This is a genomic window from Mesorhizobium sp. KACC 23794 (assembly GCF_052180275.1).
Taxonomy (GTDB): Bacteria; Pseudomonadota; Alphaproteobacteria; order Rhizobiales; family Rhizobiaceae; genus Kumtagia.
Genome location: NZ_CP197465.1, coordinates 4,746,356 through 4,859,201, shown reverse-complemented (window position 1 = coordinate 4,859,201; position 112,846 = coordinate 4,746,356). Strand labels below are relative to the sequence as shown.

Annotated in this window: 107 protein-coding genes (2 of these 107 cut by a window edge); 69 read left to right on the top strand and 38 right to left on the bottom strand. The window is 64.7% G+C overall.

The genetic code is table 11. The features are described from left to right. Positions 1 to 792 carry the 3' portion of a DUF6456 domain-containing protein gene (locus tag ACSBOB_RS23850; protein WP_442578544.1) on the top strand. The gene continues 39 nt to the left of window position 1, outside the view, so 792 of the gene's 831 nt are visible here — the last part of the coding sequence; its start codon lies off the left edge, out of view; the stop codon is at positions 790 to 792. Between the two features lie 31 nt (positions 793 to 823). Here the strand turns inward: ACSBOB_RS23850 and ACSBOB_RS23845 are convergent, their stop codons facing one another. After that, positions 824 to 1,243: a SufE family protein gene (locus ACSBOB_RS23845; RefSeq protein WP_442583811.1), complete on the bottom strand. Its 420-nt coding sequence runs from the start codon at positions 1,241 to 1,243 to the stop codon at positions 824 to 826. A gap of 142 nt (positions 1,244 to 1,385) precedes the next feature. Beyond that, positions 1,386 to 1,769, bottom strand: coding sequence for a DUF5330 domain-containing protein (locus ACSBOB_RS23840; protein ID WP_442578543.1), 384 nt, complete (start codon positions 1,767 to 1,769; stop codon positions 1,386 to 1,388). A gap of 486 nt (positions 1,770 to 2,255) precedes the next feature. On the opposite strand from ACSBOB_RS23840, the gene ACSBOB_RS23835 reads away from it, so the two are divergent. The 3 genes from ACSBOB_RS23835 to ACSBOB_RS23825 are packed head-to-tail and all read left to right on the top strand — an operon-like array spanning position 2,256 to position 5,292. Further along, the gene (locus ACSBOB_RS23835) at positions 2,256 to 3,998 is read left to right on the top strand and encodes a sensor histidine kinase (RefSeq protein WP_442578542.1); all 1,743 of its coding nucleotides are present in this window, start codon (positions 2,256 to 2,258) and stop codon (positions 3,996 to 3,998) included. After that, positions 3,973 to 4,893 carry a peptidoglycan-binding domain-containing protein gene (locus tag ACSBOB_RS23830; protein ID WP_442578541.1) on the top strand — a complete coding sequence of 307 codons (921 nt, stop codon included), beginning with the start codon at positions 3,973 to 3,975 and terminating at the stop codon, positions 4,891 to 4,893. The genes ACSBOB_RS23835 and ACSBOB_RS23830 overlap by 26 nt, the downstream gene beginning before the upstream one ends. Positions 4,894 to 4,947: 54 nt before the next feature. Next, positions 4,948 to 5,292 carry a DUF1491 family protein gene (locus ACSBOB_RS23825; protein WP_442578540.1) on the top strand — a complete coding sequence of 115 codons (345 nt, stop codon included), beginning with the start codon at positions 4,948 to 4,950 and terminating at the stop codon, positions 5,290 to 5,292. Here ACSBOB_RS23825 and ACSBOB_RS23820 read toward each other — a convergent pair. Further along, the gene (locus ACSBOB_RS23820; protein WP_442578539.1) at positions 5,279 to 6,298 is read right to left on the bottom strand and encodes a hypothetical protein; all 1,020 of its coding nucleotides are present in this window, start codon (positions 6,296 to 6,298) and stop codon (positions 5,279 to 5,281) included. The two genes, ACSBOB_RS23825 and ACSBOB_RS23820, sit on opposite strands and share 14 nt — an antisense overlap. Before the next feature lie 162 nt (positions 6,299 to 6,460). Here ACSBOB_RS23820 and ACSBOB_RS23815 point away from each other — a divergent pair, with 162 nt between their 5' ends. Beyond that, positions 6,461 to 6,655 (top strand): hypothetical protein, encoded by a 195-nt coding sequence (locus ACSBOB_RS23815; RefSeq protein ID WP_442578538.1) that lies wholly within the window; start codon positions 6,461 to 6,463, stop codon positions 6,653 to 6,655. 28 nt (positions 6,656 to 6,683) lie between these two features. On the opposite strand, the gene ACSBOB_RS23810 is transcribed toward ACSBOB_RS23815, so the two are convergent. The 4 genes from ACSBOB_RS23810 to ACSBOB_RS23795 form a co-directional block, all read right to left on the bottom strand. Beyond that, positions 6,684 to 7,286 carry a DUF1254 domain-containing protein gene (locus tag ACSBOB_RS23810; RefSeq protein ID WP_442578537.1) on the bottom strand — a complete coding sequence of 201 codons (603 nt, stop codon included), beginning with the start codon at positions 7,284 to 7,286 and terminating at the stop codon, positions 6,684 to 6,686. Continuing rightward, positions 7,279 to 7,863 (bottom strand): DUF1214 domain-containing protein, encoded by a 585-nt coding sequence (locus ACSBOB_RS23805; protein WP_442578536.1) that lies wholly within the window; start codon positions 7,861 to 7,863, stop codon positions 7,279 to 7,281. The genes ACSBOB_RS23810 and ACSBOB_RS23805 overlap by 8 nt, the downstream gene beginning before the upstream one ends. A 67-nt stretch (positions 7,864 to 7,930) precedes the next feature. Further along, complete coding sequence (locus tag ACSBOB_RS23800; protein ID WP_442578535.1) at positions 7,931 to 10,099, bottom strand: transglycosylase domain-containing protein; 2,169 nt, start codon at positions 10,097 to 10,099, stop codon at positions 7,931 to 7,933. Between the two features lie 199 nt (positions 10,100 to 10,298). Continuing rightward, entirely contained in the window at positions 10,299 to 12,836 is a 2,538-nt protein-coding gene (locus ACSBOB_RS23795; protein ID WP_442578534.1) for a calcium-binding protein, read from the bottom strand. A gap of 410 nt (positions 12,837 to 13,246) precedes the next feature. Here ACSBOB_RS23795 and ACSBOB_RS23790 point away from each other — a divergent pair, with 410 nt between their 5' ends. The 7 genes from ACSBOB_RS23790 (at position 13,247) to ACSBOB_RS23760 (ending at position 22,543) form a co-directional block, all read left to right on the top strand. Beyond that, complete coding sequence (locus ACSBOB_RS23790; protein WP_442578533.1) at positions 13,247 to 14,287, top strand: sugar ABC transporter substrate-binding protein; 1,041 nt, start codon at positions 13,247 to 13,249, stop codon at positions 14,285 to 14,287. 233 nt (positions 14,288 to 14,520) lie between these two features. Then, entirely contained in the window at positions 14,521 to 16,038 is a 1,518-nt protein-coding gene (locus ACSBOB_RS23785; RefSeq protein ID WP_442578532.1) for a sugar ABC transporter ATP-binding protein, read from the top strand. Between the two features lie 326 nt (positions 16,039 to 16,364). Further along, positions 16,365 to 17,384 (top strand): ABC transporter permease, encoded by a 1,020-nt coding sequence (locus tag ACSBOB_RS23780; protein ID WP_442578531.1) that lies wholly within the window; start codon positions 16,365 to 16,367, stop codon positions 17,382 to 17,384. 111 nt (positions 17,385 to 17,495) lie between these two features. Continuing rightward, entirely contained in the window at positions 17,496 to 18,494 is a 999-nt protein-coding gene (locus ACSBOB_RS23775; protein WP_442578530.1) for a dihydroxyacetone kinase subunit DhaK, read from the top strand. Between the two features lie 2 nt (positions 18,495 to 18,496). Next, on the top strand, positions 18,497 to 19,096 hold the full coding sequence (locus ACSBOB_RS23770; RefSeq protein WP_442578529.1) for a dihydroxyacetone kinase subunit L: 600 nt from the start codon (positions 18,497 to 18,499) through the stop codon (positions 19,094 to 19,096). Between the two features lie 880 nt (positions 19,097 to 19,976). Then, positions 19,977 to 20,234, top strand: coding sequence for a DUF1127 domain-containing protein (locus tag ACSBOB_RS23765; protein WP_442578528.1), 258 nt, complete (start codon positions 19,977 to 19,979; stop codon positions 20,232 to 20,234). 167 nt (positions 20,235 to 20,401) lie between these two features. Beyond that, positions 20,402 to 22,543, top strand: coding sequence for a calcium-binding protein (locus ACSBOB_RS23760; protein ID WP_442578527.1), 2,142 nt, complete (start codon positions 20,402 to 20,404; stop codon positions 22,541 to 22,543). 46 nt (positions 22,544 to 22,589) lie between these two features. On the opposite strand, the gene blaOXA is transcribed toward ACSBOB_RS23760, so the two are convergent. Further along, a complete protein-coding gene (gene blaOXA, locus ACSBOB_RS23755) occupies positions 22,590 to 23,384 on the bottom strand; it encodes a class D beta-lactamase (RefSeq protein WP_442578526.1) in 795 nt (264 codons plus the stop codon). A 206-nt stretch (positions 23,385 to 23,590) separates the two neighbouring features. Further along, entirely contained in the window at positions 23,591 to 25,213 is a 1,623-nt protein-coding gene (locus tag ACSBOB_RS23750; protein WP_442578525.1) for an ABC-F family ATP-binding cassette domain-containing protein, read from the bottom strand. A 400-nt stretch (positions 25,214 to 25,613) separates the two neighbouring features. Between ACSBOB_RS23750 and ACSBOB_RS23745 the strand changes: the two genes are divergently transcribed. From ACSBOB_RS23745 to ACSBOB_RS23605, 29 genes are all read left to right on the top strand, one after another. Beyond that, on the top strand, positions 25,614 to 26,111 hold the full coding sequence (locus ACSBOB_RS23745) for a hypothetical protein (RefSeq protein ID WP_442578524.1): 498 nt from the start codon (positions 25,614 to 25,616) through the stop codon (positions 26,109 to 26,111). Then, positions 26,080 to 27,348 (top strand): DNA-packaging protein, encoded by a 1,269-nt coding sequence (locus ACSBOB_RS23740; RefSeq protein WP_442578523.1) that lies wholly within the window; start codon positions 26,080 to 26,082, stop codon positions 27,346 to 27,348. The genes ACSBOB_RS23745 and ACSBOB_RS23740 overlap by 32 nt, the downstream gene beginning before the upstream one ends. A 154-nt stretch (positions 27,349 to 27,502) precedes the next feature. Further along, positions 27,503 to 28,681, top strand: coding sequence for a phage portal protein (locus ACSBOB_RS23735; protein ID WP_442578522.1), 1,179 nt, complete (start codon positions 27,503 to 27,505; stop codon positions 28,679 to 28,681). A gap of 208 nt (positions 28,682 to 28,889) precedes the next feature. Then, positions 28,890 to 29,180: a type II toxin-antitoxin system TacA family antitoxin gene (locus ACSBOB_RS23730; protein WP_442578521.1), complete on the top strand. Its 291-nt coding sequence runs from the start codon at positions 28,890 to 28,892 to the stop codon at positions 29,178 to 29,180. Further along, positions 29,159 to 29,698, top strand: coding sequence for a GNAT family N-acetyltransferase (locus ACSBOB_RS23725; protein ID WP_442578520.1), 540 nt, complete (start codon positions 29,159 to 29,161; stop codon positions 29,696 to 29,698). Before ACSBOB_RS23730 ends, ACSBOB_RS23725 begins: the two co-directional genes overlap by 22 nt. 139 nt (positions 29,699 to 29,837) lie before the next feature. Continuing rightward, on the top strand, positions 29,838 to 30,170 hold the full coding sequence (locus ACSBOB_RS23720) for a DUF6107 family protein (protein ID WP_442578519.1): 333 nt from the start codon (positions 29,838 to 29,840) through the stop codon (positions 30,168 to 30,170). Beyond that, complete coding sequence (locus tag ACSBOB_RS23715; RefSeq protein WP_442578518.1) at positions 30,167 to 30,859, top strand: HK97 family phage prohead protease; 693 nt, start codon at positions 30,167 to 30,169, stop codon at positions 30,857 to 30,859. Before ACSBOB_RS23720 ends, ACSBOB_RS23715 begins: the two co-directional genes overlap by 4 nt. Then, the gene (locus ACSBOB_RS23710; protein ID WP_442578517.1) at positions 30,856 to 32,109 is read left to right on the top strand and encodes a phage major capsid protein; all 1,254 of its coding nucleotides are present in this window, start codon (positions 30,856 to 30,858) and stop codon (positions 32,107 to 32,109) included. The genes ACSBOB_RS23715 and ACSBOB_RS23710 overlap by 4 nt, the downstream gene beginning before the upstream one ends. Before the next feature lie 262 nt (positions 32,110 to 32,371). Next, positions 32,372 to 32,941 (top strand): head-tail connector protein, encoded by a 570-nt coding sequence (locus tag ACSBOB_RS23705; RefSeq protein ID WP_442578516.1) that lies wholly within the window; start codon positions 32,372 to 32,374, stop codon positions 32,939 to 32,941. Further along, on the top strand, positions 32,941 to 33,276 hold the full coding sequence (locus ACSBOB_RS23700; RefSeq protein ID WP_442578515.1) for a phage head closure protein: 336 nt from the start codon (positions 32,941 to 32,943) through the stop codon (positions 33,274 to 33,276). The genes ACSBOB_RS23705 and ACSBOB_RS23700 overlap by 1 nt, the downstream gene beginning before the upstream one ends. A gap of 8 nt (positions 33,277 to 33,284) precedes the next feature. Then, positions 33,285 to 33,461, top strand: coding sequence for a hypothetical protein (locus ACSBOB_RS23695; protein WP_442578514.1), 177 nt, complete (start codon positions 33,285 to 33,287; stop codon positions 33,459 to 33,461). Continuing rightward, positions 33,442 to 33,849 carry a DUF3168 domain-containing protein gene (locus ACSBOB_RS23690; protein WP_442578513.1) on the top strand — a complete coding sequence of 136 codons (408 nt, stop codon included), beginning with the start codon at positions 33,442 to 33,444 and terminating at the stop codon, positions 33,847 to 33,849. Before ACSBOB_RS23695 ends, ACSBOB_RS23690 begins: the two co-directional genes overlap by 20 nt. Before the next feature lie 80 nt (positions 33,850 to 33,929). After that, positions 33,930 to 34,343: a phage major tail protein, TP901-1 family gene (locus tag ACSBOB_RS23685; protein WP_442578512.1), complete on the top strand. Its 414-nt coding sequence runs from the start codon at positions 33,930 to 33,932 to the stop codon at positions 34,341 to 34,343. Beyond that, positions 34,340 to 34,681 (top strand): gene transfer agent family protein, encoded by a 342-nt coding sequence (locus ACSBOB_RS23680; protein WP_442578511.1) that lies wholly within the window; start codon positions 34,340 to 34,342, stop codon positions 34,679 to 34,681. Before ACSBOB_RS23685 ends, ACSBOB_RS23680 begins: the two co-directional genes overlap by 4 nt. Beyond that, positions 34,678 to 34,911, top strand: a complete 234-nt coding sequence (locus ACSBOB_RS23675; protein WP_442578510.1) for a rcc01693 family protein — start codon at positions 34,678 to 34,680, stop codon at positions 34,909 to 34,911. Before ACSBOB_RS23680 ends, ACSBOB_RS23675 begins: the two co-directional genes overlap by 4 nt. A 3-nt stretch (positions 34,912 to 34,914) precedes the next feature. Further along, the gene (locus ACSBOB_RS23670) at positions 34,915 to 35,478 is read left to right on the top strand and encodes a phage tail tape measure protein (RefSeq protein WP_442578509.1); all 564 of its coding nucleotides are present in this window, start codon (positions 34,915 to 34,917) and stop codon (positions 35,476 to 35,478) included. Positions 35,479 to 35,665: 187 nt separating this feature from the next. Next, entirely contained in the window at positions 35,666 to 36,313 is a 648-nt protein-coding gene (locus tag ACSBOB_RS23665) for a phage distal tail protein, Rcc01695 family (protein ID WP_442578508.1), read from the top strand. Continuing rightward, positions 36,310 to 37,200, top strand: coding sequence for a DUF2163 domain-containing protein (locus tag ACSBOB_RS23660; protein ID WP_442578507.1), 891 nt, complete (start codon positions 36,310 to 36,312; stop codon positions 37,198 to 37,200). The genes ACSBOB_RS23665 and ACSBOB_RS23660 overlap by 4 nt, the downstream gene beginning before the upstream one ends. After that, positions 37,197 to 37,661, top strand: a complete 465-nt coding sequence (locus ACSBOB_RS23655; RefSeq protein WP_442578506.1) for an NlpC/P60 family protein — start codon at positions 37,197 to 37,199, stop codon at positions 37,659 to 37,661. Before ACSBOB_RS23660 ends, ACSBOB_RS23655 begins: the two co-directional genes overlap by 4 nt. Positions 37,662 to 37,982: 321 nt before the next feature. After that, entirely contained in the window at positions 37,983 to 41,882 is a 3,900-nt protein-coding gene (locus ACSBOB_RS23650) for a baseplate multidomain protein megatron (RefSeq protein ID WP_442578505.1), read from the top strand. Positions 41,883 to 41,916: 34 nt separating this feature from the next. After that, on the top strand, positions 41,917 to 42,123 hold the full coding sequence (locus ACSBOB_RS23645; RefSeq protein ID WP_442578504.1) for a hypothetical protein: 207 nt from the start codon (positions 41,917 to 41,919) through the stop codon (positions 42,121 to 42,123). Positions 42,124 to 42,214: 91 nt separating this feature from the next. Next, a complete protein-coding gene (locus ACSBOB_RS23640) occupies positions 42,215 to 42,520 on the top strand; it encodes a hypothetical protein (protein WP_442578503.1) in 306 nt (101 codons plus the stop codon). A gap of 69 nt (positions 42,521 to 42,589) precedes the next feature. Then, complete coding sequence (locus tag ACSBOB_RS23635; protein ID WP_442578502.1) at positions 42,590 to 43,255, top strand: response regulator transcription factor; 666 nt, start codon at positions 42,590 to 42,592, stop codon at positions 43,253 to 43,255. Further along, positions 43,252 to 44,673: an ATP-binding protein gene (locus tag ACSBOB_RS23630; RefSeq protein WP_442578501.1), complete on the top strand. Its 1,422-nt coding sequence runs from the start codon at positions 43,252 to 43,254 to the stop codon at positions 44,671 to 44,673. The genes ACSBOB_RS23635 and ACSBOB_RS23630 overlap by 4 nt, the downstream gene beginning before the upstream one ends. Before the next feature lie 108 nt (positions 44,674 to 44,781). Further along, on the top strand, positions 44,782 to 45,204 hold the full coding sequence (locus tag ACSBOB_RS23625) for an RT0821/Lpp0805 family surface protein (protein WP_442578500.1): 423 nt from the start codon (positions 44,782 to 44,784) through the stop codon (positions 45,202 to 45,204). Between the two features lie 213 nt (positions 45,205 to 45,417). Next, positions 45,418 to 46,554: a c-type cytochrome biogenesis protein CcmI gene (gene ccmI / locus ACSBOB_RS23620; RefSeq protein ID WP_442578499.1), complete on the top strand. Its 1,137-nt coding sequence runs from the start codon at positions 45,418 to 45,420 to the stop codon at positions 46,552 to 46,554. Between the two features lie 7 nt (positions 46,555 to 46,561). Continuing rightward, positions 46,562 to 47,014 (top strand): cytochrome c maturation protein CcmE, encoded by a 453-nt coding sequence (gene ccmE / locus ACSBOB_RS23615; RefSeq protein WP_442578498.1) that lies wholly within the window; start codon positions 46,562 to 46,564, stop codon positions 47,012 to 47,014. Continuing rightward, positions 47,014 to 48,999: a heme lyase CcmF/NrfE family subunit gene (locus ACSBOB_RS23610; protein ID WP_442583810.1), complete on the top strand. Its 1,986-nt coding sequence runs from the start codon at positions 47,014 to 47,016 to the stop codon at positions 48,997 to 48,999. The genes ccmE and ACSBOB_RS23610 overlap by 1 nt, the downstream gene beginning before the upstream one ends. Next, on the top strand, positions 48,999 to 49,466 hold the full coding sequence (locus tag ACSBOB_RS23605) for a cytochrome c-type biogenesis protein (RefSeq protein WP_442583809.1): 468 nt from the start codon (positions 48,999 to 49,001) through the stop codon (positions 49,464 to 49,466). The genes ACSBOB_RS23610 and ACSBOB_RS23605 overlap by 1 nt, the downstream gene beginning before the upstream one ends. Positions 49,467 to 49,503: 37 nt before the next feature. Here ACSBOB_RS23605 and ACSBOB_RS23600 read toward each other — a convergent pair whose 3' ends face one another. Then, complete coding sequence (locus tag ACSBOB_RS23600; RefSeq protein WP_442578497.1) at positions 49,504 to 50,679, bottom strand: adenylate/guanylate cyclase domain-containing protein; 1,176 nt, start codon at positions 50,677 to 50,679, stop codon at positions 49,504 to 49,506. Positions 50,680 to 50,871: 192 nt separating this feature from the next. Here ACSBOB_RS23600 and ACSBOB_RS23595 point away from each other — a divergent pair, with 192 nt between their 5' ends. The 5 genes from ACSBOB_RS23595 (at position 50,872) to ACSBOB_RS23575 (ending at position 58,207) form a co-directional block, all read left to right on the top strand. Beyond that, positions 50,872 to 52,407: a Do family serine endopeptidase gene (locus ACSBOB_RS23595; RefSeq protein ID WP_442578496.1), complete on the top strand. Its 1,536-nt coding sequence runs from the start codon at positions 50,872 to 50,874 to the stop codon at positions 52,405 to 52,407. Positions 52,408 to 52,607: 200 nt separating this feature from the next. Next, positions 52,608 to 53,282 carry a response regulator transcription factor gene (locus ACSBOB_RS23590; RefSeq protein WP_442583808.1) on the top strand — a complete coding sequence of 225 codons (675 nt, stop codon included), beginning with the start codon at positions 52,608 to 52,610 and terminating at the stop codon, positions 53,280 to 53,282. 8 nt (positions 53,283 to 53,290) lie between these two features. Then, complete coding sequence (locus ACSBOB_RS23585) at positions 53,291 to 54,736, top strand: sensor histidine kinase (RefSeq protein ID WP_442578495.1); 1,446 nt, start codon at positions 53,291 to 53,293, stop codon at positions 54,734 to 54,736. Then, positions 54,737 to 57,706, top strand: coding sequence for a bifunctional [glutamine synthetase] adenylyltransferase/[glutamine synthetase]-adenylyl-L-tyrosine phosphorylase (locus ACSBOB_RS23580; RefSeq protein WP_442578494.1), 2,970 nt, complete (start codon positions 54,737 to 54,739; stop codon positions 57,704 to 57,706). A 66-nt stretch (positions 57,707 to 57,772) separates the two neighbouring features. Then, positions 57,773 to 58,207, top strand: coding sequence for an EF-hand domain-containing protein (locus tag ACSBOB_RS23575; RefSeq protein ID WP_442578493.1), 435 nt, complete (start codon positions 57,773 to 57,775; stop codon positions 58,205 to 58,207). Between the two features lie 200 nt (positions 58,208 to 58,407). Here the strand turns inward: ACSBOB_RS23575 and ACSBOB_RS23570 are convergent, their stop codons facing one another. Then, on the bottom strand, positions 58,408 to 60,735 hold the full coding sequence (locus ACSBOB_RS23570; RefSeq protein ID WP_442578492.1) for a PAS domain-containing sensor histidine kinase: 2,328 nt from the start codon (positions 60,733 to 60,735) through the stop codon (positions 58,408 to 58,410). Positions 60,736 to 60,991: 256 nt separating this feature from the next. On the opposite strand from ACSBOB_RS23570, the gene ACSBOB_RS23565 reads away from it, so the two are divergent. Beyond that, positions 60,992 to 61,456, top strand: coding sequence for a hypothetical protein (locus ACSBOB_RS23565; protein ID WP_442578491.1), 465 nt, complete (start codon positions 60,992 to 60,994; stop codon positions 61,454 to 61,456). Then, entirely contained in the window at positions 61,453 to 62,358 is a 906-nt protein-coding gene (locus ACSBOB_RS23560) for a DMT family transporter (RefSeq protein WP_442578490.1), read from the top strand. The genes ACSBOB_RS23565 and ACSBOB_RS23560 overlap by 4 nt, the downstream gene beginning before the upstream one ends. Before the next feature lie 11 nt (positions 62,359 to 62,369). Here ACSBOB_RS23560 and pepN read toward each other — a convergent pair whose 3' ends face one another. Continuing rightward, a complete protein-coding gene (gene pepN / locus ACSBOB_RS23555) occupies positions 62,370 to 65,009 on the bottom strand; it encodes an aminopeptidase N (RefSeq protein WP_442578489.1) in 2,640 nt (879 codons plus the stop codon). Positions 65,010 to 65,160: 151 nt separating this feature from the next. Here pepN and ACSBOB_RS23550 point away from each other — a divergent pair, with 151 nt between their 5' ends. Then, positions 65,161 to 67,467 carry a xanthine dehydrogenase family protein molybdopterin-binding subunit gene (locus ACSBOB_RS23550; RefSeq protein WP_442578488.1) on the top strand — a complete coding sequence of 769 codons (2,307 nt, stop codon included), beginning with the start codon at positions 65,161 to 65,163 and terminating at the stop codon, positions 67,465 to 67,467. Then, positions 67,380 to 68,411, top strand: coding sequence for a DMT family transporter (locus ACSBOB_RS23545; RefSeq protein ID WP_442578487.1), 1,032 nt, complete (start codon positions 67,380 to 67,382; stop codon positions 68,409 to 68,411). The genes ACSBOB_RS23550 and ACSBOB_RS23545 overlap by 88 nt, the downstream gene beginning before the upstream one ends. 2 nt (positions 68,412 to 68,413) lie before the next feature. Here the strand turns inward: ACSBOB_RS23545 and ACSBOB_RS23540 are convergent, their stop codons facing one another. Continuing rightward, entirely contained in the window at positions 68,414 to 69,232 is an 819-nt protein-coding gene (locus ACSBOB_RS23540; protein WP_442578486.1) for a helix-turn-helix domain-containing protein, read from the bottom strand. Between the two features lie 127 nt (positions 69,233 to 69,359). Between ACSBOB_RS23540 and ACSBOB_RS23535 the strand changes: the two genes are divergently transcribed. Beyond that, entirely contained in the window at positions 69,360 to 69,761 is a 402-nt protein-coding gene (locus tag ACSBOB_RS23535) for a hypothetical protein (RefSeq protein ID WP_442578485.1), read from the top strand. 117 nt (positions 69,762 to 69,878) lie between these two features. Here the strand turns inward: ACSBOB_RS23535 and ACSBOB_RS23530 are convergent, their stop codons facing one another. After that, positions 69,879 to 70,772, bottom strand: a complete 894-nt coding sequence (locus tag ACSBOB_RS23530) for a uracil-DNA glycosylase family protein (RefSeq protein ID WP_442578484.1) — start codon at positions 70,770 to 70,772, stop codon at positions 69,879 to 69,881. Between the two features lie 35 nt (positions 70,773 to 70,807). Beyond that, the gene (locus tag ACSBOB_RS23525) at positions 70,808 to 71,374 is read right to left on the bottom strand and encodes a hypothetical protein (RefSeq protein ID WP_442583807.1); all 567 of its coding nucleotides are present in this window, start codon (positions 71,372 to 71,374) and stop codon (positions 70,808 to 70,810) included. Positions 71,375 to 71,665: 291 nt separating this feature from the next. Here ACSBOB_RS23525 and ACSBOB_RS23520 point away from each other — a divergent pair, with 291 nt between their 5' ends. Both ACSBOB_RS23520 and ACSBOB_RS23515 read left to right on the top strand, forming a co-directional pair. Then, the gene (locus ACSBOB_RS23520; RefSeq protein ID WP_442578483.1) at positions 71,666 to 73,345 is read left to right on the top strand and encodes an electron transfer flavoprotein-ubiquinone oxidoreductase; all 1,680 of its coding nucleotides are present in this window, start codon (positions 71,666 to 71,668) and stop codon (positions 73,343 to 73,345) included. Further along, the gene (locus tag ACSBOB_RS23515; protein WP_442578482.1) at positions 73,342 to 74,031 is read left to right on the top strand and encodes a DUF922 domain-containing protein; all 690 of its coding nucleotides are present in this window, start codon (positions 73,342 to 73,344) and stop codon (positions 74,029 to 74,031) included. The genes ACSBOB_RS23520 and ACSBOB_RS23515 overlap by 4 nt, the downstream gene beginning before the upstream one ends. A 6-nt stretch (positions 74,032 to 74,037) precedes the next feature. On the opposite strand, the gene ACSBOB_RS23510 is transcribed toward ACSBOB_RS23515, so the two are convergent. The 4 genes from ACSBOB_RS23510 to ACSBOB_RS23495 all read right to left on the bottom strand — a co-directional run bounded on the left by ACSBOB_RS23510 (position 74,038) and on the right by ACSBOB_RS23495 (position 77,532). After that, positions 74,038 to 75,018: an endonuclease/exonuclease/phosphatase family protein gene (locus ACSBOB_RS23510; protein ID WP_442578481.1), complete on the bottom strand. Its 981-nt coding sequence runs from the start codon at positions 75,016 to 75,018 to the stop codon at positions 74,038 to 74,040. A 99-nt stretch (positions 75,019 to 75,117) separates the two neighbouring features. Then, the gene (locus ACSBOB_RS23505; RefSeq protein ID WP_442578480.1) at positions 75,118 to 76,620 is read right to left on the bottom strand and encodes an AMP nucleosidase; all 1,503 of its coding nucleotides are present in this window, start codon (positions 76,618 to 76,620) and stop codon (positions 75,118 to 75,120) included. Positions 76,621 to 76,716: 96 nt separating this feature from the next. Continuing rightward, complete coding sequence (locus tag ACSBOB_RS23500) at positions 76,717 to 76,911, bottom strand: hypothetical protein (protein WP_442578479.1); 195 nt, start codon at positions 76,909 to 76,911, stop codon at positions 76,717 to 76,719. 276 nt (positions 76,912 to 77,187) lie between these two features. Beyond that, positions 77,188 to 77,532 carry a DUF2147 domain-containing protein gene (locus ACSBOB_RS23495; protein ID WP_442578478.1) on the bottom strand — a complete coding sequence of 115 codons (345 nt, stop codon included), beginning with the start codon at positions 77,530 to 77,532 and terminating at the stop codon, positions 77,188 to 77,190. Positions 77,533 to 77,978: 446 nt separating this feature from the next. Here ACSBOB_RS23495 and ACSBOB_RS23490 point away from each other — a divergent pair, with 446 nt between their 5' ends. The 3 genes from ACSBOB_RS23490 (at position 77,979) to tnpA (ending at position 80,333) form a co-directional block, all read left to right on the top strand. Further along, positions 77,979 to 78,245: a sel1 repeat family protein gene (locus ACSBOB_RS23490; RefSeq protein WP_442578477.1), complete on the top strand. Its 267-nt coding sequence runs from the start codon at positions 77,979 to 77,981 to the stop codon at positions 78,243 to 78,245. Positions 78,246 to 78,521: 276 nt separating this feature from the next. Then, complete coding sequence (locus ACSBOB_RS23485; RefSeq protein ID WP_442578476.1) at positions 78,522 to 79,640, top strand: ABC transporter substrate-binding protein; 1,119 nt, start codon at positions 78,522 to 78,524, stop codon at positions 79,638 to 79,640. A 264-nt stretch (positions 79,641 to 79,904) separates the two neighbouring features. Then, the gene (gene tnpA / locus ACSBOB_RS23480; protein WP_442578475.1) at positions 79,905 to 80,333 is read left to right on the top strand and encodes an IS200/IS605 family transposase; all 429 of its coding nucleotides are present in this window, start codon (positions 79,905 to 79,907) and stop codon (positions 80,331 to 80,333) included. A 135-nt stretch (positions 80,334 to 80,468) separates the two neighbouring features. Here tnpA and ACSBOB_RS23475 read toward each other — a convergent pair whose 3' ends face one another. Continuing rightward, a complete protein-coding gene (locus ACSBOB_RS23475; RefSeq protein ID WP_442578474.1) occupies positions 80,469 to 82,550 on the bottom strand; it encodes an acetyl/propionyl/methylcrotonyl-CoA carboxylase subunit alpha in 2,082 nt (693 codons plus the stop codon). Positions 82,551 to 82,802: 252 nt separating this feature from the next. Here ACSBOB_RS23475 and ACSBOB_RS23470 point away from each other — a divergent pair, with 252 nt between their 5' ends. The 4 genes from ACSBOB_RS23470 (at position 82,803) to arsC (ending at position 84,885) form a co-directional block, all read left to right on the top strand. Further along, complete coding sequence (locus ACSBOB_RS23470; RefSeq protein WP_442578473.1) at positions 82,803 to 83,156, top strand: ArsR/SmtB family transcription factor; 354 nt, start codon at positions 82,803 to 82,805, stop codon at positions 83,154 to 83,156. Between the two features lie 111 nt (positions 83,157 to 83,267). Beyond that, on the top strand, positions 83,268 to 83,795 hold the full coding sequence (locus tag ACSBOB_RS23465; RefSeq protein ID WP_442578472.1) for an arsenate reductase ArsC: 528 nt from the start codon (positions 83,268 to 83,270) through the stop codon (positions 83,793 to 83,795). Then, positions 83,795 to 84,475 (top strand): MIP/aquaporin family protein, encoded by a 681-nt coding sequence (locus ACSBOB_RS23460; protein ID WP_442578471.1) that lies wholly within the window; start codon positions 83,795 to 83,797, stop codon positions 84,473 to 84,475. The genes ACSBOB_RS23465 and ACSBOB_RS23460 overlap by 1 nt, the downstream gene beginning before the upstream one ends. Continuing rightward, the gene (gene arsC / locus ACSBOB_RS23455; protein ID WP_442578470.1) at positions 84,472 to 84,885 is read left to right on the top strand and encodes an arsenate reductase (glutaredoxin); all 414 of its coding nucleotides are present in this window, start codon (positions 84,472 to 84,474) and stop codon (positions 84,883 to 84,885) included. The genes ACSBOB_RS23460 and arsC overlap by 4 nt, the downstream gene beginning before the upstream one ends. Positions 84,886 to 84,992: 107 nt before the next feature. Here arsC and ACSBOB_RS23450 read toward each other — a convergent pair whose 3' ends face one another. From ACSBOB_RS23450 to ACSBOB_RS23435, 4 genes are all read right to left on the bottom strand, one after another. Further along, positions 84,993 to 85,757 (bottom strand): VOC family protein, encoded by a 765-nt coding sequence (locus ACSBOB_RS23450; protein ID WP_442578469.1) that lies wholly within the window; start codon positions 85,755 to 85,757, stop codon positions 84,993 to 84,995. 415 nt (positions 85,758 to 86,172) lie between these two features. Next, complete coding sequence (locus tag ACSBOB_RS23445; RefSeq protein ID WP_442578468.1) at positions 86,173 to 87,858, bottom strand: flotillin domain-containing protein; 1,686 nt, start codon at positions 87,856 to 87,858, stop codon at positions 86,173 to 86,175. 100 nt (positions 87,859 to 87,958) lie between these two features. Next, positions 87,959 to 88,564 carry an OB-fold-containig protein gene (locus ACSBOB_RS23440; RefSeq protein WP_442578467.1) on the bottom strand — a complete coding sequence of 202 codons (606 nt, stop codon included), beginning with the start codon at positions 88,562 to 88,564 and terminating at the stop codon, positions 87,959 to 87,961. Positions 88,565 to 88,567: 3 nt separating this feature from the next. Further along, complete coding sequence (locus tag ACSBOB_RS23435) at positions 88,568 to 89,677, bottom strand: PspA/IM30 family protein (protein WP_442578466.1); 1,110 nt, start codon at positions 89,675 to 89,677, stop codon at positions 88,568 to 88,570. 322 nt (positions 89,678 to 89,999) lie between these two features. Here ACSBOB_RS23435 and ACSBOB_RS23430 point away from each other — a divergent pair, with 322 nt between their 5' ends. Next, entirely contained in the window at positions 90,000 to 90,908 is a 909-nt protein-coding gene (locus tag ACSBOB_RS23430) for a S1C family serine protease (RefSeq protein ID WP_442578465.1), read from the top strand. Positions 90,909 to 90,936: 28 nt separating this feature from the next. On the opposite strand, the gene ACSBOB_RS23425 is transcribed toward ACSBOB_RS23430, so the two are convergent. Further along, positions 90,937 to 91,269 carry a hypothetical protein gene (locus tag ACSBOB_RS23425; RefSeq protein ID WP_442583806.1) on the bottom strand — a complete coding sequence of 111 codons (333 nt, stop codon included), beginning with the start codon at positions 91,267 to 91,269 and terminating at the stop codon, positions 90,937 to 90,939. A 147-nt stretch (positions 91,270 to 91,416) separates the two neighbouring features. Then, positions 91,417 to 91,647: a hypothetical protein gene (locus tag ACSBOB_RS23420; protein ID WP_442578464.1), complete on the bottom strand. Its 231-nt coding sequence runs from the start codon at positions 91,645 to 91,647 to the stop codon at positions 91,417 to 91,419. 649 nt (positions 91,648 to 92,296) lie between these two features. Here ACSBOB_RS23420 and ACSBOB_RS23415 point away from each other — a divergent pair. Then, positions 92,297 to 93,298: a calcium-binding protein gene (locus ACSBOB_RS23415; protein ID WP_442578463.1), complete on the top strand. Its 1,002-nt coding sequence runs from the start codon at positions 92,297 to 92,299 to the stop codon at positions 93,296 to 93,298. 315 nt (positions 93,299 to 93,613) lie between these two features. Here ACSBOB_RS23415 and ACSBOB_RS23410 read toward each other — a convergent pair whose 3' ends face one another. From ACSBOB_RS23410 to ACSBOB_RS23390, 5 genes are all read right to left on the bottom strand, one after another. Beyond that, a complete protein-coding gene (locus tag ACSBOB_RS23410; RefSeq protein WP_442578462.1) occupies positions 93,614 to 94,339 on the bottom strand; it encodes a hypothetical protein in 726 nt (241 codons plus the stop codon). Positions 94,340 to 94,535: 196 nt separating this feature from the next. Next, positions 94,536 to 96,143, bottom strand: a complete 1,608-nt coding sequence (locus tag ACSBOB_RS23405) for a carboxyl transferase domain-containing protein (protein ID WP_442578461.1) — start codon at positions 96,141 to 96,143, stop codon at positions 94,536 to 94,538. 113 nt (positions 96,144 to 96,256) lie between these two features. Further along, the gene (locus tag ACSBOB_RS23400; RefSeq protein ID WP_442578460.1) at positions 96,257 to 97,081 is read right to left on the bottom strand and encodes a DUF2971 domain-containing protein; all 825 of its coding nucleotides are present in this window, start codon (positions 97,079 to 97,081) and stop codon (positions 96,257 to 96,259) included. Between the two features lie 70 nt (positions 97,082 to 97,151). After that, complete coding sequence (locus ACSBOB_RS23395; RefSeq protein ID WP_442578459.1) at positions 97,152 to 98,309, bottom strand: isovaleryl-CoA dehydrogenase; 1,158 nt, start codon at positions 98,307 to 98,309, stop codon at positions 97,152 to 97,154. Next, positions 98,275 to 98,919 (bottom strand): TetR/AcrR family transcriptional regulator, encoded by a 645-nt coding sequence (locus tag ACSBOB_RS23390; RefSeq protein WP_442578458.1) that lies wholly within the window; start codon positions 98,917 to 98,919, stop codon positions 98,275 to 98,277. Before ACSBOB_RS23390 ends, ACSBOB_RS23395 begins: the two co-directional genes overlap by 35 nt. Before the next feature lie 154 nt (positions 98,920 to 99,073). On the opposite strand from ACSBOB_RS23390, the gene ACSBOB_RS23385 reads away from it, so the two are divergent. Next, positions 99,074 to 100,003 carry a class I SAM-dependent methyltransferase gene (locus ACSBOB_RS23385; protein ID WP_442578457.1) on the top strand — a complete coding sequence of 310 codons (930 nt, stop codon included), beginning with the start codon at positions 99,074 to 99,076 and terminating at the stop codon, positions 100,001 to 100,003. 31 nt (positions 100,004 to 100,034) lie between these two features. Here ACSBOB_RS23385 and ACSBOB_RS23380 read toward each other — a convergent pair whose 3' ends face one another. Beyond that, the gene (locus ACSBOB_RS23380; RefSeq protein WP_442578456.1) at positions 100,035 to 101,063 is read right to left on the bottom strand and encodes a polysaccharide deacetylase family protein; all 1,029 of its coding nucleotides are present in this window, start codon (positions 101,061 to 101,063) and stop codon (positions 100,035 to 100,037) included. A gap of 10 nt (positions 101,064 to 101,073) precedes the next feature. Continuing rightward, on the bottom strand, positions 101,074 to 102,333 hold the full coding sequence (locus ACSBOB_RS23375; RefSeq protein ID WP_442578455.1) for a carboxylate--amine ligase: 1,260 nt from the start codon (positions 102,331 to 102,333) through the stop codon (positions 101,074 to 101,076). A gap of 235 nt (positions 102,334 to 102,568) precedes the next feature. On the opposite strand from ACSBOB_RS23375, the gene ACSBOB_RS23370 reads away from it, so the two are divergent. The 4 genes from ACSBOB_RS23370 to ACSBOB_RS23355 all read left to right on the top strand — a co-directional run bounded on the left by ACSBOB_RS23370 (position 102,569) and on the right by ACSBOB_RS23355 (position 105,293). Then, complete coding sequence (locus tag ACSBOB_RS23370; RefSeq protein WP_442578454.1) at positions 102,569 to 102,943, top strand: YciI family protein; 375 nt, start codon at positions 102,569 to 102,571, stop codon at positions 102,941 to 102,943. After that, positions 102,940 to 104,217: an RNA polymerase sigma factor gene (locus tag ACSBOB_RS23365; protein WP_442578453.1), complete on the top strand. Its 1,278-nt coding sequence runs from the start codon at positions 102,940 to 102,942 to the stop codon at positions 104,215 to 104,217. The genes ACSBOB_RS23370 and ACSBOB_RS23365 overlap by 4 nt, the downstream gene beginning before the upstream one ends. A gap of 111 nt (positions 104,218 to 104,328) precedes the next feature. Then, positions 104,329 to 104,727 carry a VOC family protein gene (locus tag ACSBOB_RS23360; protein WP_442578452.1) on the top strand — a complete coding sequence of 133 codons (399 nt, stop codon included), beginning with the start codon at positions 104,329 to 104,331 and terminating at the stop codon, positions 104,725 to 104,727. Positions 104,728 to 104,924: 197 nt separating this feature from the next. Next, positions 104,925 to 105,293: a DUF1801 domain-containing protein gene (locus tag ACSBOB_RS23355; protein ID WP_442578451.1), complete on the top strand. Its 369-nt coding sequence runs from the start codon at positions 104,925 to 104,927 to the stop codon at positions 105,291 to 105,293. A 53-nt stretch (positions 105,294 to 105,346) separates the two neighbouring features. Here the strand turns inward: ACSBOB_RS23355 and ACSBOB_RS23350 are convergent, their stop codons facing one another. After that, positions 105,347 to 106,456, bottom strand: coding sequence for a pyridoxal phosphate-dependent aminotransferase (locus tag ACSBOB_RS23350; protein WP_442578450.1), 1,110 nt, complete (start codon positions 106,454 to 106,456; stop codon positions 105,347 to 105,349). 178 nt (positions 106,457 to 106,634) lie between these two features. Between ACSBOB_RS23350 and ACSBOB_RS23345 the strand changes: the two genes are divergently transcribed. Then, positions 106,635 to 106,940: a HigA family addiction module antitoxin gene (locus tag ACSBOB_RS23345; RefSeq protein WP_442578449.1), complete on the top strand. Its 306-nt coding sequence runs from the start codon at positions 106,635 to 106,637 to the stop codon at positions 106,938 to 106,940. A 37-nt stretch (positions 106,941 to 106,977) separates the two neighbouring features. Here the strand turns inward: ACSBOB_RS23345 and ACSBOB_RS23340 are convergent, their stop codons facing one another. Both ACSBOB_RS23340 and ACSBOB_RS23335 read right to left on the bottom strand, forming a co-directional pair. Beyond that, positions 106,978 to 110,070: an efflux RND transporter permease subunit gene (locus ACSBOB_RS23340; RefSeq protein ID WP_442578448.1), complete on the bottom strand. Its 3,093-nt coding sequence runs from the start codon at positions 110,068 to 110,070 to the stop codon at positions 106,978 to 106,980. Further along, positions 110,067 to 111,281: an efflux RND transporter periplasmic adaptor subunit gene (locus tag ACSBOB_RS23335; protein WP_442578447.1), complete on the bottom strand. Its 1,215-nt coding sequence runs from the start codon at positions 111,279 to 111,281 to the stop codon at positions 110,067 to 110,069. The genes ACSBOB_RS23340 and ACSBOB_RS23335 overlap by 4 nt, the downstream gene beginning before the upstream one ends. Before the next feature lie 157 nt (positions 111,282 to 111,438). On the opposite strand from ACSBOB_RS23335, the gene ACSBOB_RS23330 reads away from it, so the two are divergent. Beyond that, a complete protein-coding gene (locus ACSBOB_RS23330) occupies positions 111,439 to 112,023 on the top strand; it encodes a TetR/AcrR family transcriptional regulator (protein ID WP_442578446.1) in 585 nt (194 codons plus the stop codon). Between the two features lie 6 nt (positions 112,024 to 112,029). Here ACSBOB_RS23330 and ACSBOB_RS23325 read toward each other — a convergent pair whose 3' ends face one another. Both ACSBOB_RS23325 and ACSBOB_RS23320 read right to left on the bottom strand, forming a co-directional pair. Beyond that, positions 112,030 to 112,806, bottom strand: a complete 777-nt coding sequence (locus ACSBOB_RS23325; protein ID WP_442578445.1) for an ABC transporter permease — start codon at positions 112,804 to 112,806, stop codon at positions 112,030 to 112,032. Next, positions 112,803 to 112,846: the final stretch of an ABC transporter permease gene (locus tag ACSBOB_RS23320; RefSeq protein ID WP_442578444.1), read on the bottom strand. It continues 811 nt past the right edge of the window; only the last 44 of its 855 coding nucleotides appear in the window; its start codon lies off the right edge, out of view — the gene reads right to left on this strand; its stop codon occupies positions 112,803 to 112,805. The genes ACSBOB_RS23325 and ACSBOB_RS23320 overlap by 4 nt, the downstream gene beginning before the upstream one ends.

Sequence of the window (112,846 nt, the reverse complement as noted above, 5' to 3'; positions counted from 1 at the left end):
GTGCTCTCGCTGCTTGCCGGCGGGACTGCGACGGTCGAGCCGGCGGCCAACAAGGGCGCCGTCGTGCTGAAGAACGACAAGGGCGCTGTCTCGGTCGATGCCGTCGTGCTGCGGCGGCTGGCGAGCGGCGGATCGATCGTGCGGCGCGGCAACAGCGTGCAGGCGACCGAAGCCGGCCGCAAGGCGGGGTTGCGCGCCGGCGATCCGGAAACCGCATTCCAGCGCCAGCATCGCCAGATCGAGGTTTCACCAATATCGACGGAGGATGGCCAAGGTGCCGCGGCCGAGATCAACCTGGCGGAATCGCCGCTGGCGCAGATGATGCGGCTGAGACAGAAGAACGGCCACGCCTTCCTGTCGCGCGCCGAGTTCGAGGCGGGCGAGCGCCTGCGCAGCGACTATACGCGCGGGCGGATCATGCAGCGTCTCGGCGCCAACTGGGAGGCGCGCGAAAGCTCCGGGCGGCGCGGCGATACCAACGGTATCGCCGACCTGACCGACGCCGCGTTGGCGGCGCGGCAGCGCGTCGACCGGGCGCTGAGGGAGGTCGGGCCGGAACTCTCCGGCCTGCTGGTCGACATATGCTGCTTCCTCAAAGGGCTGGAGACCGTCGAACGCGAGCGCGCCTGGCCGGCGCGCTCCGCCAAGATGCTGCTGAAGACGGCGCTTGGCATGCTGGCGCGCCACTACCGGCCGGCTTCCAAGGCACGCGGACACGCGATGCTGCATTGGGGCGCGGAGGGGTATCGGCCGGATATGCGGCAGGAAGGGGCGGGTCTGCCCGGCGATTGACCCGTGGCGACTGGCGGAGCGCCGCGCGGACCTACGCCAGCGCCGCCTGTGCGTCCTGCTTGATGCGCTTGATCATGGCGCGCAGGCCATTGGCGCGCTGCGGCGTGAGGTGCTCGTCGAGGCCGAGCGAACGCATCAGCGCCTCGGCGTCGGTCGACACGATCTCGCTGGCGCGGTGGCCGGAAAACAGCGCGAGCATGATGGCCACCAGCCCGCGGACGATATGCGCGTCGGAATCGCCGAGGAAGGTGATGACCGGATCGGGGCCGCTGCCGCGGTCGGACACCAGCCATACCTGGCTGACGCAGCCCTGGACCTTGTGGGCGGCGTTACGCGACTCCTCGGGGAAAGGCGGCAGCGCCTCGCCGAGGTCTATGACGTAGCGATACTTGTCCTCCCACTCGTCAAGGAAGGCGAAGTCGTCGCGGATGGCCTGGATCGTGCTCATTATGGGCGGGATATAGGCGCGAAGCGCGGTCGCGTCACGGAAAAAGAACTGGCAGGAGGAGGGGCGGAGCGGCGACTTTCCACGCGAAACTCCGATGAATCCCAGCCGTTCGACCGTGGAGGCATCGACCCCGAATGGCAGGCTGTCAGGACTGCGGAGGTTTTGGGCTGGGTTTCGCAGGCTCGTCCGCGGTCGGCGGGGCTTTCGGCGCCAGTTCGGACGGCGGCTTGATCGTTCCCGTAAGAGTCGCCTTGTCGGTTTCGCCGAAATTCTCGTCGAGTACCTCATAGGCGATGCGGGCGGCCTCACGGGCGCGCACGCCGACCGTGTTCATCGCCGATTTGCCGACCTCGCAGACATCGGGCTTGCGCTCGCAGATGCCAGTCAGGTCGACGAAGGCTTCGCGTGCGGCGAGGAACGTCTCGATCGGCCCGACATGCTCCGCCTTCGGCTGTTCGCTGCCGAAGTCGAAGGGAATCACCAGCAGGACCAGCGAAAACCAGAATGCGATTCGCAGCAGGAAGCCCATCTCACCATCTCCGTGCGCCGGAAAGCCTTTCGACCAGTCCGGCTCAACCCGGACACAATGCCACAAGCCGTTGAAAAAGCACTTGTACCGGTAGCCGGCATTTTCGACTTGTTTGAAACCAATTCTAAACTTTCGAACGGCGAAGAAAACAGAAATCAATTGCAAATCGAGTCGTTAGCGTTTTGCCAACCATATAACAGTCTGAAAAGCCTTGGATTTTCCGATCGGTATGAAATGTGCCGGCGAAGTTGGCCCGGGCGGGTCTGAAGGGGTGCTCGAAACCCTCCGTTTACTATGGAGCGAAATCCCTGGCCCGTGCCGGACACAGGACGAAATTTCGCCGCGCACGCAGTCCATCCATGTCGGGCCTTTTATTCATTCCTTAAACGCTCGGTGCGAGGGTCGAATTCAATCAAGATCGATCCGCGAAGCGGACAATACGGAAGCGTTGAGTTGAATTTGTTCGCGACCAGATACGCCGGGTTGATGCGTGCCGTCGCAGCCGTGTGGGGCCGCCTGGTGCACCCGCGCGCCGCCGACGAAACGGAGCGCGCCGCACAGCGCCGCATGCTCGTCATGCTGCTTGCCTGCCCGTTCCTCGTGTCGGCGGCCGCCTGGACCTTGCTGCCGTCCGGCATCGGCGCCGATGCGACCTTTGGTTTCATCTGTGCCTCGTTTCTCGGGTGCGGGCTGGCGGCACTTGCCGTCACGGCGCGCAAGAATGTCGGCCCGGTGCTGGCTGCCGTGCTGGCGCTGACCACGCTGCAGATCGCCTTCCTGATCGCTGCGGCGGGCGGGCTGCAATCCCCGCTTGCCCTGCTTGCGGCGGCGCTGCCGATCGAGGCATGGCTGGCCTTCCGCACCGCACGGGCGCTCGCGTGGGGCGCGGGCGCCATGGCCGCCGCCCTCCTGATGCAGGCCGCCGGCTTCGGCGCCCTGTTTCCGGGCGCGGATGCGGCAGGCTGGCATTGGCTGCTGCCGCTGTCCTACGCCGTGCTGTTGCTGCCGAGGGCCGGCGGGCTTTTCGGCGCGGAGGCGAAGCGGTCGGCCGACACTGCTCAGGCGGAGGCCGAACCGGATCGCATTCCATTGAAGTTTGCCGCGAATGGCGACCTGCTCGACATCGACGCGGCGGCGCGCGACCTGCTCGGCATCGATCCCGATCTTCTGGTCGGCACGGGTTTCTTCCAGCGCGTGCATGTGGGCGACCGGGTCGGCTTCCTGTGCGCGCTGGCGGATCTGCGCGACGGCGCGGCGCGCCGCAAGGTCGAGCTGAAGCTCAGGCTGCCGGCCGCTCCCGACGAGGGGACCGCACCGGTGCACCGGGCGCTGGTCATCGACCTGTGGCGGGCCGGCGCGGAAATCATCGGAAGATTGCGCGACAATTCGGAAGTGGCCGACCTGCGCGCCGCACTGGCCGCTGCGAAGGAGACCAATGCCGGGCTGGAGGTGGCGAAGGGACGCTTCCTCGCTACCGTCAGCCACGAATTGCGGACGCCGCTGAATTCGATCATCGGCTTCTCCGACATGCTGCTCTGCGAGGTGCATGGCCCGCTGGCAAACCCGCGGCAGCGCGAGAACATTGAGATCGTGCGCGAGGCCGGCAACCATCTCCTGGCCGTCGTCAACTCCATCCTCGACGTGTCGAAGATCGAGGCCGGATCCTATTCCACCAATCCGGAGCCGTTCTCTTTCGGCGAGGCCGCGACCTTGTGCACCGCTATGGTCCGCCTGCAGGCGGAAGCCAAGGACATCAACCTTGCGATGGACATTTCGCCCGCCAACGGCGAGATAATGGCCGACAGGCGCGCGGTCCAGCAGATGTTGCTCAACCTTCTTTCCAACGCAATCAAGTTCACGCCGAACGGCGGCGACGTCTCGCTGGGCGCCAAGCGCATCGGCTCGCGGCTGCATTTCTGGGTCAGCGATACTGGCATCGGCATTGCCGCCGACGATCTCAGCCGCCTCGGACAGCCCTTCGCGCAGGTGCAGAACGACTACACCCGGCAGTTCGAGGGAACCGGGCTCGGGCTGGCGCTGGTCAAGGGGCTGGTGGCCCTGCACGACGGTGCGATGTCGATCGATAGCGCCTTCGGCAAGGGCACGACGGTGACGATCAGCCTGCCGATCGACGGGCCGACCGGCGCGGGGACCAGCAGCGGGCCGGCGCGGCTGCGGGGCGGGGCATCTGGAGAGAATGCGAATGGCACGCTCCGCAAAGCAAGCTAAGCGCGCCCCGGCCAAGCGCGCGCCGCTGCTCGGCGGCGCTTCGGCGCTCGGTGCCATGATTGCCCGCAACCCGGTGATCGCCGGCGGCTCGACGGCCTTTCTCGTCGCCTTCTGCTACGTCTCGGCCAATGCGATCTGGTACCAGCCGCACGCGCATCGCGGCGCGTTCTTCCCGACCCGCGATCTCGTCCGCCATTCGGACGCGGGGCAACCGGCCGAGCCGGAGACGACCTTCCTGATCGAGCGGCCCGCCGAGCCGGCCTTGAAGCCGGCGCTGGCGCCCGCCACATCCCGGCCGGCGGCGCCCTCGGCGGATGCCACGACGGCGCAGGTGCAAGGCATTCTCAAGGAACTCGGCTTCTACGACGGGACGGTCGACGGCATTTCCGGCCCGGCGACGGCGAAGGCGATCGAGACCTATCGCGGCAAGGTCGGGCTGGCGGCGGCGAACGGTGTCGACGAGGAACTGCTGGTGCAACTCGGCCTGGAGCCGACCACCGCCGGCATCACGCCGACACCCGCGCCGCGCAAGCCGGATCAACAGCTGGCGGCAAAACCCGCGCAGAAGCAGGCCAAGGCGGACCAGCCGGCAGCGAAAGCGGATCAGCCGGTGGCGAAGCCGGTGCCTGCGGCAAAACCCGCGGCGACCGCAAAGCCCGAGCCGGCCGTGCAGAAGGCCGACGACACGGCCAAGGCGGAACTCGCCAGCCTGACCAAGAAGGTCCAGGCCGGGCTGAAGGCCTTCGGCAACGAGGGCATCGATGTCGACGGTGTCATGGGCGGCAAGACCAAGAACGCCATCCGCGAGTTCCAGTCGATCTTCGGGCTGCCGGTGACCGGGGTGCCGGACGCCGCGCTGTACAAGAAGATGCGCGAGCTGGGCTACGCCAAGTAGGTCGCGGCAAAGGCTGCTCTTGCGCCTTCCGCCTGGGCCGGCCAAGGATAACCCATGCGCGTAACATCCGATCTTTTCGTTTCCGCCCTGTTGCGCCGCGTTTTCTCGAGCGGCGGTTATGGCGCGGTGGTGCGGCGTGGCGCCTTCGAGGCCGGGGCGGTGTTCGTGACCAGCCGCGACCGGCTGGGCGAGACGACGCTGTTTGGCCCGGCGGCGCAGGCGAGCTACGGCGAGGGGCGGCCCGAGGACCGGCTGTTCGCCGAGTTGTTGCGCGGCGATGACGAGGCCGTGGCGGCGCGGCTCGCCAAGGAGCAGCGCTTCGATCCGGACATCTGGGTGGTGGAGATCGAGGCCGGCAGCGAGGCGGCGGCCGAACTCCTGTCGATCACGAAGCCTTGAAACGACCGGCTCTGTCCATGGTGCCGCCGGTACCATCGGCGACGCCGGAACGGGCGGCGCGCCTGCTGCGCCCCGCGGCCGAACTCCATTGCAGCCAGTTGGCGACGATCTCCAGCTTCCAGCCGCGCACCCGCTCGCGCGCCGCATCGTAGTCCAGCGCCCGGTAGCGTTCCACGAACATGCGGATCGCCTCGGGGTGGGCGAACTGCGCCGGGAAGACCGCGGCGGCAAGCATGAAGGCCTGCTCCTCGCCGAGGTCAAGCGCCCGCAGCGCGGCGAGCAGCGACGAATAGCTGGACGTCTCGGTGATGACGCGGGCGGCGGCGAGGTTCATGCCCAGCGCATCGGCAAGCGCGGTCTGGAAGAAAGTGTCGTTGCCAGTCAAGGCCGTGTCGCGAAGCTTTGAAAACACCGATCGGTCGCCGGGCACATGCGTCTCGAGGGAATAGGCCGAGCGCAGGTCGGCGCGCATCATCTGGCGCAAATGGCTGCGCACTTCCTCCGCCGCCTGGCCACGCTGCGGCTCCGGTTCCTGGCGGGCCGATTCCGGCCTTGGCTGGGCAAGCCGGACGATCTTGACCGAGGTCGCGAGCGACGCCTCCAGCGCGCGGATGAGTTGCGCAATGGTGGGATTGAGCGCCGGGCGGCGGGCGATGACGCGGGCGTGCGGGATGCCGTGCTTGCCGATCAGCGCGATCAGGTCGACGTCGCTGAGCAGGCTTGAGCGTATCAGCAGCGGCGCGGCGACATCGATGCGGTCGTCGACGAGCTTGGCGATGAGCTGCGAGGGGGCGATGGCGCATTCCGACAGGGCGGCGGCAACGTAGCGCCGGCCCTCCGCCGAGACCTTGTCGAAAAGCGGCAAGGTGAGGTCCTCGAGCTGTACGACCTCTCGCCGCGACGGGCGGGTTATCGAGCAGAAGGCGGAAACCGCCGCCCGGAAGAGGCGTTCCGCCTTGCTGGCGTCGCCCGTCGTGACGATGTCGCGGAAGTCTGAAGCTGACACGGAAGGTACGCCCGTCACACTCGATACACACCGCCCAGGAAAGGCAGGCCGGCAAAAATGAAAATTAGCGCGGATTTGTTAGAAGACTGTTAACCGTCTGCTGGCCTTATCGAAAACGGAGGCGTTGCGTGGTTGCTCCCGACAGTCGAGAGGCAAAACGACATGGGCAACATATTGGCATTTCGTCCGCGTAAACCGTCAGGCGGCAAGACGACGAAACAAGGCTCGTCACCCGCCACGGTCATCATCTTTCCCGGGGTTCGCTACGAGCGCACGGCCGAGGCCGACGCCGGCGCGAAATGGTCGCCGGTGAACTGGATCGCGCAGTTCCAGCCGCAGCCGCTGCCGACCAGCTGAAGCGGCCACTGCCGGACGGGCGCACCGCTCAGCGCGGGCCGCAACGCATGCGCTGCAGGAATTCGGTGGCGGCCGGCTCGTAGCTGCCGTCGGGAGCGAACGCGCGCACGACCAGCATGCCTTCGCCGCCGGGCACTTCGACGAAGACGGACCGGGCGAAAGTCTCGGGCAGACCCTGGCGCACCGCGACCATCTGCTCGGGCGTGAGCGTCACCAGATCCAGCGTCCCGCCGCCGCCCGACCGGTCGTTGAGGCTGTAGAGGTTGCGGCCTACGCGATCGTAGACCGACGCCGACCAGAACGGCGCCTTGCCCTGCGCCGTCACATGCACCAGCCCTGACGTCAGATCGAAACGGCATGCCGCGACGCGAAACGCGGGGTCGGCCGCATTGAGCACCTGCCGCATCCCTCCCTCGACGAGGACGGTCCGGTTCGGGCTGGAGATCGCGGCGAACCGCGCCCACGCATTGCGCTCCGCCAGCTGCGGGACAAGCAGCAGGACGACGATGTGCACGATGCCGGCGCCGACCAGCCCGAGCAGCAGCGCATAGGCGAGAGCGCCGCGCAGGCGCCGGGTCGGGCGGACGGCAGGCGCGGCGCTTCCGAGCAAGGTCTGGCGCCGGTCAGCCATCGCACCCTGTCCTCAGCACCTGCGGCATGACGATGTCTGCCAACCCGGCCTCGCCGGAAAGCGGCGTGTCGTAGAGCGTGAGCACCAGGCTCATCGGGCCGCTGCCGCTGGTTGCCAGCCAGTTGCCGGGAGCAGCCGGGCGGCCGATGGCGATCGCCAGCGAACCGTCGGCAAGATAGACGACGCCCCATGAGGTGAGGACATTGGCGTGGCGCGTGCCGGAGGGCACGGCGGCCAGGGCAGGGTCGGAGGCGTAGAGCGTCCACAGGCGCGCGGCCGGGATGGTGCCTTCGACCATGTAAGCGCATTGGCGCAACAGTGGATCCCCGGCGGAATCGCGCGTCGCGACGAGTTTGAGGCCTTCTGCGTGGCCGAGCGGCAGCATTCCCTCACGGCTGGCGCGGGCGCGCGAATAGGGATCGGCATCGGCGGCATCCATGTCCGGGGAGGCGGTCCAGCCGCCGAGGCTGACCGCGCCGATGCCGTTGCGCGCATCGAGCGCCAGCCAGACGCTGGCCGCCCCGCCGCCTATCGCGACGGCCAGCGTGAGGAGCGTGAGCAGGATGGTGCGGAGCATCGGCGCTGGCGTAACGCGGGGGGAGGGGGACTGCAAGGCCGGGGATGCCGGAGAAATGGAAGGAGGCCTATAGCGACCCCTGCAGAGCCGACATCGTATCCGGCTCCTTCGGTTCCTCGATTTGCGGGGCGTCGCGAAAAGCCCTCGACAGGTCGCGCAGGAAGCGTGCGGTGGCGGTGGAAAGGGCCGTAGGGCGCTCCGCTGCGTCGGCGGCGGCCTCGGCAAGACGCTTCCGTTCCGCCTCGCCGGCTTTTGCCGCGATCTCGGCATCGAGGAACGGTCTTTCGATGCCGGGGATCGGCTTCAGGTCGACATTGCGGTGGGCGAAAACCATCAGCCGCTGCCAGACCATGGCCGGCAGCGAGCCGCCGGTCATGTTGTTGGTGGGCGAAAAATCGTCGTTGCCGAGCCAGACCGCGGCCGTGTAGTTGCCGGTGAAGCCGACATACCAGGCGTCGCGGTAGGACTGCGTTGTGCCGGTCTTGCCGGCCGAGCGGATGCCGGGCAATGCCGCGCGCTTGGCCGTGCCGATCTCCGGGATCTGCACCAGGATCGAGTTCATCGACTTCAGCGCCTGTTCGGACAGCACGCGCTTCGGCTTCGGGGCGTCGCGGGCGAAGTCGTAGAAGACCTCGCCGGAATGCGTGGAGAGTTGCTGGACGGCATGGCGGGTGCCGGAAAAGCCGCCATTGGCGAAGGTGTTGTAGCCGGTCGCCTGGTCCATGACGGTCATGCCGGAGGTGCCGAGCACCATGGTCTTGTGGCCGTTGAGGGGCGTTTCCACACCCATGGCTTCGGCCATGGCCTTGATCGGCGGGATCGACAGATGGTCCTTGGCGAGCCGCACCGGCACGGTGTTGATCGAGCGGATCAGCGCGGAGGCGAGCGTGACGCGGCCTGAAAAGCTGCGGCCGTAATTCTTCGGCTGCCAGCCGCCCCAGTTGACCGGCCCGTCGGAAATGGTCGAATCCGGCGTAAAACCGTTTTCCATGGCGGTGGCGTAGACATAGGGCTTGAAGGACGAGCCGGTCTGGCGCAGCGCGCGCGTCGCGCGGTTGAACTGGCTTTCGCCATAGTCCCGCCCGCCGACCACGGCGCGCACGGCGCCGTCGGTGTCGAGCACCACGATGGCACCCTCGCTGACGCGAAAATCCTTGCCGTGCTGGCGCAGGTTGAATTCGAGCGATTCCTCCGCGGCGCGCTGGAGGTCGAGGTCGATGGTCGTGCGTGCCACGATCGAACGGTTGCCGGTGTCCTTCGCTAGGCGCTTCACCTCGTCGAAGGCGTAGTCGAGAAAATAGTCGGGGCTGTTCTGCTTGCCGCGGTCGACGATGTCGGCCGGGTGCAGACGGGCCGACAGCACCTGGCCTTCGGTCATGAAGCCGCTGTCGACGAGGTTGTCGAGCACGACATTGGCGCGGGCGCGCGCCGCCGGCAGGTTGATGTGCGGCGCGTATTTGGCCGGCGCCTTGAACAGGCCGGCGAGCATCGCCGCCTCGGCGAGGTCGAGGTCCTTGACCTCCTTGCCGAAATAGAACTCGGCGGCCGCCGCGATGCCGAAGGTGCCGCCGCCCATATAGGCGCGGTCGAGATAGAGTTGCAGGATTTCCTTCTTCGACAGGTTGGCTTCGAGCCAGACGGCCAGGAACGCCTCCTTGACCTTGCGCTCGACGGTTCGCTCGTTGCTGAGGAACAGGTTCTTCGCCAGTTGCTGGGTGATCGACGAGCCGCCCTGCACGACGGAATTGGCGCGCAAGTTCTCGGTCACGGCGCGGGCGAGACCGGCGACGTCGATGCCGTGATGCTCGAAGAAGCGGCGGTCCTCGGTCGCCAGCACGGCTTCGATCACGTGGTCGGGCATCTCGTCGATCGGCACGGAATCGCGCTGCATGATGCCGCGCCGGCCGATCTCGACGTCGTTGCGGTCGGTGAAGGTGACGGCGAAGTCGCCTTGCGTGCGCCAGTCGCCCCTGGTCTCCTCGAAGGCCGGCATGGCAAGCGCCATCATGACCACGGAGCCCGCTGCGCCCAGCGCCATGGCTTCGCCCAACACCTCGACGACGCAGCGCCGCCAGCCCTCGAAGCGGAAGCGGCGAAAGAAGATGGTGGCGTTCTCGTAGGCCTCGCCGAGGAGGAAGCCGGCCTCGTAGACGGTGGAATCGATCCAGGCGTCGACGGCGAGCAGAATGCCGGCCTTCGGCGCCTTCGGCCTTTTTGGGCTGAGTGGATCGTCCATCCGGGGCGTCCAGCCTGTTACGCAACTACAATTTTCGCCCATGCGGGCAATTTAAGGGCGGACTATTGGTGGAAATCGGCGGAGACCACAAGCAGATGACGGTCAGGAGCGTCCTGTATCGCGAGGCAAGGTGAATCCGGGCGCCGGCGCGTTGATGCCGCAAGGGCGCGGGGAATGCTTCCCCGCGCCTGCAAATGTGTCAGATCACCTGGAAGTCCGCCGCGGTGATCGTCGGGTTGCCGGTGAGCGTGGCGAAGTGGATGGCGGCGCCGGCGCCATTGCCGTCCGCGTCATAGAAGAGCTTGCCGGTGTCGGTTTCGTAGAGGATGCGGTCGTTGGCATCCTGCGCCGTGCCGGTGGCGTTCGCCCGGAAATAGCCGGATGCGAGCGCGCCGGTCGCCCCGACGGCGGCGAAGATGGCGTTGTCCAGCCGGATCGTGTCGTCGGCCGCCGAGAAATCGGTAATGATGTCGATGTTGGTGGGGCCAAGGGTGGAGGTAAAGACAAAATAGTCTTTTCCGCCGCCGCCGGTGAGCGTGTCCGACCCGGCTCCGCCGTCGATCACGTCTGCTCCGTTCAGGCCGGAGATGGCATTGGCTGCCGAATTGCCGCTCAATCTGTCACCGAAACCGGAGCCTTCGAGGTTTTCGACGGAGTTGAAGGTGTCGCCCGCTGCCTCGCCGGTATTGCCCGCAGGGGCGGCGAGGCCGACAGTGACGCCCGCCGCCGCGCTGGCATAGGAGGCCGTGTCGGTGCCGCTCCCGCCGCTGAGATAGTCGGCACCGATGCCACCGGACAGAAGATCGTTGCCGTCGCCGCCGCCGAGCGTGTCGTTACCGCCCCCGCCTCGCAGCGTGTCGTTGCCGGCCGCGCCCCGCAGCAGGTCGAGGCCGTCATTGCCGGTCAGGACGTTGGTGCCGGCATTGCCGTCGAGCGTGTCGTTGAAGGCAGAGCCTTCGAGGTTCTCGATGGAATTGAACGTGTCGCCCTTGGCCTCTCCGACGTTGAGCGAGGGATCGGCGAGGCTGACTTTGACAGCCGCGGTTGCATGGGCGTAGGAGGCGGTGTCGGTCCCAGCGCCCCCGCTGAGATAGTCGGCGCCAAGGCCGCCGCGCAAAGTGTCGTTGCCGTCGCCGCCGCCCAGCGTGTCGTCTCCGGCCCCGCCCAGCAGCGTGTCGGTGCCGGCCGCGCCGCGCAGAATGTCATTGCCAGCGAGGCCGCTAAGCGTATTGGCCGCGGCATTTCCGTCGAACGTGTCGTTGAAGGCTGAGCCTTCCAGGTTTTCGATGGAGTTGAACGTGTCGCCCTTAGCGTCGCCGGTGTTCAGAGAGGGTTCGGTGAGGCTGACCTTCAAGCCGGCCGTGGCTGTTGCGTAGGAAGCTGTATCAGTGCCTGTGCCGCCGCTCACATAGTCGGCGCCGAGGCCGCCGTTTAGGACGTCATTCCCATCGCCGCCGGAGAGTGTGTCCTTGCCGCCAAGGCCGACCAGTGTATCATCGCCAGCACCACCATAAATTTTGTCTGCGAAGACATTGCTTCCTCTCCAGCTATCCGCCGCGCTAGTGCCGTTAAATATTGTGGAGTCGAATATCTGGGCACGAATGCAAGCCAGAGAGCCGTCTCCGGCCTCTTGAGATCTCCAGGAAACAATGAAACGTCCGTCGTTGAGAGCGCGGATCTCAACATCCGAAGGCTTAACCGAGTTAACCACGAAATCGCTTCCCGAAGGAGTGCCGTCGACATCTAATATTCTTGCGCGAATACTATAAACACCTCCGGCATTCGGCTCATTGGATGACCAAACCGCCACAATTCGTCCATCTGGAAGTGTATCTATGGATGGAAATGGGTAGTGGCCGTCGTTCATTTCCGTTGAATTTACTAGAAATTCGTCGCTTGTCGCTTTTCCCGCTGGATCAAAGGCTCTGGCGACAACTTTTACAAGTTCGGCATCGGAAGACCATACCTGCCATACGGCGACGAAACCGCCGTCATTCGTCGCCGTAATTTTAGGAGAAAAATTGAGGTCTGCGTTTGAGTTAACTAAAAAATCGTCACCGATCGCCACTCCATTCGCATCAAAGATGCGCCCAAAAACACTCCATTCTTGGTCGGATGACTCCCACGTTACAAGAAAGTTGCCGTTATCCAACGTTGTCGTGCGCGAACTAAATTGCCCTCCAGAAGTCGTCGTATTCACGATGAAGTCATCGCCTGTCGATATGCCGTTCGAATCGAAGATGCGTGCACGGATGCAGTGGCCATCACCGTCACCGTCGTCATCAGATGTCCAAGTTACCAAAAAATGGCCGGCCGACAGGCTGGTAATAGAAGGAAAAAATTGAAAGCCTTCGCTGGTTGAGTTTACAATAAAATCCGGACCGTTTGGTGCGCCGTCTGAAGAGAAGATTCGAGCGCGTATGCAAGAAGATGAGCCATCGAACGTGTCATCAGATCGCCAGGTGATTACAAAATTTCCATCGGAAAGCGATGTTGCTGTTGGATTTTGCGTACCTTTATTCCTGGTTGAGTTGACGATGAAGTCGTCTCCAAGAGGCTCTCCGTTGAAAGAAAATATTCTTGCGCGCGTACAGCCGCCAGAGCCATCGCCAGTGTCGTCGGAATTCCAAGTTATAATTATTCGGTTATCGGAAATAATCGATATATACGGGTTATATTGAGTGTTTTGTGCTGTTGAATTAACAATAAAATTACCACCCACGAATTCAATTGGCATAAAGCTCCCCTATATCGCCTGTACATGACAGTTTTTAAGCCATGAATAGAGGCTTTTCATTGTGAAGGCAAGGCTTGCATAGTCATTCTAATTAATCAGAATTTGAGCGCTCTCGTTCTGATATCCGACGATTTACGCAGGTGTGTTTTGAGGAGCACGGAATGTTCCGGAGCCACCAAGTTGATCCGCCTGCTATGCAGGCGCTCAATGCCACCCGTTCGTCAGGTTCCAACATTTTTCACCCCCGCTGGCATTCGACAAAATGCGCGTCGTATTCAGTTGACGTTTCAATCGTTTCGACCCTATTTTTCGAGGCGCGCAGAAAACCGCCTGGGTGAGCAGGAGGAGTGCTTCCAGGATTGGGTGCGGGCGCGAGGATGGTAACGTCATCCGGCGGGAGTGGCCGGTTTTTGGGAGGAACTGAAGTGCTCGACGATCTAATCGAAGAATCCAGAACACGCCGCGACATCTTCAAGGCGATCGGTGCAACCGCGCTCGCGGGTGCGCTGCTCGGCTCCGCCGGCTTCGACCCGGCGATGGCGCAGGAGCTGAAGCCTTCTGCGAAGCCGCTGAAGGCCGCCATGGGCAATGCCGGCCTGCAGGCAAGCTGGTGCGCGCAGGGCAAGCAGGCGGCGGAAGCCTGGGCCAAGCTTATGAACGTGGAGATCACCTGGTTCGACGGCGAATTGTCCGCCACCAAGCAGCGCGCGGCGGTCGACAACCTCGCCACGCAGAAATGGGATTTTGTCGCCCTGCAGACGTTCGGCATCGGCACGCTCAACGATCCGATCAAGAAGGTGATCGATTCGGGCACGCCGGTCATCGCCATGGACACGATGATGGCGCCGGAAGGCCAGCTCGCGCTGCACACCTTCATCGCGCCGGACAACATCTTCATGGGCTCGGTGGTGACCAACCAGCTGATGAAGGCGATCGGCGGCAAGGGCAACGTCGTCATGACCCAGGGTGCGCTCGGCCACACCGGCGCCCAGGGACGCGCCAAGGGCTTCAAGGAGGTCATCGCCAACTATCCGGACGTGAAGCTGGTGGACGACCAGCCGGCGGATTGGGACGTGACCAAGGTCGCCCGCATCTGGGAATCGCTGCTGACCAAGTATCCGGACATCGCCGGCGCGTTCTTCCATAATGACGACATGGCGCTGGCCGCCCACAACGTCATGAAGGCCAAGGGCCGCACCGGCATCTTCATCGGCGGCGTCGACGCCATGCCGCCGGCGGTCAATGCCGTTCTCGACGGCACCATGGTCGCGACCGTGCGCAATCCCTCCTGCCGCATTCATGGCTGGGCGGTCGCGGCCGGCGTGGCGGCGGTCAACGGTGGCGAGAAGACCGGCAAGGATATCCCGAACTACATCTGGGCCGATGGCCCGGTCATCACCGCCGAGACGGCTCCCGGCCATCTCTGGCTGCAGAAGAATTTTCTGATCTGACCGGCCGGCAGGCGGGAGACCCGGGGTCGGTCACGCCGCCCCTCATCCGCCTGCCGGCACCTTCTCCCCGTGAAGAACGGGGAGAAGGTCGACTGCCGCGACGCACTGACTCCTTCTGCACCCTCGGCGATTGGCGAAAACGGGCCATGAACCACCTTCTCCCCGTTCTTTACTGGGAGAAGGTGCCGGCAGGCGGATGAGGGGCGGCGCCGACGGCTGAGACGAAAGGTAACATGACGTTGGACGCCCCTTTGCCTCTCGAAGAGAAACCGACCTTGCTCGACATGATCGGCGTCACAAAGACGTTCGGCGGCGTGCATGCCTTGCGCGACGTCGACTTCTCGTTGGCCGAAGGCGAGGTCCATGGGTTGGTCGGCGAGAACGGCGCAGGCAAGTCGACGATGATGAAGATCATCGCCGGCGTTTATCACGGCTTCGAAGGCGACATGCGCGTCGACGGCAAGAGCGTGCATTTCCGCTCGCCGGGCGAGGCGCTGGCCGCCGGCATCGGCATGGTGCACCAGGAGCTGTCGATCGTGCCGGATTTGACGGTGGCCGAAAACGTCTTCCTCGGCGTCCAGCCGCTGATCGCCGGAGGTGTCGTCGACTGGCGCCGCATGCGGCGTGAGGCGAAGGTGCAGCTTGCCAGTCTCGGCCTCGACATCGAGCCGACAGCCCGCATGGGCAGCCTGCCGGTCGGCATCCAGCAGCTCGTCGAATTGTCGCGCGTGCTGTTTTCCGGCGCAAAGATCATCATCCTCGACGAACCGACCTCGGCGCTGTCGCCGCCGGAAGTGGCGCGTCTGTTCGACGCGCTGCGCAGGCTGAAGCAGCAGGGCCGCACCATTGTCTTCATCTCGCATTTTCTGGACGACGTGCTGGCGATTTCCGACCGGGTGACGGTGTTCCGCAACGGCCGCAAGGTGGTGACCGAGCGGACGGAGGCGCTGACCAAGGATTCTATCATCGGATACATGATCGGCCGCGGCTCGCTCGACATGCATATGGGCGAAAGCACGGAACTCGGCGGCGACGACGCAAAGCCGGTCGTGCTGGAGGCCAGCGGCTTGAGCGACGGACAGATGGTCCGCGATGTTTCGCTGAAGCTCAGGAGCGGCGAGATCACCGGCGTCTATGGCTTCATGGGCTGCGGCCAGGTGGAACTGTCGCGCATCCTGTTCGGAAAGGGTTTTTTGCGCGCCGGCGGTCTTGTGCTGAACGGCAAGCCGGTTCGCTTCGGCTCGACGGCTTCGGCGCGCCGCGCCGGCATCGCCTATCTGCCGGAGAGCCGGCGCATGATGCTGTTCCGCACCGAGCAGGTGTTCAAGAATATCTCCATCGCCATTCTGGGCCGCATCCACCCGATCCTGCTCAAGCCGCGCAAGGAGCGGGAGATCGCGGGACGGCACATCCAGGACCTGCAGATCAGGCCGCCGAGACCGGAGATCGCGCTCGGCAATCTGTCGGGCGGCAACCAGCAGAAGGTGGCGCTGGCGAAATGGCTGACGGAACTGCCGAAAGTGCTGATCCTGTCGGAGCCGACGCGCGGCATGGATGTCGGCGCCAAGGAGGACGTCATCCGCATCGTCAAGTCGCTGCGCGACCGCGGAGTGGCGATCCTCGTGCTGTCGACGGAGCCGGAGACGATCCTGACGCTGGCCGACCGGGTGACGGTGCTGAAGCGCGGCGTCGTCGCCAGGGAATTCACGCACGGCCACATCGAGAAGGCCGACCTGCTGGATGCGGCATGAGTACGATGTAACGAGTGAGACTGCTTGATCGGAAGACACCTCACGATGGATTTTCGCTGGATCGTTGTTCCGCTTGTTTTTGCATGGTTGGTTTACCTAGTTCGGGACGAGCTGCGAGACATTCGATTCTATCAAAGCAATGGCTGGGACTTTGCCAAAGACAATGACGGCGTAAATGCCCAATACTACAGAGGCGATTCCACCGATGAGAGAGATCAGTGCTCAAATAGGGATCGGGTGCTTCTTACGCGACCAACCTTCATTTTCGGGGCGGTGGTCATGGTTTTGGTCTTGGCGTCGATAGATCCGATAGGGATGAACTGATCATGAGTGTCACGACCGAGACCGGCCCAAAGCCCTTCGAACTGAAGCGGTTCCTCGCCGAGCAGATGCGCAACATCGCGCCGGTGTTCACGCTGATCGTGCTGGTCATCTTCTTTGCCACGCAGGCGGAGAGCTTCCGCACCTTCGACAACTTCATGAATATATTGAGCCAGGCGTCGATCACCGGCATCATCGCGGTGGGCCTGACATTCGTCATCCTCACCGCCGAGATCGACCTGTCGGTGGCCGCGATCGCCAATGCGATCGGCATCCTGATCGCCTTTTTCACCATCCAGCCGGATTATGTGAACATCGCCAACCTGCCGATGCAGGGCTGGATCGCGATCATCCTGACGCTGGCGGCCTGTTTCACGCTGGGGCTGGTCACCGCCTTCGGCGTCGTGGGGATAGGCATTCCGTCCTTCATCATGACGCTCGCCATGATGCAGATCGCCAACGGAATGTCCGCCATGCTGGTGCGCGGCCAGATCGCCTATAATTTTCCGGACCTGATCACCACGCTCGGCTCCGGCACCATTTTGGGGGTCAAATGGTCGATCATCGTGTGCCTGCTGTTCATGCTGGTGGCGCATCTGGTGCTGACCTACACGCGCTTCGGCCGCTACGTTTACATGGTCGGCGGCAACCGCGAGGCCGCCGAGTATTCCGGCGTCAACGTCAAGATGATCATTGGCGCCGTGATGGTGATTTCCGCCATGTGCTCGGGCATCGCCGGCATGATCGGCGTTGCCTATTTCGGCTCGGCGCAGCAGAACCAGTTCGACACGTTCCTGCTCGACGCGATCGCGGCGGTGGTGGTCGGCGGCACCAGCCTGTTCGGCGGACGCGGTGGGATAGGCAACACCATCATCGGCCTGATGGTGCTGGGCGTGCTGAACAACGGGCTCGACCATATCCAGATCGACAGCTTCCTGAAGATCCTGATCCGCGGCCTGATCCTGCTGGCGGCGCTGGTGATCAACGTCTATGCGCAGAAGCTCAGGGAAAGCGCGCGCGAGTGAGCATTTGGTTCGCCGAAGGGAAGGTCCAGTGGACCTTCCAAAGGAGGCGAACGGCCGAGGCCGCAGCCGAGGGCAGGAGCGGTTCTGGCTGACATTTCTGGAGGTTTCGTCGTGAAGAAGATCTTGAACGACCCGTTCAGCTATGCGGAAGAGACGCTGAAAGGGCTGACCCGCGCCTATCCGCAATATTACCGGCTGGCGGAGGGCACGACACGGGTGGTCGTGCGGGCCGATGGGCCGATCAAGGGCAAGGTGGGGATCGTGTCCGGCGGCGGCTCCGGGCACCTGCCGATTTTCACCGGTTATGTCGGGCCGGGGTTTCTGGATGCGGTCGCCTGCGGCGACGTCTTTGCGTCGCCTTCCGCCGACGAGATGGCGACGGCGATGCGTGAGGCCAATGGCGGGGCAGGGGTGCTCAGGCTCTACGGCAACTATGGCGGCGATGTCATGAACTTCGACATGGCCGGCGAAATGGTTGAATTCGATGATATTTCCTCAACCACGGTGCTCTTGGCCGATGATGTCGCCAGCGCGCCGCTCGGCGAGCGTGAGAAGCGGCGCGGCGTCGCCGGTATGGTGCTGACCTTCAAGATCGCGGGCGCGGCGGCGGAGGCCGGACTGGATCTGGACGAGGTGACCAGTGTGGCGCAGAAGGCGGCGGACGGCTGCCGCACCATGGGCGTGGCGCTGTCGTCCTGCACCGTGCCGCAGGCCGGAAAGCCAACGTTTTCAATCGCCGACGACGAGATGGAGGTCGGCATGGGCATCCATGGCGAACCCGGCGTGAAGCGCGAAAAACTGAGAACGGCCAACGAGATAGCCGACGCGCTGCTCGATCCGATCCTTTCCGACCTCACATTGCCGCGCGGCGAGCGGGTCACGGTGCTGGTCAACAGCCTCGGCGCCACGCCGGTGGAGGAACTGTTCATCCTCTTCGATCGCATCGCCGATCGCCTTGAGGACGCGGGCGTAAAAATCGCCCATCCGCTGGTCGGCCGCTATGCGACGTCGATGGAGATGGCGGGCGCCTCGCTGACGGTGCTGCCGCTCGATGCGGAACTGGAAAAGTATCTGACCGCGCCGGCGGCCTGCGCCTTCTGGAAGGTGTGACCGTGGCGCTGACCGTCGATTCGCTGCGAAATGCTGTGGCCAATATCCTGGCTGCGCTGGAGACCGAGCACGAACGCCTGACCACCCTCGACGGGCAGATCGGCGACGGCGACCTCGGCATCACGCTGATCAAGGCATTTCGCGAGCTCGACCGGGTCAAGGGGACCTGGCCCGACGATGTCGGCATGGCGCTGATGCAGGGCGCGCAGGCGGTGTCGAAAGTGTCCAGTTCCAGCTTTGGCACATTGCTGGCGACCAGCATGATGGCGGTGGCCAAGCTGGCCAAGGGCAGGCCCGAGGTCGCTTGGAACGAGGTTCCGGGCTTTTTCGACAAGGCGGTCGAGGCGATGATGGCGCGTGGAAAGGCCAGCCTCGGCGACAAGACGGTCATGGACGCGGTTTCCGGCGCGGCGAAGGCGGGCGCCGGCAAGGACGATCCGGCGGAACTGCTCGCGGCGCTGCGGCGGGGCACGGACCAGGCGATGGCCGAATTCCGCGACAAGCCCAACAAGATCGGCCGGGCCCGCATCTTCGCCGAGCGCACCGTCGGCATGGACGATCCCGGCATGGTGGCGTTCAAGGTGATGATCGACGCCGTTTGAGGGGCAGCCAGCGGGTCGTTCCCGAAGAAGGCATCGAAAGCGGGAATTCCGTGCTTCAAGAGCGTTCTGGTTGCGGCCGCTCTTCTCACCAACTCCGACAATTCGAGGTACAGAAACTGAATCGCGCGGCGGTTGCGGTGGAAACCGCTCGGGACTGGCCGTGCGCCGGATGCCGTATATCGTCTGTAAAGGGGCCCGATTCCTGGGTATCGGGCTCGTTTCGATCCGGCAATAATATTTGCCTTGACTGTCTGCGCCGCCCCTCATCCGCCGGCCAGCTACCTTCTCCCCGTAAAACGGGGAGAAGGTAGCTGGCCGCAACGTCGCCGCTTGTCCCTTCTCCCCGTACTTCACGGGGAGAAGGTGCCGGCAGGCGGATGAGGGGCGGCGCAGACAGTCAACGCAAATGACCGCTCGTATAAGCCCGGAGACCTATCTTTCCGCGGTAGCCCACCTTCCCCGTTGGCCTGCGAGAGCTCGTATTCGAGGGTCGCAATAAAGTTTGCTTTTGCCTGTCCCTTCAATCACTTGGAAAATTGTGTCGGCGATTTGTGAGGCACGCCACGGCGCGGGCTGTTGAAACGGCGCGGTCTATAAAGCGTCCAGCCAAGGGCGGGGGCGGGCCGAGCGGTTGCGCGGATCCTTGCCGCCGTCCGAGGCAGGCAGAACCGCGTGCGTCCATATCGATTTTCCTTTTCACCTCTCGGCGGGATGGAATGTGCGAAAATACACCAAAAAATGTTTTAAACACCAACATTGAGTTGATTGGCAATACCACAGAGACGCCTGGGTCGCCGGCCCGCTACAGTTTCCGAACTTGTTTGAAGGTTCAACATATCTCCTAAGGGGCACAAGGCAAATTGCCAAAGGAGAAACGACAATGACCAGCCCCAGGAGAGCACTAGCCGCTTCCAGCATATTCGACGTCATCACAATCGCTCGCGAGTTCGGACAGAAATTCGGCCGGGCGACGGGTGTCGTGCAGCGCGCGATCCGCATGCGGAGGGACCGCGCCAGATTGCACGCGATGCCGGACCACATGCTCAAGGACATGGGCATCGCGCGCTGCGAGATCTCGTCCTCGACACGATTTCGCGAGGCGGAGTCCGCTGGCTGGCTCCGGCCGTCCGGCGAATGACCCACTGACCCCCCGTAACGGGCGCTGCGAAGTGAGTTGGCTTGAAAGCCGGTCCCGTTCCACCCCGTCCTCTCGTCGAACAACATCAACGCATCCGATCCGTGGACGGCGCGACGCCGTCGATGCGCTTGCGCGCGCTGCCGGATCGCCAAGAAAGAACTATCACCATGGCTACCCTGGATTTCAGCAAGGCAACCGCGTCCCTCGACATGGCGGACCCCAACCTTGTGACCTTCGGCAAGGGCGGAGCGACGCTGCCGTTCTACTTCAATTATCTCACGCCCGCCGGCAGTTCCGTCGTGCTGCAGGGCGAGAACTTGAATTATGGCGCAGACGGCCGGCCGATCTCCGGCACCGTCACCAAGATCGAACTGGATACCGGCAGCTACGACGCCGCCCGGCCGGAACTCGTCATCACCGGCATCGCCGTCGAACCGCAAACCCTGCTCGCCGGACCGGACAGCTTTTGGCGGTTCCTCGAAGGCAATGACGTCATCATTGGTGCTTCGCAGAACACCGCGCGTCCCGATGCCGAGTTCAAGCTGTTTGGCGACGGCATTGCCGCGCGGGCGGGCGCAACCGGCGGCAACGACATCATCCAGCCCGGCGATGCCAACACCACCGCAATGGGCGACGTGTCCCAGGTCGGGAGCAGGAGCACGACTTCCGCTCTCGTCGACTATCGCGGCGGCATGGACGACATCACCGGGGCCGCCACCACGGCGTTCCAGTCTTTCTCCGGCGATGCCGAAGTTCTTTTCGCATCCGGAAAGCTCACTGGAGGCAACGACACCATTTACATCCAGTCGACGCACGCGCAGTCGATGGCTGTCGGCGATGTCGTGATCGTCGAGGGCATGAGCGGCCGGGTGGCCCAACTGATCGGCGGCAACGACTACATTGCCGGCGGGCCCGATTTCCACGGGACGCTGATCGGCGATGCGGCCGCTCAGAATCCCAATGCTTTGGTCTATGGCGGCGACGACCGGATCGAAGGCGGGAAAGTGCGCGATGAAATCTACGGCGACGTCCAGTATGTTACCGGCGGGCGTCTGTATGCGGGCGACGACCGGCTGAGCGGCAACAATGGCGACGACGTCATCTCCGGCGACGCGGGGCGGGTCGAGAACGGCGCACGCGTCGTCGGCGGCAACGACACCATCTATGGTGGCGAAGGCAACGATCGCGTCTACGGCGAATCGACCTTCGAAGACAATTCGGTCCTTATTGCGCGCGGCGACGACCTGATTTTCGGCGAGGCGGGCGAGGACGACATGTTCGGCCAGACCGGCAACGACCAGCTTTATGGCGGCGCCGACGCCGACCGGCTCTATGGCGGTGCGGGCAATGATTTGCTGGATGGCGGCGTCGGTCTCGACACGATGGAGGGAGGCGCTGGCAACGATTTCTACGTCGTTGATGTTGTGGGCGATGTGGTGTTCGAAGCCGCTGGCCAGGGTAACGATACTGTTTTCAGCTACCTCAACAGCTACAAGCTCGGCGACAATGTCGAGAACCTGACTGCGTTCGCGACCGGCGATTTCATCGGCACCGGCAACGACTTGGCTAACGTGATCGAGACCGGCGCCGGCAAGGACGCCATCGGCGGACGGGGTGGCAACGACGTGCTGATCTCCGGGAGCGGCGACGACCAGCTTCACGGCGAGGAAGGCAACGACGTGCTGGACGGCGGGGCGGGCCGCGACCGTTTCGAAGGCGGCAACGGCTTCGACACCATCAGCTACGCCAGTGCGGACAAGGGGGTGCGTTTTGCCCTCGACTCTGCGTTTGCCGGCACCGGCGACGCGGAGGGCGACAACCAGCAGGGGGTCGAGGCGGTCGCCGGTTCCAGCTTCGATGATGTGCTTCGTGGCGACAGCGGCATCAACAAGCTCGAGGGTCGCGGTGGCGCCGACTTGCTCGCCGGCGGCGACGGCAATGACCAGCTTTTCGGCGGCGCCGGAAAGGACTCGCTCAGCGGCGGCCGTGGCAACGACAGGTTCGACTATCTGGCGCTGAGCGACGGCGGAGATGTGATCCGCGAATTCCAGAATGTCACGGGCAACAACGACACGCTGCGTTTCGACGGCGATGTGTTTGGCGGTCTCGCCAAGGGCGCGCTCGCCGGCAAGTTTTTCGTTGCGAACACAGCCGGCGTTGCGACGACGCTCGACCAGCACTTCGTCTACGAAACCGATACCGGCATCCTGCGCTACGACGCCAACGGCTCCGCCGCTGGCGGGGTGACCGTGATTGCGACGCTGACCGGAGCGCCGGGCCTCACTGTGGCCGACTTCTCCATCATCTGAGGCGAGCCGCCTTTTGATCGAACCGGCCGCGGCTACCGCGGCCGGTTCAGGAGGGAGGCAGCAGCGCCGGCAATTCCTTGAGAAAAGCATCGCGGGCGATGAGGCCGGAGCCGATGGCTTCACGTTTCTCCGTCTGGATGAGGCGGGCGAACACGATGGTGGTGTCGCCGCGCGACGCCCAGCCGACGAACCAGCCATAGGCGCGGGCTCGGTCGAGCGAGCCGTCGGCCTTGCGCGGAAAGGCGGAGCCGGTCTTGCCGTGCAACTCCCAGCCGCCGGGCGGCGGCGGTTGCAGGGTCAGCCGGGCGGTCATGTCGAAGGCGACGGGCGAGACCGGCAGTTCGCGCCGCACCAGCTTGCGCAGGAAGGCAACCTGCTCGACTGGCGAGATTTTCAGCGACGAGCCGATCCATGAGCGCTCCAGCCCGTTGTCCTTGCCCGGATCGCCGGAAACATCCTCATTGCCGTAGCTGAGCGATTGGACATAGGCGCGAAAACGCTCCTCGCCGAGGGTCTCGGTGATCCGCTGCGAATACCAGACGACGGATTTTTTCATCCAGCTGTCCGGGTCGATGTCGGTGCGCCATGCGGGAACCCAGTCCGGATAGCCTTCACGAAACGGCAGCAGCGGTGCGTGCTCGTCCTTCAGGAAACCGGAATCGTAGCCCATCAGCGCAAGCGGGATCTTGAAGGTGGAGGCCGGCGTGACCCGTGTCTCGCAGTCGCCGGTCTGGACAAGCATCTTGCCGGTCGCGGCGTCGGCCAGTGCCGTGCAGATTGTCCTGGCCTCCGCCGAAAATGGCAGAACAGCGAGGACGAGGGTGAGGACCGATAAGCGCATTTGTGGATTTCCGTTCTGCCGGCGCCCCGCCGCCCGTAGGGGGATTAGCGGGACAGGGTTAAGCGGAGGTGACGAAGGCGGGCTGGACTTCGACCGGGCGCGATGTCGTCAAGGCTGCAACGAAGCGGTCGCGCGATTGGGGCCGTGGAAATATCACTCAGCCTGCCGGCCGTGTACCCGTAGCCGTCCGGCCCATGATGAAAAAGTCAGCTCCGCAGGCCGGGGGCTTCCTGGCCGGTGCGCTCGACATATTCGGTGTAGCCGCCGCCATAGGCGTGCATGCCGTCCGGCGTCAGTTCCAGCACGCGGTTCGACAGCGCCGCGAGGAAATGGCGGTCGTGGCTGACGAACAGCATCGCGCCCTCGTAACGCGACAGCGCCTCAATCAGCATCTGTTTCGTAGCGATGTCCAGATGGTTGGTGGGCTCGTCGAGCACCAGAAAATTCGGCGGGTCGAACAGCATCTTCGCCATCACCAGCCGCGCCTTTTCGCCGCCCGACAGGACGCGGCACTTCTTCTCGATCTCGTCGCCATAAAAACCGAAGCAGCCGGCCAGCGCTCGCAATGGCGCCTGGCCCGCCTGCGGGAAGGAATCCTCGAGTGATTGCAGCACTGTGCGCTCGCCGTCGAGCAATTCCATCGCGTGCTGTGCGAAATAGCCCATTTTTACACTGGGACCGCGCGCCACCGAACCGTCATCGGGCTCCGCCGCGCCGGCGACCAGCTTCAGCAGCGTGGATTTGCCCGCGCCGTTGACCCCCATGACGCACCAGCGCTCGCGCCGGCGCACCTGGAAGTCGAGCCCTTCGTAGATCGTGCGGCTGCCATAACTTTTATGGACATTCTTCAGTGTCGCGACGTCCTCGCCCGAGCGCGGCGCGGGCTGGAATTCGAAACGCACCGTCTGCTGGCGTTTCGGCGGCTCGACCTTGTCGATCTTCTCCAGCTTCTTGACGCGGCTCTGCACCTGCGCGGCGTGGCTGGCGCGCGCCTTGAAGCGCTCGATGAAGGCGACCTCCTTGGCCAGCATCGCCTGCTGGCGCTCGAATTGCGCCTGCTGCTGCACTTCGGCCACCGCCCGCTGCTGGCGGTAGAATTCGTAGTCGCCGGAATAGGACGTCAGCGCGCCGCCGTCGATCTCGACGATCTTTCCGACGATGCGGTTCATGAACTCGCGGTCGTGCGAGGTCATCAGGATCGCGCCGTCAAAACCTTTCAGGAAATTCTCCAGCCAGATCAGGCTCTCGAGGTCGAGATGGTTGCTCGGCTCGTCGAGCAGCATGGCGTCGGGCCGCATCAGCAGGATCTTTGCCAGCGCGACGCGCATCTTCCAGCCGCCCGAGAGCTTTGCGACGTCGCCGTCCATCATCTCCTGGCTGAAGCCGAGCCCCGCCAGCACCTCGCGGGCGCGGCCGTCCAGCGCATAACCGTCGAGCTCGTCGAAGCGGTGCTGCACGTCGCTATATCGCGTCAGGATCTCGTCCATCTCGTCGGCGCGGTCGGGGTCGCCCATGGCGGCCTCCAACTCGGCCATCTCGGCCGCAAGCGCGCTGACCGGGCCGACGCCGTCCATGACCTCGGCGACCGCGCTGCGGCCGGACATGTCGCCGACATCCTGGCTGAAATAGCCGATGGTCACGCCGCGATCGACCGACACCTGGCCCTCGTCGGGCTGCTCCTCCCCGGTGATCATGCGGAACAGCGTGGTCTTGCCGGCGCCATTGGGACCGACGAGGCCGACCTTCTCGCCGCGCTGGATCGCGGCCGAAGCCTCGATGAACACGATCTGCTTGCCGTTCTGCTTGCCGATGTTTTCGAGACGGATCATGCGTTTCCAACCTGGGAACGGCCCGGATGCTTCGCGACCGCGAAGCCCTAAAGCATCGCGCCCGCGCCCGCGCAAGGGTTGCAGATGTCACAGCACGCCGTGCCGGCAGCGGGTCAGTCCCGCCTCCGAACGAAGCCGTCGGCCGATCCGGGACGTAAACGCCCGATGAGCCGCAATTGAAATGCACATCAAAATAGGAAAAAAGTCCTTGACGGCGTCACGGTGGTCTGGTAGGGTTCTGTCATCGTCCGAAAAATATGAGAGAAGCGGAGCGGCGGAAGCAGGGTGTTTCCGACCCCGTTCCCGCGGTCTCTCATCCGGCGCTCGGCCATCTTCTTCCGGTGAGCGCGGAGAGGAGACACAGGCCGCAGCCTTCGGTGCGCAATCAGGAAAATCTGGAATGATAAAAAAATCGCCGCCGAAGCAGCGGGCGGCACGGCCGCTTGCGCGCCAGCGGGCGCTGCGGATGCTGGCCGAGGGCGCGAAGCCGACGCTGGAATTGCTTGCCGACGCCAGCGCGCGGTCGCTGAAGATGCTGCGGGCCGATGCCAGGAAGGAAGGCTGGGCGCTCGACCGCGAGCCGGAGCCGGATATCGGCGCCAGGGTGCGCGCATTGGCGACCGGCCTGCTCGACAAGGTCGAGGCGTTGCGCACCGGCGAGGACGGCAAGAACGACAGGCAGGAGATCGACACACTGCTCGCCATGATCCGCGGGCTGGAGAAGATCGACGAGATTTTGCGCTCCGACGAGACCGCGCGGGAAAGCCAGATCCAGAAAGATGAAGACCTCGCAGACATCCTTGACCGCGTTAACGAGAGAATTATCCGCCTCGCAAAGGAGTTCGCATCGGCAATGGTTGCTAAGAGTGCTGGGCCTTTACGGGGCGAAGCTGGCTGACGGCCATTGGTGGTCGCAGGCGCGGGAGCCGCAATATCCGCTGCTGCTCGGCCAGCCGGCGACCTGGCTGGTGACCGGCGGGCGCGGCGGCGGCAAGACCCGGCTGGGCGCCGAATGGGTGAACGCGGTGGCGCGCGGCTTGCCGCCCTTCACGGTGAGCGGACGGCGGCACAATCTGATCGCGCTGGTGGGCGAGACGCTGTCCGACGTGCGCGAGGTGATGATCGAGGGGCCGTCCGGCATCAGGGCGACGGCGCGCGACAATGTCGCCCGCTACGAGCCGAGCCGGCGGCGCCTGGTCTGGCGGAACGGCGCGGTGGCGCATGTGTTTTCGTCCGAAGATCCGGAAAGCCTGCGCGGACCGCAGTTCGAGGCGGCCTGGTGCGACGAACTGGCGAAGTGGAAGAACGCCCAGGCGACGTTCGACATGCTGCAGTTCGGTTTGCGGCTGGGCATCCTGCCACGCCAGGTCATCACCACCACGCCGCGGCCGACGAAGCTGATGAAGCGGCTGATCGCCGACCCGAAAGTGATCGTCACGAGACTTGCGACGGTCGGCAATGCTGAAAACCTGGCGTCCGGCTTCATCGCGGCGATCAACGAACGCTTCGGCGGCACGCAGCTCGGCCGGCAGGAACTGGAGGGCGAACTGATCGAGGATCGCGAGGACGGTTTGTGGACGCGGGGTCTGGTGGAAGCGGCATATCTGGCGGAAATACCGGAGCTGCGGCGGATCGTCGTGGCGGTCGACCCGCCGGCCAGCGCCCGCAAGAGTTCGGATGCCTGCGGCATCGTCGCCTGCGGGCTGGACGGGCAGGGCAGGGTGATCGTGCTGGCGGATGCGACGGTCAAGGCGGCGCGGCCGCAGGACTGGGCGAATGCCGCGGTGAACCTGTTCCACCTTCTGGAGGCGGACTGCATCGTCGCCGAGGTGAACCAGGGCGGCGACATGGTGAGCGCGGTGATCCGCGCAGCGGACGCTTCCGTGCCGGTGCGCACCGTTCGCGCCCGGCGGGGGAAATGGACGCGGGCCGAGCCGGTGGCGATGCTCTACCAGCAGGGCCGCGTGCTGCATGCCGGGCGTTTTGCGGCGCTGGAGGACGAGATGTGCGACTTCGGCATCGACGGGCTTTCCGGCGGCCGTTCGCCGGATCGCGTGGACGCGCTGGTCTGGGCCGTAAGCGAGCTGATGCCGGACAGGTATTCGGAGCCGAGGGTAAGGACGCTGAGCGAATAGCGAATAGCGAATAGCGAATAGCGAATAGCGAATAGCGAATAGCGAATAGCGAATAGCGAATAGCGAAGATCGGCTTGATCTGAACCAAGTCAATGAAATTCTTCCCTATTCGCTACTCCCTATTCGCTATTCGCTCCTAAATCGAGGATCGCCGATGCAACTGAAATGGCCCTGGACCAAACGTCCGGGAGGAATTTCCGCGCCCGAGCGCAAGGGCGGGTGGCCGGGCGGCTTCGTCGCCCTGCACATGCAGGCGGAGGCCTCCTGGACACGACGGGACTATGCGACGCTGGCGCGCGAGGGGTTCATGCGCAACCCCGTGGTGCACCGCTCGGTGCGGCTGATCGCCGAGACGGCGTCGGCGGTGCCGTGGCTGCTCTACGATGGCGCGGCGGAGCTTTCGGAACATCCGCTGCTGTCGCTGCTGGAGCGGCCGAACGCGCGGCAGGCCGGCGCGAGTTTTTTGGAGGCGCTGTACGGGCATCTGCTGATCTCCGGCAATGCCTATGGCGAACTGGTCGAGGCCGGGGAGGCGCTGCGCGAGTTGCATCTGCTCAGGCCCGACCGGGTGTCGGTGGTCTGCGATGCAAGGGGCTGGCCGGTGGCGCTGGATTACCGCACCGACAAGGGCCGGCGCACGGTGCCGACAGGCGCGGCGGACACGGGCGGGGCGTTGCATCTCAGCCTGTTCCATCCGCTCGACGATATCAGCGGTTTTCCGCCGCTGGAGGCGGCGCTGATGGCGCTGGACACGCACAATGCGGCGGGGCGCTGGAACAAGGCGCTGCTCGACAACTCGGCCCGGCCTTCGGGTGCGCTGGTCTATGCGCCGAAGGACGGCAGCAATCTCACCGACGACCAGTTCGACCGGCTGAAGGCCCAGCTTGAGGAGGGCTATACCGGTACTCGCGGCGCCGGGCGGCCGCTTGTGCTCGAGGGCGGGCTCGACTGGAAGGCGATGGGCCTGTCGCCGAAGGACATGGATTTCATCGAGGCGAAGAATTCGGCGAGCCGCGACATCGCGCTGGCCTTCGGCGTGCCGCCCATGTTGCTCGGCATTCCGGGCGACAACACCTACGCCAATTACCAGGAAGCCAACCGCGCCTTCTACCGCATGACCGTGCTGCCGCTGGTGGCACGCACCGCGCGCGAACTGTCGGCCTGGCTGGCTCCCGCTTACGGCGAGGGTCTGCGGCTCTGGTACGACGCCGACCAGGTCGACGGACTCTCGGCCGAGCGCGAGGCGCTGTGGGCAAGGGTGGGGGCCGCGGGTTTTCTGACGGACGACGAGAAGCGGGAAGCGGTGGGGTATGGCAGTAGAGAAGGCGAATAGCGAAGGTAGGCAAGACATGTTGCGAAATGCAGGCCTTCACATTTGATGTCCTTGCAGCTTGTTGATGGAAAACCCTCGATATTCCGCAGCCAAACTTGATGAGCGCGGTTTCCACGCGCCCTCAATTTTGTGTCAATACATTGTCAACACGAAGCCGATTGTGGTAATGGGAAATCTGGATGGCCCTTCGCATTGAAGGAGAACGACGATGGCTCCTCCCCTGAAAAAAGAGAACATGAACGTGCGTATCACTGCGGACGCGCTCGATCTGATCAAGCGCGGCGCTCTGGCGAGTGGCAAGACCATATCGGCGTTCGTGCTTGAGGCCGCGTCGGTCCAGGCAGAGAAAGCATTGCTTGACCAGCGCTTCTTCTATCTCGACGCTCAGGTGTTTGATGATATCGAGGAAAGGCTGTCTAAGCCGGGCGAGCCGCGGCCGGAACTGGTCGAATTGTTCAAGGCGACGAACAAGGTCAGATGGGCGAACTCGGGCAGCTAGGCCTTTTCTCACCCGAACTGCTGACACAGGATCATCGGATCGCCGGCTTCACATGTGGCCGCCCCGCCTTGGATGCCTGGCTGCGCGACATGGCGCTGCACAATCAGCGTGAGAACTATACGCGAACCTTCGTGGTGCGAAACGCGGCCATGGAGGTGAGGGGATATTATGCGCTGTGCGCCGGTGTTCTGTTCAGGAAGGATGCACCGAAGGTCCTGGCGAGACACGGCGCGCCGGCTGAACTGCCGGTAGCGCTGCTGGCGAGGCTGGCCGTCCACAACGATGTCAAAGGCAATGGACTAGGACGGACCCTGCTTGCGCATGCGCTGCAAACCGCATGTCTTGCTGCTCGCCAGGTTGCATTTCGCGCGATAGTGGTCGATGCGCTCGATGAAGAGGCAGCCGAATTCTATCGCCGGCTTCATTTTCAGGAAACCAAGATCGGCCCGCTCAAGCTGGCGCTGCCAATCGCAGATGTTCTGCCATCGATTGCAGTAGCGGAACGGGACGAAGACTAACGGGCAGCAGGCAACAGGCACCGTTTCCAAGTCTATTGCCCTCTCCGCTGCCAGTCCTGCTCTCAATCTGGAAGCGGGCCCAACCTGACATACCGTCCCACTGCCCTTGTTCCGCCAAGACCAACGGGATCTTCATAACATGACAGATTTCAACGAGGCGGCCTGGCTATGGGTCGCCAAAGGAGCGGGCGCGGTCGCTGGCTCGGCGATCTCGCTTGCTTACATTCTTCCGACCGGGCGGCGCGAGGCGGCGGTGCGATTTGCCGTCGGGCTGGTCTGCGGCCTGGTTTTCGGCGGCACGGCCGGCCTGAAGATCGCCAGCGAACTCGGCATCGAGAAGCTGATCGGCGCCGGCGAGACGGCGCTGATGGGCGCGGCGGCGGCGAGCCTCTGCGCCTGGTGGGCGCTGGGCCTGCTGCAGCGGACTTTTTCCAATGGCGGCATCGGCCGCCTGTTCAGGAGCGGCAAATGACAGGGCGGGTTCTGGACGTCGCGCGCGAGCGCAAATACGCCGGCGTCAGGCTGGCGGAGGTCGAGACCGACGGCGCCTTCTCGGGCTACGCCAGCCTGTTCGGCGCGGTCGACCTCGGCAAGGACATGGTGGAGCGCGGCGCCTTTGCCCGCTCGATCCGCGACCGCGGCGCGGCCGGCATCCGCATGCTCTACCAGCACGATCCGGCGGAACCGATCGGCGTGTGGACCGAACTCAGGGAAGACGGGCGCGGCCTTTTCGTCCGCGGCCAGCTTGCCCGGGATGTGGCCAAGGCGCGCGAGGTGCTGTCGCTGATGCGCGCCGGCGCGCTTGACGGGCTGTCGATCGGCTTTCGTGCGGCGAAGGCGACGAACGATGCCAAGACAGGCGTGCGCCGCATCGTCGAGGCCGATCTCTGGGAGATCTCGGTGGTGACCTTCCCGATGCTGCCCGGCGCGCGTGTCGAGGCGGTGAAGGGCCATGGCGGGCTGCCCACCATCCGAACATTCGAACGCTGGCTCACGCGGGATGCGGGGCTGTCGCGCGGCGAGGCCCGTGCGGTGATCGCCAAGGGTTACGCCAGCCTGCTGGGCGCGCGGGACGCCGCCCCGGGATCGACGGAAGACCTCGTGAACAGGCTTCGCGAGGCGACACGATTCATGCATCCAACACGAAAGATAAAACGATGACGGAACAGACGGGCCTGCAAGGGCTGGAAAGGAAGTCGGCCGACGGCGCCGACCTCGCCGAGGCCTTCGGCGATTTCATGACGACCTTCGAGGCGTTCAAGGACGCCAATGACGAGAAACTGGCCGAGATCGAGCGCCGCCTGGGCGCCGATGCGGTGACGACCGACAAGGTCGAGCGCATCTCCAAGGCGCTCGACCAGCAGAAGCGGGCGCTGGACGACCTGTCGCTGAAGCGGGTGCGCCCGCAGCTCGGCGACGGCGGCCGTAAAACCGCGCTCACCGAGCACAAGGCGGCGTTCGACGCCTATCTCAGACGCGGCGACGAGCGGGCGATGCGCGCTCTCGATCTCAAGGCGATGTCCATCGGCTCCGGCGCCGATGGCGGCTATCTGGTGCCTGAGGAGATCGAGGCGGAGATCGGCAAGCGCCTGGCGCATATCTCGCCGATCCGCTCGATCGCCTCGGTGCGGCAGGTGTCGTCGGCTGTGCTGAAGAAGCCGTTCTCGGTCACCGGGCCGGCGGTCGGCTGGGTAGCGGAGACGGCGTCGCGGCCGCAGACCAACGCACCGACGCTGGACGAACTGCAGTTTCCCACGGCCGAGATCTACGCCATGCCGGCGGCCACGCCGGCGCTGCTTGAGGACGCGGTGGTCGATCTCGACCAGTGGATCGCGGCCGAGATCGAGACCGCCTTTGCCGAGCAGGAGGGCGCGGCCTTCGTCACCGGCAACGGCACCAACAAGCCGAAGGGTTTCCTCGCCTACGACATCGTCGCCGAGGGAAGCTGGGCCTGGGGCGACATCGGCTACATCGCGACGGGTGTCGCCGGCGCGCTGCCGGCGAGCAACCCCTCCGACAAGCTGATCGACCTGGTCTATGCGCTGAAGGCGGGCTACCGACAAAATGCCTCGTGGGTGATGAACAGGAAGACCCAGGCGGCGATCCGCAAGCTGAAGGATGCGGACGGCAACTATCTCTGGCAGCCGCCGGCGACGCCTGGCGGACGTGCCATGCTGATGGGCTTTCCGCTGGTCGAGGCCGAGGATATGCCGGACGCCGCGACGGATGGCACGCCGATCGCCTTCGGCGATTTTGCACGAGGCTACCTGGTCGTCGACCGCACCGGCGTGCGCGTACTGCGCGATCCCTACTCGGCCAAACCCTACGTACTGTTCTACACGACCAAGCGCGTCGGCGGCGGCGTGCAGGATTTCGACGCGATCAAGCTGCTGAAATACGGCACGACGTAAGCAGGCGAATCCGGCGGGCGATGTTGCCCGCCGGGCTCGATTTTTCATTCCGCGCCGCCGGGGCACTTCGCCGCCGGTAAGACATGGATCCTCGGGTCCCGCAGGTCGCTTCGCTCCTGCTCACCCGGGGATGACGAGACACAGAGACACGGCACATAGCCGACGGGCGGTCACTCATTCTTGCGCCCTGCGTCGCGCGTGCCGTCGCGGCCCCGGTCTCCTCCCAGCCGGGGCCGCTCCTTTTGCGACAACGAGGTTTTTGATGACACTGGTTCTCACTGGAGCGCCGGAGGCGGAGCCCGTGACGGTTTCGGAAGCGAAAAGCTTCCTGAGGCTCAGCGGATCGTCCGAGGATGCGCTGATCGAAGGACTGATCCGTGCTGCGCGCGAGGACGTCGAGCGTTCGGCTGGGCTGGCGCTGATCGACCAGACCTGGCGGCTAGCGCTGGACGCCGTGCCGCGCAACGACGTGGTCACGCTGATGCGGCATCCGGTGAAGGAGATCATCGCGGTGACCGCCTACGGGACGGAAGGCGAGGCGTCGCTGGTCGGCGCCGGCGACTACCAGGCCGACCTGATGTCGCGGCCGGCACGGCTGTTCTTTCGCAGGCGGCCCGAGCCGATGCGGGCGATGAACGGGTTGGAGATCGATTTTCGCGCAGGCTTCGGAGAGGCGGGGACCGAGGTTCCGGACCTGCTGCGCCGGGCGATGCTGGTGCTGGTCGCGCACTGGTACGAGTTCCGCGCCAGCTACGGCCCCGACGAGCAGCCGGTTTCCTATCCGCCGCACTATGAGCGGATGATCGCCGGCTATCGCGACCGGAGGCTGTGATGCGCACGACTTTCCTCGATCCCGGCGCGCTGCGCACCGAATTGTCGCTGCAGGCCGCGGAACTGACGGACGATGGGCTGGGCGGGCATATCACGGCCTGGCAGGAGGTCGCGACCGTGTTCGGCCTGATCGAACCGCTGTCGCAGACGAGCCGTTTCGGCGCCGGGCAGGTGCAGGAGGAGAATACCCATCGGATCACCATCCGGCGTCGCGACGGCGTCGCGGCGGGCATGCGGCTTGCCGGGCAGGCGAGGGCGTTCGACATAGTGACCGTTCACGATCCCGACGAATCCGGCCGCTATCTTATGTGCCGGGTGAAGGAGGTCGAACCGTGAAACTCGCCATGAGGCTGACGCTCGACGACTTGATTCGGACTCTCAGGATGCAGGCGCAACAGCTTGCCGACGATGTGGAATTCCCCCGCGCGGCATCCGATATCGATGACCCGGCGGCGCCGGAGCGCGGCGGACGGCGGCGGCGCGCAATAACGGGAGCGGACGATGACGCAGGCCGCGGCTGAACTGCAGAAGGCGATCTTCGTCACGCTTGGCAGCGATGCTGTGCTGGTGGCGCTGCTCGACGGCGGCAAGATCTACGATCACGCCCCGGCGCATGTGGCATTCCCCTACATCACCTTCGGCCGCTCCAATGCGTTCGACTGGAGCACCGGGACGGAGAGCGGCGACGAGCAGATCTTCACGCTGCATATCTGGTCGAAGGCGCAGGGAAAAAAAGAAACGCTGGCGATCATGGAGCAAGTGAAGGCGCTGCTGCACGGCGCGCCGCTGGAGCTTGCCGGCTTCCATCTGGTCAGCATCCGCCTGGAGTTTTCGGAGGCGCGCTTCGACGAAGATCTTTCCGTGCATCATGGTTTAATGCGGTTCAGGGCGCTGACCGAGGCGATCTAGCGCACGTGAATGCCATCGGCATGCGCCAAGCTGTCCCAGCCTGATGAAAACCCTGATCTGGATACTTTGAGGAGACCAACATGACCGCACAGAAGGGCAAGGATCTCTTGCTCAAGATCGATCTCGACGGGCTGGGCAACTTCGTCACCGTCGCCGGGCTGCGCTCGCGGCGGCTGGCTTTCAACAGCGAGACCGTCGACGTGACCGACGCGGATTCGGCCGGGCGCTGGCGCGAATTGCTGGCCGGCAGCGGCATCCAGCGTGCCTCGGCCGGCGGCTCCGGCATCTTCAAGGATGCGCAGTCGGATGCCTCGATTCGGACGCGGTTCTTTTCGGCGGATATCGTCGACTGGCAGTTGGCGATCCCGGACTTCGGTATCGTCGAAGGTCCGTTCCAGATCACCGCACTGGAATATTCGGGCAACCACGACGGCGAGGTGACTTTTGAGATCGGTCTGGAATCGGCCGGCGCCATCAGCTTCGAGGCGGCGTGATGGCGGTGAACCGGCGGCGCGGCGAGGTGGCCGCGGAACTCGACGGCCAGGATTACCGGCTGTGCCTGACACTGGGCGCGCTGGCGGAACTCGAAGCCGCGTATGAGGCCGACGATCTCGGCGCGCTGGTCGAGCGTTTTGCCGGCGGGCGGCTTTCGGCGCGCGACCTGATCCGCATCGTCGGGGCGGGATTGCGGGGCGCGGGCAACGCGATCGGCGACGAGGATGTGGCGCGCATGCAGGCGGCCGACGGGGCCGCGGGCTTTGCCGCGATCGTCTCGGAACTGCTGACGGCCACCTTCGGCGCGAAGACGGCGGAGACGCCGCCGCGCCCTTGAGCGCCGCGGCAGGTGCTGGCGGCGGACCCTCGCCGGGAGCGTTTCCCTGGGACACGGTGATGGCCGTGGGGTTCGGCCTGCTGCGGCTTTCTCCGAAGGATTTTTGGGCGATGACGCCGCGCGAGTTCGAGCGGGCGATGCATTTCCACGGGCATGCTGCCGGCGGCGCGCCGGAGCGCAGCAGTCTCACGGCGTTGATGTCGGCGTTCCCCGACAAGCGGAGGCAATAGCATATGGCTGAGAATGTCGTCGTCTCGATCGAGGCGGATACCGCGCCGTTCCTGGAATCGCTGGACAATCTGCAAAGGCTGTCGGCGAGTTTCGGCACGCAGCTGACCGGCGCCTTGCGTGGCGCGGTGGTCGACGGGAAGGATCTGGACAGCGTTCTGAGGCGCCTCGCGCTGAGCCTGACGGGCATGGCGCTGAACCAGGGGCTGCAGCCGCTGCAGGGACTGATGGGGGCGCTGTTTTCCGGCATCACCGGCGGGTTCAAGAACCTGCTGCCTTTCGCCAAGGGTGGCGTCGTGCCTTTCGCGTCCGGCGGGGTGGTCTCGTCTCCGACCTACTTCCCCGCGGGCGGCCGTCTCGGCCTGATGGGCGAGGCAGGCACCGAAGCCGTGCTGCCGTTGCGGCGCGGGTCCGACGGACGCCTGGGCGTCGCAGCGGGCGGCGGCGGGGCGTCGGTTAACGTCGTCTTCAATGTCACCACCCAGGACGCCGCCTCGTTCCGCAAGTCGGAAGCCCAGGTGACCGGGATGCTGGCGAGAGCGGTGTCGCGGGGGACAAGGACGTTTTGAGAAAGACAGCGAATAGCGAATAGCGAATAGCGAATAGCGAATAGCGAATAGCGAATAGCGAATAGCGAATAGCGAGGATCGGTACTTGTGACGAGAAGTCAATGATCTTGTTACCTATTCGCTATTCGCTATTCGCTATTCGCTATTCGCTATTCGCTATTCGCCACCACCCTTCCACGGATTTCCAATGACCGAACTTTCCGCCTTCCACGACGTGCGGTTCCCCACCGCCGTGTCCTTCGGCGCGACCGGCGGGCCGGAGCGGCGCAACGAGATCGTGACGCTGACCTCCGGCCGGGAGAAACGCAACGCGCGTTTCGCCCATTCGAGGCATCGCTATGACGCCGGCACGGGGCTGCGCTCGCTGGCCGATCTTTTCGAGATCGTCGACTTCTTCGAGGCGCGGCGTGGGTCGCTGCATGCTTTCCGGTTCCGCGACCCGTTCGACATGAAATCGTGCCGGGCCGACCAGGTCCCGTCGTCGGATGACCAGACGTTGGGGACGGGCGACGGCGAGACGGCGCGCTTTGCGCTGGTGAAGTCTTATGGCGACGGCGAGGGGGCTTATGCGCGGCCGGTCCGCAAGCCGGTGCTGGCCGGCCTTGCGGTGGCGGTCGGCGGTGCGGCCGTGTCGCCCGACGACTACACGTTTGACGACGCGACCGGAGAGATCGTTTTCGAGCCTTCGGCTCTCCCGGAAGAAGGACAGGCGGTGACGGCAGGCTTCGAGTTCGATGTGCCGGTGCGTTTCGACATAGATCGGCTGGAGATCGGCATCAGCGCTTTCAAGGCCGGAGCCATTCCGTCGATTCCCCTGGTGGAGGTGCGGCTGTGACGGTCTATCCGGAAGCGCTTGCCGCGCATCTCGAAGGCGAGGCGACGACCGTCTGCCATTGCTGGCGGCTGACGCGGCGCGACGCGGTCGTCAAAGGTTTCACCGATCACGATCGCGATTTGACGGTCGACGGGACGGTGTTCCGGCCGCTGACCGGCTTCAGCGCCACCGAAGCGCGGGATACGCTGGGCCTTGCCGTCGATACGGTCGATGTCGAAGGTGCGCTGTCGTCGGACGATATCGACGAAGCCGATATCGCGGCCGGGCTCTACGACGACGCCACGGTCGAGACACTGCTCGTGAACTGGGCGGCGCCGGCGCAATTCGCAAAACTGCGCAGCGCCACGATCGGCAGAATCACGCGGCGGGACGGAGCTTTCGTTGCCGAGTTGAAGAGCCGTATGCATGCACTTGACCAGGTGAACGGACGGGTGATTTCCCGCCGGTGCGATGCCGAGCTTGGCGATGCGCGCTGCCGTTTCGTGCTGGACCAGCCAGGGTTTTCCGCTACGGGCGCGGTGGTATCGGTGGCGACGCCGGACAGGTTGCGCGTCTCCGGGCTGGGGTCGTTCGCGGATGGATGGTTCGCGCTGGGCACCATCGAATGGACGAGCGGCGCGCGGGCCGCCAGCAAATCCTATGTCGGCACGCATCGGAAAAGCGGAGCGGCCGTCGACCTGATGTTGCAGCCTGAAGAGCGTACAATGCCGGAGGCCGGCGACGCATTCCTGATCCGCGCCGGCTGCGACAAGGCTTTTGCCACTTGCCGGGAGAGATTCGGCAATGCACTGAATTTTCAGGGGTTTCCGCATCTTCCCGGAAACGACGCGGCCTATGGCTATGCGGTCGACGGCGATGTCTTCGACGGAGGTCCGTTGGTGCCATGAGCGGCGAAGCAGGAACTGACGCAGATGTGGCTGCGCGCGTGGTCGCCGAGGCGCTGGATTGGGTCGGTACGCCATATCGACATCAAGGGATGCGAAAAGGCGTCGGCTGCGACTGCCTCGGCCTGCTGATCGGGGTGTGGCGCGCGATCTATGGCGCCGCGCCGGAAGAGCCGGGACCGTATTCGGTCGATTGGGCGGAAGCCGGCGGCGGCGACCGCTTCCTCGAAGCGGCGCGGCGGCATTGCCGAGAGAAGGCGGTTATCGAGGCGCGGGCCGGCGACCTGATCCTGTTCCGCTGGAGAAGCCATCTACCGGCAAAGCACGCGGCGATCCTCGTCGCGCCGGACCGTTTCGTCCACGCTTATGAGGGTAGCGCCGTAGTTGTCAGCGCGTTGGTGCCGCAGTGGCGGAAGCGGATTGCTGCGGCCTTTGTCTTTCCCGAGATTGAAGCCAACGACTGACCTGATATTTCCGAAACAAGCTTCCTGAATACCTCCATCCAGGCGCGTCTCATTCACGATCGCGTCAAGCTGGAACACCCCTCATCCGTCTCGGCTTCGCCTCGACACCTTCTCCCACAAGGGGAGAAGGGGGAGCGCTCCCGCATCGTCTCTGCAAATCTCCAACGTTGGCGATTGGCTGATACTGATGCGCGAAACTCCACCTTCTCCCCTTGTGGGAGAAGGTGTTGAGGCGAAGCCGAGACGGGTGTTCCAGCTTGGCGGCACTCTTGAATGGGGAGGCGCATGGACGGGGGTATTCGCCCATAGCGAGCACTTCACATGGCGGTTCTTCTCCTTCAGGCGGCGGGCGCTTATCTCGGTGGCCTGTTCGGCTCGATCGGCGGCGCGGTCGGTTCGGCGGCCGGCGCGCTCGCCGGTTATACGCTCGACAGGGCGCTGATCGACGGCACGCGCCGCGTCGAAGGACCGCGCCTCGCCGGCGCGCGGCCCTTCTCGGCGGAGGAGGGCGCGCCGATCCCTCGGCTCTATGGAACGGCTCGGCTTGGCGGCACGATCATCTGGGCGACACGTTTCGACGAGACGAGTTCGACGCGCCGGCAGGGCGGCAAGGGCGGCACCAAGGTCACCGAATACAGCTATTTCGCCAACGTCGCCTTCGCGCTTTGCGAGGGCGAGATCGCCGGTGTGCGGCGCGTCTGGGCCGATGGGCGCGAGATCGACCTGAACGGTATCGAGATGCGGGTGCATACGGGCGGTGCCGACCAGGCGCCGGACCCGCTGATTTCGGCCAAGCAGGGTGCTGACAATGCGCCGGCCTATCGCGGGCTTGCCTACATCGTGTTCGAGCGCCTGCCGCTTTCCGACTATGGCAACCGTATCCCGCAACTCCAGTTCGAGGTGCTGCGGCCTGTCGGCCGGCTCCGGCACGACATTCGCGGCGTGGCACTCATCCCGGGATCGACGGAGTACGGGCTGGATCCAGTGCCGGTGACGAAGAAGCTGCGCCCAGGCGAGACAGTGCCAGAGAACCGGCATGTGCTGTTCGCATCCAGCGATCTCGTCGCCTCGCTGGATGAGTTGCAGATGATGTGCCCGAACCTGACCGACATCGCGCTGGTGGTTTCGTGGTTCGGTGACGATCTGCGCGCCGGCAACTGTTCGATCCGTCCGGGCGTGACGACGCCGGTCGCAACAGGTTTTTCCAAGCCGTGGCTCGCCTCGGGCGTCGGGCGATCCGAGGCACGGACGATCTCCGTTCACGGTGGCGGCTCGTCCTATGGCGGGACGCCGACAGATGCCTCGGTGATCGCGGCGATCGCCGAGATCAAGGCGCGGGGGCTGAGGGTTGCGCTCTATCCGTTCCTGATGATGGATGTTGCGGAGGGGAACGGCCTGCCCGACCCGCATGGCGGAAGCGAGCAGGCTGCGTACCCTTGGCGCGGCCGGATCTCGTGTTTTCCAGGCCCGGACCAACCGGCCACGGCAGACAAGTCGGCGACAGCGAGGGCGCAGGTCGAGGTGTTTTGTGGCGCCGCAGCACCCAGCGATTTCACGGCCGCCGGCAACACCATCGCTTTCGGTGGCGCGGCGGACGATTGGGGTTTTCGCCGGCTGATCCTGCATTATGCGCATCTGGCGATCGCCGCCGGCGGCGTCGACGCGTTCCTGGTCGGCTCGGAACTGCGCGGGCTAACGACGCTGCGCGACGCAGCCAATGCCTTTCCCTTCGTCGAAGCGCTTTGCGATCTGGCCGACGAGGTCAAGGCGTTGCTCGGGCCGGAGACGGATATCTGCTACGCGGCGGACTGGACCGAATATTTCGGTCATCATCCGCAGGACGGCTCGGGCGATATGTTCTTTCACCTCGATCCGCTGTGGTCTCGGCCGTCCGTAAGCGCTGTCGGAATCGACAATTACATGCCGCTGTCCGACTGGCGCGACACGGACTATCGGGGCGGCAATCTGGACGGGGCGAGCGGGCCATACGACGCTGTCGCGCTGCGCGCCGCCATAAATTCCGGGGAGGGTTTCGACTGGTATTACGCCAGCTTTGCCGACCGCGAGGCACGAGTCCGCACGCCGATCGCTGACGATGCCTATGGAAAACACTGGGTATTCCGCTACAAGGATCTGGTTGGCTGGTGGTCGAACCAGCATTTCAATCGCATCGGCGGTGTGGAGGTCCTGACGCCGACGGATTGGGTGCCGCGCGGCAAGCCGATATGGCTGACCGAGCTTGGCTGTCCGGCGATCGACAAGGGGCCGAACCAGCCAAACGTCTTCGTCGATCCGAAATCGAGCGAGAGTTTTGCTCCGTATTTTTCCAGCGGCGGGCGCAGCGACTTTGCACCGAAACGTTTTTTGGAAGCGCATGCGGCGCATTGGGATCCCGCGAGCCTAAGTTTCGATCCGGCCGCCAATCCGCTGTCGCCCGTCTATGGTGGCCGCATGCTCGACCACGAGCGAACCTGGATCTGGTGCTGGGATGCGCGGCCGTTTCCGGCATTTCCGCTACAAGGGGACGTCTGGGCCGACGGTTCGAACTGGCATTCCGGGCATTGGCTGAACGGCCGGCTGGAGGCGCCGGATGTCGGATCGCTGATCGATGCGATCCTCGTCGATCACGATCTGCCGGCGGCGGATGTCGTACGGGTCGACGGCACGCTGCAGGGTTATGTCATTGACGAGCCGGGATCGGCGCGGTCGGCGCTGGAGCCTCTGGTCGACCTTTATGATCTCGCCGTCTGCGAGGACGCAGGCGGTCTGTCGTTCAGGTCGGCTGGGTCGAGCATGGGCCAACCGCTGACGGTCGACGAGATGGTCGTCGAGGATGGCGCGGCGACGATCGAGCATGTCCGGACGCCGGATCACGAACTGCCGGCCGAGGCGGTGCTGGTCTTCCGCGATCACCTGGCTGCGTTCCAGTCCGGATCGGCGCGCAGCCTGCGGGCGGGCGCGGGAGGCAGGGCGCAGCGCACGCTGAGTTTTCCCGGCGTGATCGAGCAGGGGCAGGGAGCGGCGCTTGTGGCCGACTGGCACCGCCGCCTGTGGGCTGGGCGCGAGAGCGTGTCGCTGTCGCTGGCGAACTATCGCGCCGGGTTCGAGCCGGGGGCACTGATCGCATTGCCGGGCGCCAGCGAAGCGGAATTCCTGGTCACGGAAGTGGAAGACGGACTGGTGCGGCGCGTCAAGGCCAGGCGGATCGACCGCGCGGTGCCTGCTCCATGGACGGGTATCGCTGGAGCCGCATCGGAGGCGCCGGTCATTCATGCCAGCACGCCGCATGTGCTGTTCCTCGACCTGCCGGCGCGCACGGCCGCCACCGCGGCGCAGGATCATTTCCGCGTCGCTGCGTGGCGAAAACCCTGGAAGAGCCAGGTGCTGCTCGCCTCGCCGGAAGACACGGGCTTCACGCTGCGTACGACGATCGAGAGGCCGGCGGATCTCGGCGAACTGGCAGAGGCGCTGCCGCCGGGATCCGTCGAGGGACGGGTCGATCGCTCGGCGTCGCTGACCGTCGCGCTGTTCGATGCCGAGGCGGCGAGTGTCAGCCGGTTGCAACTGCTCAACGGTGCAAACGCGGCGGCCGTCCGCTCGGACGGCGGGGTCTGGGAAGTCCTGCAGTTCGAGGCAGCGGAAGAGATTTCCGCCAGTGTCTGGCGGCTGACCGGCCTGCTGCGCGGCCAGCTTGGAACCGGCGACGCCATGGCGGCGGGCGCTGCGGACGGTGCGCCGTTCGTCGTCCTCAACGACAAGATCAGATCGGCCGGGCTGCTGGCCGGCGAGATCGGCCTGCCGCTGAACTGGCGCGTCGGACCGTCCGGCGCGGTCATCTCGGACGAGGTGTTCGAAAACCTGTCGGCGGCGGGCGGGTTACGCGCGCGGCTGCCGCTGGCGCCGGTGCATCTGCGCTGCAGGGCCGGTTCGGGCGGTGATCTCGCTTTCTCGTGGGTCCGGCGCGGCCGCCTCGACGCGGACGACTGGGCGGCGACCGACATCCCGCTCGGCGAGGAGCGGGAAGAATACCGCGTCGACGTCTCGTCCGCCGGAGGTCCTGTCGTGCGGTCGGAGACGGTGTTCGCGCCGGACTGGACCTACGACGGTGGCGACATCGTCGCCGACTTCGGCGGGACGCCTGCGGAAGTCGATGTCGCCGTGCGCCAGCTGAGCCTGTCGGCGGGCTGGGGCATTCCGGCGTCCCGACGATTCAGTCTCTGAATTCATGCCGCTAACATATTGAAAGGAAAGCAACATGACCGACACCAAGCCGTGGTATCTGTCGCGTACGATCTGGGCCGCCATCGTGACGATCCTGACCGCTTTGGCCGGGTTGTTCGGCGTGCCGCTGGAAGGCTTCGACGACGCGGCGTTTGTCGATGCGCTGTTGCAGGCGGTGGCCGCCGTGGCCGGGGTGATTGCGCTGATGGGACGGTTGTTCGCGCAGTCGCGGATCGGCTGAAAAAGCGGATAGACGGCGGGGAGGGCACCTGTCTTGCTATTATAAGGATTCGTTCATTCCGCGTTCAGCAGGAATGGGTTAGAAAGCCCGCATGAAACGGCTCCTGTCCCTTTTACGGCCTAGCTTCGTAGCGCTCTGCGCCGTGACGATGTTTGCTGCTCAGGCGGATGCCGCGCCGGTTTTCGTGCCTGCGCCTGATCACGGCCTGCCCACTGCGCTCATCCAGGCCGACTGCTATGCCATCGGCCAGCAGGTGGCCGCGCAGAACGGCGGTACGTTGGCGCGGGCAAGCCAGTCGAGCCAGGGCGGCCAGCCGGTCTGCGTCATCGTCGTGCTGGTCCCCGGCAAGGACGGGCAGAGGCCGCGCCGCACCGAGATCGTCGTGCCGCTGAACTGAGAGCGCGCGATTTCACGGCTGCCCGCTGCTCCTGTAAGATAACCTTCCCGAATTCGGACGGATGATTCCATGCGCATACTCGTCGTCGAGGATGACAAGGACCTGAACCGGCAGCTCACCCAGGCGCTGGGCGATGCCGGCTATGTGGTCGACAAGGCCTTCGACGGCGAGGAGGGGCACTTCCTTGGCGACACCGAGCCGTATGACGCGGTGGTGCTGGATGTCGGCCTGCCGCAGATGGACGGCATAAGCGTCGTCGAGCGCTGGCGCCGCGACGGCCGGAAAATGCCGGTGCTGATCCTCACCGCGCGCGACCGCTGGAGCGACAAGGTGTCGGGCATCGATGCCGGCGCCGACGACTATGTGACGAAACCCTTCCACATCGAGGAAGTGCTGGCGCGGCTGCGCGCGCTGATCCGGCGCGCCGCCGGTCATGCATCGTCCGAACTGACATGCGGGCCGCTTCGTCTGGACACCAAGGCGTCCAAGGCGGACATGGACGGCGCGCCGCTGAAGCTGACGTCGCACGAATTCCGGCTGCTCGCCTATCTCATGCACCACATGGGCGAGGTGGTGTCGCGAACCGAGCTTGTCGAACACCTCTACGACCAGGATTTCGACCGCGATTCCAATACGATCGAGGTGTTTGTCGGCCGTCTCCGCAAGAAGATGGGCATCGACATGATCGAGACGGTGCGCGGCATGGGCTATCGCATGCGCGAGCCGGAGGCGTGACGGCGGAACCCGGCAAAGTCCCTATCCGCCGGCGGGTCTGGCCGCACTCGCTGACGCCGCGCTCGCTGGCTTTCCGCGTCGTCGCCTTTTCGACCATCTGGGCGATCGTCACCCTGATCGTCATCTACACGGTGATCGCCGCGCTCTATCGCGAGACCAGCGAGCGCGGATTCGACAGCCTGCTCTCCGCGCATCTCTTCAATCTCATCGGTTCGGTCGGCGTGTCGCCGACCGGTGCGCTGACCGGTGCGCCGGATCTCGGAGATTTGCGTTTCTCGGAGCCGCAATCCGGCTGGTACTGGGAGGTGGAACCGATCTCGCAGGGATTGGCCGGCAGGTTGCGCTCGCTGTCCATGACGCGCTCGGTGCCGTCTCCCGACGTCGCCGAGGCGCCGTTCAATTCCAGCTTCCAGCGCACTTATGTCACCGAGGGCCTGGGCGGTGAGGAACTGGAGGTGTTCGAGAACGAATTCGTCCTCGACGCGCAGAACCGCGTGGCCCGCTTCCGTGTCATGGGCAACCGCAGCGAGCTGGAGAATGAGATCGGCATCTTCGAGCGCCGGCTTTTCACCTATCTCTCGCTTTTCGGCATCGGCATGATCGCGATCAACGCTGCGGCGATCCTGCTCGGCCTGCGGCCTCTGGCGCGCGTGCGCCAGGCGCTGGCGCAGGTGCGCGAGGGTACGGCGCAGCGGCTGGGCGGTAGCTTCCCGACGGAGATCGAGCCGCTGGCCAACGAGACCAATGCGCTGATCGAGAACAACCGCCGCATCGTCGAGCGCTCGCGCACGCAGGTCGGCAACCTCGCGCATTCGCTGAAGACGCCGCTGGCCGTGCTGCTCAACGAGGCGCGGGCGCTGGGCGGCGACAAGGGCAGGATCATCGCCGACCAGGCGACGGCCATGCAAGGCCAGCTCGAACATTATCTGCAGCGGGCGCGGATCGCCGCGCAGCGCGACAGCGTCGTCTATCGCACTCCGGTGACGCCCTTGCTGGAGCGCATGGCCCGGGTGATGGCCAAGCTCAACGCCGGGATGACGGTGACGTTCGTTCCGCCCGGTGAGGAGATGATCTTTGCGGGCGAGAGGGAAGACCTGGAGGAGATCGTCGGCAATCTCCTGGAAAACGCTATGAAATGGGGGCGGCGGCGGGTGACGATCTCGCTGTCGGCAGCCCCGCCGGTCGACGGGCAAAACATGTTCGCGATCATCATCGAGGATGACGGGCCGGGCATTCCCGACGACAAGGCGCGCGAGGTGATGAAGCGCGGCAAGCGGCTCGACGAAACCAAACCCGGCACCGGTCTGGGCCTCGCCATCGTCTCCGATCTCGTCAACGAATATGGCGGCCGCATCGAACTCGGGCGTGCCTCACTGGGCGGGCTGAAGGCTGTTGTCCTGTTGCGCCGGGTCGATTAGATGGGATCGACGGTAAAATGTCGGGCGGCGCCGGCCAAATTTCGGCCCAATATCAACAGTATCGCGGCGGCATTCTTATGCCGCAGGCGGCCTCGATCGGTGGTGGTGATGACGATTCGGATGGCGCTGCTTGCTGGTCTGCTTGCACTTGCGGGCTGCGGGACGACGTCCAGTCTTGGCGGCAAGCCCGGAGGTCCTGCGGTCGACACGCCCCCGGTGACCGGCGGGAAGGCGAGCATGGTCGGCGGACTGGTGACTGGCGACATCGGCAAAGGACTGAACAGCGGCGACCGCCGCAAGGCGCTGGAGGCCGAGTACAAGGCGCTGGAGTACACTCAGAGCGGGCAAGCGGTGAACTGGGCGGGCGATGGCTCCGGCCGTTCCGGCAATGTGGTGCCGGCACAGCCCTATCGAGTAGGGTCCCAGGACTGCCGACAGTATACGCACACGATCGTGATGGATGGCGCGACGCGCACCGCGCGCGGCACGGCCTGCCGCAATACGGATGGAAGCTGGGCGACGCTGAGCTAGATTCAGGTGATGCTGGCCTGCGAATGGTGGTTTTCTGCGCTTCCGGTGCTCACGTACCCAAAAGTACGCTCCGCTCCGGTTCTCGAAATCCACCATTTTCGGCTCAGCCTGACCTGAATCTCGGTTCGCACGAGTGGTTCATCGCGCCGGCTGTCAATCAGCCGCAGCGGTCGCGAGTTGGCACGCCGCCGCAGGACGGGTATTGAGACGCGCATGCTGTTCTGGATTGTCGCCGCGCTGCTGACACTGGCCGCCAGCCTGGCGGTCATGCTGCCGCTGAGCGGGCGCAAGCCGCAGGCGGATGTTGCGCAGGATCACGACATCGAAGTCTATCGCGACCAGTTGCGCGAACTCGACCGCGACGCCGGGCGGGGACTGATCGGTAAGACGGAAGCGGAAGAGGCCAGGGCCGAGATCGGCCGGCGTATCCTAAAGCTGGCCGATGCCAGGGACGATACGTCCAAGATCGGCGGCGGGTCGTTTGCGCGCATGGTTGGTGTGGCGGCGGTGCTGGCTGTGCCGATCGTCAGTTGGGGATTGTATGCGTCGCTCGGCTCACCCTTGTTGACTGGCCAGCCGCTGAGCGCACGTCTCCAGGCCGATCCCGCCGACAATACGATGGCCGAGCTCGTTGCCCGCGCGGAAGGCCACCTTGCTTCCAATCCGGAAGATGGCCGTGGCTGGGACGTTCTGGCGCCGATCTATCTGCGCACGGGCCGTTTCGCCGATTCGGTAGCCGCCTACCGGAATGCGAACCGTCTGCTCGGCGAGAGCGGAGACAGGCTGGCCGGCCTGGGCGAGGCGATGGCGAACGCCGCCGGCGGCATCGTGACCGCCGAGGCGCAAGGCGTGTTCAAGCAGGCGGCTGCCGTTGATCCGGCTAACGCCAAGGCGCGCTTCTATCTCGCGACCGCATTGGCGCAGGAAGGCCGGATGCAGGATGCGGCAGCTGCATGGCAACTGATGCTGAACGACTTGCCGGCCGACAGCCCGTGGCGCGTTCCGGTGCAGGAAGCGGTCGCCGAGGCTGGACGCCGCATTGCTGCAGCTGAAAAACCCGCCGCGCCCGGTCCGTCAGCCGAGGAGGTCGATGCGGCTTCATCGATGTCGCAGGAAGACCGCACGGCGATGATCGAACAGATGGTGAGCGGGCTCGACGCGAAACTGCGCGAGAATCCGCGTGATCCGGAAGGCTGGATGCGGCTGGTTCGTTCTTATGTCGTGCTTGGCAAGACCGATCAGGCGCGAGAGGCTCTTGGACGCGGGCTCCAGGCGCTGGACGGCGGCAGCGAGGACGGCAAGCGGCTGCTGGCGCTGGCTACGTCGCTTGGCCTGTCTTCGACGGAATGAGAGTTTGATGACGCGCAAGCAGAAGAGATTGTCGGTGATCGCGGGCGCGCTGGCCTTCCTCGGCGCGGCGACCGGGCTGACCTTCTATGCGCTCGGGCAGAAGGCGTCGTTCTTCTACATGCCGGCGGAACTGCATGCGGCAACGCTGGAGCCCGGCCAGCGCATCCGCCTCGGCGGGCTGGTCGAGGAAGGCACAGTGAAGCGCGGGCAGGGCACGGAAGTTTCCTTCGCCATCACTGACAAGGACAAATCCGTTCCCGTCGCCTATGTCGGCATCCTGCCGGACCTTTTCCGCGAGGGGCAGGGCATCATCGCCGAGGGCACGCTGCGCGCCGACGGCGTGTTCGCCGCCGACAGCGTGCTTGCCAAGCACGACGAGAACTACATGCCCAAGGAAGTCGCCGACAGCCTGAAGGCAAAGGGCGTCTGGCAGGATGAGACCGTGAGGCCGGGTTCATGATCGTCGAGGCCGGACATTTCGCCCTGGTTCTGGCCTTGGCCCTTGCGCTGGTGCAGTCGTTGGTGCCGCTGGTCGGCGCGCGGACCGGTGATTCCAGGCTGATGGCGGTCGGCGGGCCTGTGGCCGTCGCCGGGTTTGCCTTCACCGGCATCGCCTTTGCTGCACTCACCATGGCCTACGTCCAGTCGGATTTCTCGGTGATGAACGTCTGGGAGAATTCCCATTCGCTGAAGCCGATGCTCTACAAGGTGACCGGCACCTGGGGAAACCATGAGGGCTCCATGCTTTTGTGGGTGCTGATCCTGACCTTCTTCGGGGCGCTGGTCGCGGTGTTCAGCGGCAATCTGCCGGCGACATTGCGCGCCAATGTGCTGGCTGTGCAGGGCTGGATCGGCGCGGCGTTCCTGCTGTTCGTGCTGACGACGTCCAACCCGTTCATCCGCATCGAGCCAGCGCCTTTCGAGGGCCGCGATCTCAATCCGATCCTGCAGGATATCGGCCTCGCCATCCATCCGCCGCTGCTTTACCTCGGCTATGTCGGCTTCTCCGTCTGCTTCTCCTTCGCCGTCGCGGCGCTGATCGACGGGCGCATTGACGCCGCCTGGGCGCGCTGGGTGCGGCCTTGGACCCTTGCGGCGTGGATGTTCCTGACCGGCGGCATCGCGATGGGCTCCTACTGGGCCTATTACGAACTCGGCTGGGGGGGCTTCTGGTTCTGGGATCCGGTCGAGAATGCGTCGTTCATGCCATGGCTGGCGGGCACCGCGCTGCTGCATTCGGCGATCGTCATGGAGAAGCGTTCGGCGCTGAAGATCTGGACGATCCTGCTCGCCATCCTGACCTTTTCGTTGTCGCTGCTCGGCACCTTCCTCGTGCGTTCCGGTGTGCTGACCTCCGTCCATGCCTTCGCCACCGACCCGACGCGCGGCATCTTCATCCTGGCGATCCTGATGATCTTCATCGGCGGTTCGCTGTCGCTGTTCGCTTTGCGCGCCGGCAGCCTTTCGGCGGGAGGGCTGTTCAGCCCGATCTCGCGCGAGGGTGCGCTGGTTCTCAATAACCTCTTTCTCACCACGGCGGCGACGACGGTTCTCGTTGGCACGCTCTACCCGCTGGTGGTCGAGGCGATCTCCGGCGACAAGATCTCCGTCGGCGCGCCGTTCTTCAACCTGACCTTTGGCCCGTTGATGCTGCCGCTCCTGTTGCTCATTCCGTTCGGGCCATTGCTCGCCTGGAAGCGCGGCGACCTCTACGCGGTGGCGCAAAGGCTGATGGCAGCCTTCGGTGGGGCGCTGCTGGCTGTGCTCGTCACCCTGCTGCTCGTCGACGGCGCGTCGGTGTTCGCAGCACTTGGCGTTGGCCTGGCCGCCTGGATGATGCTTGGAGCACTCACCGATCTGGCGCAGAAATCCGCGTTGACGAGCGTGCCGTTGCCAGTGGCGGCGCGGCGGTTGGCCGGCCTGCCGCGTTCCGTCTTCGGCACTGCGATAGCGCATTTCGGCATGGGGTTGACGATCCTCGGCATCGTCGCGACCCTGTCCTTCGGTGCGGAGCACATCACCACGATGAAGCCCGGCGAGACGACGGACATCGCCGGCAAGACGTTGCGCTTCGAAGGCGTAGCGCCGGTGCAGGGACCGAACTACACCGAGACGCGCGCGCTCTTCCTGCTGGTCGGCGCCGATGGCGTGCGGCAAGGCGAGGTGACTTCGGCCAAGCGCCTCTATACGGCGCGGCAGATGCCGACGACCGAGGCCGGCATCCTGACCCTCGGCTTCAGCCAGCTTTACGTGTCGCTGGGCGATCCGACCGCCGACGGCGGCATTGTCGTGCGTATCTGGTGGAAGCCGCTGGTCACGCTGATCTGGCTGGGCGCGCTGGTCATGATGGCGGCGGGCGCGGTTTCGCTGAGCGATCGTCGGCTGCGCGTCGGCGCGCCGGCCAAACGCGCCAAGACCGCGACCCCGGCCGGAGCCGGAGCGTGATCCGTTTGCGCACAGTCCTTGCGGCGCTGGCCTTGACCGTCGCAGCCGCCATCGCGCCGGCGCTTGCCGTGCAGCCAGGGGAAATGCTTGGCGATCCGGCTCTCGAGGCGCGGGCGAGAACCCTTTCGGCGGAATTGCGCTGCATGGTCTGCCAGAACCAGTCCATCGACGATTCCGATGCGGAGCTTGCGCATGATTTGCGCGTGCTGGTGCGCGAGCGGCTGGCGGCCGGCGATACCGATGTCCAGGTGCTCGACTTCGTCGTGGCGCGTTATGGCGAGTTCGTGCTTTTGAAGCCCCGCTTCAGCACGCGCAACGCGCTGCTTTGGGGAACGCCGGTTCTGTTGCTTCTGGTCGGCGGCGTCTTCGCTTTCGCTTCCGCCCGGTCCAGGCGGCGGACGGAGACGAAGCTTTCGGACGAAGAGCAGGCGGCGCTGAGCCGCATTCTCGGCGAGGCTGAACGGTAAAGGCGCCGACCGTAGCACGTCGCGCTGCGCGCGAACGCTATGGCTGGGCTTGAGGTTCGACCCTCAGTTCGAACACCGCCTGCGGTCCGGCAAAACCCTTGAGCGTTTGCCGGCCGAGTTCGTCGACCATCTCCGGGGGCAAGGCGGACGCGACATCGGCCGAGCACACGGCGCGCCTGTCGAGCAGCTTGGCGACGCCTTCCAGCCGGCTGACATAGTTCACCGTCGGGCCGACGACGGTGAAGTCGAGCCGGTCTCGGCTGCCGATGTTGCCGTAGACGACCGGGCCGACATGCATGGCCGCCACGAACGGCATGCCGTCGAGGGTGGTGTCGCCAAAAGCCCGTGAAACGCTGCGGGCAGCGCGCAGGCAAACGTCCTTGCGATCGGAGTTCCCCACCGGAAAGACGGAGAGCACGCCGTCGCCGATGAATTTGAGCACATCGCCACCCTCGGCCCGAACCGAATCGACCACAACCTCGAAATAACCGCCAAGCCGGTCGAGCAACGCATCCGGACTAAGCTGCTCCGACAGGCCGGTGAAGTTGCGCATGTCGGTGACCAGTACTGCGGCTTCGGCCTCGGTCATCTGACCGCGCTGGAAATTGCCCTTGGCGACGCGCCTTGCCGGTCCGGTGCCGAGATAGACTTCCAGCAGGCTCTCCATCGAATGGCGCATCGCCGCCGGTTCCAGCGCGGCCGAGATCGCCGGAGCCAGCCCTTCGAGCATGGCGATGTCGCGGGCCGCAAAGCCGCCAGGGCGATCGGTCGCGAAGGCGCCGACCTGGACCGAACCGTCGCCATATTCGATGGGAAGCGCCAGATAATCGGTGCTGCCGCCCTCGGCCAGTTCGAACAGGACGGGATGGTCGCGTCCGGGTTGCAGGTTCTCCAGCGAATGGTGAAAGCTGGTTCGCGTGCCGATGACATGCGCGAACGGGCTGCCATGATAGGCCTTCGTCGCCAGCACACCGCGCGCGATGGTGTAGAGTTCGGACTGTCCGCCACGCACCCACACCGCGCCCCAGGCGCCGATGAGCGGATTGGCCACCGACTGGCCGATCCGCACGCGCCACAGCGGCACGCCGGCTTCGACGAGGCGTTCGGCCAGTTGCTGCACGATCTGCTCCGGCAGCAGGCTGCGCCGCGCCGGCCCGATCAGCCAGTTCGTTATCGCTGCCGAGGTTGCTGAATCATCGATGTCTGCCAGCATGACATTTCCGGGGCGTGGCCCGTGGATCGGGCGCGAGCGCCCTTGAAGATAGGGCGAAACTAGCCCCGCCCATAGCCCTCGAACATTACCTAAATTTCATTCGCCGGAAATGGCGCCGTAATGTGCCGGCTCCTATCTCTGTCAGCACCGGATGCCGCCCAAGACGCATCCTGCTGAAGAGGAATAGAAGCCATGAGCACCCCCACCAATACCGTTTCGCGGACCCGTGCGCGCCTGCTGGCCGCCGTCGCTTCCGTTGCAATCGCCGGCGCGATCGGATTCGGCGCCGTCACGACTGGCACCGCCCCGGTGCTCGCCGACGCCGTCCGCGTCCAGGCGCCGCAGGTCCCGAGCTTCGCCGATGTCGTCGACAAGGTCTCGCCGGCCGTCGTCAGCGTCCAGGTCAAGGCCAAGATCCAGCCGGCCTCCGACAATGGCGGGGCCGACATGTTCCAGGGTGGTCCCGGCTTCGACCAGCTTCCCGACAACCATCCGCTCAAGCGCTTCTTCCGTGAATTCCGCGGCGATGGCGATAATGGCGGACAGCAGCAGCGCCGCAGCAACCGCGACGAACGTCCGCGCCCTGTCGCGCAGGGTTCCGGCTTCTTCATCTCCGAGGACGGCTACCTGGTCACCAACAACCACGTCGTCGAGGGCGGCACTGCCTTCACCGTCGTCATGAACAATGGCGACGAGCTCGACGCCAAGCTGATCGGCACCGATCCGCGCACCGACCTGGCCGTGCTGAAGGTCGACGACAGCCGCAAGTTCACCTATGTCGACTTCGCTGATGACAGCAAGGTCCGCGTCGGCGACTGGGTCGTGGCCGTCGGCAACCCGTTCGGCCTCGGCGGCACCGTGACCTCCGGCATCGTTTCGGCGCGCGGACGCGACATCGGCGCCGGGCCGTATGACGATTTCCTGCAGATCGACGCAGCGGTCAACCGCGGCAATTCCGGTGGCCCGGCGTTCAATCTGAGCGGCGAGGTGGTCGGCATCAACACTGCGATCTTCTCGCCTTCGGGCGGCAATGTCGGCATCGCCTTCGCCATTCCGGCGTCCACCGCCAAGCAGGTGGTGCAGACCCTGATGAAGGACGGCAGCGTCTCGCGCGGCTGGCTCGGCGTCGAGATCCAGCCGGTCAACAAGGACATCGCCGACTCGCTCGGCCTGCAGGATGCCAAGGGCGCGATCGTGTCCCAGGCGCAGGAAGGTGGCCCGGCGTTGAAGGCCGGCATCAAGGCGGGCGACATCATCACCGCCGTCGATGGCAAGGAAGTCGATTCGCCGCGTGAACTGGCTCGTGCGGTCGGCGCCATCGAGCCCGGCAAGTCGGTGGAAGTCACCGTCTGGCGGAGCGGCAAGTCGGAGACCTTGAATCTGGAACTCGGCACGCTGCCGAGCCCCGACAAGCAGGCGTCGAACGATCAGGACAAGCAACAGCAGGCCGAGCCTTCCTCGCTTGCCGATCTCGGCCTGACGGTTACGCCGTCGGAAGATGGCAAGGGCCTGGTGGTCACCGACGTCGATCCCGATAGCGATGCCGCCGACCGTGGCATTCAGGCCGGCGACGTGATCGTCTCGATCAACTCGCGCGACGTGAAGGGCGCCAAGGACGTGACTACCGCGATGAACGACGCCGAGAAGGCCGGTCGCAAGGCGGTTCTCGTCCAGATCACCCGCGACGACAATAGCCGCTTCGTGGCCCTGCCGATCGGCCGCGGCTGACCGATGTCCCGGCGCCTTGCTTCAACACCCCCGACCGGGGCGCCGCGGACTTGAACCGGTCCAGTTGTCAGTCCTCGTAGGATCGGTTCGGGCGGCAGCAGCTCCCATCGGCTGCTGCCGCACTCTCCACCCAATTCCAGGGAGGAACACCGATGAACATCGTTCCAGCAGGCCAGCTCGATTTCGCGTATGATGATCCGATGAAGATTCTGGTCATAGAAGACGATCGCGAGGCGGCCGACTATCTGCAGAAGGCGCTCTCCGAGGCTGGCCACACGGTCCATGTCGCCGGCGACGGCGACGCGGGCTACACGCTGGCCGATACAGGCGACTACGACGTCATGGTGGTCGACCGCATGCTGCCGCGCCGCGATGGCCTGTCCGTCATCGCCGGCTTGCGCGCTCACGGCAACGCCACGCCGGTGCTGATCCTTTCGGCGCTGGGCGAGGTGGATGACCGTGTTACCGGCCTGCGTGCCGGCGGCGACGATTATCTGACGAAGCCCTACGCGTTCACCGAGCTGCTGGCCCGCATCGAGGTTCTGTGCCGCCGCGCCAATTTCAACAACGCCGAGACCTTGTACCGGGTCGGCGACCTCGAACTCGACCGGCTGTCGCACACCGTCCGCCGCGCCGGCCGCGAGATCGTCCTGCAGCCGCGCGAATTCAAGCTGCTCGAATATCTGATGCGCCATGCCGCCCAGGTGGTGACACGCACAATGCTGCTGGAAAATGTCTGGGATTATCACTTCGACCCGCAGACCAATGTCATCGACGTCCACGTCTCGCGGCTGCGCTCCAAGATCGAGAAGGGCTTCGACAGCGCGATCCTGCATACGGTGCGCGGCGCGGGCTACATGCTGAAGGCCGGGTAAGGCGACGCATGCGGCTGCCGGCCAGCTTCAGGACTACTGCTGCCCGCCTTTCGGCGCTTTATCTTCTGCTTTTCGGCATTTGCGCGATCGGCCTCGTCTTCTACATGACCGCGCTTTCTGTGCGGATGCTGACCTCGCAGACGCAGGACACCATCAACGAGGAGGTGGTCGGCCTCGCCAACGCCTACGAACGTGGTGGGCTGCCGCTACTGGTGCGCACCATCGAACGGCGCTCGCGCCAACCCGGTGCCAACCTCTACCTCATTGCCGACGCCAATGGCCGCATCCTCTCCGGCAATGTCGAGAGCCTGGAGCCCGGCGTACTCGAAGTCGACGGCTGGACCGGGCGGCCCTTCTCCTACCAGCGCTATGGCGAAAGCACCGCCGAGCGCCGCGTCCGCGCCCTGGCGGATCCCGACGTGCCGCAGATCGAATCCGAGACGCGGCATGCGGCGATCGCGCTGGTGCTGAGGCTCCCCAACCAGATGATCGTGCTGGTCGGCCGCGACCTTGGCGAGCCGGAGCGTTTTCGGGTCGTCGTGCGCCAGTCGCTGGTCGCCGCGCTCGGCGTCATGGCGGTCGGCGGGCTGCTGATCTGGTTCTTCGTCGGCCGCCATGCGCTGAAGCGCATCGACAGCGTTTCGGAGGCGAGCCGCCGAATCATGGGCGGCGACCTCACCGGCCGGCTGCCGATCAGCGGGGCAGGGGACGAGTTCGACCGCCTGTCGGAAAACCTCAACGCCATGCTGGCCCGCATCGCCGACCTGAACGAGGGCCTGAAGCAGGTTTCCGACAACATCGCCCACGATTTGAAGACGCCGCTCACGCGCCTGCGCAACCGTGCCGAGGCCGCGCTGGGCAAGCGGGAGGGCGGCGACTACCGCGAGGCGCTTGAGGCGACCATCGCCGAATCGGACCAGTTGATTCGGACCTTCAACGCGATCCTGATGATCTCGCGGCTGGAAGCCGGATATTCGGCCGAATCGACCTCCAAAGTCGACCTGACGGAGGTCGTGCGCGACGTAGTCGAACTGTACGAGCCCACCGCCGACGAGATGGGGGTGACGCTGGAAGCCGACGTTCCACAAGGCGTCACGGTAGACGGCAATCGCGAGTTGATCGCACAGTCGGTATCGAACATCGTCGACAACGCCATCAAATATTCCGTGGACGGCAACGCGGCACCGAAAGTCGTGGTCCGGCTGGAGCGGCAGGCCGGCGATGTCCATCTCCGCGTCTCGGACAACGGCCCCGGCATTCCCGACGACGAAGACCGCAAGCGCGCGACCGAACGTTTCGTGCGCCTCGAACGCAGCCGATCTCAGCCCGGTTCGGGCCTGGGATTGAGCCTCGCCAAGGCGGTGATGAAATTCCACGGCGGCCGGCTTGATCTTGAGCCTGCCAATCCCGGACTATCCGTCCTCATGAGCTTTCCGCGCAAGGAGGACGCATAGATGGCAGGTGCCCGGGCGAAGACACTCGCGAAATCGCGCTTGTTCGATGGAACGCCGGCAGGGCTAATGCCGCTCGATGCCGCCGAGGCTAAGCAGGAGATGCGTGACCTCGCGATATTGGCGAGGGAGAAAGAATTGCCCCGACTAGCGGCGCTGCTTTCAGGCCGCGATGCCGAGGCGGAATTCCTCGCCGCGGTCTTCGACCTGTCCGACTTCATGCGCGACTGTATCAGGCGGCGTCCCGAGATTCTGGAGACTCTTTTCGACACCAGCATCGAGGATCGGTTGGTGGCGGTCGGTTTGGTGGTTCGGCATCTGCCTTTCGCCGATGGCGTCACCGAAAAGAGCCTGATGAGCGACCTTCGCAGGCTGAAGCTGGAGGCGCATTTCCTCATCGCGCTGGATGATCTGGCGGGCTTTGCCGACGCCGATGTGACCGTGCGCCGCCTCAGCGCGCTGGCCGACGCCTGCACCAATGCGGCGATCGATTTCCTGCTGCGCGACGCCCATGACAGCGGCAAGCTCAAGCTTCCCGACCCGCTTCACCCCGGCAAGGGATCGGGGTGGATCGTGCTCGGCATGGGCAAGCTCGGCGCCTGCGAGCTGAATTTTTCCTCCGACATCGATCTCGTCGTCTTCTTCGAGCCCGACGCGCCGGCCATCATCGATCCGTTCGAGGCGACCGACCTGTTCTCGCGCCTGACCAAGCGGCTGGTCCGCATCATGCAGGACCGCACCGAGGCCGGTTACGTCTTCCGAACCGACCTTCGCCTGCGCCCGGACCCCGGTTCGACGCCGCTGGCGATCCCGGTCGAGGCTGCGCTCAATTATTACGAGGGAAGGGGGCAGAACTGGGAACGCGCCGCCATGATCAAGGCGCGTCCGGTGGCGGGCGACATAGCTGCCGGCGAAGCCTTCCTCAAGGAATTGCAGCCCTATGTCTGGCGCAAATACATGGATTTCGCGGCGATTGCCGATGTCCATTCGATCAAGCGCCAGATCCATGCCCACAAAGGTCACGGCGAGATTGCCGTGAAAGGCCACAATGTAAAACTCGGGCGCGGCGGCATCCGCGAGATCGAGTTTTTCGTGCAGACCCAGCAACTGATCGCCGGCGGGCGGTTTCCCGAGCTGCGTGGTCGCGAGACCGTGCCGATGCTGGGTGAGCTTGCAAAACACCGCTGGATTACGCAGGAAGCGCGCGCCGCGCTTGCCGCGCAATACTGGTTCCTGCGCCGCGTCGAGCACGCGGTGCAGATGGTGGCCGACGAGCAGAGCCACGTGCTTCCCGAAAGCGACGAGGGCCTGGAGCGCATCGCCCGCTTGTTAGGGTTTGAAAGCGCCGACACCTTTTCCAACGTCTTCCGCGCCTCGCTGCAGGAGGTCGAGCGCCATTATGCGGCGCTGTTCGAAGCCGCCCCGGAATTGTCGGCGGGCGTCGGCAATCTCGTCTTCACAGGCGATGTCGACGATCCCGATACGCTGAGCACGCTGAAGCGCCTCGGTTTCGAGCGTGCCAGCGACATATGCCGGGTCATCCGCACTTGGCATTTCGGCCGCTACAAGGCGACGCAGTCGGCGGAAGCCCGCGAGCGGCTGACCGAACTGACGCCTGCGCTGCTGGAGGCCTTCGGCAAGACGCGCCGCGCCGACGAGGCGCTGCTGCGCTTCGATGCTTTCCTCGCCGGTCTGCCCGCCGGCATCCAGCTTTTCTCGCTGCTCCAGTCCAATCCGGCGCTGCTGAAACTGCTGGCGACGATCATGAGCGCCGCGCCGGCGCTGGCAGCCACGATCACGCGGCGCCCGCATGTCTTCGATGGCCTGCTCGATCCGGCGCTGCTGGCTGAACTGCCCAGCCGCGATTATCTCGCGGCTCGGCTGGCAGCATTCCTGGCAAACGTGACGGTGCACGAGGAGGTGCTGGATCGTCTGCGCATCTTCGCTTCCGAGCAGAAATTCCTGATCGGCGTGCGGCTGCTGGCGGGTGCGATCGATGCCGGCCGCGCCGGCAAGTCCTTCTCCGATCTCGCCGACCTGACCATCGGTGCGGCGCTCGACGCCGTGATGGTCGAGTTCGCGGTGCGCCACGGCAAGGTGGCCGGGGGGCGGGTGGCGATCCTCGGCATGGGCAAGCTCGGCAGCCGCGAACTGACCGCCGGCTCCGATGTCGACCTGATCCTGCTCTACGACCACGATGCGGACGCCGAGGAAGCGGACGGCGAGAAGGGCCTGGCGCCCTCTCATTATTTTGCCCGCATGACCCAGCGCCTGATCGCCGCCGTCTCGGCGCAGACGGCGGAAGGCGTTCTCTATGAACTGGATCTGAGGCTGCGGCCGTCAGGCAACAAGGGACCGGTGGCGACCCATGTCGACGCCTTCAAAAAATACCAGCACAACGACGCCTGGACCTGGGAGCATATGGCGCTGACACGCGCCCGGCCGATTGCCGGCGATGCGGAGCTTTGCGCCGAGGTGGAAGCGGAGGTCGAGACGGTTCTCTTGCTGCCGCGCGATGCCGGCAAAGTCTTCAAGGAAGCCGCGGACATGCGCGCGCTGATCGAAAAGGAAAAGCCGCCGCGCGACTTCTGGGACCTGAAGCTGGTGCCGGGCGGGCTGATCGATCTCGAATTCATCGCGCAATGTGCGGTGCTCACCGGCAATACGGTTTTGGAGGGCGACCACCTGACCGGCACGGCTGGGGTACTGAGCCGGCTCTCACCGGCTTTCGCCGACGCCCAGGCGCGGCAGGAGCTTTGCGACGCGGATGCGCTCTATATGTCGCTGACGCAGATGATCAGGCTTTGCCTGACGGGGCCGTTCGACCGGAAGGAAGCTCCGCCTGGCCTTACCGATCTTCTGCTGCGGGCGACCGACCTGCCGGACATCGGCGTGCTGGAAGCGCACGTCAAGGAGACGGCGCAACGGGTCCGAAAACATTTCGGCCAGTTGCTTCGTACCGGAAAGGCCTGATGGCGATGGGACGCCGCCTGCCTTGCCGGAACCGCATCGGGGGTGACGATGCAAAGGAGTGTCAACGTGAAGACATCGACGAAACTCGCAATGGCCTTTCTGGCGATGGCGACGAGCGCCGGAACCTCCGCGCTCGCCGCCGACCGAGAAGGAGAACGGATGGATGGCAAGATGCGCTTCGAAAAGGCGGATGCCGACTCCAGCGGCGACATCACCTTCGAGGAGTTCACCGCAGCCATGAAGAGCCGCATCGGTAATGCCGATGCCGATGGCGACGGCAAGATGACGGTGGCGGAGATCGCCTCCGAGATCGAACGCATGCGCGCCGAGCGCATGGCGCGCCGCATCGTCGAGCGTTTCGATACCGACGGCGACGGCATGCTTACGGCGACCGAGATCGAGTCACGCCAGAAAAAACTGTTCGCGCTGATGGACCGCAACGACGACGGCAAGATCGTGCCGGAAGAAATGCCGAAGCGTGGCTGGGGCAAGCGCCACTGACCGCCGAGGTCGGGCGCCGGCACAACCCTCCCCCTTGAGCGGAGGGTCGCGGAAAAAACGAGCGGAACTCGAGGTTTTGGACGCGGGGAGGGGGCGGTGCGGCAGTACCCCAACCTGAAGCGACCCCACCCCGTCTCGCGTTCTGCGCTTCGCTCCGACCGCTCGCCGACCCTCCCCTCAAGGGGGAGGGTAAACTGACGCTACTCCGCCGCTTGCAGCATCTGCACCCGCGGCGGTCCCTTGCGCGCGGGAATGCGCACCGACACGATGGTGCCGATGCCTTCGCGCGACCGGATCTTCAGCGCGCCGCCATGCAGTTCCGCCAGCGAGCGCGAGATGGCGAGGCCGAGTCCCGAGCCGGCATGGCTCTTCGAAAACTGGTTCTGCACCTGCTCGAACGGCCGCCCCAGCTTGGTCAGCGCGTTCTTCGGAATGCCGCAGCCGTCGTCCTCGATCGATAGCATCATGGCGCCCGAAACTTTTCGCGCCCGCACCAGGATATGGCCGCCTTCGCCGGTGAATTTCACCGCGTTGGACAAAAGGTTGATGACGATCTGCTTGATCGCGCGGCGGTCGGCGTAGAGCGTCATCGCCTCGGCGATGTTGGTCTCGACGGCGATGGATTTCTGCTTCGCCTGCAGCGAAATGAAACGGACCGTCTCGCTGATCAGCGGATTGAGGTCGATCTGCTCGCGGTCCATCGAGAACTGGCCGGCCTCGATCTTCGACATGTCGAGAATGTCGTTGATGACGCCCAGCAGATGCTTGCCGCTGCTGTTGATGTCACCGGCATACTCCTCGTAGCGCGGCGAGCCCAGCGGCCCGAACAGCCTGTTTGCCATCAGTTCCGAGAAGCCGATGATGGCGTTCAGCGGCGTGCGAAGCTCATGCGACATGTTGGCGAGGAATTCCGACTTGGCGCGGTTCGCAGCCTCGGCGCGGTCCTTTTCCTTGACATACTTGCGGTTCAGCTCCTCGAGTTCGCGGGTGCGCTCCTCCTCGTTGCGGCGCGCCTGGCTGAGGTCGTGGAGGTTGGCCATCAGCCGCCGCTCGCCATCCACGAGCTTGTCCTGGTTCTGCTTGATCAGCGTGATGTCGGTGCCGATCGACACTGTGCCGCCGTCGCGGGTCTTCAGTTCGTTGACCTGCAACCAGCGGCCGTCGGCCATCTGCCGCTCATAGGTGGCGCCGCCGCGCGGCCCGTTCGGATTGGCCATGCGCCGTTCCGAAGCGAAGGCGGTCATGCGGTCCTCTAGCTCCTCGCGCGACAGGCCCGGTACGAGGTCGCGTTCCGACAGGCCGCTGTCTTGCTGGTACTTGGTGTTGCACATGACCAGCCGGCCGGCCGCGTCCCACAGCACGAAGGATTCGCTGATGCTCTCGATCGCGGTGCGCAGGCGAAGGTCGGCCGCCTCGGAGCGCGCGGCGAGGTGGCGCTGCTCGGTGACGTCGACGGCAATGCCGATGAGCTGGATGTCGGGAACCTCCGGATCGATGACCTGGGCGCGGGCGCGCACCCAGACCCAGTGGCCATCGGCATGGCGCATGCGGAACACCTGGTCGATACTGTCGATCTCGCGCGCCACGATCCGCTCCGCGAGCTGGAACAGGTCGCCGTCGTCCTTGTGGATGATGTCGTGCACGTCGCCGAAGGACAGCATCGCTTCGCACGGCTGGTAGCCCAGCATCTCGTACATCGAATGCGACCAGTACATCTTGCCGCGCACCATATCCCAGTCCCATAGCCCGCAGCGGCCACGGATGAGAGCGAGGTCGATGCGCTGGTGCGCATCGCGGTAGATTCGGTCTGCCGCCTGGGCGCGCCCGGCCTGGCGGAAATAGGCATAGAGCACGATGACGAGGATGCTTCCCGTCAGCAAGAACAAGGTGATGTTGAGCGTCACCGCTTTTGTCCATTCGGCGAATACGGCGTTCTGTGGGACCAGCGCGGCGGCGGCGATGCTGCGGTCTTCCGACAGGTCCACGGCAGCGAACCATGGCTCGCCCTCGACCGTCACTTCCAGAACTCCGGCCCGCTCGCCGAACAGGAACAGCGGCTGGCCGCCGGAAACGATCACGTCGAGCCGCTTGCCCTGCCAGGAGGCGCCTGCCGGGGTCGTCGCTGCCACGCCGAAGCGGGCATCCAGGACGGCAAGTACATGGCGGGTGCCGAGCAGCGCGCGATGAGCGGTGCGCTCGATGAGGTCGCGCGTTGCCGGCGCGCCCTCGGTGGTGGCGTTGGCCTTGCTCAGTGCGCCGCCGAGTTCGGCGGCCGACAGCGCCAGGATCGTGCGGGCATTGCGCTCGATCTCGTCATGCTGGGCAAGCAGCGACAAGGTGCGGGCGGCCGCGATCACGATCAGGAAGACGATGATCAATGTCGGTATCGACCGCCGGAGCAGAGGCTCGGCGGCAAGCAGGCGCTGGAAGGCGGGCTTGGCGAAGACGCTGTGGCTTTCCACACGCGCTGCCCTGCGCCTCACAAAAGCCGACCCGCCGGCCGCGCCCCACGCGCCCGTCCTTGCCATCGCACTGGCTCCTCGAATCCGATTTTCCCTGATGACCCGGATACGCCACACACCCGAATCTGCCCTAAAGAATCAGAGGTGATTCGTGTTGTCCAGAGGCGCGACACGAAACTCGTCAAGATGGCGTAAAAAAGCGGACGGCGGATGATATCGCACGTCAATCGGATAAAGTCTCCGGCGGATCGCCACTGCTGACAGGCGGTTGTCAGCAGCAGGTAGGTAGGCTGCGGCAATTGCGTCCGCGGAGAGGGGAACGATGATCGGGCAGGGATTTGAAACGGCTTCGGTGCGTATGGAGCGAATGCTCCTGCTAACCTTCCAGGCGCCGGCGGGCGACGTGGACCGGGTCATGGAGGCGGTGGTTAAGATCGTACCGCTGGCGATGGGAAACTATGACAGCAACGCCTACCAGACCGGCGACGGCATCGAGCGATACCGGCCGCTGGAGGGCGCGGCCGCCGGCGCGGAGACGGAACTCAGGAAACGGCCCGGGGTCGTGGAAATCTCCTTCGAACTGCCCGACGACCGGCATGTGGCCGCGCAGGTGGTCGAAGCGATCTTCCAGAGCCACAGCTACCAGGAACCGGTCATCAGGCTTCAGGAAATCCTGGCCAGCCGCTCGAAGGGGCTCGACGACAGCGCCAATCCGAACCGCTGGTGGAACACGACGGGGGACTGGAAGAAGGCAGATTCCGCCGAGCCAGGCGCGGAGCCATCATGAGCTCTTCCGACTATCGCCTTGGATTGATTCTGGTTACCGGCTCCGCGGTGGCCTGGAGTACCGCTGGCTTCTTCACCCGGCTCATCCCGCTCGACATCTGGACGATTCTCGCCTGGCGCGGCCTGTTCGGCGCGCTCGGCCTGGCCGTTGTCATCATAGCCCTTCGGCGCGCGGACACATTACGCGGAATGTTGAGGATGGGTTGGCCCGGCTGGCTGTTCGCCGCTGTCTCTGCGGTCGGCATGGTGCTGTTCATCACCTCGCTTCGGTACACGACTGTCGCCCATGTGGCGGTAATCTACGCGACGGTTCCGTTCATCGCAGCCGCGCTCGGCTGGCTGGTGATGCGGGAACGGCCCACCGCCGGCGCGATCGTCGCCAGCCTCGCGGCGCTGGCCGGCGTGGCGGTGATGGTCGGCCTCGGCGTTGAGGGAGGCTTGTTCGGCGATCTCCTGGCGCTCGGCATGACGCTGTCGATGGCGGTCATGATGATCATCGCCCGGCGGTTCCGCGACATACCCGTAATGCCGTCTGCATGCCTCTCGGCGCTGATCAGCGGGCTGGCCTGCTGGCCGATTGGTGAGCCGCTGGCAGTTTCGGCCTACGATTTGCTGCTTCTGGCCCTCTTCGGCATCGTCAATTCAGCGCTCGGCCTTGCTCTTTTCACCCTGGGTGCGCGGTTGCTGCCAGCGATCGAAACCGCGCTGATCGGCGCACTGGATGCGCCGCTGGCCCCCTTGTGGGTGTGGCTGGCATTTGGCGAAACGCCGGGTGTGAGCACCCTGATCGGCGGTTCGATCGTGTTCGTCGCGGTTGCTGTGCACATGACGATGGGCGCCACAAAGGCCAGCCAGCCGGCTCGGAGCGGACAGAATGAGGGCGAGGTACGGGAGCCGGCCTGAAGCCGGCCCTGCTACGCCAGCGTCCGCTCAATGATGTCGCTCAAGTCCGCCGAGAGCCCCTTGGTGGAAGCGATGGAAACCAGCGCCTTGCGCGCCAGTTCCTGCCGCTTCGGCTCCAATGAGCGCCATGAGCGCAGGCCGGTGGCCAGCCGCGCTGCGACCTGCGGGTTACGCTTCTCGATGCCGAGTATGGTGTCGGCAAACAGCACATAGCCCGCGCCGTCGGCGCGATGGAAGCCGGTCTGGTTGCCGCTGAAGAAAGTGCCGAACAGCGAGCGCAGCCGGTTGGGATTGGCGAGCGAGAACGACGGGTGCGCGGCAAGCCGTTTAACCGCATCGACGGTGCCGGCGCCCGGCGCCGCAGCCTGGATCGCGAACCATTTGTCCATGACCAACGCGTCCTTGCCGTAGGTTTTTTCGAATGCGGACAGCGCTTCGATAGCCTGGGCCGCAGCCTGGTGGCGATGGGTAAGCCCCGTCAAGGCGGCGGCGCGGTCGGTCATGTTGGTGGCCGACGCGAAGTGCCTTGACGCCAGGTCGACGCCGCCCGGCAGCGCCGACAGATAGTCGAGCAGCAAATTGCGCAAGGCGCGCCGCCCCGCGCTGGCTGCGTCGGGACTGAACGGGCCGCCGTCCTTGAGGTTTGCATAGATGCCGGCGAACAGGTCGCGGTTGGCCTCCGCGATGAAACGGATCAGTGCTTCCCGCGCCGCGAAGATGGCATCAGGATCGATATTGCCGCCGATCTCGCGCGCAATGTCGGCTTCGCCGGGCGGTGTCAGCGCCAAGGCGCGGAAAGCTTCCTCCAGGCCTTTGTCCTCGGCCACCGCGCCGGCCAGTTCGGCGATTGCGGGTGAAAAATCCGGCTCGCGGTCATCGAGGATGCGCCGCGAGGCCGCCATTAAAGCCTCGGTCATCACCGTGTTGAAGGCCTGCCAGCGTGAGAAGGCATCGCTGTCGTGGCGGGCAAGGAAGAACTGGTCTTCCGCCCGCTGCTCCACCGAGAGCGTCACCGGTGCTGAGAAGCCCCGGTTGAGCGATACTGCCGGACGCTCCCTGACGCCTGAGAAGCGAACCGAATGCCGGCGCTTGCGAAGGTGGATGACGCCGCCCTCGACGCTTGCCCCCTCGGCTTCGGCATAGGCGAGATCTCGCCCGTCCGATCCGACCAGCCCGAACTGCACCGGGATGTGCATCAGCCGCTTGCGGCTCTCCGATGGCGTCGGGGGCACCGACTGCTCGATCTGCAGCGTGAAGGTTTCCGCCTCCGCGTCGTGCTCGGCGGTGACAGTCAGGTTCGGCGTGCCGGCCTGATGATACCAGAGCGCGAACTGGCTGAGGTCGCGGCCGGACGTATCCTCGAACGCCTTCAAAAAATCCTCGATCGTCGCGGCCTCGCCGTCATGCCGTTCGAAATAGAGATCCATGCCCTTCCGGAAATCATCCGCGCCGAGGATGGTGCGGAGCATGCGGACGACTTCCGAACCCTTCTCGTAGACGGTCGCCGTGTAGAAATTGTTGATCTCGCGGTAGCGGCGCGGCCGCACCGGATGCGCCAGTGGCCCCTGGTCCTCGGGGAACTGGTGGGCCCGCAGCGTCCGCACCTCGGCGATGCGTTTGACCGCACGCGAGCGCTGGTCGGCCGAGAATTCGTGATCGCGGAAAACGGTCAGCCCTTCCTTAAGGCAAAGCTGGAACCAGTCGCGGCAAGTGATTCTGTTTCCGGTCCAATTGTGGAAATATTCGTGGGCGATGATCGCCTCGATGTTGGCGAAATCCGTGTCGCTCGCGGTGTCCTCGTCGGCCAGCACGTATTTGTCGTTGAAGATGTTGAGGCCTTTGTTCTCCATCGCGCCCATGTTGAAATCCGATACGGCGACGATGTTGAACACGTCGAGATCGTATTCCCGGCCGAACGCCTCCTCGTCCCACTTCATCGAACGCTTCAGCGCATCCATTGCATAGGCGGCGAGCGGCTCCTTGCCGTGCTCCACATAGATGCCGAGGTCTACCGCGCGGCCGGACGCGGTCGTGAAGCTGTCGGAAACGACGCCGAGATCGCCGGCGACCAGCGCGAACAGGTAGGAAGGCTTTGGGAACGGATCGTGCCAGACTGCGAAATGCCGCCCGTCGGCGAGATCGCCCTTTTCGACGGGATTGCCGTTGGACAGAAGCAACGGCACCTCGGCGCGATCGGCCTGGATGCGGACCGTATAGACCGACAGCACGTCCGGCCGGTCGAGGAAATAGGTGATGCGCCGAAACCCTTCCGCCTCGCATTGCGTGCAATAGACACCATTCGATCGGTAGAGGCCCATCAGCGCGGTGTTCTTCGACGGCGCGATATCGGTCTCCAGCGTCAGCGTGAAGTCCGCAGGCGGATTGTGCAGCACGAGCTTGTCCGGCGTCGCCGAATAGTCATCCTGCGACAGCGGCTTCCCGTCGAGGCGGATGCCGCGCAATTGCAGCCCGTCGCCGTCGAGCACCAGAGGGGCATTTCGTGCACCGGGATCGCGGCGGCGGATCGTCAGCGTAGCGGTAACAAGCGTACTGTCTGGAGACAGGATGAAGGAAAGGTCAGTCTGCGGGATCAGGTAATCGCTCGGCCGATAGTCCTCGAGCCGGAAGACCTGACCGGTGTCTGTGCGCATACGAAAACCTTCCTGGGTTGCGGCCGGGCGGCCAGCGGGACTGGCCCAACAAATCCGGGGTGCTGCTCTTTACACGAAACAGCCCCTCGACAAAACTGGCGAAGCGCTTATCTCCAAGCCTGCCTTCCCGCCACAGTTTTCCGGAGCAGCCATGACCGTCTTCACACCCAAGTTCGGGATGGGAGCGCCCGTAAAGCGGTTGGAGGACCAGTCCTTCATCACCGGCAAGGGCCGCTACACCGACGATATCTCGCCGCCCGGCGTGCTGCACGGCTTCGTCCTGCGCTCGCCCGTGGCAAAAGGAAGTTTCCGCATCGCCTCCACCGAAGCGGCGCGCGCCGCGCCCGGCGTCCATCTGGTGCTGACCGGCGAAGACACCGCAAAACTCGGTGCGCTGAAGTCGATGGTGATGCAGACGCAGCCGGATGGAAAACGCGCGCCGACGCGAGACATACCGATTCTCTGCCGGGATCGCGTCAACCATGTCGGCGATGCGATCGCCTTCGTCGTCGCCGACAGCCGGGCGCTGGCGCAGGACGCAGCCGAACTGATCGAGGTCGAGTACGATGCCGAGGAGGCGGCCGGAAAGACCTCGACCGCGCTCGACCCTGAGACCCCGCTGGTCTGGCCGGAACTCGGCACCAACCGTGCCTTCCTCTACGAGATAGGCAATCGCGCCGCCACCGACGCGGCTTTTGGTCAGGCGACGCGTACGGCAAAGGTTTCCTTCGTCAACAACCGCCTGGTCGTCAACTACATGGAGGCCCGCGCCGCGATCGGCGAAGTCGACGAGACCGGTCGGCTGGTGCTGACCAGCGGCTCGCAGGGCGTGCACTCGATACAGTACATCCTCGCCGAACAGGTGTTCGGCATCGACAAGTCGAAGATAAGGGTGATCACCCCCGATGTCGGTGGCGGCTTCGGTCCCAAAACTTTCGTCTACCGCGAATACGCACTGGTGCTGGAAGCCGCGCGTCGGCTGGGCAAACCGGTTAAATGGACCGGCGACCGCGGCGAACATTTCCTGACCGACGCGCAGGGACGCGACAATGCCGTCGATGCCGAAATGGCGATGGACGAGAACGGCCGGTTCCTCGGCCTTCGTGTCAGCTTCCTGGCCAATCTTGGCGCCTATTGCTCGCAATATGGGCCGATCATTCCATACATCGGCGCGTCCATGTCGACCGGTGTCTACGACATTCCCGCGCTCGATGTGTCCATCAGCGGCGTCTACACGAACACGGCGCCGGTCGATGCCTATCGCGGTGCCGGCCGGCCCGAAGCCGCGTTCCTGCTGGAAAAGCTCGTCGATGTCTGCGCCCGCAAAGTCGGGCTGTCGCGTGAAGAAATCCGGCGGCGCAATTTCATTCGGCCAGAGCAGTTCCCGTACCGCACGGCCACCGGCAGACTCTACGATGTCGGCGAGTTCGACGGCCACATGGCGCTCGCCATGGAGCGGGCCGACTGGGCGGGGTTCGAAACGCGGCTCGAAGCCTCGCGCGCCAAGGGCCTCATCCGCGGCATCGGCATGGCGACTTATATCGAGGCCTGTGCTTTCGAAGGCTCCGAGCCGGCCTATGTCGACCTCAATCCCGACGGCACGGTGACGCTGCGCATCGGCACCCAGTCGAACGGGCAAGGCCATGCCACCGCCTACGCACAGATCGCCGCGGAAAAGCTGGGGTTGGATGTGGAGAAGGTGATTGTCCACCAGGGCGACACGGACCGGTTGGCCAAGGGCGGCGGCACCGGCGGCTCGCGCTCCATCCCGCTTGGCGGCGTCTCGGCATCGCGCGCCGGCGAGGATCTTGCCGTGAAATTGCGAAAACTGGCGGCGGACGAGCTGGAAGCATCGGCCGACGACATCGAACTGGTCAGCGGCGAGGCACGCATTGTCGGCACCGACCGCGCCATCGACTTCCCGGCGCTGGCCAAGGCGGCGAAGAAGCCGGAGGACATCAGCGGTTTCGGCGAGTTCGTCCAGGACGAGTGCACCTATCCGAACGGCACCCATATCTGCGAGGTCGAGATCGACCCGGCGACCGGCCGCACCGAACTCACCGACTATGTCGTGGTCGACGATTTCGGCGTGACGGTGAACCCTATCCTGCTGGCGGGGCAGGTGCACGGCGGCATCGTCCAGGGCATCGGCCAGGCGCTGACCGAGGACACGGTCTACGGCGACGACGGCCAGTTGCTGACCGCGAGTTTCATGGACTACGCCATGCCGCGCGCCGACGACGTGCCCTTCATCCGCTTCGAGACGCGCAATGTGCCGTCGACCACAAACGCCATGGGGATAAAGGGGGCGGGCGAGGCCGGCACGATCGGTTCGACGCCGGCGACGCTGAACGCCGTGACCGACGCGCTGTGGCGCGCCTATGGCATCGGCCATATCGAGATGCCGACGACCCCGTCGCGCATCTGGGCGGCGATTCAGGCGGCTACGGCACGGTGATACGGTCGGGCAATTCCCAACCCGACAGTCCACTCACCGGCATAGCGTTGAAGATTGGATCGGTCGCCATCTTCGTGGCGATGACGACCATGGTGAAGGCGGCGGCGCCTGTGCCGGCGGGGCAGGCGGTGTTCTTCCGCTCGTTCTTTGCCATCGTGCCGATCGTCATCTATTTCGCCTGGCGGAGCGACCTCAAGGGCGCGCTCTATACGTCCCGGCCGCTCGGCCACGTGATGCGCGGACTGGTCGGCGTTACTTCGATGTCGCTGCTGTTCTTCGGGCTGGCGCGTCTGCCGCTGCCGGAATCCATCACCATCAACTACGCACAACCGCTGCTCGTGGTCGTCTTCAGTGCGCTGATCCTGGGCGAGACGATCCGGGTTTATCGGTGGAGCGCGGTCATCGTCGGTCTGATCGGCGTCTTCATCATCTCGTGGCCCAAGCTGACGCTTTTCAATGAGGCGTCGGCCTTCGGCGGGGATGAGGCGCTCGGCGCGATCGCCACGCTCGGCGCCGCCGCCGCCTCAGCCATGGCGATGGTGCTGGTGCGCAGCCTCGTGCACACCGAAAAGACATCGACCATCGTCATCTGGTTCTCGCTGTCTGCGTCGCTGCTTTCGCTGCTGTCCATCCCGTTCGGCTGGCAGCCGCTGACGGCGAGCCAGGCAGCATTGCTCGTCGGCGCCGGCATTTGCGGCGGCATCGCGCAGTTGCTGATGACGGAGGCCTACCGCTATGCGGAGGCGTCGGTGGTCGCGCCGTTCGAATACACGTCGATGGTCCTGGCGATCGTCGTTGGCTATCTGCTGTTCAACGACATTCCCACGCCGCATATGCTGGTCGGCGGTGTGATCGTCATCGGCGCCGGCGTCTTCATCATCCTGCGCGAGCATCGGCTTGGCATCCAGCGCGCCGCCGCGAAGGAAGCAACGCCGCCCGAATAGAGTCAGCTTGCCGCGGCCTCGCGCTGGGCCGCCATGTCGCGCATCGCCTGAGCGGTGGCGCGGTCGGTGGGAAAGAAGGATTCGATGGCGAGTTCCGACAGCGTCACGTCGAGCGGCGTGCCGAATACCGTGATGGTCGAGATGAAGGACAACTCGGCGTTGTCCATCCGCAGGCGCAGGGGCACCGCGATTGGCGAATAGTCGTGTCGACGGGCAGGCGGCCCCTGCCGTTTCGGCACCGGATAGCTGCGCAGTTCCCGTTCGAGTTCGACGGTCACCGGATCGGCGACTGCCTGGTTCAGCCGCCGCAGCCGCTCGACGACGTGGTCCCGCCATTCCGCAAAATTGACGATGAGCGGCGCCACGCCTTTCGGATGCAGGCTGAGCCTGAGGGCGTTCATCGGCGGGGCGAGCAAGGCCGGATCGGTTACCCCAGCGAGAAAGGGCGCCAGCGCCGCATTTGCGCGGATAAGGTTCCAGTGGCGATCGACGGCGAAAGCCGGGTTAGGCTCATGCGCCTTCAGCACGGTCTCGACCGCGGCGAGTGCAGGCGCCATCGCCGGTTCGTCCAGACTGTTCTCGACAAAGCCCGGCGCAAAACCCGCCGCGAGCAGCAGGCGGTTGGCCTCGCGCAGAGGCAGGCCGAGTCGCTCGGCAAGAAGCAGCACCATCTCGCGCGATGGTTTTGCCCGGCCGCTTTCGACGAAGCTCAGATGCCGCTGCGAAATCTCGGCCTCCATGGCGAGGTCGAGCTGGCTCATGCGGCGGCGGGCGCGCCATTCGCGGATGATCGGGCCGGGTGAGGCGAGGGCGGTGTTCATGGCGAGGGAGGATAGGCAAACGGCAAAGCCAAATCCATTACCTCCGGCGTAATCGCCACGACCAACAACAGCCTCCATTCTTCGGTCATCCCGGCAGCCAGCCGGTCAGACCGAAAAGGATGACGCCATGACCATCGCCAACACTCCCTTCCTGCGCAACGCGCTTCTCGCCGACGCAGCCTTCTCAGGCGCCGGCGCCCTGCTGATGGCGGGCGGCGCCGCGCTGCTTTCGCCGCTGCTCGGCCTGCCGCAGCCGCTGCTGCTCTGGGCGGGTGTCGTGCTTGTCCCCTGGACGATCCTGGTGGCCGCCCTCTCGCGCCGGCCGTCGATCAGCCGGCTCATGCTCGTCGACGTCATCGGTATCAACATAGTGTGGGCGGTGGTGAGCATTGGCCTGCTGTTCACGGGCGCCGTGTCGCCCACCATGCTGGGTTATGCCTCCGTGATTGCCCAGGCTGCAGCGGTCGGGCTGTTCGCGGAACTGCAGGTCATCGGCATGCGTCGCGCCGTAATCGCCGCTGCCTGGTGATCGCTATGGATTGCGAACGGGCGCTTGCGCAACGTCCGTTCGCAGCCGGGCGCCGAACGCCAGTGCAACACGCTCACCACTCCTGCGGGTTCAAGGCCGCTTTGCTGAATCGATTTCTCAGGAAAGGGACGCAAGCCGCGCCTGCACTTCGAGAAAATCGCGCCAGGCGAGCCGCTTGTGAGCAGGAGTGCGCAGCAGGTAGGCAGGGTGCAGCGTCGGCATGGTCGGGATATGGACGCCGCCGGCGGTGATATGCTCCCGCCATTTGCCGCGCATTTTTGTGATGCCCTCTTGGGTCCTCAGCAGCGCCTTTGTCGAAGGGTTACCGAGCGTCATCAGCACCTTTGGCGCGGCCAACTCGATCTGCCGCTCGATAAAGGGCCGGCAGATTTCCGTCTCCATCGGCGAAGGGTCGCGATTGCCCGGCGGCCGCCACGGAATGACGTTGGCGATATAGGCGGATGTCCGGTCGCGGCCGATCGCCGCCAGAATGCGGTCGAGCAATTGTCCCGAGCGCCCGACGAAGGGCAAGCCCTCAATGTCCTCGTCGCGGCCCGGCGCCTCGCCGACCAGCATCAGGTCGGCTCCAGGATTGCCGTCGGCAAAAACCATGTTCTTGGCGGTGGCCTTCAGATTGCAGCCTTCGAAGGCCAGCATGATCTGCCGCAACTCTTCCAGCGACGTCGCCGAACGCGCCAGTTCCCGGGCCAGCGCCGCCTGTGCGCCGTCCGGGACTGCAGCGGCCTGTGGGCGGGCGGCGACGACGGGCTGTGCAGCCGGCAGGAAGGATTTTCGAGGTGCGTGGCTTTCTCCGGAGCCGCCCGCGGCCTCTTCGCGCCTCTGCGCCGGTCCGGACGAAGGCGCGGATGCGGCCTGCCTGGTCCTTGCCTGCGCGCTCTCCGCGAACCGATCCGCGGGTTCGTCGAGCAGGCACTCGTCGACGCCCGCCTCCGCATAGAAAGCGAGCAGTTCGCGCAGTCCGGCGCTATGTTCGTTGCTGGAAACGGCCATGCCGGACCATGCTGCGCGTGGCCGGCGAATGCAAGTCAGCTGGAAGGAATGCGCGGATCCTGCACCAGGTAGAATTTGGGCCTCGGCGTGAAATCCGTGATCAGGAAGGAGAACCCGCCGGATTGGCCTGGATCGATTTTGCCTCTTCGAAACAGCAGCTTGTCATAGGGTTCGAAGTCGCGGCTGAACTCCTCGAACGTATCCGACGATATATTGTCCTGGCTGGCGCTGCGCTGGTCGAAGGACAATCCGTCGCCGAACACGCTCGCCTTGCCCAGCAGTTCCTGAAGCTCGAACTCGAACTCGATCCAGCCCTGGCCGCTGCCGTTTTGCGCGGCGATGCGCAGGTAGAGAGCGCCGTCGTTATAAGAAATGCCGGGATCGAAAGTCCGGACCGGCCATTTGGCGCGGATCACCAGCGTCACCGGCGAAGACGAGTTCAAGGTTTCCCGGAGTACGACCGGGCTCTCTTTCGTGCCGTTTCCGGAGACGGCATCGATGGTGAAGCCGCCCAACTCGTCGGAGAAAGAATAGGCGCCGGCAAACCACTCGACCGGTTTGTCATCTTGCGCCCAGGCGGTTGGGATTGGTGCCCAGAGCATCGTTGCCGCCACAAATGGCAGGCTGATCCACAGTCGCGACACCAGAAATCGAAGGAGATCTGCAATCGGCATGTCGCGAATATGACGGATAATCGGCTTGGCGAACATCGCCTTTCCAGCGATATTCGTGCTGAAATGCGAGCGGCCAACCGCCTTTCAGACTGGCTGGATTGCCAGGCGTCACTTTGCCGCCTTGCGTTTTTGCCGAGGCGGTTTCCCACCGTCGAGGGATGCGCTATGCAGCCTTGACCAGCAATCGCCCGCGTGGGGCGTAGCCAGTTCGGAGGGCGGATGAGCGAGATCGAACGCGAGAGCATGGAGTTTGATGTCGTCATCGTCGGCGCGGGGCCGGCGGGGCTCGCTGCTGCGATCCGTCTCAAGCAGCTCAATCCCGAACTTTCCGTGGTCGTGCTCGAAAAGGGCGGCGAGGTCGGCGCGCACATCCTGTCCGGCGCGGTCGTCGACCCGATCGGCATCGACCGCCTGCTGCCCGACTGGCGCTCCGAAGCCGACCATCCGTTCAAGACTCCGGTGACCGCCGACCATTTCCTGGTGCTCGGGCCGGCCGGTTCGGTGCGGCTGCCGAATTTCATGATGCCGCCGCTGATGAACAATCACGGCAACTACATCGTCTCGCTGGGCAACGTCTGCAAATGGCTGGCCGGCCATGCCGAGGCGCTGGGCGTCGAGATCTATCCGGGCTTCGCCGCCGTCGACGTCATCTACGACGACAACGGCGCAGCGAAAGGCGTCGTCACAGGCGACATGGGGGTCGAGCGCGACGGCTCGCACGGCCCCGGATTTGCTCCGGGAATGGCGCTGCTCGGCAAATATGTTCTGATCGGCGAGGGCGCGCGCGGTTCGCTTGCAAAGCAACTGATCGCAAAATTCGGCCTCTCCCAAGGCCGCGAACCGGGCAAATACGGCATTGGTTTGAAAGAACTCTGGCAGGTGAAGCCGGAGAACCACAAGCTCGGCCTCGTCCAGCACTCCTTCGGCTGGCCGCTCGACCTGAAGACCGGCGGCGGGTCGTTCCTCTATCATCTGGAGGACAACCAGGTGGCGGTCGGCTTTGTGCTCCACCTCAACTATAAGAACCCGTATCTCTCGCCGTTCGAGGAGTTCCAGCGCTTCAAGACCCATCCGGCGATCCGCGGCACCTTCGAGGGCGCAAAACGCATCGGCTATGGCGCGCGCGCCATCACGGAAGGTGGCTGGCAGTCGGTGCCGAAGCTCAGCTTCCCCGGCGGCGTGCTGATGGGCTGCTCCGCCGGCTTCGTCAACGTGCCGCGCATCAAGGGTTCTCACAACGCCGTGCTGTCCGGCATGCTGGCCGCGGACCACGTGGCGGCCGCCATCGCCGACGGCAGGGCCAATGATGAGCTGTCATCCTATGAGGAAGCCTGGCGCGCCACCGATATCGGCAAGGATCTGAAGAAGGTCCGCAACGTCAAGCCGCTGTGGTCGCGCTTCGGCACGCTGCTCGGCATCGGTCTCGGCGGTCTGGACATGTGGCTGAACACGCTGTTCGGGGCCTCGCCCTTTGGCACGCTGAAGCATGGCAAGGCAGACTACGCCTCGCTTGATCCTGCCTCGAAGCACAAGAAGATCGACTACCCCAAGCCCGACGGGATTCTCACCTTCGACCGCCTCTCTTCAGTTTTCCTCTCCAACACCAACCATGAAGAGGATCAGCCGGTCCACCTGCAGGTCAAGGACCCGCAATTGCAGGTCAGGTCGGAGCACGACGTGTTCGCCGGCCCGTCGACGCGCTACTGCCCGGCGGGCGTCTACGAATGGGTGGATGCCGACGGCAACGCCGCCGCCGATCCCAGCGCCAAGGATGTACGTTTCGTCATCAACGCGCAGAACTGCGTCCACTGCAAGACCTGCGACATCAAGGATCCGAACCAGAACATCAACTGGGTGCCGCCGCAGGGCGGCGAGGGGCCAGTCTATACGAGCATGTGACCGCGCGGATTTCGCGGCGCGACGATTTGCTGTTTACCCGCTGGAAGCCGGTCGTTACGCATAGTGACGGCGTGACCTTCCGGGAGAATGTCGTGCGGTCGTTCGGATTTTTCTTGTTTCTCGCCGCCAGCCTGACGGCGATCGAGGCGCATGCCGGCGTCAAGTCGGTCGTCAATGTCGAGACCTATACCGTCGCGGGCGACAGTGGGGACGCGCTCATGGCGGCGATGGACCGCAACGGTCCACGCCATGGTTTTCTGACCCGCGCCATTGCGCAGACCCGCTACTCCGTCGACTGGGACAGGACCTGGCTGGTTTCCAACGGCCGTTGCCGGCTGATGAAGGCCGATGTCACGCTGAAGGTGAACTACCGATATCCCGCGCTTGCCGGCAATGCTGCGCCCGAACTCAAGGCGCGCTGGGGCCGGTTCGTGGCCGGCGTGCGCAAGCATGAGGAGACGCATGGTCGGTTGGCCCGCCGCATGGTGCAGGAGGCCTATGACGCCGCGTTTCGTGTCGTCGTGGACAATGACCGCTTCTGCAACAAGGCAAAGGACCGGGCGAAACGTATCGTCCGCGATATCTATGTCGACTTCGAGGCCCAGCAGGAGCGGTTCGATGCGCTGGAGCACCAGCCCGGTGGCCCCGTCGAGAAGCTGGTGAGCAGGCTGACCAGCCGAAAATAGCCCCGTCTAGTAGGCCGGCCGAAGCGCCGCCGCAGCAAGGTCGGTCTTGAGGACTTTGGTCCCCGCCTTCGGTTTCAGCGAGAATTCCACCATCACGGGCAAATGATCCGATCCGACGGGATCGAGCGTGCGGATCGAGTGGACCTCGACATCACCCTTGGCGAACACATTGTCGATCGGCAGCCCGGCGAAAAACAGGGACGTCGGCAGTCCGAGCGGCAGCCATGTCGCGCCGGGCGACGGCATCAGGGTCAGTTCGCCGGCTTTGGCGACACGAGCCGGCGACCGGCTCCACGGCACGGCGTTGAGATCACCCGCCAGGATCGCGGTTTCGCCGATGCGCTGGAAATAGGGCGTCAACCCGCCGATGTCCCAATATTGCGGGTAGGGCCACGGCCAGCCTAGATGCAGCGCCGCGATATCGGCGCTGACGCCGCCGAAATTGATCGTCGCCAGCGCGAAGGCTCCCCGCCCGTCGCAATTCGGCGACGTGCCGTCGGCGAAAGGCCGTCGCGACAGGATTGCCACGCCGAACAGGCCGTTCGGGTACGGACACTGGATGCGATAGGGATAGGCGGCTTGCACAAGCGCGAGCTTCTCGGCCCACAGATCGGACATTTCCTCGAGGGTGATCACATCCGGCTTGACGCGTCCGATCATCGACAGGACGCGTTCCGGCGTTGCGTTGTTGTAGCGAAGATTGAGCTGGACCAGCCGGTAGACCGGCTGCTCGGGATCGACGGGACGCAGCGGTCCGTATTTCATGCCCAGGCCAGTGACCGGCACGGTGCCGGATGTGGTCGCGAAGGCGAGGATCGCCGCAAGGACAAACACTGCGCCGATCTTGAGGAACCGCGTGGAAAACAGCGGCAGCGCAGCTACGCCCATCAGCACGGCAAGATGGGCGCGGAAATGTGCGAAGGAATCCAGCGCCGGATGGACCGATCCAAAAAAGCCCGCGGCAAGCACCGCCGCAAGCAGGATCATGCAGGCAGTCGAGAGCAGAACCAGCCAGTTTCGGAGCGAAAGGCCGACCATGGGCAGAGAACTAACCGAAGCGGAGAGGCGACGGAAGACCGGCTCCCGTCATTGAAACGGCGTTTCCAGGAAGCTGCGCAGTTTTCGCGAGTGCAGCCGGTCGAGCGGCATCTCCGCCAGTTTCTCCAAGGCGCGGATGCCGATCGTCAGGTGCTGCGACACCTGCCTTTTGTAGAATTCGCTCGCCATGCCCGGCAGCTTCAACTCGCCATGCAGCGGCTTGTCGGAGACGCACAGCAGCGTGCCGTAGGGAACGCGGAAGCGAAACCCGTTGGCGGCGATCGTCGCCGATTCCATGTCGAGCGCGATGGCGCGCGACTGCGACAGCCGCTGCACCGGCCCGCGCTGCTCGCGCAGTTCCCAGTTGCGGTTGTCGATGGTGGCGACCGTGCCGGTGCGCATGATGCGTTTCAGGTCGTAGCCGTCGAGGCCGGTCACCTCGGCCACGGCATCCTGCAATGCCACCTGGACTTCCGCCAGCGCCGGGATCGGCACCCAGACGGGAAGGTCTGCGTCGAGCACATGATCCTCGCGCACATAGGCGTGCGCCAGCACATAGTCGCCCAGCGCCTGCGTGTTGCGCAGCCCTGCGCAGTGGCCGAGCATCAGCCAGGCATGGGGCCTCAGCACAGCGACGTGATCGGTGATCGTCTTGGCGTTGGACGGGCCGACACCGATATTGACCATCGTGATGCCGCCGTGCCCCGGCTTGGTCAGATGATAGGCCGGCATCTGCGGGGTGCGCGGCGGCGTCGAACCGGTGGTCGGCCCGCTATGGCCGGCGGGCGTGATCAGATTTCCGGGCTCGACAAAACTTGTATAGCCCCCGCCGCCTTCCGCCATCAGGTCGCGGGCATAGACGCAGAACTCGTCGATGTAGAACTGGTAGTTGGTGAACAGCACGAAGTTCTGGAAATGATCCGGCGTCGTTGCCGTGTAGTGCGGCAGACGATGCAGCGAATAGTCGATGCGCTGCGCGGTGAACGGCGCCAGCGGCCGCGGCTCGCCGGGAACCGCCTCGTAGGTGCCGTTGGCGATCAGGTCGTCGGTACCGTCGAGGTCGGGAACGTCGAAGAAGTCGCGGATCGGGCGCTTCAGCTTCTCGGCCACCGAGCCGTCGACATGCGTGCCCTCGATGAAGGCGAAATGCAGGGGGATCGGCGTGTCGGATTCCGACACCACCACCGGCACGCCGTGGTTCTTCATGATCAACTGCAACTGCTCGATCAGGTAGGTCTCGAACAGGTCCGGCCTTGTGATCGTCGTGGTGAACTGGCCAGGCGCCGGCATGTGGCCGTAGGCCTGGCGGGTGTCGACCTGCGAGTAGGACACCGTGGTGACGCCGACCTCCGGATAGTAGGCGCGGTAGCGGCTGGTGAGGTCGCCTTCGCGGGTGATCGCCGAGAAGGCGGAACGCAGGAAATCGGTGTTGCGGGCATAGAGCCCCTTGAGCGCCTGCACCGCCTCTCCGGCATCCGAGAAGGTTTTGCGCACAAACGGCTCGGGCGAGACGATTTTCTGGGTCGGTTCAGGATAGATTCGCTTTTCCATGACCCATTATAGGGAGCCGATGTGACATGCGGGAGGGGGAGGCGTTGTGTGTTTCTAGAGATTAGCCAATCAGGACCAATTCGCGAAGGCGACCTGTCAACGCCTCTGCAAGCTGACCAGAATCACGAAACCCGCGCCCTTCTTCTTCAACGTCGGGGCCTCTATCACCGAACCGCTGTCGCTGCCGAAAGCCGGCATCGCAAGGACCGGGACAGCCAGCACCGCGCTGAACAGAGCGGCGCGCAGAACCAGCGAAACGATCTTGAGCGGCTTGGAAGAGGGGCGAGACATGGTCTTTGCTTTCGGCTTTGGCGTATTCGTTCGATGCCCTCGAAAATGCACTGCCGGCGCTGAACCCATCATGAGGTTCACGTTCATTTTAGGTTCAGCTTATTTTAGGCGTGTGTCGCTGCGGCGGCGCCGTGTATCGGCACTCGCGACAGAGAGCGAATAGCGAATAGGGAGTAGCGAATAGGGTTTGCGCTATCGGTGCGCATCGCGATACGCGTGCTATTCGCTATTCGCTATTCGCTATTCGCTATTCGCTATTCGCTATTCGCTATTCACTTACAGCTTCGTCCACGTCTGGCTGCGGCAGATCAATCCGCCAAGCACGCAGCCCTTCATCTTCAGCGAACCGCCGGAAAGTGTCCCGCTGCCGGAATAGGTCTTGTCCTTGGCTGGATCGGTGATCGAGCCGGAATAAGCGCCGCCGCCTTCGGCACTCATCTTGCCGATCCCCTTGCCCTTGTATTTGCCGGTCTTCAGCGTGATGCAGAAGCCGCCGCCGCAATCGCTGATCGCCGCGGTTTCGCCGCTCTGTGTTCGCCAATTGCCCTCTATGGGGTCCGCATAGGCGGCGCCGATTCCAAGCATCATGGCCGCGGCCGTCATCGTCATCCTGCGAAGCATAGGGTCCTCCCTTTGGTGTTCGGTTCGACGTTCGGCATCTTACGCAAACGTAAGCTAGACGAAGACGTGTCGCGCGAAAAGCCGGTGACGCTGCGGCAGCCCCGTTGAATTTGTCGACCGGCCTGGACCGCTGGGATCGACGAAAACCTGAAGCCCTGACAGCGAATTCGACACGCATCGCCGCGCACGACCCGAATTCGTGGTGAAGGAAGGGTTGAATTCGCCAGCGTAAATTTTCGGAAAATTTTCGCGATAAACCGGGCTCCCCAAGGCTTGCGATCCTTAATGAATTCCGAGGTTTACCACTTGTTTTTGTTTTGTTTGCCGCCGGTTAAGGACGCCGCTTAACGCCGGTTTCAAGCCTTCCCGGCATTCTTCGAAGCATCGGAAGAGCGAACCGGACGGGACAGCCGGGGCTCTCGGGAAAAGGGACAGGGACAAGTCAGATGGCACGGTTTGAAATCTTCGACGCGGACTTCGGAACGGCAGGCACCACGGCGCAGGCCGACATTCTTTGCGAACTCGGGCTGATGTATGCTTCGGGCCGTGATTGCGAGGTCGACATCGTCGCCGCGCACAAATGGTTCAATATCGCCGCGATCAAGGGCTCCGACCGTGCCGCGGTGCTGCGCTCCGAACTGTCGGCCGCGATGTCGAAACTGGAGATCGCCCAGGCGCTGCGCCAAGCGCGCGAATGGATGACCATGCACTGAAACGATACTAACCTTGGCGAGGGATGCGCGCTCCAACGCGCTCGCGAAAAAAAGGCCGAAGACGGCAATAGCCGCGCGGCCGGCGACAGGCAGGCAGGACGACAGAAAACGCCGTGGCGGCCCGAAAGAGGCCGGCGCGGCGTTTCGCGTTCGTCGCGACCATGGACCATGCGCCGGATGATGCTGGCCCTGCCGCGCCGGCACTGCTAAATGGCATTCGGGACTTACGAAACGATCCGCCGGCCAGCAGAGCCTGCGGCAAAGGAGGAAAATATCATGAGATTGACACGACTTCTGAGCGCGGCAGCCCTCGGCATCGTGCTGGGCACGCCGGCTTTCGCCGACGACCTCAACATTGCCGTCGCCGGCCCGATGACCGGCCAGCTCGCCACCATCGGCGATCAGTTCAAGCAGGGCGCGCAGGCGGCGGCCGACGCGATCAACGCGGCCGGCGGCGTCGGCGGACGGCAGATCAAGCTTTCGATCGAGGACGACCAGTGCGATCCCAAGCAGGCGGTTTCGGTTGCCAACCGGATCGTCGCCAACGGCATCATGTTCGTCGACGGCCATGCCTGCTCGGGTTCGAGCATTCCTGCCTCCGCCGTCTATGCCGAAGCCGGCGTGCTGATGATGAGCCCTGCCTCCTCCAATCCCGTCATGACCGACGACGCGGCGGCCAAGGGCTGGAACACCATCATGCGGCTCTACACCCGCGACGACGCGCAGGGCGCCTTCATCGGCCCGTGGATCGCCGAGAAGTACAAGGGCAAGAACGTCGTCGTCCTGCATGACAAGAGCGCCTACGGCCAGGGCGTCGCCGACGCCGTCAAGGCGACCATGAATGCCGGCGGGCTCAAGGAAGTGCTCTACGAAGGCATCAATGCCGGGGAGAAGGACTACGCCGCGCTGGTCACAAAACTCAAGGATCTCAAGGCCGACGTTGTTTATTTCGGCGGTTATCACCCCGAGGCCGGCCTGATCCTGCGCCAGTCGGCCGAGCAGAATCTGAAGTTCCAGCTGATCATGCCGGACTCGATCGCCTCGCCGGAATTCTGGCAGGTTGCCGGTCCGGCCGGCGAGGGCACTATGTTCGTGTTCCCGTCCGACCCGCAGGCCAAGCCTGAAGCCAAGGCGGCGATCGAGAAGATCAAGGCCGGCGGTTTCGTTCCGGAAGGCTTTACGCTGTTCTCCTACGCGGTGATCCAGGCGATCGCTCAAGGCGTCGAACGGGCGGGCAGCGACGATCCGGCGAAGGTTGCCGAGGCGCTGAAGAACGGCCAGCCGATCAATACGGTCATCGGCGAGGTGACCTTCGACGAGAAGGGCGACCTGAAGAACGCCAGCTACGACATCAACCAGTGGCACGACGGCAAATACGCACCGATCCAGCCGTAAGCTTTTGCAATCATTCGATTTTAGCGGCCGGGTTCATCCCGGCCGCTTTCGTTGTGGGCCGTGCTCGAAACCGCCGTGAAGTCCCGAATATTGTTTTAAAACAGCAGGTTGAACGGAACGCCACGGCGAAAAGCCGCGATGCGCTTCATTCCGGGCCGAAAAAGCGGCCTTCGGCGTTACTTTTTAGAGTCCCCGATAGGGGATCAGGAAACCCCACGCCTTTAGGCGGCTGGGATTGAGTCGCATCCTGTGTAGATTGGCTTTATGGAAGCGTACAAGCGTGGCAGCCACACAGCTTGGGACTGTAAGTATCATCTGGTGTGGGTGACGAAGTACCGCTACGCGGTGCTTGGCGGTGATGTCGGCAACCGCTGCCGAGAATTGCTACGGGAGACTGCGCGAGCGCACGAGATGGTCATTCACGCCGGGTCGATCAACCGTGACCATGTGCATATGCTGTTTTCGATCCCGCCGCGCCTGTCTGTATCGCGCGCCGTGCAGCACCTGAAAGGGCGCAGTTCGCACAAGTTGCTGAGTGAGTTCGGGATATTGCGCAAGCGCTACTGGGGTCAGCATCTGTGGGCGCGGGGCTATTGGGTGACGACGAGCGGCAACGTCACGGACGAGATGTGGATGGAGTACATTAAGAACCAGATGCCACCCGAGCCCGATGACGAGTTCAACGTGACGTGAGTGAATGCCGCGTCCGCCGACGGCGGACCGATCCGGCTTTGAGCCGTAACCCGAAGCCACCGCCTCTTAGGCGGTGGAGCATTCACGCTGGTTGCGTTGTCGGCGGGCGCTTTTGCGTTGCCTTTGCGTGAGCGCCTACGCCGTCTCGACGAAGCGCACCAGCACTGTCCCGTCGGTGACCTGCGAACCCTCGGACGCGATTTCGGCGATCTCGCCGTCATGGGTGGCGGCGATGGTATGCTCCATCTTCATGGCTTCGAGGATCAGCAGCGGCTGGCCTTTCTTGACGACGTCGCCGCGCCCGGCCCGGACGAGTTTCACCAGCCCAGGCATCGGCGCCCGCATCGACCCTGCGGCTTCAGTCTCGTCGGCGCGGTCGAGTGGATCGGGAACCGCGAAGTCGTAGCCGACCGCGCCGTTGAAGATGGTGATGTGGCCGGGCCATTTTGCCAACCTTCTCTCCCCCCTTGAGGGGGAGACGTCGGCGAAGCCGACAGAGGGGGGCGCTGCGGCAGTATGCGACTCGTCGTTACCGCGTTGCAAGGCTTGAAGACTGGCGTTGGAGCCGGCCGCAGCGACCCCTCCCCCGGCCTTCGGCCGGACCCTCCCCTCAACGGGGAGGGGGGCGGTGGCCTCGACTGAGACCTTCGCGATGCCACCCTCGACAGTGACAGCCGTCAAAATGTCCTGATCGCCAAACCGCAGCTTCATTCGCTGCGCGACCGGGTGGAAATGTGCGTAGCCGGCGAGCGCCGACCACGGGTCGTTCGAAGGCACGCGCCGGTCGAGGCCGGAGGCGGCGAGCACCGCGGCGGCGACGATCTCCGGATCGGGCGCGGGCAGGGCGGTCAAGGAATCCTGCTTGCGGCCGATGAGGCCGGTGTCGACATCGCCCGCGGCGAAGTCCGCATCCCCGGCAAGCGCGGCAAGGAAGGCGAGGTTGGTGACGGAGCCGGCGACTTCGGTCGTTTCCAGCGTGTCGACCAGCAGCGCCAGCGCCGACGCGCGGTCGGGGCCATGCGCCACCAGTTTGGCGATCATCGGGTCGTAATAGGGCGAGATCGCGTCGCCGGCGCGCACGCCGGTCTCGACGCGGACATTCCCCCCGGGCGGGGCCGCCGGGAATTTGAGGTGATGCAAGGTGCCGGTGGCCGGCAAAAAACCTTTTGCAGCATCCTCGGCGTAAAGCCGCGCCTCGAAGGCATGGCCATTCAGCCGGATTTCTTCCTGGGACTTCGGCAGTTGTTCGCCGGCGGCAACGCGGAGTTGCCATTCGACAAGGTCGACGCCGGTGACCATCTCGGTGACCGGATGCTCGACCTGCAGGCGGGTGTTCATCTCCATGAACCAGAAGCGGTCTGCTTTCAGCCCTTTGGAAGAATCGACGATGAACTCGATCGTGCCGGCGCCGGAATATCTGATCGCCTTCGCCGCCTTCACCGCCGCGTCGGTCATGGCGGCGCGCAACTCCGGCGTCATGCCGGGGGCAGGGGCCTCCTCGATCACCTTCTGGTGGCGGCGCTGGGCCGAGCAGTCGCGCTCGAAAAGATGCACGGCGTTGCCAAGATTGTCGCCGAAAACCTGCACCTCGATATGGCGCGGCTTGTCGACATATTTCTCGATCAGCACATGGTCGTCGCCGAAGGCGGACTTTGCCTCGCGCTTGGCGCCTGCCAGGGCGTCGGCGAAATCGTCTGGCCGGTCGACGCGGCGCATGCCCTTGCCGCCGCCGCCTGCCCGCGCCTTGATCAGCACGGGATAGCCGATCTCGCGTGCCTTGGTGGCGAGCAGGACCAGCGCCTGGGTGTCGCCGTGATAGCCGGGCACGACGGGAACACCGGCCTTTTCCATAAGCGCCTTGGCGGCGTCCTTCAGGCCCATGGCGCGGATCGAGGCCGCCGACGGGCCGATGAAGACGAGGCCGGCGGCGGTGACCTTATCGACGAAATCCGGGTTTTCGGAGAGGAAGCCATAGCCCGGATGGATTGCCTCCGCCCCGGTCGCAAGTGCGGCCTCGATGATCTTTTCGGCCCGCAAGTAACTTTCCGAAACGGGGGAGGGGCCGATATGCACCGCCTCGTCGGCCATGGCGACATGCAGCGCCTTCGCGTCGGCGTCGGAATAGACGGCAACGGTCTTCACGCCCATGCGCCGCGCGGTGCGCATCACGCGGCACGCGATCTCGCCGCGATTGGCGATCAGGATTTTCCGGAACATCGATCCTCCCGATGTGGACGCGCGGGGACGATCATCTTGTTTTCCGCGCCGGCCTCCCGGAGTCGATGCCCTTTCGGGGCAGGAAAGTAAACTGGCAGATTTCCTTCCGCATCGGCAACTAGGCGGTTCGATTGCCGATCCTCAGCGGGCCACGCCATTGTTGGGTTCGATCGGCATATGCCCCACTTTGCCGTTGCCGGGACCGGTTATGTCAGGTATCTATCATTTCAATAATTTTAGGATTATCAAAATATGGACGAGCGGCAGGCCCTTTTCTCCTTCAGCGCGTTGTCGCAGCAGACACGCCTGCGTATCCTGCGTCTTCTCGTGGTCGCGGGGCCGGACGGCATGGCCGCAGGCGCGATTGCCGGCAAAGTCGAGGTATCCGCCTCCAACGTCAGTTTTCATATGAAGGAGCTTGAACGCGCAGGGCTTGTCAGCGCCCGCCGGGACAGCCGCTCGATCGTCTACAATGCAGAGTACGATGCGCTCACCCGGCTGATCCGTTTCCTGATGGAAGATTGCTGCTCGGGCCGGCCGGAAATCTGTGCTCCTGCCGTCACCGCCCCTTGCTGTCGGCAGGAAAACGGGGGTTGCGTCCAATGAGCGCCGAGCGGATCACTGCGCCCAGTGCGGATATCAACACGGCGTCGCGAGCGGTTCCGCCATATATGTCTTCGGCAATACCGCCCTCCTGTCCAACCAAGGGTGACTGCAATGCCCGATAGCGTCTTCAACGTCCTGTTTCTTTGCACGGGCAATTCCGCCCGCTCGATTCTGGCAGAGTCGATCCTGCGCAAAGACGGCGCCGGACGCTTCCGATCGTTCTCGGCGGGGAGCCAGCCCAAGGGGGAGGTGAACCCGTTCGCTTTGAAGGTACTCTCGGCCATGGACTACCCGACCGATGGGTTCCGGTCGAAGTCATGGGGCGAATTTGCCGCCTCGGGGGCGCCGGTGATGGATTTCGTGTTCACTGTGTGCGACGGCGCCGCAGGCGAGGCTTGTCCCGTTTGGCCGGGGCAGCCGATCACCGCGCATTGGGGTATAGAGGATCCGGCGGCGGTCGAAGGAACCGACATTGAAAAGGAGCGTGCTTTCAGCCTCGCGGCCCGCTATATGCGAACCCGTATCGGCGCATTGCTGTCGCTCCCGCTGGCATCCATAGATCGTATGGCGCTCGGCGCGAAGCTGCGCGGCATAGGCCAGATGGAAGGTACTACAGCCGCAGTCTTCAAGGCCTGCTGATGTCGGCTTTCGATCTCCCACGCCGGCTGGTCGCGGAAGGACTAGGGACAGGCTTTCTCGTCGCAGCCGTGGTCGGTTCCGGAATCATGGCCGATCGCCTCACGGACGACATCGCGCTCGCCTTGCTCTGCAACGCGGTCGCGACCGGCGCGGCTTTGGTCGTGCTCGTCACGGTCTTCGCTCCGATCTCCGGCGCCCATTTCAACCCCGCCGTTTCATTGGTCTTCGCCATCCGGCGCGAGCTTTCGAGGCGCGATCTCGCTGCCTATGTCGCGATGCAGGTGGCTGGCGGCATTTTCGGCACGATCGCCACGCATCTGATGTTCGGCCTGCCGATCCTTGAAACGTCCGCCACCATGCGCTCGGGCGCACCGCAATGGTTTGCCGAAGCCGTCGCGACGTTCGGACTGGTTGCTGTTATCCTTGGCGGTCTCCGCTTCGACCGAACGACGGTGCCGTTGATGGTCGGACTCTACATCACCGCCGCTTACTGGTTCACGGCGTCGACATCCTTCGCCAATCCGGCGGTTACGATCGCCCGTTCGATGACGGACAGCTTTTCCGGTATCCGGCCGATCGACGCTCCGGCCTTCATCATCGCGCAGCTTGTTGGGGCCGCCGGCGCGCTGCTGCTGATGGGGTGGCTGCTGCGGGAAAAACGCGAAGAGGCGACGACATGAGCGTGACGATCTACCATAACCCGGATTGCGGCACGTCCCGCAACACGCTGGCGATGATCCGTGCGAGCGGCGAGGAGCCGGTCGTCATCGAGTACCTGAAAACACCGCCCGGCCGGGAACGCCTGAAAGAGCTGATCGCCGCCATGCGGATCACGCCGCGCGACCTGCTGCGGGAGAAGGGGACGCCCTTTGCGGACCTCGGCCTCGCCGATCCCAAATGGAGCGACGAGGAACTGATCGGCTTCATGCTGGCGCACCCCATCCTCATCAACCGGCCGGTGGTCGAGACACCAAAGGGCACGCGCCTGTGCCGGCCTTCGGAGGAAGTGCTGGGATTGCTGGACAACCCGGTTTCGACTTTCACCAAGGAGGATGGCGAGGTCGTGACTTTTCCCGAGCGTAGCGCGTGATGCCGGGGAGACGGGAGGTTGCTCCGCCGGCTGCCCGCGTTCGCTGACGGCGAAAGCAGGAAGCCGGCGGTGCGCGGCCCGTCCGCCCGGTTCGAATCGGTGGCCTCCTACCGGGCCATTGCCGTCAGCGAGAACACCGCGCCCTGCGGGTCCATGCAGGGGGCGATCCACGCGCCGCCGGGCACCTGCATCGGGTCCATGAGCACCTTGCCGCCATTGGCCTTCACCCGCTCGACCGCGCCGTCGAGGCGGTCGACGGTGAAATAGAACTGCCAGAGTGGCACCGGGACGTTATCGGGTTTGTTCATCATGCCGCCGGTCTGCTGACCGTCGACGGAGAAGAGCTGGTAGGTGCCCATCGGCCCCATGTCCATGGCCTGGTCGGCGGTCCAGCCGAACTCGGTGGTGTAGAAGTCGAGCGCGGCCTTCCAGTCGGTCGTGTAGAGTTCGCGCCAGCCGATGGCGCCAGGCGTGCTTGCGGGCATTGGCTCCTGGTCGGGGCCTTGCGGCGTCATCAGCATGAAGGTGGCACCCTGAGGATCGGCGACCACGGAGAAGCGACCGATCTCGGGAATGTCGGCGGGCTCGCGATAGACTTTTCCACCCGCCCCAAGCACGCTGGCGGTCGCGGCGTCGGTGTCCTTGGTATGGATGTAGCCGAGCCACATGGGCGGCGTGCCCATCGCCCTGGCCTCGTCCGGGATCGCCATGACGCCGCCGACGCCGGTCTCGCCGACCTTCATGATGATGTAGGGCATTTGCGGATCGCCCCAGTTCTCGGAATTCCAGCCGATGACGGCCTTGTAGAAAGTCACCGCCGCGGCGACATCGGTGGTCATCAGTTCGTACCAGAAGAATCTGCTTGCGGGCATGGCTTGCTCCTTCCCCGGATAGTTTTGGCACGGCCGTGTGGCCGCAGACGCGGAGAATGCGCCGGGGACGTGACAGAGGAAAGGCGGAGCGGCTTGAATCCGCAAGGCTCCTGACAGCAGGCGACGGCCCGAAATCGGTTTGCGTGGACGTCGACACTGCGTCAGGTCGGCGTTCCAAGGCGAACCGCAGGGGACAGTTTACTTTTTTCGGCCCGCGCAAGCCCCGAAGCGGCAGCACCCTTCTGCCGAAAGAAAGTAAACTGTCCCCGGCGCTTGCACCGGTCCGGCCGCGAATGCCGCGAACCAATTTCGGGTTCAGGGCGGCCGGGATAAAACTCCCCCGGCACTTGCACCCAATGAAAAAAAACGCCGCCCGCGTGAGCGGACGGCGCTTGTCGGCGGATAGGCCCTGGCGTCAATCGTCCTTGGCCAGCCGGTGCGACAGTGTCTCGGAGAGCGTTTCCGAGAGCGATTTTGCGGGCGCAGGCGGAGAGGCGGCGGAGACGATGTCCTTCAGCGAGCCGCCGGCGCCGGCGATGCCGGCGGACGCCAGCAGGGCGTCGACCAGCGGCTTGTTGCCGGTGAAGCGCAGCAACTGGTCGGCGAGGTCGCTCGGGCCGGACGAACGGCCTTCGCCGTCGCCGCCGGAACGGCCGGCGGAGAAGCCCGCCGTGTCGAAGACGCGGATGCTCTCGATGCGACCGGCAGGCTCCATCAGCGCCTTGAAGGCTTCCGGCAACATGCGGATGCGCGCCTGCGTCAGCTCGAACTCGATGAGCCGCTCCGACAGCATGTTGTTGGCCTCGTTGCGGGCGCGGATGGTGGCCGCCTGCGCCTCGCCCTCGACCTGGATGCCCTCGGCGCGCACCTTCATGGCTTCCGCCTGGGCGCGCGCCTCGACCAGCACGGCTTCGGCCCGGTCCTCGGCGGCGGAGCGCTCGGCGGTGGCGCCGACCGTGATGGTGACGGCCTCCGATTCCGCCTGCTCCTGCGCCTGCAGCACCGCGATCTGCCGGCTGCGCTCGGCGATCTCGCGTTCGCGCGCCGTCTGCACCTTTTCCTCGGCTGCGACGGTGAGCGCCTGGGCCTCGCGCGCCTTGGCCTCGGCCCGCGACGTCTCCTCGCTCTTCAAGGCGATGGCGACCGCCTTGTCCTGGCGGCTGAGCTCGACGTCGCGCTCGGAGTTGATGCGCGCCTCCTCCTTCGCCTTGTTGGCGGCGGCGGCGCGCTCGGCGATGGAGCGCTCGCGGTCGATCTGGGCGCTCTGCTCGGCGAGTTTTGCATCCTCCTCGGCCTTGGCCTTTTCCGAGCGGGTGACCGCCTCCTTGTTGGCGACGTCGCGCTGCTGGTCGAGGCGAGCCTCCTCCTCCTGGCGCTTCAACGCGAATTTCTGGCGGGCGGCGGTGAGATCCTGCTCGGCGATGGCGACTTCGGTCTGCCGGGTGATGTCGTTGCGCTCCTTGCGGCGCTGCTCGGTGATGGTGGTGAGTTTGGCCAGGCCGACCGCGTCGAAGGCGTTGGTCTCGTTGAAGAACTCCTTCGGCGTCTGGTCGAGGCCGGTGAGGCTCACCGATTCCAGCTCGAGGCCGTTAGAGCGCAGGTCGGTCTCGACCGCCTCCTGCACGGCTTTCACGAAGTCGGAGCGGCTCTCATGCAGTTGGTCGAGCGTGTTGCGGGCCGCCACGGAGCGCAGCGCGTCGACCAGCTTGGCCTCGACGAGGTCCTGGATGGCCTTCGGATCGTTGACCCGGTCGCCCAGCGTCTGCGCCGCCAGCCCGATGCCGTCGTCGGTGATGTCGACGCGCACGTAGAACTCGGCGCGGATGTCGACGCGCATGCGGTCGGCGGTGATGAAGGCGTCCTCGCGGCGGCGGTCGACGACCAGCTTGACCGTGTTGAGTTTGACCCGCGCCAGGGCGTGTACGATCGGCAGGATGACCGCGCCGCCGTCCTTCACCACTTTTCGCCCGCCGACGCCGGTACGCACGAAGGCTTCGTCGCGCTCGGCGCGGTGGTAGAGCCTGCCGAAGGTGAAGCCGATGGCCGCGAACACGACCACCACGATGCCCGCCCAGGTCAGAAACTGGATGATACCGTCCACAGTGTCACTCCTTCTTCCTTGCCCAAGATTTTTTGGTCCGAGACGTGCTTGAAATGCAGGGGCCGTTGCCAGTCGCCCCGCGCATTCCGGGCTTGACCGTTCAGCTCTCGGCGCCGAACGGCATAACCAGGAAGACCCGGCCCGGGGCGTCGCCGCCCGAGACCACCACGACTTCCGCGCCTTTCTCGATGACGGTGCCGGCGTCCGCCGGCCGCGCCCGGATGGTGTGCAGGTCGCCATGGGTATCGCGCACCCGGACATTTCCGGGATGCCCGTCGTCGAGCGGGCCGAGTGTGACCACGCCCGTGCGGCCGACAAGGTCGCCGCGGCTGACCGCGTAGCTCTCGTCCTGCGGGATGAGCCGCGCAATGCCGTTGCCGAGCACCTTGGTGACGCCGATGGCGGCGGGCGCGGCGGCGAATGCGTAGGCCCAGTCCGGGATAAGCGGCAGCGTGTCGGACAGCAGGATGCCGACCGCCCCGAAGGTGACGAGCAGCAGCATGCCGATGATGGAGATCGGCACGCGGCCCAGATTGAGCCAGTCGAAGAGTTCGCCGATGCTGGTGCCGTCGAGGAGATCGGCGATCGAATCCCCGAACGACAGGCTGCCCGCGAAAAACACGACGATCTGGAACACGCCCAGCAGCAGCCCCGCCAGCAGCGGGTAGAAGTACAGAGCAGGCGCGTCGGCGAAACCCTGCAGCATCGGCTACTCCTTTCGCTTGATCTCTTCGCGCAGCGCCGCCAGCCGGTCGTCGATGCGCCGTTTGCGGCCGAAGGCCTCGAGCTCGGCCAGGTCCTCGTCGCGCGGCCGGCCGGCGGGAAGGTCGGTGAGCCGCTCGACGGCGCCGAGCGCGGCTGCGATCTTGTCTTCCGGCGAGGGGCGGTGGCTGGCGGCTGGCGCCGCGCCAGGGCCGCGCTCGTTGGCGCGCCGGGCGATTTTCACCCGCTCCGCCGCCTCGCGCCGCGCCGCATTGGCGGCGTTCAGCGCCGAGCGCGAGTCGGAGATGCGTAGTTCGACATCGGCGATCAGCCGGTCGATGGACTCGACTTGCGCGTCGATGTCGTCCTGGCGGCCGATGCCGGCACGCGCCAGATCCTCGCGGCCCTCGCCGATGGCGAGGCGGATGTTGGCGTCGAGCCCGTCGCGCTCCTCGATCAGCGCGGCTTTCTGCATGGCATAACGCTTCTGCTCGGCGACGGACGACGCCAGGCCGGATTTCAACTCGTCCAGCGCCTTGTCGATGTCGCGGATCGCCTGTTCGGCGACGGCCTCGGGCGCCTTGCGTTCTAGGCCGTCGATGACGGTGGCGACGAGCCCCGCCGCGAGGCGGGAGACACGGCCGGGGATGCTTTCGGTCTGCATGGCTTCGATCTCCTTGGTTTGCATTTCTCGGGAAAGCGGAACGGACAGCGCGTAGGAGCCGTGGGCGCGGACCAGATGCGACAGCGCACCTTTTTCAAGGGCGTCGGCGTAGCCGGTCATCAGGAACGGCACGACGACGCGCCCGTCCAGCGTTGCCAGCGACACCTTGTCGACGCCCTTGAACGACATCAGCTTCTCGTCGAGCGGCATGCGGTCCTGCGACCACGTGCCCCCCGCATATTCGCGGATGCCGTTGGTGACGAGGCGCGACGGCAGGCCGGTCTCGCCCCGGATCCGTTCATAGGCCAGGCGCTGCAACTCGAACGTGTCCTTCGGATGCGCCGGGTTGGTCTCGTCCAGGATGGCGCGCATCAAGGCATAGGCGCGGAACGTCCGGTCGATCTCGCGGCTCGCGTCTGCGTCGGGCATCAAATCGTAGTTTGCTGTCTTCATCCATAAGCTCCTGTCAATCACATAATAGGTGATTTAGGCGCCTTCAAGGCCAAATCACCCATAAAGTGATTTGTGCAGTGCGATAATTTCGAAAGACAGAGATCGGCCAGCGTTCCGGACTATTGCGGGCGTCTGGCGGATGGAAAGGGCCGCTTGGCGGCGGGCAAAACGGCATCGGCGGCGGTCCGGGATCAGGCTCGCATCGTCGCTCTTGTGTAACGGCGGGGGTGCTTTACGCAGGCGGCGATACCATATGTATAGGGTGGGTCGACCTGTCGGCCTTTGGCCGGCGCAACGCCTTCGTAGATTTCAGGAGCAGGGATTGGATCTCGAACACACCCTCCGGTCCATCGTCGCCATTCAGTCCTCGATCCCCGAGGACGGCTTCACCGCCAGCGTGCTGGGCACGCAGCGCTCCGGCAGCGGCGTGGTCATCCGCGAGGACGGGCTGGTGCTGACCATCGGCTATCTCATAACCGAGGCGACCGGCGTCTGGCTGACCAATGCCGACGGGCGCATCGTGCCTGCGCATGCTCTGGCCTACGACCAGGAGACCGGATTCGGGCTGGTGCAGGCGCTGGGCGCGCTCGACCTGCCGGCGCTGGACCTCGGCAATGCGGAAACGGCCAAGGTCGGCGACCCCGTCGTGCTGGCCGGCGGCGGTGGCGGCAAGTTCGTGCGCGCCAACATCGTCAGCAAGCACGAATTCGCCGGCTATTGGGAATATCTGGTCGACGAGGCGATCTTCACCGCCCCGGCGCATCCGCTGTGGGGCGGCGCCGGGCTGATCGACGCCGACGGAAAGCTGCTCGGCGTCGGTTCGCTGCTGCTGCAGATGGCCGACGGGCGAACGGTGCAGGACATCAATATGGTCGTGCCGATCAACCTGTTGCCGCCGGTACTCGACGACCTGCTCAACTACGGGCAGATCAACAAGCCGCCGCGGCCCTGGCTCGGCATCTACTCCAACGAGCGCGATGACAAGGTGGTGGTTGTCGACGTCGACGGGCGCGGGCCGGCGGCGGCTGCCGGGCTACGCCAGGGCGACATCATCTCCGACGTGCGTGACCTCGAGGTCGAGGGCCTTGCGGACTTCTACCGCAAGGTGTGGAGCAGCGGCCCGGCCGGCACCGAGATTCCGCTGCGCGTGGTGCGCGGCAAGCGCGACATGTGGCTGCGTGTCAAATCCGCGAACCGCAGCAGCTTTTTGCGCAAGCCGAGGCTGCAATAGCGGGAGATCCCGGACAGGACCGCCCGTCCTACTTCGAGGCGGCGACCTTGCAGGTTCCGATGACGGTGGCCTTGTATTTCTTGCGGCCGGCCTCGCAGCTGGCGACGGCGGCCTTCTCTGCCGCTGCTTGAGACGGCAGATTCAAGCGCGCGCCGCAGACGACGCTGTAGGTGCCGGGTCCGTTGACGGTCGATGCGTAGGCCGAATGGCCGGGCGCGGCAATATAGGCCTTGTACATTCTCTGGCAGCCGCCTTCCGACCATTGCGGAAAAAAGACGGTGGATCGTTTGTTGCCGACCTTTCCGGCCAGCGATTCCGCCGCCCCGGCGGGGTTGGCGGCGAGCAGCGCGGCCGCAAGCACCAAGAGTGTCGTTTTCCGTGACGGTAGCATCATCGAGGCCCTGACGGTGTTGCAGAATGCAGGTGGCGGCTCGCCGCGGCCGGTTTCGGCCGATCGCCGGCATGGACGCGCGGAGAAGCGCTGGCCCCGTCCGGAATGGCGTTCAACTCATTTCGAAACGTAGATTTCGCAGCCGCCGGCGACCTTGAGCTTGTATTTCGTGCCGACCGACCTGCAGTCGGCCAGAGCGCGCTTTTCGGCGTCCTTCTGCGACGGCGCATTGAAGGCCCGCCCGCAGAAGAATGCTTCCGCCGTATAGCTCAAGGGTGTCTGCGCATAGGCCGAGTGGCCGGACGCAGCGATGTAGTCCTTGTAGAGTTTCTGGCAGGGCCCCTTCATCCCAGGCGGAAACTGTACCGCATAACGTTTCGTTCCAAGCGTTCCTGCAAGCGACTCCGCCGAAAGGGCAGGGCCGGCGACGAGAACTGAGACTGCGATAAGGGACAGGGTCGTTTTAAAGATGGATGTCTTCTGCATGGTCACGCTATTGTATGGAATTGTAGTCCTCGAATAGCGGTGCTTTTTCAACTTTGCTAGTCTCACCAGGAAAAATATGCGCTGTAGAGGACTGGCCCTATACTGAATAGCCGCGTGTCCCTCCGGTCTGCCGGAGTTCGCGTCTTGACGGCGCACTGTGAGGACGAGCGCGCCGCCCGATCCTGTGGCATTCTTGCCAGGCCGAGGCGGAAAGGCGCCAGCCAGCCCAGACATCCGCGGAACGATACTAGGCCCGCTGCTCCGGGGGCGGGGCGCTGCAAGCCACTGCGATGCATGATGATCTTTGCTGATCGGCCGGTGTGGCCGCGTCGTTTGTAGCCTCAGGCCGCCAAAGGCGAGGTCGCTCAAATCACCGCCGTTGGGCGGACCGCAGTCGCTTCCGGCACGCTCCGGTTGCCTTTCCAGGGATCGATTTCAATCCTTTGTGCATTCATGCCTCGTTCACCAAGCCGCCTGTACGAGTGGCTCACGACCAACGAGGAATCAGTTCATGGCACTTATCAAAGGCACCAACGGCAGCGAAACCATCCCCGGCACGACCGCCAGCGACGACATCTACGGCTACGGCGGCAACGACAAGATCTACGGCTATGAAGGCCACGACTTCATCTCCGGCGGGGCGGGCAACGACACGCTGTATGGCGGTTCCGGCGACGACGACCTGTTCGGCGACAGTGGCATCAACACGCTCTATGGCGGCTCCGGCAACGACTGGTTCCGCACCAGCGCGCGCTCGACCGGGCTGAGCGACGACTACATCGCCGACTTCGAACTGGGTGCCGACCGGATCGACATGCGCGCCTGGGGTGTCTCCGATTTCACGCAGGTCCAGGCCCTGCTCGCCAACACAGCCGACGGCGGCTCGATCCTCAACGCCTATCTGGGCGGCACCAGCCATGTCATCGAGATCGCCGACGTCACCCGCAGCGAATTCATCTCCAGCGATTTCGTGGTCGACACCTCCACGGCCGCGCGCAATCTCAGCGGCTCGAACTCGCATGACGTGCTGTTCGGCGGCCGCGGCCACGACATCATCGACGGCAACGGCGGCAACGACAAGCTGCTGGGCGGGCTCGGCGACGACGACATCTACGGCGAAAGCGGCAACGACCAGATCTGGGGCGGGCTCGGCAGCGACCTGATGTCGGGCGGCTCGGGCAACGACCTCTTCCGCTTTGCCAGCGTCGCGGAAATGACCAGCGCCTCGGGCCGCGACGTGATCACCGACTTCGAGGTCAATGACGGGTTTGGTTATGACGACCGGATCGATTTCTCGGCGGTGGACGCCGACGCCACGCGCGCCGGCAACCAGGCCTTCGTGTTCATCGGCAGGGACGCCTTCATTTCCAACAGCCCCGGCGAGTTGCGTTATGTCTACAACTCGGCCGGCGACACGATCATAGCCGGCAACACCGACAACGACGCCTCCGCCGAGTTCCAGATCGTGCTGGTCGGACGCCACGTGCTGGACGCCAACGACTTTATCGTCTGAGGCTTGGCGACTTGGGCGCGGCGGGCCATCGGGTGAGGCTGCCTGACGGTCAGGGGGCATTCGCCTTGACCGTCCGCGCCGCCCCTCACTGTCCTGCCGGACATCTCTCCCCGTGAAGAACGGGGAGAGAGAGGAAATTTCGCCATTTTCGCCAATCTCCAACGTCAACGATCGGCGAAATCCAAGCGGCCAGCGTCTCTCTCCCCGTGTACGGGGAGAGATGTCCGGCAGGGCAGTGAGGGGCACGCCAGCGGTCAACGCCGGTATGAGAACCGGCGGCGGCATGCAGCCAAGCGCGGCCGAACAGCCGCCGCTTCAACCCCTCAGCATGTAAAGCTGCCCCTTGCCGCCGCGACGGTCCACTTCGCGGATGATTTCGCGGACCGCCAGGTCGGACGCATTGCCGGCCTCGTTCCTGAGCGGCTCGCGGTTGCCGTGCGGGCGGGGGCCGATGCAGCCGGTGACCCAGCCGACATTCGGCGCCTCGTGGATGAGGATCGCCTGCTGCTTCAGCGTCGAGCCGCCGAGCACGCGCAGGCAGATACCGTCATGGCCGGTGCGCAGTTCCTTGACCGCGTCGTTGTTGCGCTCGACGCGCAGGCCGTAGGGCTTGTCGCGCCGCATCAGCCGCACGAAGCCCATGTCCCATTCATCCACGCGCCCGTCGTCGGTGCGATAGCGCTCGATCGTGGTGAAGAGTTTTGTCGACAAGACCTCGCCGAACATCGCCGCATGGACTTTTCGGCTGTTGATGGTGAACTCGACCCGTGCGCCGCCGCACAGCATGTCGGCCGGCACCGGCTGGTCGAACTGGGCGCAATGGATCGGGCCGCCGATGACCATCATCATCGTGCCCCACAGGCCGCTGTAGCGCTTCCTATTGGCGGGCTGGGTAATGGCGCGGCCTGGCGTTCGGTAAAGGACCTTGCGCTCGTCGTCGCTGAGATTATCGACCTCGTCAAGAATCGCGCCGTCGCCGCCGTGTTCGTAGATGAACTCGTCCTTCGGCCAGCGCGTGTGGATCAGCGTCACGAATTCCATGGACCGCTCCGGATCAGCCGTTTCCCAGGGCCTGGCCCTTGGCTGAATGCGCCGGCCAAACCCTTGTCAGCGAGCCTGGAACGCCCGCGGCGGGCTGTTCCATCCCTTTCCGTGTCCTGTCAGGTCGCACAGAAAAGTTTAAGCTTGCAACATGAAATGTGGAAGTAGCCCAGGTGCGTTTCCGGATTGTGTCGGCTCACATGCGGAACAGGCCGAACTTTGTATCCGCGACCGGGGCATTCAGCGCTGCCGACAGGCTGAGCGCCAGCACTTCGCGCGACCTTGCCGGATCGATGATGCCGTCGTCCCAGAGCCGTGCCGAGGAATAGAGCGGGTGGCCTTCGCGCTCGTATTTTTCGAGGATCGGCGCGCGGAACTTCTGTTCCTCTGCAGCGCTCCAGTCTTCGCCCTTGCGCTCGAAACCCTCGCGCTTGACCAGCGCCAGCACGGTCGCCGCCTGTTCGCCGCCCATCACAGAGATGCGGGCGTTGGGCCACATCCACAGGAAGCGGGGCGAATAGGCGCGGCCGCACATGCCGTAATTGCCGGCGCCGAACGAGCCGCCGATGATCATCGTCACTTTTGGAACCTGCGCGGTGGCCACGGCGGTCACCAGCTTTGCGCCGTCCTTGGCGATGCCGCCGGCCTCGTATTTGCGCCCGACCATGAAGCCCGTGATGTTCTGCAAGAAAACCAGCGGAATCTTTCGCTGGCAGCAGAGCTCGATGAAGTGCGCGCCCTTCAGCGCGCTTTCCGAAAACAGCACGCCGTTGTTGGCGAGGATGCCGACCGGCATGCCAAAGATGTGGGCGAAGCCGGTGACCAGCGTCGTGCCGTAGTTCTGCTTGAACTCGTCGAGTTCGGAGCCGTCGACGATGCGGGCGATCACCTCGCGCACGTCATAGGGTTTTCGTGTGTCCTCGGGGACGATGCCGTAGAGTTCGCGCGGATCATGCAGTGGCGGGGCGGGATCGCGTAAGTTGAGGCTTACGGTCTTCGAGCGGTTGAGGTTCTTGACGATGCGCCGGGCGATCGCCAGCGCGTGCTCGTCGTCCAGCGCCAGATGGTCGGCGACGCCGGAGAGTTTTGCATGCACCTCGGCACCGCCAAGGTCTTCGGCTGAAACATCCTCGCCGGTGGCCGCCTTCACCAGCGGCGGGCCGCCCAAAAAGATAGTGCCCTGGTTCCTGACGATGATCGACTCGTCCGACATGGCCGGCACATAGGCGCCGCCCGCTGTACACGAACCCATGACGCAGGCGATCTGCGGAATGCCGGCGGCCGACATGTTGGCCTGGTTGAAGAAGATGCGCCCGAAATGTTCGCGGTCGGGAAACACCTCGTCCTGGTTGGGCAGGTTGGCGCCGCCGCTGTCGACCAGATAGATGCAGGGCAGATTGTTTTCCCGCGCAATCTCCTGGGCGCGCAGGTGTTTTTTCACCGTGAGCGGATAATAGGTGCCGCCCTTCACGGTGGCGTCATTGACCACCACCATCACCTCGCGCCCCTCGACACGGCCGATGCCGGCGATCATGCCAGCGGCGGCGATGGCGTCGTCATACATGTCGTGAGCGGCGAACTGGCCGATCTCCAGGAAGGGCGATCCGGGATCGAGCAATTGCGCCAACCGCTCGCGCGGCAGCAGTTTTCCACGGCTGACGTGACGCTTGCGCGCTTCCTCCGAGCCGCCGCGCTGAACGGTCTCCGCCTTGGCGGCGATATCCGCGACCAGTGTTTTCATACGCTCGGCATTGGCGCGAAAAGCGTCGGAGGCGGGGGAAATCTGGGATTTCAGGACGGGCATGCGGCGGCTTCCTTAAAGGGGGCTGATCTATTTGGTTGCTCGCATCTCGCCGAACAGGCGAGGTTATCAGTGCCGAGTAAGGATGGAAGAGTATCGATCCTGCAGGCCTTGCATCAGGGTCTAAGATGAACCGTGCCGCCCTCCATGACGGCCGACGTCAGCTTTGCTTTTGGGTTAATATGTCTCAATTCGATGCCCAGAGATGAAACAATGTCGGGAGGAGTTCGCCAACCGCAAATTACGCCGGTTAGATGAAGGGGATTTACGTTCCGTAGGTAAAGGTTTCCGCCTGACGGTCGGTGGCAGTCGCTCAACGCAGTCACGATTCGCCACTCTCGTTCATACGACCAGTCCGAAAGTTTGGTGAAGAACAGGCGATCTTGAGTGGAAGGATCAAACGTCATTCCAGGAAAACGGTCTGCATATACAACTGATTTTGGGATGTTCAAAATTCCTGTCCGATCCCCGTTGAAAGTTTTTTCTAGATTGTTGAGGATTAATACAACTCCTTTAGCCAAATCTGCATAGTGCGCCCACATCGGTAAGGAGTCATATCTTTGTGTAAGGGAAAGAATTCCAACTCTTGATTTAATATTTTTGATAGTCTCAAATAGTTTTATTTCCATATATTCAAAATTATCATATACAATGGATTTCAAAACATAGTTTGCGTTTTCAATTGTTGTTGGCGCAGATATGGTTTTTTGTTCTGGTGATAACAGATCTAGAAGTGCCTCTTGGCGCTGTAGCCAGCCAAACTGTTCTCCTGTCATTCCGTTTTTTCGAATCGCGTCGAGAGATTCTCGCACTGACAAGCGATCCATCACCGGTGTCAATTCAGAGGGGTCATTGAGCTCTTCTATGGGAGTGAACTTCAAAGAGCCGGCCGCTATTTTTTTTACGGCCTCGGCTGAATCAACAAATTTGTATAATTGCATTGAATCTCCCCGCCTCCCGATAATACTTTATCGCATTATGCCTTTAGTAAAGTTGCGTTTGCAATCAGCTTTATTCCGCCATCATCTCCCGTCCGATCAGCCAGCGCCGGATCTCGCTCGTCCCCGCGCCGATCTCATAAAGCTTTGCATCGCGCAGCAGGCGGCCGGCGGGGAATTCGTTCATGTAGCCGTTGCCGCCGAGCAACTGGATGGCGTCGAGGGCCATGCGGGTGGCGTGTTCGGAAGCGTACAAGATGCAGCCGGCGGCGTCCTTGCGGGTGGTCTCCTTGCGGTCGCAGGCGCTGGCCACCGCATAGACGTAAGCGCGGCAGGCGTTCATCGTCGCATACATGTCGGCGAGCTTGCCCTGCACAAGTTGGAAATCGCCGACCGCCTGGCCGAACTGCCGGCGGTCGCGGACATAGGGCATGACCACGTCGAGGCAGGCGGCCATGATGCCGAGCGGTCCGCCGGCGAGCACGACGCGCTCATAGTCGAGACCGGACATCAACACCTCGACGCCACGGCCATGCTGGTGGACGACGTTCTCGAACGGTACGTCGACGTCCTGAAAGACAAGCTCGCCGGTGTTGGAGCCGCGCATGCCGAGCTTGTCGAGTTTCTGCGCGACCGAAAACCCCTTCATGCCGCGCTCAATGATGAAGGCGGTGATGCCGCGCGAGCCCATGGTCGGCTCGGTCTTGGCATAGACCAGCAACGTGCCGGCGTCCGGCCCGTTGGTAATCCACATCTTGTTGCCGTTGAGCACGTAGCGGTCGTTGTGCTTGTCGGCGCGCAGCTTCATCGACACGACGTCGGAACCGGCGCCGGTCTCCGACATGGCGAGCGCACCAACCGTGGTGCCGGCGCAGAGCCCCGGCAGGTACTTTGCTTTCTGCTCCGGCGTGCCCCAGCGGTTCAACTGGTTGATGCAAAGGTTGGAATGCGCGCCGTAGGACAAGCCGACCGAGGCCGATGCGCGCGAGATTTCCTCCATGGCGACGACATGCGCGACGTAACTCATGCCGGAGCCGCCGTAGTCGGGATCGGCAGTGACGCCGAGCAGGCCGAGGCCGCCGAGTTCGGGCCACAGATGCATCGGAAACTCGTTGCTGCGGTCGATCTCGCCGGCGAGCGGCGCTATTCTGTCCTGCGCGAAGCGGCGCACGAGGTCGCGCAGCGCGTCGACGTCCTCACCCAGCGCGAAGTTCAGCACGTTGTCGTACATGATAATCCTCCCGGATATCCTTGGCGCCGACGAGGCGCATCGTCATGATAAGATAGTTTCTCGTGACCTCCTCGACAGAAAGACGCTCGTCCGGCCGGAACCAGACGATGACACCGGTGACCATCTGGATGATCGCCATCGCCGTCAGCGCCACGTCGTCGATCTGGAAGCTGCCGTTATCCACGCCGTCGCGCAGGATGCGGCGCAGGTCTTTTTCGTAGGCGGCCCGAAGCCGCAGGATCTGCGTCAGGTTATCGCGTGAAAGACTGCGGAGTTCCATGTTGGAGACGTGGGTGGAGTGGCGGCGTGCAACGTGGAAACCGATATGGTTGGCGACGAAGGCGGACAGTTCTTCCGGCGCGGCGCCGTCGTCGGGACGGGCGGCTTCCCAACTGGCGATCAGTCCGTCCATGTGCTCGCGCATCAAGGTGAACAGCAGGTCTTCCTTGGTCGGAAAATAGCGGTAGAGCGCCGCTGCCTGCACCCCGACTTCCGCTGCAAGCTGGCGCATCGAGACGGCTTCGTAGCCGTAGCGCGCGATCAGCGTCGCTGCCGCTTCGCGGATAGAGGCGAGGGTTTTCTCGCCGTCCGAGCCGACCGTTCGTGCCAAGGTATCCTCCAATAGGTCGATAATAAAACAAACGTTCAATTCATTCAAGATGCCTGTGGGGCGGAGAGGATGCCGAGCCTCGCTGCAACATTTCGTGAGGCGGTCGTTTGCCGTTGTCCGGGTCGCCGCCGTTTACGAATTCTGGAGGTTCGCGTTGCAGTCTGACTGCAAGATAACGACAAGTGTCGTGCGCCATCGCGGCTGGGCGTCGCGCGTCGGCCTTGAGAAGCGGAGCGACTTCATGGCGGAGCTTGAGACGGGGCGTCTTGATCGCAGCGGGGTCCAGGACCGCTCGGCGGGCCGGGTGGCGCGTGCGATGCGGCTGCTGCGCGAGCGCGGGCCGCTGGAACCTTTCCGGCTGGTGCGCCGCCACGGCCTTGCCGACAGCGCCGGCTTCGTCGCCCGCAACGTCCGGCATCTGGTTGCCGACCGGATGGCGCGCAAATGGGACCGTGACCACAATGTCGATACGGCGGGCTCGATTCAGCTTGCCGGGCTGAGCATCGTCGGCCCGCATCGCGATCAGGGCAACGAGTGCCTGTGCACCTCGCCGAAGACGTTCGACTTCATCATGCGCAGCCTGCCGAAGGATCTTGGCGGCCACACTTTCATCGATATCGGCGCCGGCAAGTCGCGCACCCTGCTGCTGGCCTCGCGTTATCCGTTCGCCAGGGTTGTCGGCGTGGAGTTCGCGCACGAACTGGTCGGCATCGCCCGGCGCAACATCAAAAGTTTTCGGGATGCGGCGCAGAAATGCCGCGACCTCGAAATAGTCGAGGCCGATGCGGCCACCTACGACTTCCCGCCGACTCCGCTGGTCGTCTATTTCTACAACCCGTTCTCGAAACAGGTCTTCGACATCGTCATTGCCAACCTCGTCGCGTCGCTGCGCGCGCAGGACCGGCCGTGCCATCTGGTCTATGGCAGTTCGAGCCATGCGGCGATCGACTGGGCGAAACCGGCGATCCTTGCCAGCGGGGCTTTCGAACAACTGTCGACCCCGCCGATGCCGGGGTTTCTCGATGCGGTGCGCAAGATCGACTACGCCGTGTTCCGGTACCGGGGAACAGGCGCACGCCGCTAGACCGGTGCCATGCGGGCGTGCGGCCGGCGGGCTACATCAGCTTGAACGGAATGCCCGAGATCAGCGCCCGCACGTAGCGGCGCTTCTGATAGAGGCCGTTGAGCGAGACGCGGTGCAATGCCGTCGGCCGATCGGCATCTGACGGGGTCAGCACGCCGGGCTGGGTGGTCACCGCGACCGAGAAGCCGGCATCGGCAGCAGCCTTGATCTCACGGTCGCCGACCGCGGACGCAAAGCCGTAGGGGTAGGCGAACGATTTCGGCCTGTAGCCGACAAAGCGCTCCACGGCCGCTATCGAGCCTGCGATCTCGGTATGCAGCCGCGCCTCGGGCACGCGCTTGAGATTGACATGCGTCAGCGTGTGGCCGCCGAAGCGGACGAGCGGATCGGCCGCGAGCGTGCGCAGTTCGCCGGCGTCCATGACCAGATCGCCGGTGATGCCGAGCGGATCGATCCCGTGCTCGGAGGCGATACGGTCGATCTGGTCGACCACTGCATCTTCGCCGGCGGACTGTATCAACTGGGCGATGCGCGCGAAGGCGGACGATTTTTGGACGGCGGTCGCCAGTGGCAGATCCTGTGGCCCGTCGCCGAAGTCGAAGCGAAGGGACGGCGCCTTGCGCAGCAGCGCCTCCGCGACCTCCCACCACAGCGAGCGCGTGCGTTCGACAAAACCCTCCGTGAGGAAAATGGTGAAGGGCACCTTGTGCTTGCGGAACACCGGCGCGGCGTATTCGGGGTTGTTGCGGTAGCCGTCGTCGAGCGTGAAGGCGGCGAAGCGGCGTTTGTCTTCGGGCTCGGCCAGCAGGCGCGGAAGGTCTTCCAGCGCGACGGGCGTCAGCCCGCTTTCGATCGAGACCAGGATCGCCTGTTCGAGGAATTCCGGCGTGACCGAGAGCAGGGCATTCGGCGAAAAGGCTTCGGTGCGCTGCGGCCTGACATGGTGCAGCGTGAAGACGACGCCGCGCCCGGCGGCTTGCGGCCACAGCCGGCCGGCGCCGGGGAGGGCGAATACCTCCAGCCCGGCGCGGATGATCGTGTGTTTGAGGGCGCTTTTCATGGGACGGGCGTCAGCGTTCCGGCATGTCCCGGCCGGCCTGGCGGCGGCCGGTCCTGGGCTTGAGGCGCAGCACGCGCCGCGTCAGCACCCGCCACGCCGTCACCGGGATGTCGAGCAGTCCCGGCAGCGGATCGTCGGCGGCGAAGGTCGCCCAGGCGCGCACACAGCCGAAGGAGCGCAGATACGCGCCGATGCCGAGTTTTCCGCGCGCGATGAGCACGGTGGCTGAAACCATGTCGCGCACCAGATACATCCATGACGTGCCGATGCGCGGCGGCCCGGAAGAGGCGGGAGCGCGGCCGTTGGCGATGTCCCAGATCATCGCGCCGAGGTCGAGGCCGGCGGCGGAGGCGAGGCCGAACCACGACCAGGGCCGCGGATTGATGTCGAGCAGCCGCAAGGCGTCGTCGCGCTGATCACACTTGAACTCGATCTCGACCAGACCCTCGTGGCGGATCGAAGCGAGCAGCTTGCGGGCGGCCTCGACGGCGCGGGGCTGGTCGACGACATCGACGAAGGTGCTGGTGTAGCCGAAATCCACCGGATACTGCCGGGCGCGGCGGGCCGTGAACTCGGCCACCGGCCTCCCGTCGTGCCACAGCGCCGCGTAGGAGAACTGGCCTTCGCCGCCACCCGGGATGAGTTCCTGCACGACGACGTTCTCCAGGCCGATTTCGGCGGCGGCCCGCTCGAACACCGGGTCGAAGGCGGCGCGGTCATCTGCGCGGATCACCTTGGCGCGCGCCAGTTCGCTGTTGCCGCCGCCCATGTTGGGTTTCAGCACCACCGGGAAGCGGATGGCAGTGCGCGAGGCTTCTTCGGTCGACGCGAAGCGGTAGGTGGGCGGGATGTCGACGTCGAGTTCGGTGGCGCGGCGGTAGAGAAGCGGCTTTTCGCAGACGAATTTGAGCTGGTCCCAGGCCGGCAGCATGACCTTGTAGGCCGGCGACAGCGCCTCGATCGATTGAGAGACGAGCCGTACCTCGCCATCGCCGCCGGGAATGAGCAACGCTCCCGCCAGCCCGTGCCCTTCTGCGAGGTCGAGCAGGAAGGAGATCGCGTTCGGGTCGTCGGGGCCGGGCCAGTCGAATTTGTGGCGGATGCGCCGCGACAGTCCGGGCAGGGGGGTGTCGGTGCTGACCAGCCAGACGGGGACGTTCCTCGCGCCGAGGCTGCGGGCGAGCGCCAGCGTACCATGGGCGCCGCCCAGAATGACAACGCCCGTGACATTGCCTTGCGGCATCTGCCCAGGTCGTTTCTCAGGCCCCATAAAACGGCTCCGGCAACCGGCACGCGCACATGTCCAGGCGGGCCAGATGGACCGATTGGAGCGATCGCCGTTAACTTAGACGGCGCGTCATTAACAAACGGTTCGGCGGGGCTGATGACGGCTCCGTCGGACGTTCCATGCGACGCGGTTGGTTGAGGGCGAAAGCCGGACTATTTTGTTGGTCTTGTGTCGGTGCGACGCAGGCTTGTGCGTCCTCGAAGCGAAGGAAAGAAAAATGCTCTACGCCGTGCTCTGCTACAACGATGAATCCATCACCTCCGCCTGGTCGAAGGAGGAGGACGCGGCCGTCATGAACCGGCTGATGAAGGTGCAGGACAAGCTTATCGCGCAGGGGCGGCTGGGACCGGTGGCGCGGCTCCTGCCGACGACGGCGGCGACCACGCTGCGCAAGACCCATGGCGAGCCGATCGTCATCGACGGGCCGTTCGCCGAGACCAAGGAACAATTGCTCGGCTTCTATCTCATCGACAGCGCGTCGCTCGACGAGGCGCTGGATGCCGCCCGCGAACTCGCGGCAGCCAATCCCGGCGTCGGGTCGTACGAGATTCGGCCAGTCGGATATTTCGCCGAGAATGGGACCAGGAAATGACCGAACAGGTCTGGATCGAGGCCGCTCTTTCCTCCGCACGGCCCCAGGCGGTCAGCGCGCTGCTGCGCTATTTCCGCGATCTGGACACCGCCGAGGAGGCGTTTCAGGAGGCCTGCCTGCGCGCATTGCGCACATGGCCGAAGAACGGTCCGCCGCGCGACCCGACCGCCTGGCTGATCTTCGTCGGCCGCAACGCAGCGGTCGACGCGGTGCGGCGCCGGAAGAAGCAGACCGAACTGCCGGACGAGGACAAGCTTTCCGATCTCGGCGACGCCGAGGATGCGGCGGTCGAGCGGCTGGACGGTGCCGACTACCGCGACGACATTTTGCGGCTGCTGTTCATCTGCTGCCATCCGGACCTGCCGGCCACCCAACAGATCGCGCTGGCGCTGCGCATCGTCTCCGGCCTGACGGTCAGGCAGATCGCCCGCGCTTTCCTGGTCTCGGAAGCCGCGATGGAGCAGCGCATCACCCGCGCCAAGAGCAAGGTGGGCGGCGCCGGCGTGCCGTTCGAGACGCCGGGCGCGGTGGAGCGTTCGCAGCGGCTCGCCGCCGTCGCGGCCATGGTCTATCTTATCTTCAACGAAGGGTATTCGGCGGGCGTCAACGAGCGCCAGGCGCGGGCGCCGCTGTGCGAGGAGGCGATCCGCCTCGGCCGGCTGCTGCTCAGGCTGTTCCCGACCGAACCCGAGATCATGGGGCTGGTGGCGCTGATCCTGCTGCAGCACGCACGCGCCGACGCCCGCTTCGACGCGGAAGGCAACGCAATCCTGCTCGACGACCAGGACCGTTCGCAGTGGAAGCGCCCGCTGATTTCGGAAGGGCTGGCGCTGATCGACAAGGCGATGCGCCACCGCAGGCCGGGTGCCTATCAGGTGCAGGCGGCGATAGCAGCACTGCATGCGCGCGCGGCGCGCCCGGAAGATACGGACTGGGTGCAAATCGAACTGCTTTACCGCTCGCTGGAAGCCTTGCAGCCGTCGCCTGTGATCACGCTGAACCGGGCGGTGGCGGTGTCGAAGACGGAGGGGCCGGCCGCGGCACTCGACCTGATCGAGCCGCTGGCCGAAAAGCTTTCCGGCTATTTCTATTTCTTCGGGGTGAAGGGCAACCTTCTGATGCAACTCGGCCGTAAGGAAGAGGCGCGCGTCGCCTTCGACCGTGCCATCGCGCTGGCCAACACGGCGGCGGAGGCGGCGCATATCCGCATGCATCTGGACCGCCTGATGGCGGACGCTGGAACGCCTGTCTCCGCGCCGGGTGCTGCCCGCTAGGTTTTTTCCGTGCGGCTGTCGGCAGGAGCGGATCGGGACCGTCTTTACGCAAGGGGGCAGGTTCGGCTGAAGCACCGGACACAGCGAGACGAAAGCGAGAGGACAACCACCATGCCCGACTATTCCGAAATGAAGATGGCCGGCGTCGTTCCCTATGTTCAGGTGGACAACGCCCATGAGGCCGGCGAACTCTACAAGACGGCATTTGCCGCCAGGGAGGTGGATCGCAGGGCGGTCGAGGACGGTCGGGTGATCCACCTGCATCTTGAGATCAACGATGGGGCGCTGATGCTCAACGACCCGTTCCCCGAACACGGTTTCGGGCCGAAGCCGGTCGAGGGCGTGACGCTCCACATCATCTCGAACGAGCCGCGTGTCTGGTGGGAGCGGGCGGTGGCGGCCGGCCTGGAGGTGGTGATGCCCTTCGAAGTGGCGTTCTGGGGCGATCTCTATGGCCAGGTCCGCGACCGCTTTGGCGTGAAGTGGGGCATTGTCGGCCCGGCGACCTGAATGCGGCCGATGGCGCCGTCCCTGCCGGCGTTTCGGCAGCCGTCGTGTCAGCATCGCAAATCCGCTCTTCACGCATGCATTGTTTGGCGTCTATCTTGCTCTCTTGGCCGGGAGTGGTTCCGCAACCCGTGCGTGCGGGCAGCGCGACCGTTCCAGAGCCGATGCGGCGGGGGAGTGACGCGCGCGAGGAGCGGAGGATGGGGAGAACTGTGGACGACTATGTCGGCGCGCTCGCCGGCTGGCAGGCGGAGACGGTGAGGACGCTGCGCCGCGACATCATGGCGGTTGGGGGCCTGAGCGAATCCGTCAAATGGGGCCACCCTGTCTATGAGGCGGACGGTCCCGTATGCCTGCTGAAGGCCCATAAGTCGCATGTGACGCTGGGCTTCTGGCGGGGCGCCGAGATGCGTGAGCTGCACGCCGGGCTGGAGCCGCACGGCAGTTTCCTGATGGCCTCGATAAAACTCCAGGGAGCCGACGCGATCGACGCCGTGACGGTTGGCCGGCTGGTCGCGGCAGGCGTCGCGCTGAACCGGCTGAAAGGCGATCCGACCAAAGCCGCCTGACATCTTTCTTGAAGAATTTTTGGAAGAATCCGCGTGGTCTGGGGCCGGCGGATCTAGCCGCGCGCCTTGGCCAGCGCGCCGGGCAATTCCTCGGCAAAAATATCGAGTTCGTGGTCGAGCCCGACGCTGACGCGGATGCAACGGTCGAGCACGGGAACCATCGGCTTGCGGATGAACACGTCCCGGGCAAGCAGATTCTGCATCACCTTCAGCGCAAAGGCGCCGTCCGAGCCGCAGTCGATGGTGACGAAATTGGTCGCGGACGGGATCGGCGACAGGCCGTTGTCACGGGCGATTGTTGCGATGCGCTCGCGGCCGGCTGCTACCTTGCGCGTCACCTCGGCGAGATAGGCTTGATCGGCGAGCGCCGCCTCGCCGGCGATCTGCGCCATGCGGCTGGTGCCGTAGTGGTTTCGCACTTTTTCGAAGTCTGCGATCACCCCGCTCTCGCCGACGGCATAGCCGCAGCGGATGCCGGCGAGGCCATAAGCCTTGGAGAAGGTCCGGAAGCAGATGTAATTGGGGCGGTCGATGCGGATCGGCGGCTGCGCGGATTGTGGGCCGACCTCGCCATAGGCCTCGTCGAGGATGAAGACGGTGGTTTCCGGCAGCGCCTCGGCGAAGCGCGTGATCTCGTCGGCCTCCCACCAGGTGCCCATCGGGTTGTCCGGATTGGAGAGATAGACCATGACGGCATTTTCGCGCCGCACCGCGTCGAGCAGGTCGTCGAGGCTTTCCTTGTCGTTGCGGTAGGGCACTTTGACCAGCCGCCCGCCAAAGCCGTCGACATGGAAGTTGAAGGTGGGATAGGCGCCGAGCGAGGTAACGACCGTGTCGCCGGGCGCCACGAAGATGCGCACCGCGAGGTTGAGCAGGCCGTCTATGCCTTCGCCGACGACCACGTTTTCGATGCCGACCCCGAGATGCTTTGCGAGCGCCGCCTTCAGGTCGTAATTGTCGGGATCACAATACATCCACTGGTCAGCGGCGACCTCCTGCATTTTCCGGATGACCGAAGGCGCGGGACCGAAACTGCTCTCGTTGGCGCCGATGCGCGCACGAAACGCACGGCCGCTCGCGCGCTGCTGCGCTTCAGGCCCGACGAAGGGGACGGTGACGGGGAGCGCGGCGACGATCGGGGCCTGTTTCGGACGCAGGGTCATGCGTAAGTCTCTGCTGGCGGTTAACTTGCCGGCATGCCCGGCGGGCAGCGCATAGCAGAAAACGAGATGGCGCGCGGCGAAAAATATTCCAAGTGCCTGCGATGTCCTGCCAAGCTATTTCGTCAGATAGTAGAATGGCTCACGTTCGTAGCTCGCAGCTATCGCGGAAGATCAAGCCATGCCAGCGATATTTACCCACCTCATCCATCCCGGCGAGTTTCTGCGCGAAGAATATTTGCTGCCCCTCGGCATGAGGGCAGGTGCGCTTGCGAAAAGGCTCGGCCTGCCGCGGACCCGCATAGAGCGCATTGCCAAGGAAGAGATCGGCATAACGCCGGACACCGCATTGCGGCTCGGAAAATTCTTCAACACTACGCCGGAGTTCTGGATGAATTTCCAGCTGGCCTGGGAACTGCGCTCCAAGGCAAAAGAGATCGAAGGCGAACTGAGCCGTATCGAGCCGCTGCAACGTCAGGCAGCATGACCCTGCGAAAAGGGCGGCCCGAGAGCCGCCCGCTTCATCAGTGTGCCTTGGCCTGTCTTCCAAATGCGGGTGGTGCCGTCGGCATCTCGACCTTTGGCGCAAGCTCCTTGCGGGCGATGTAGGTGTAGAACATCGGCACCACGAACAGCGTGAATAGCGTGCCGACCAAAATGCCGGTGAAGATCACCAGGCCCATCGAGTAACGCGCCGCGGCGCCGGCGCCGCTGGAGGTGATCAGCGGCACGACGCCCAGCGCCATCGCCGCCGTGGTCATCAGGATCGGCCGCAGGCGGACCTTTGCCGAGGCGATGATGGCGTCGCGGCGCGACAGGCCGTGCTCCTCGCGCTGCTGGTTGGCGAATTCGACCAGCAGGATGCCGTGCTTGGTGATCAGCCCGATCAGCGTGATCAGTCCGACCTGCGTGTAGATGTTGAGCGTGCCGAGGCCGAGATTGAGCGGCACGATGGCGCCGAAGATCGACAGCGGCACCGACATCATGATGATCAGCGGATCCCGGAAGCTCTCGAACTGCGCCGCCAGCACCAGATAGATGACCAGCACAGCCGCCGCGAAGGCGATCAGGATCGTGTTGCCCTGTTCCTTCTCCTGCCGGGACTGGCCGGAATAGTCGATGAAGAAGGTGTCGGTCAGGGTCTGGTTGGCGATGTCCTCGATCACCTTCAGCCCGTCGCCGGTGGTGACCCCAGGCAACGGCAGGGCGGAGATCGTCGCGGAGTTCAACTGGTTGAACTGCTCGATCGCTGCCGGGGAGGCGTTTGTCGAAATTTTCACCACGGCGGACAGAGGCACCATCACACCCGTCGAGCTGCGCACGAAGAATCCGCCCAGCTTCTCGGGATTGTCGCGAAACTCCCGCGGCACCTGCGGGATGATGTCGTAGCTGTTTGAATCGCGGTCGAACTGCGCGACCTCGGCGCCGCCGACGAGAAGCGTCAGCGTGCGGCCGATATCGGCGATCGGCAGGTTAAGCGCGGCGGCGCGGTCTCGGTCGATCGTCACCGTCACCTCGGGAGCGTCGAACGCCATCGAGTTCTGGACGACGATGAAGCGGCCGGACGCCTGCGCCTTGTTCTTGATTTCCTCCGCCGCCTCGAACACTTGCCCGGCGTCGCCGGTCGAGCGCACCACCATGGTGATCGGCAGGCCGCCGCCGGAACCCGGCAGCGTCGGCGGCGCGAAGACGAAAGCCTGCACTCCAGCGACCTTGCCAAGGCGGCCGGTAATATCCGCCTGGAGTTCCTTGGAACTGCGGGTGCGCTCGGCCCAGTCCTTGAACGCGAAGCCGACAAAGGCGCTGTTGGTGGCGCCGCCGAACGCAACGGCCGAAAACAGCGCCCGGGTTTCCGGGATATCCTCCACCAGGTCGTTGATCTGCTTGACGTAGCGCTCGGTGTAGTCGGAAGTGGCATAGCGTGGCGCCGTCACCAGCGACAGCAGAAACCCCTGGTCTTCCTCCGGGGCCAACTCGCTCGAGGTTTTTGTGAACATGAAGCCGGTCAACGCGACCAGCGCGATGACGATCATCAGCGTCACCGGCCGGTATTTGAGCGAGCCGGTCACCAGGCTTCCATAGATGCGCTCGACGCGGCCGAACACGCTGTCGATGATGCGCTGGAAACGGCCGGGCGCGCCGGCTTTCAGCAGGCGGGCCGACATCATCGGCGTGATGGTCATCGCGACGATGCCGGAAAGCACCACGGCGCCGGCCAGCGTCACTGCGAACTCGCGGAACAGCGACCCGGTGAGGCCGCCGGTGAAGGCCAGCGGCGCGAACACGGCGGCCAGGGTTATCGTCATGGCGACGATGGCCGACGAGATCTCCCGCATGCCGGTGAAGGCCGCCTGCATAGGCGACATGTGGTCTTCTTCCATGTGCCGGTGGATGTTCTCCACCACCACGATGGCGTCGTCGACCACGAGGCCGATGGCGAGCACCATGGCGAGCAGCGACAACAGGTTGATCGAATAGCCGACCGAATAGAGCAGGAAGCAGACGCCGATCAGCGCCAGCGGAATGGTGACGATCGGCATCAGAACCGAGCGGAACGAGCCCAGGAACAGCAGGATGACCACGACGACGATGGCCACAGCCTCGCCGATGGTCTTGAACACCTCTTCGATGGAGGCGCCGATCTGCTCGGTGGAATCGTAGACGATCTGGATCGTCATCCCCAGCGGCAGCGTGTCCTGGATCGTCGGGATGATGTTGTGGATCGCCGCCGCCGTTGTCAGGGGGTTGGCGGCGGGCGTCGGGAAGATGGCGAGGAAGGTGCCGGGCTTACCGTTGAAGGTCACCCTTGCATCCGTGCTCTCGGCGGCGAGTTCGACCCGCGCCACGTCGCTCAGCCGCACCACATTGCCGTCCGTCGAGCGCAGCGGCAGCGCTGCGAAGGCCTCCGGCGTCTGCAGGGTCGAACGCACGGTGACCGACGAGACGACATATTCGTTTTCGGTATTGCCCGGCGCCGACAGGAAGTTCGAATTGTTGATCGCGGTCAATACGTCCGCTGCCGTCACCTCGCGCGCGGCGAGCCGCACAGGGTCGATCCATACGCGCATCGAATAGTCGGCGGCGCCGAAGATCTGCACGTCGGCGACGCCCTCCACCGTCGACATGCGCGGGCGGATCACGCGCTCGATGTACTCGGTTAGCTGTTCCGGCGTCATGTTCGGATTCTGCATCGAGATGTACATCATCGCGAATTGCTGGCCGGTGCCCTTGACGATGACCGGGTCCTTGGCCTCGGTCGGCAAGGTGCCCCGCACGCCCTGCACCTTCGACAGCACCTCGGTCAGCGCGACGTCGGGATTGGAGCCGAGCTTCATCTGCACCGTCACGGTGCTCAACGAAGGCCGGCTGGAGGAGGTGACGTAGTCGATGTTCTCGGTCGAGGCGACGGCGCGCGCGATCGGCGCGGAGATAAAGCCCTGGATCAGGTCGGCGCTGGCGCCGGGATAGGCGGTCGTCACCGTTATGACGGTTTCGTCGACCTTCGGATACTGCCTGATCGACAGGCTGAAGATGCCCTGGAAGCCGAGCAGCAGGATCATGCAGGCCAGAACGGTCGAAAGGACCGGACGGCGGATGAAGAGATCGGAGAAACTCATTGCGCGGCTGTCTTCTGGTCGGGCGTGATGGTGTTGTCGATCGCGACCGCGACGCCGTTGTAGAGCCGGTTCTGGCCGGCGGTGATGACGACGTCGCCGGCAGAGAGGCCGGACTTGATCTCGACCAACCCTTCGGCGCGACGGCCGAGCTTGACGAAGACCTGGCGCGCCACGAGGTTTTGCGCAGGTTCAGGCTTGGGCTCGGCGGCCATGGCGGCACCGGCCGGAACCGGCTTTTCCTCGGCCTGGCTGACCTTCGGCTCGTCGGCCGCCGCCGGCTTCGGCTCTTCCTTCTTGACGTCGGGCGATTGGACGACATAGACATAATCGCCATAGAGGCTGGTCACCACGGCGGTCTGCACCACGGCGATCACGTCCTTCTCTTCCGGCAACTGCACTTGCACCTGTACGAACTGGCCGGGGCTGAGCTTTCCGTCGGGATTGGAGACCTCGGCGCGAACCGTGACGAGGCGCGTCGCCGGGTCGACCTTCGGGTCGATGCCGGTGACTTTTCCGGTGAAATTCCAGACGCCCTGGTCGGTGCCGAGCCGCACCGGCTGGCCCATCCTGAGTTCGGCGAGCCTTTGCTCAGGCACAGTGAAGTCGGCGCGCATGGTGTCGAGGTCCTGCAGCGTGGCGACGGTGGTGCCGGGCTGCAGATACTGGCCGACCTCGATCTTCGGAATGCCGACCGTCCCGCCGAACGGGGCGCGCAACTGCTTCTGGTCGAGCACTGCCTGCAGCTTGGCGACGTTGGCAGTCGCGGTCTGGGCCGCCGCCGCTGCTGCGTCGGCGGCAACGTCCGAGCCGACGCCGCGCTTCTGCAGGGCGAGCGCACGATCGAGCGCCAGCTTGCCGAGCGAGGCCGTTGCCTTCTGGGCTTCGAGGTCGGCGCGCTCGACGGCGTCGTCGAGCTGCACTAGGACCTGATTGTCGTCGACGTGCTGGTTCGCCTTGAACAGGATGGTCTTGACGATGCCGGTGGTCTCGACGCTGAGGTCGACGCCCTGCGCGGCGGCCACCGTGCCCAGCGCCTCGATGCCGGGCGTCCAGGTCACGGGCTCCACGTCTTCGGTCGACACGGTGAGCGTCGGCCGGGGCATGTTGGCAAAATAGTCCTTGATGCCCTGATCGCGGAGCATGTTGAAGCCGACGATGCCGCCGCAGACGAAGACGAGCAGGACGAACGCGATGATGAAGCGCAGGATCATGGGATTACCGGTATTGGAAGGCTGCCCTGGTTCCGCAATCACGTATCAATGTCGGTGACCCGGAGACGGCCGCTTGAAGTTCGGCGGCGATTACTGTACCGTCTGGACGGTAATGTCAACTGACAATCCCGTAAGAAAAGCGGGAGAGGAAACGCCGATGGATATGGTCACCAGACAGCGGCCGGACGCTCCGGCGCGGCCGACCGCCCGTGCGAAAATTCTGGCGGCGGCGGCCGATATCGCGCGCGACGTGGGTCCGGCGAACCTCTCGCTCGACGCGGTCGCGGCGCGAGCCGGCGTGTCGAAAGGCGGACTGCTCTACCATTTTCCCTCGAAGGCCGACCTGCTGAAAGCGATCATCGAGGATCATCTCAGGCATTTCGAACAGGAACTGGCCGCGTGTCGGGGACCGGATGGCGGGCCGGTCAACATTCTCAGCGCCTATCTGGATACGTCCATGGTCGATTGCGCGCAAAAGACGCCGCCGGCCTCCGGCGTTTTGGCTGCCATCGTCCAGCACCCGGAAATGATGGCACCGCTCACGGTCTTCAAGCGTCAGATGCTCGACCGGCTGAAGGCGGACGCCGGCGAAGAATCGACGGCGCTGATCCTGTTCCTGGCGATGGAGGGCCTGCGCAGCATGAAATTGTTCGACTCCGACGTCCTCTCGACGGAGGAGACCGACAAGGCCGTCGAGGCACTGCGCCGGCTTATCGGCTGCACCGCGGCGGAAGTCGCGTAGCGGCAATCAGCCCCGGTAGCGCGTCATGCGCAATGCCAGCGCGGCGCAGCCGATGGTGATCACCAGGATGACGGTAGCGATGGCGTTGATCGACGGATCGAGCGCCGTGCGCATCTTGCCCCAGACGAAGGTCGACAGCGTGTTGCCCGAACCGATGGTGAAGACGGTGACGATGAATTCGTCGAGCGACAGGGCGAAGGCGATCAAGGCCGCGCCGACGATGGCCGCGCTGATCTGCGGAAGCGTTACTTTCCGGAACGCCTGCCAGGGAGACGCACCGAGGTCGCGCGCCGCTTCCAGGCAGGTGTGATCGAAGGTCGCCATGCGTGCCGCGATGATCAGCGCCACGAAGGGCTGCGTCAGAAGCACGTGACCGCCGATGACGGCGGGCAGGCCGAGCGGCATCTGCAGCCAGCGCACCAGCAGCACGACCAAGCCGATCGCCACCACCAGCGGCGGAATCATCACCGGCACCGACAGCGCGGTCAACAGGGGCATGCCGAGCCGGCTGCGCCATTGCGACAGCGCCATAGCGGCCAGCGTGCCGGTGACGGTGGACAGGACCGCGACGGGAACGGCGATTGCGAGGCTGTTTTGCAGTGCGCCCCAGAATTCCGGCGTACCGGCGAGGCGGCGATACCAGTCGAGCGTAAAGCCAGTGAGCGGCAGGCTGACCAGCGCGCTGGAGTTGAAGGAAAACAGCACCACCAACACCAGCGGCCCGAGCATGAACAGTACGAACAGGCCGAGCACCAGCGCCCAGACGAGTGACGAAAACCTCATGGCCGGCGTCTTCCGAACGCCAGCACCGAAGCGGCGGCGA

Coding starts and splice junctions, on each gene's coding strand:
- ACSBOB_RS23840 (WP_442578543.1), bottom strand. CDS start 1,769: ATGGGCTTCCTGCTGCGAATCGCATTCTGGTTTTCGCTGGTCCTGCTG.
- ACSBOB_RS23835 (WP_442578542.1), top strand. CDS start 2,256: ATGCGTGCCGTCGCAGCCGTGTGGGGCCGCCTGGTGCACCCGCGCGCC.
- ACSBOB_RS23830 (WP_442578541.1), top strand. CDS start 3,973: ATGGCACGCTCCGCAAAGCAAGCTAAGCGCGCCCCGGCCAAGCGCGCG.
- ACSBOB_RS23825 (WP_442578540.1), top strand. CDS start 4,948: ATGCGCGTAACATCCGATCTTTTCGTTTCCGCCCTGTTGCGCCGCGTT.
- ACSBOB_RS23815 (WP_442578538.1), top strand. CDS start 6,461: ATGGGCAACATATTGGCATTTCGTCCGCGTAAACCGTCAGGCGGCAAG.
- ACSBOB_RS23810 (WP_442578537.1), bottom strand. CDS start 7,286: ATGGCTGACCGGCGCCAGACCTTGCTCGGAAGCGCCGCGCCTGCCGTC.
- ACSBOB_RS23805 (WP_442578536.1), bottom strand. CDS start 7,863: ATGCTCCGCACCATCCTGCTCACGCTCCTCACGCTGGCCGTCGCGATA.
- ACSBOB_RS23800 (WP_442578535.1), bottom strand. CDS start 10,099: ATGGACGATCCACTCAGCCCAAAAAGGCCGAAGGCGCCGAAGGCCGGC.
- ACSBOB_RS23795 (WP_442578534.1), bottom strand. CDS start 12,836: ATGCCAATTGAATTCGTGGGTGGTAATTTTATTGTTAATTCAACAGCA.
- ACSBOB_RS23785 (WP_442578532.1), top strand. CDS start 14,521: ATGACGTTGGACGCCCCTTTGCCTCTCGAAGAGAAACCGACCTTGCTC.
- ACSBOB_RS23780 (WP_442578531.1), top strand. CDS start 16,365: ATGAGTGTCACGACCGAGACCGGCCCAAAGCCCTTCGAACTGAAGCGG.
- ACSBOB_RS23765 (WP_442578528.1), top strand. CDS start 19,977: ATGACCAGCCCCAGGAGAGCACTAGCCGCTTCCAGCATATTCGACGTC.
- ACSBOB_RS23760 (WP_442578527.1), top strand. CDS start 20,402: ATGGCTACCCTGGATTTCAGCAAGGCAACCGCGTCCCTCGACATGGCG.
- blaOXA (WP_442578526.1), bottom strand. CDS start 23,384: ATGCGCTTATCGGTCCTCACCCTCGTCCTCGCTGTTCTGCCATTTTCG.
- ACSBOB_RS23750 (WP_442578525.1), bottom strand. CDS start 25,213: ATGATCCGTCTCGAAAACATCGGCAAGCAGAACGGCAAGCAGATCGTG.
- ACSBOB_RS23745 (WP_442578524.1), top strand. CDS start 25,614: ATGATAAAAAAATCGCCGCCGAAGCAGCGGGCGGCACGGCCGCTTGCG.
- ACSBOB_RS23735 (WP_442578522.1), top strand. CDS start 27,503: ATGCAACTGAAATGGCCCTGGACCAAACGTCCGGGAGGAATTTCCGCG.
- ACSBOB_RS23730 (WP_442578521.1), top strand. CDS start 28,890: ATGGCTCCTCCCCTGAAAAAAGAGAACATGAACGTGCGTATCACTGCG.
- ACSBOB_RS23725 (WP_442578520.1), top strand. CDS start 29,159: ATGGGCGAACTCGGGCAGCTAGGCCTTTTCTCACCCGAACTGCTGACA.
- ACSBOB_RS23720 (WP_442578519.1), top strand. CDS start 29,838: ATGACAGATTTCAACGAGGCGGCCTGGCTATGGGTCGCCAAAGGAGCG.
- ACSBOB_RS23715 (WP_442578518.1), top strand. CDS start 30,167: ATGACAGGGCGGGTTCTGGACGTCGCGCGCGAGCGCAAATACGCCGGC.
- ACSBOB_RS23710 (WP_442578517.1), top strand. CDS start 30,856: ATGACGGAACAGACGGGCCTGCAAGGGCTGGAAAGGAAGTCGGCCGAC.
- ACSBOB_RS23705 (WP_442578516.1), top strand. CDS start 32,372: ATGACACTGGTTCTCACTGGAGCGCCGGAGGCGGAGCCCGTGACGGTT.
- ACSBOB_RS23700 (WP_442578515.1), top strand. CDS start 32,941: ATGCGCACGACTTTCCTCGATCCCGGCGCGCTGCGCACCGAATTGTCG.
- ACSBOB_RS23695 (WP_442578514.1), top strand. CDS start 33,285: ATGAGGCTGACGCTCGACGACTTGATTCGGACTCTCAGGATGCAGGCG.
- ACSBOB_RS23690 (WP_442578513.1), top strand. CDS start 33,442: ATGACGCAGGCCGCGGCTGAACTGCAGAAGGCGATCTTCGTCACGCTT.
- ACSBOB_RS23685 (WP_442578512.1), top strand. CDS start 33,930: ATGACCGCACAGAAGGGCAAGGATCTCTTGCTCAAGATCGATCTCGAC.
- ACSBOB_RS23670 (WP_442578509.1), top strand. CDS start 34,915: ATGGCTGAGAATGTCGTCGTCTCGATCGAGGCGGATACCGCGCCGTTC.
- ACSBOB_RS23665 (WP_442578508.1), top strand. CDS start 35,666: ATGACCGAACTTTCCGCCTTCCACGACGTGCGGTTCCCCACCGCCGTG.
- ACSBOB_RS23655 (WP_442578506.1), top strand. CDS start 37,197: ATGAGCGGCGAAGCAGGAACTGACGCAGATGTGGCTGCGCGCGTGGTC.
- ACSBOB_RS23650 (WP_442578505.1), top strand. CDS start 37,983: ATGGCGGTTCTTCTCCTTCAGGCGGCGGGCGCTTATCTCGGTGGCCTG.
- ACSBOB_RS23645 (WP_442578504.1), top strand. CDS start 41,917: ATGACCGACACCAAGCCGTGGTATCTGTCGCGTACGATCTGGGCCGCC.
- ACSBOB_RS23640 (WP_442578503.1), top strand. CDS start 42,215: ATGAAACGGCTCCTGTCCCTTTTACGGCCTAGCTTCGTAGCGCTCTGC.
- ACSBOB_RS23635 (WP_442578502.1), top strand. CDS start 42,590: ATGCGCATACTCGTCGTCGAGGATGACAAGGACCTGAACCGGCAGCTC.
- ACSBOB_RS23625 (WP_442578500.1), top strand. CDS start 44,782: ATGACGATTCGGATGGCGCTGCTTGCTGGTCTGCTTGCACTTGCGGGC.
- ccmI (WP_442578499.1), top strand. CDS start 45,418: ATGCTGTTCTGGATTGTCGCCGCGCTGCTGACACTGGCCGCCAGCCTG.
- ccmE (WP_442578498.1), top strand. CDS start 46,562: ATGACGCGCAAGCAGAAGAGATTGTCGGTGATCGCGGGCGCGCTGGCC.
- ACSBOB_RS23600 (WP_442578497.1), bottom strand. CDS start 50,679: ATGCTGGCAGACATCGATGATTCAGCAACCTCGGCAGCGATAACGAAC.
- ACSBOB_RS23595 (WP_442578496.1), top strand. CDS start 50,872: ATGAGCACCCCCACCAATACCGTTTCGCGGACCCGTGCGCGCCTGCTG.
- ACSBOB_RS23590 (WP_442583808.1), top strand. CDS start 52,608: ATGAAGATTCTGGTCATAGAAGACGATCGCGAGGCGGCCGACTATCTG.
- ACSBOB_RS23585 (WP_442578495.1), top strand. CDS start 53,291: ATGCGGCTGCCGGCCAGCTTCAGGACTACTGCTGCCCGCCTTTCGGCG.
- ACSBOB_RS23580 (WP_442578494.1), top strand. CDS start 54,737: ATGGCAGGTGCCCGGGCGAAGACACTCGCGAAATCGCGCTTGTTCGAT.
- ACSBOB_RS23570 (WP_442578492.1), bottom strand. CDS start 60,735: ATGGCAAGGACGGGCGCGTGGGGCGCGGCCGGCGGGTCGGCTTTTGTG.
- ACSBOB_RS23565 (WP_442578491.1), top strand. CDS start 60,992: ATGATCGGGCAGGGATTTGAAACGGCTTCGGTGCGTATGGAGCGAATG.
- ACSBOB_RS23560 (WP_442578490.1), top strand. CDS start 61,453: ATGAGCTCTTCCGACTATCGCCTTGGATTGATTCTGGTTACCGGCTCC.
- pepN (WP_442578489.1), bottom strand. CDS start 65,009: ATGCGCACAGACACCGGTCAGGTCTTCCGGCTCGAGGACTATCGGCCG.
- ACSBOB_RS23550 (WP_442578488.1), top strand. CDS start 65,161: ATGACCGTCTTCACACCCAAGTTCGGGATGGGAGCGCCCGTAAAGCGG.
- ACSBOB_RS23540 (WP_442578486.1), bottom strand. CDS start 69,232: ATGAACACCGCCCTCGCCTCACCCGGCCCGATCATCCGCGAATGGCGC.
- ACSBOB_RS23535 (WP_442578485.1), top strand. CDS start 69,360: ATGACCATCGCCAACACTCCCTTCCTGCGCAACGCGCTTCTCGCCGAC.
- ACSBOB_RS23530 (WP_442578484.1), bottom strand. CDS start 70,772: ATGGCCGTTTCCAGCAACGAACATAGCGCCGGACTGCGCGAACTGCTC.
- ACSBOB_RS23525 (WP_442583807.1), bottom strand. CDS start 71,374: ATGCTCTGGGCACCAATCCCAACCGCCTGGGCGCAAGATGACAAACCG.
- ACSBOB_RS23520 (WP_442578483.1), top strand. CDS start 71,666: ATGAGCGAGATCGAACGCGAGAGCATGGAGTTTGATGTCGTCATCGTC.
- ACSBOB_RS23510 (WP_442578481.1), bottom strand. CDS start 75,018: ATGATCCTGCTTGCGGCGGTGCTTGCCGCGGGCTTTTTTGGATCGGTC.
- ACSBOB_RS23505 (WP_442578480.1), bottom strand. CDS start 76,620: ATGGAAAAGCGAATCTATCCTGAACCGACCCAGAAAATCGTCTCGCCC.
- ACSBOB_RS23500 (WP_442578479.1), bottom strand. CDS start 76,911: ATGTCTCGCCCCTCTTCCAAGCCGCTCAAGATCGTTTCGCTGGTTCTG.
- ACSBOB_RS23495 (WP_442578478.1), bottom strand. CDS start 77,532: ATGCTTCGCAGGATGACGATGACGGCCGCGGCCATGATGCTTGGAATC.
- ACSBOB_RS23490 (WP_442578477.1), top strand. CDS start 77,979: ATGGCACGGTTTGAAATCTTCGACGCGGACTTCGGAACGGCAGGCACC.
- ACSBOB_RS23485 (WP_442578476.1), top strand. CDS start 78,522: ATGAGATTGACACGACTTCTGAGCGCGGCAGCCCTCGGCATCGTGCTG.
- tnpA (WP_442578475.1), top strand. CDS start 79,905: ATGGAAGCGTACAAGCGTGGCAGCCACACAGCTTGGGACTGTAAGTAT.
- ACSBOB_RS23475 (WP_442578474.1), bottom strand. CDS start 82,550: ATGTTCCGGAAAATCCTGATCGCCAATCGCGGCGAGATCGCGTGCCGC.
- ACSBOB_RS23470 (WP_442578473.1), top strand. CDS start 82,803: ATGGACGAGCGGCAGGCCCTTTTCTCCTTCAGCGCGTTGTCGCAGCAG.
- ACSBOB_RS23465 (WP_442578472.1), top strand. CDS start 83,268: ATGCCCGATAGCGTCTTCAACGTCCTGTTTCTTTGCACGGGCAATTCC.
- ACSBOB_RS23460 (WP_442578471.1), top strand. CDS start 83,795: ATGTCGGCTTTCGATCTCCCACGCCGGCTGGTCGCGGAAGGACTAGGG.
- arsC (WP_442578470.1), top strand. CDS start 84,472: ATGAGCGTGACGATCTACCATAACCCGGATTGCGGCACGTCCCGCAAC.
- ACSBOB_RS23450 (WP_442578469.1), bottom strand. CDS start 85,757: ATGCCCGCAAGCAGATTCTTCTGGTACGAACTGATGACCACCGATGTC.
- ACSBOB_RS23440 (WP_442578467.1), bottom strand. CDS start 88,564: ATGCTGCAGGGTTTCGCCGACGCGCCTGCTCTGTACTTCTACCCGCTG.
- ACSBOB_RS23435 (WP_442578466.1), bottom strand. CDS start 89,677: ATGAAGACAGCAAACTACGATTTGATGCCCGACGCAGACGCGAGCCGC.
- ACSBOB_RS23420 (WP_442578464.1), bottom strand. CDS start 91,647: ATGAAGGGGCCCTGCCAGAAACTCTACAAGGACTACATCGCTGCGTCC.
- ACSBOB_RS23415 (WP_442578463.1), top strand. CDS start 92,297: ATGGCACTTATCAAAGGCACCAACGGCAGCGAAACCATCCCCGGCACG.
- ACSBOB_RS23410 (WP_442578462.1), bottom strand. CDS start 94,339: ATGGAATTCGTGACGCTGATCCACACGCGCTGGCCGAAGGACGAGTTC.
- ACSBOB_RS23405 (WP_442578461.1), bottom strand. CDS start 96,143: ATGCCCGTCCTGAAATCCCAGATTTCCCCCGCCTCCGACGCTTTTCGC.
- ACSBOB_RS23400 (WP_442578460.1), bottom strand. CDS start 97,081: ATGCAATTATACAAATTTGTTGATTCAGCCGAGGCCGTAAAAAAAATA.
- ACSBOB_RS23395 (WP_442578459.1), bottom strand. CDS start 98,309: ATGTACGACAACGTGCTGAACTTCGCGCTGGGTGAGGACGTCGACGCG.
- ACSBOB_RS23380 (WP_442578456.1), bottom strand. CDS start 101,063: ATGAAAAGCGCCCTCAAACACACGATCATCCGCGCCGGGCTGGAGGTA.
- ACSBOB_RS23375 (WP_442578455.1), bottom strand. CDS start 102,333: ATGGGGCCTGAGAAACGACCTGGGCAGATGCCGCAAGGCAATGTCACG.
- ACSBOB_RS23370 (WP_442578454.1), top strand. CDS start 102,569: ATGCTCTACGCCGTGCTCTGCTACAACGATGAATCCATCACCTCCGCC.
- ACSBOB_RS23365 (WP_442578453.1), top strand. CDS start 102,940: ATGACCGAACAGGTCTGGATCGAGGCCGCTCTTTCCTCCGCACGGCCC.
- ACSBOB_RS23360 (WP_442578452.1), top strand. CDS start 104,329: ATGCCCGACTATTCCGAAATGAAGATGGCCGGCGTCGTTCCCTATGTT.
- ACSBOB_RS23355 (WP_442578451.1), top strand. CDS start 104,925: ATGGGGAGAACTGTGGACGACTATGTCGGCGCGCTCGCCGGCTGGCAG.
- ACSBOB_RS23350 (WP_442578450.1), bottom strand. CDS start 106,456: ATGACCCTGCGTCCGAAACAGGCCCCGATCGTCGCCGCGCTCCCCGTC.
- ACSBOB_RS23345 (WP_442578449.1), top strand. CDS start 106,635: ATGCCAGCGATATTTACCCACCTCATCCATCCCGGCGAGTTTCTGCGC.
- ACSBOB_RS23340 (WP_442578448.1), bottom strand. CDS start 110,070: ATGAGTTTCTCCGATCTCTTCATCCGCCGTCCGGTCCTTTCGACCGTT.
- ACSBOB_RS23335 (WP_442578447.1), bottom strand. CDS start 111,281: ATGATCCTGCGCTTCATCATCGCGTTCGTCCTGCTCGTCTTCGTCTGC.
- ACSBOB_RS23330 (WP_442578446.1), top strand. CDS start 111,439: ATGGATATGGTCACCAGACAGCGGCCGGACGCTCCGGCGCGGCCGACC.
- ACSBOB_RS23325 (WP_442578445.1), bottom strand. CDS start 112,806: ATGAGGTTTTCGTCACTCGTCTGGGCGCTGGTGCTCGGCCTGTTCGTA.